The sequence below is a fragment of the Limnohabitans sp. Rim8 genome (assembly GCF_943326455.1).
GTDB lineage: Bacteria > Pseudomonadota > Gammaproteobacteria > Burkholderiales > Burkholderiaceae_C > Limnohabitans_A.
This window is the reverse complement of the sequence record NZ_CALPTI020000004.1, coordinates 1-111,994: the sequence shown is the minus strand read 5'-3', so window position 1 is coordinate 111,994 and position 111,994 is coordinate 1. Positions and strand designations below refer to the sequence as shown.

The following is a 111,994-nucleotide window of genomic DNA, read 5'->3' as shown; positions in this document are numbered from 1 at the left end:
CCTGCCAACTCTGTCCGGCGTATGCCGTAATGCAAACCGTTGGCATGCCATGACAGGGCAAATGCGTCTTGGCTGCGCAATGTTTCAAATCCTTGCTCATCGGTCTCTTCATGCACTTCGCCTCCAGCTGCTGCGGGCCGTGTGATTGTGCGCCGGGCCCAATGCACAGGCATATCTTTGGGCAAGTGCTTGCGCAACCAAACAAGCACACTGTCTTTGCCTGCACCCGATGGGCCCATTACATAAATAAGTCGTGAGTTCATCCGAGCAAATCCATGGTCTCCAGTAACTCAAAATCGGCACCGGCTTGGGGTTCAATGAACAGTGCGATCTGCGCAAAACGGCACTCTGGCAGTGTTTCGAAACGCGCTTGTGCGGCTAGGAACAAGGCGGCTTTGACCTCAGGCGAGTACTTTCCGAGGGGACCACTCAAGGAGAGGTGAAACTGAAAGTGATCCAGCACCCACGGGTAGCCCCACGCCAGCAACAAGCGGTCTTGTTCGGGCGTCAGTTGCGCTTGACGGCGTCTTGCCAACTCGGCATCAGACAATGGCTGGGCCAGAGGGTGCAGCTCTTGCACGCAGGCGGCAGCAGTGGCGTTCAGCTGGGCCAAGTCACCTTGAGGGCGCAGGGCCAAAAAACCACCTTGGTCGCTGACCCGCAGCGGCGCCAGGTCAAATGCGGGCCAGCGTTTGGAAAGCGCTTGCATGGCGTTGCGCAGGGCATCCAGACTTTGCCCGCTGGCCAAAGTAAAAGGTGCTTTAAGGGTGGCGTGCCAGCCGTAGCGGCGCGGGTCGGCGGTCAGGGTTTGCAATTGGGCCGGGGCTACGCCAGCAATGTCAGGCAAGGCATAAGTCGCCCCGCTGGCCGCGCAGCGCCCAAGCCATTGGCTGCCCGCTTCCCACCAGTCGCCGTAGACCTTGGGCACAAAATACACCGCGCAGCGGTGGGGCAAAGGGAGTTCAGAGTTCATCGTTTTTCACCGTCAAGGTCACGCGGTCGCCTGCAAACCAAGCCAAAGCAAATTCAATGGGCACGCCCCCGGGGTCCACGTTCACGCTGCTGACCAGCAGCACTGGCCGCGTGTGCACTTGGCACAGCAGGGCCGCTACATCGGGGCTGGGCAGGCGGGCGCTGATGCGGCTTTCTTGTCGCTGGTAATCGTTCACGCCATGCTGAGCAAAGGCTTCGGTGATCGATCCGCTTTGGGCCACGGCATCTGCCAGTCCCGAAAAACGTGGCAACGGAAAGTAACGTTCGCTCACATGCAGGGGTTGCCCAGCGCCTTCGCCCAGCACTTGCAGGCACAGCAAGGGGCTGCCTACACCCACCTTGAGCGCTTGGGCTTGATCGGCCAGGGCCAGCACCGTGCGCGATTGCAAGATTTGCAAGCCCCCGCGCACACCCGCTTGGGCCAGGTTTTGCCGATAGCGTGTGCGCTTGCCCAGCGCCAAGTCGACCGCAAACGCCTCGACAAACGTGCCGCGCCCTTGTGTGGCGCGAACCAAACCGCGTTGACCCAAATGGGCCAAAGAGCGGCGAATGGTGTGGCGGTTGACGCCGAACTGCTCGGCCAAAACATGCTCAGAAGGCAAGCGTTCACCGGGCGTGTAGTGGCCTTGCCCAATCGCATTGGCCAATTGCTGTGCAATGCGCGACCAGTAACTGTCGCGCTCAGGTTGCGTAGCTCCCGCTTCTTCGTGATGCGGTGACTTGAGCGCTAAAGACGTGGCCAAAGAAGTCTCCAAAGAGGTCAACAAAAAAGATGCAGTTTTGTCATGAAAGCTACACATGGATTGTCTAAGCTCACAACTGTGTTTGAGTTGTCTAGACAAGCGACAGGGTGCCACAACGATGTTTCAATCATTTGACAATGCCCACATGCAACGGCCGACCACCCGTCCCGAGTGGATGGCTTTGCTGGCCCGAGCGCCGCAAAAACTGCTGGACGGTGCATTGCCCGCAAACACTGGCGCATCGCCGCAATGGCTGCGCAAACCCGAAACCGGTTTGATGATGGTGCAGGGCCGTGCAGGCGGCACGGGCGAGCGGTTCAATTTGGGCGAGATCACCGTGACCCGCTGTGCTTTGCGCTTGGCAGATGCAGATGCACAAGCCCCAGTGGGGGTGGCCTATGTGGTGGGGCGCAACCACCGACATGCACAACTGGCCGCGATGGCCGATGCCCTGTTGCAAGACCCGGCGCACCGCGAGGCGCTGGAAGAAAAGCTGTTGAAGCCGGTGCGTGAATACCTGCAAAAGCAGCAGTACTTGCGCCACGAACGTGCCCAGACCACCAAGGTCGACTTTCTCACCGTGGCCCGCGAAGCCGGCCATGGTGACGGCGTGGGAGAAGAAGCATGAACACCCCCATCATCAACGCCCCCGATTTGCAAAACATCGTGGCGGGGTTTGACCATGAGGCCTTTGGCAGCCAAACGGTGTTCCGTGTGGCGCTCGATGCTTTGTCGCATCCTGGCCGCGTGTTCGACATGCCCCTTGAAACCGCATTGCCGCGTGAGGGCCATGGCGCGGCAGCGGCCTTGTTATTGGGTTTGCTGGACGCCGACACCACCTTGTGGCTGTCCCCAACTTTGGCCAGCAGCGATGCGCCGGTCTGGTTGCGCTTTCACACTGGCTGCCAGATCGTGGCCGAGGCAGCGGCTGCGCAGTTTGTATGGGTGGCGCAAGGTGACGACATGCCCCAGCTGAGCAGCCTGCAATTGGGCAGCGACGCTTACCCCGACCAATCGGCCACTTGCGTGCTCGAAGTCGACAGCCTGCAGGGCGATGCCGGAGGCTGGCGCTTGCAAGGCCCCGGTATTCCGTCAGCGCGAAATGTGCACGTCCTCGGCTTACCCAGCGATTTCGCGGCGCAATGGACCGATAACCACGCCAGTTTCCCCAGGGGGGTGGACGTGTTTTTGAGCACCGCAACCCAAATGGCGGGCTTGCCGCGCACCACCCGCATCCTGATTGATTCGGAGTCATGACATGTACGTTGCCGTCAAAGGCGGGGAAACCGCCATCCTCAACAGCTACAAGTTGCTCGCCGCACAACGCCGTGGGGATCCTTTACAGCCCGAGCTCACCGTGAGCCAGATCTGTCAGCAGCTCAAGTTGTCGGTGGACCGCGTCATGACCGAAGGCTCGGTGTACGACCCAGAGTTGGCTGCGCTAGCCATCAAGCAAGCCAGTGGCGACTTGGTCGAGGCCATCTTTTTGCTGCGTGCCTACCGTGCCACTTTGCCGCGTTTGGGCAACACCTGCCCGCTCGACACCACGCACATGCAGCTGGACCGTCGCATCTCGGCCACCTTCAAAGACTTGCCCGGCGGGCAGGTCTTGGGCCCAACTTACGACTACACCCAGCGCCTGCTCGACTTCAGTTTGCTGGCCGAGGCGCAAACACTGGACAGCGCAGCAGGTGCTGAGCAAACAACGCCGACAGCGACCACGGCCCCCGTATCCGTTCCCCGTGTGGTGGACTTGCTCAACCAAGAAGGCTTGATCGAAAAATTTAACCCACTGGCGGGAGACCCCGCACCCTCCGATTTGACGCGTGAGCCGCTGCGCTTTCCGGCCGGTCGCGCCACCCGATTGCAAAACCTGGCACGGGGTGACGAGGGCTTTTTGTTGGCCATGGCCTATTCGACCCAGCGCGGTTATTCACACACCCACCCTTTTGTGGGCGAGGTGCGCTTGGGCCAAGTGGCGGTCGAGATTGAACCCGAAGAGCTGGGATTCGCCATCTCGATTGGTGACATCGAGATCACAGAGTGCGAGATGGTCAACCAATTTGGCGGCAGCAAGACCGAGCCCCCAAAATTCACCCGCGGCTACGGTCTGGCCTTCGGTCACAGCGAGCGCAAAGCCATGGCCATGAGCTTGGTCGACCGTGCCTTACGTTCCGACGAGTTGGGCGAAGCCATCGAGTCGCCCGCCCAAATGCAGGAATTCGTTCTCTCGCACAGCGACAGCTTGGAGGCCTCAGGCTTTGTACAGCACCTGAAGTTGCCGCACTACGTTGATTTTCAGTCTGAGCTGGAGCTGGTGCGCAAGATGCGCTCGCAGCGCCATGAGCAGCAAGTTGTGCCCACTCATGCCACCCCAGCCGACACCCGCCTGAAGGAAACCCCATGAATTCCCCCAGCGAATCGCCAGCAGTGGCTGACCTGAGCGAAGCCTTGCCGCAGCGCACCGCGCCTGACGTGAACTTCGCGTACTTGGACGAGCGAACCAAACGCATGATCCGCCGCGCCATCTTGAAGGCCTTGGCCATCCCGGGTTACCAAGTGCCGTTTGGTTCGCGAGAGATGCCTCTACCCTACGGCTGGGGGACGGGCGGTATCCAGGTCACCGCTTCGGTGATTGGCCCGCAAGACGTGCTCAAGGTCATTGACCAAGGCTCGGACGACACCGTCAACGCGGTCAACATCCGCCGCTTTTTTGAGCGCACAGCGGGCGTGAACACCACCACCCGCACGCATGAGGCGACGCTGATCCAGACGCGCCACCGCATTCCCGAAAAGCCCTTGACCGAGGGCCAAATCATCGTGTACCAAGTACCGGTGCCCGAGCCCATGCAGCGCCTGGAGCCACGCGAGACCGAAACCCGCACCTTGCACGGCTTGGCCGAATACGGCTTGATGCATGTGAAGCTCTACGAAGACATCGCCCGCTATGGCCACATCGCCACCACCTACGACTACCCGGTCACGGTGAACCAGCGTTACATCATGTCGCCCTCGCCGATTCCGAAGTTCGACAACCCCAAAATGCACATGAACCCGGCGCTGCAGCTGTTTGGCGCTGGCCGAGAAAAGCGCATTTACGCAGTCCCGCCTTACACCCCGGTTGAAAGCTTGGCGTTTGATGACTACCCGTTCGAGGTGCAAAAGTGGAACGCCGCTTGTACGCAGTGCGGCGCCAACGACTCGTTCTTAGATGAAGTCATCATCGACGACTCGGGCGCTCGCATGCATGTGTGCTCTGACTCGGATTACTGCCAAACCCGTCAGGACGACGCAGTCAACGTGAGACTCGCAGCGACGGGAGAGTTGGCGACATGAGCCTGCTGATACGAGAAGCCACCGAGGCCGATTTGCCCGCTGTGCTGGCCTTGTATGCCCAGCCTGCCATGGACAACGGCAAGGTGTTGACACTTGATGAGGCCAAATTGTTGCTAGCCCAGTTTCGTCAATACCCCAGCTACCGTTTGTGGGTGGCCTGTGAGCTTGCATCCGATTGTGCCAACGATGGCGCAGTGGTGGGTACTTATGCCTTGCTCATCATGCACAACTTGGCCCACCAAGGTACGCCCTCGGCCATCGTCGAAGACGTGGTGGTCTGCACCGAGCAGCAAGGCCAGGGCATTGGCCGACACATGATGCAGCACGCGCAGCAGCAAGCCCAGGTGGCCGGTTGTTACAAGCTGGTGCTGTCGTCCAACCAAAAGCGCGCTCGCGCCCATGCCTTTTACGAGTCGCTGGGTTTTCAGCGGCATGGCTTCAGTTTTGTGATCAGGATTTGATATGGATACCCTGGACGACACACTGACCCAATTGCCGCTTTTGCGCGTGCGCGGCGTGGGTAAAAGTTATGGCGATCGCATAGCCCTGCACAGCGCCAGCTTCGACTTGTGGCCTGGCGAGGTCATGGCCGTGGTCGGCGAATCAGGTTCGGGTAAAACCACCTTACTCAATGCGATTGCCGCACGCAGCCGCCCCGATACCGGGCAGGTTGAATTTTTAAGCCGTGACGGCCAATTACAAGACATTTACCGCATGACCGAAGCCCAACAACGCTTGCTGGCACGCACCGACTGGGGCTTTGTGCACCAAAACGCGGCCGATGGCTTGCGCATGGATGTATCGGCCGGGGCCAATGTCGGTGAGCGCCTGATGGGCCTGGGCGAGCGGCATTACGGCAAGCTACGCCATATCGCGCAAGAATGGTTGCAACGGGTAGAGATTGACCCGGATCGTATCGATGATGTGCCGCGCACCTTTTCAGGCGGCATGCGCCAGCGCCTGCAAATTGCACGCAATCTGGTCACCCAACCTCGTTTGGTGTTCATGGACGAACCCACATCCGGCTTGGATGTGTCGGTGCAAGCGCGGCTTTTGGATTTGCTGCGCCAACTCACACGCCAAATGCAATTGGCTGTGGTCATCGTCACGCACGACCTGGCCGTGGCCCGCTTGTTGGCACACCGCATGATGGTCATGCAAGGTGGCCAAGTGGTCGAAGCGGGGCTCACCGACCAGCTGTTGGACGACCCGCAACACCCCTACACCCAGTTGTTGGTGTCGTCCGTCTTGCAACCTTGAACTTGAGAGAGCTCTTTATGCTGCAAATGAAACAGGTGTCCAAGCGCTTCACGCTGCACCACCAAAATGGCGCGAAACTGCAAGTGCTGAGTCAAGTGGACCTGTCGGTGGGCTCAGGCGAATGTGTGGTGCTCGACGGCCCCTCGGGTATGGGCAAGAGCACTTTGCTCAAACTCATCTATGCCAACTACCGCGCCACCAGTGGTCAAATTGAGGTGCGCCAAGCCAATGGCCGCGTGCTGGACCTGACACAAGCTTCGCCCCGCGAGTTGGTGCGCATGCGCCGGGACACGGTGGGTTATGTCAGCCAGTTTTTGCGCGTGATCCCCCGGGTTTCGGCACTCGACGTGGTGGCAGAGCCCTTGATCGAAGACGCGACTGACCAGCCCGAGGCGATCGAATCCGCGAGAGAACAAGCCCGTGTATGGATGACCCGCCTGCGCATTCCCGAGCGCTTGTGGCACCTGCCGCCCGCCACCTTTTCTGGCGGTGAACAACAACGCATCAATATCGCCCGCAACATGATCAAGCCACGCCCCATTCTTTTATTGGACGAACCCACCGCTTCGCTCGATGCGGCCAACACCCAGACCGTGGTGGACTTGATCCGCGAGGCGGTCGGTCGCGGTGCTGCACTGGTGGGCATCTTTCATGACGCGCATGTGGGGGCCGCAGTGGCCACACGCCGTGTCGACATGGCCCAGTTCAGGAGCGCCACATGAGCGACGTCGTGTTCAAAAACGCGCGTCTGGTGTTGCCCACCGAAGAGGTGCTGGGCAGCGTCGCGGTCAAAGAAGGGCGCATCCAATCGGTGGACCAGGGTGCTGCGCTGGACGCGCAAGGCTGGGACTTGGAGGGCGACTACCTCATGCCCGGCTTTGTCGAGATGCACACCGACAACTTCGAGCGTCACCTGATGCCTCGGCCCAAAGTGCAGTGGGCCGAGATGCCCGCTTTGATCGCACACGACGCCGAAGTGGCGGCCGCTGGCATCACCACCGTGTTCGATGCACTGGGCGTGGGCGATGCCGACCCCGAAAGCCTGCGCGGCAGCACTTGGGACACGGTGATCAAGACGATCGAGCTGTGCACACAGCAAAACCTGCTGCGGGCTGACCACCATTTGCATGTGCGCTGCGAGCTGCCTGCGCCCAATACGATTGATTTGTTCAAGCCCTTTCACGGCCAGCCGCGCCTATCGCTGATCTCGTTGATGGACCACACACCAGGTCAGCGCCAGTGGGAAAACATCGACGTGGCGCGGGTTTACTACACCGGCAAAAAAGGTTGGTCTAATGAAAAATTTGAACGCCAGGTGAGTTTGTCGGCCGAATTGCAAGACCGTTATGCCGAGCCACACCGCGCTTTTTTTGTGGACTACTGCCGCAGCCACGGCATCGCTTTGGCCAGCCACGACGACACAACCGCGGCTCATGTTGAACAAGCCCACGCAGAAGGCGCGAGCATGTCGGAGTTCCCGACCACTTTATTAGCTGCACGTGCCGCGCACACGCATGGTTTGCTCAATGTGATGGGCGGTCCCAACGTGGTTCGGGGTGGCTCGCATTCGGGCAACGTGGCGGCGTCCGAGTTGGCCAGTCATGGCTTGCTCGACATTTTGTCGTCCGATTACGTGCCGGGCAGCATGCTCAGTGCGGTGATGCGGTTGGTGGACGAGGGCATCTTGAGCTTGCCCCAAGCGGTGGCCACCGTCACACACAACCCCGCGCAAGCCACGGGCCTGAAAGACCGGGGCCAAATCGCTCCAAGTTTGCGAGCTGATTTGATCCAGGTGCGCGTAGTAGAGATGGCCCATGGCCAACGCCATGGGGTGGTGCGAGCGGTGTGGCGAGAGGGCGTGCGGGTTCTTTAATGGCCTTGGGCTTTGAAGGCGACATGACTTGTCACGGTTATTTCATGCATCGTTCATAAACTGTCATTTTTCTTGAACGCCTTGCCCATGCACAACGATTTTCTACGCCCAAGCTTGTCACTGCTTGTATTGGTCTTGGCTTTTGGCTTGAGCGCTTGTATGCCGCGCCAGTTGCTGGTGAATGGCGCGGCCGATGCTTTGACGGTGCAAGGCCAAGCCGAAGAAGAGGACATCGGTTTGGCGCGTGAGGCCAGCGCTTTTTATCTGAAGTTGTCTGAGTCTTTGTTGCGTCAGACACCAGGGCACTTGGCTTTGGCTGAATCCGTGGCCTCCGGATTCACTCAGTACGCCTATGCGTTTGTGGCCACGGATGCCGAACGCATGATGAATACAGATGCCAAGGCCGCACACCAACTCAATGAACGCGCCAGGCGGCTTTACCTGCGGGCCCATCGGCATGCCATGTCCGCGTTGGCGCGATCCAACCCAGGCTTGATGGCGTCTTTGGCCAAGCCCTCGGCCACGCAACACGTTCTCCTTCAGCCTGACCAATTGGGCGTGGCTTTTTGGGCTGCAGCGTCTTGGGGTGCATACATTGCCTTGTCCAAAGATGACCCTGACGCCGTGGCCGACTTGCCCTTGGCGGTTCGGCTGGCTGAAAGCGTTTGGCGCACTTCACCAAGCTTTGGTCAAGGCGCAGCCGCCAGCCTCATGGGCAACTTTGAAGCCGCCCGGCCCGGAGGCTCCATGACCAAGGCTGCGGCTTACTTCGATGAGGCCATTCAGGCAGGGGGCGGAAAAAACCCAGGCCCTTTGGTGGCCAAAGCCGAAGCGATTGCTCAGCCCACGGGTGATCGCACAGCTTTCGAAGCGCTGCTGCAAAAAGCTTTGTCTGTGAGCGCCAAACGGTACGACTTGACCAGCCAGATCATGCGTCAACGTGCGCAGTGGCTGCTGGACAGTGTGGATGATCTTTTTTGAATGGATGGACCGATGCGTTGGATGCAACCCCCCTTCTGGAAAAAATGTACCAGCGTCGCTTTGCTGGGCTTGCTGATGCTGAGCACCTCTTGGACCCAAGCAAATGAAAAGTCATTGCGCATTGGTTCTTTGGTGCCGAAAAATTCCTTGTACCACCGACAGTTGCTCGACATTGCGGACAGCTGGCGCACAGCGCAAGGTGCGGGTGCTAAATATTTGGTCTATCCCGATGGCAGCCAAGGCGGCGAGGCAGAGATGGCTCGCCGCATGCGCATTGGGCAGCTGCAGGGGGCCTTGTTATCGGTGGTGGGCTTGCGCGAAATCGAACCCTCAATCGCCGCCTTGCAGTCCATGCCCCTGCTTTTTCGCAGCTGGGAAGAAGTCGATTACGTGCGCGAAAAAATGCGCCCGGCCATGGAAAAAAAGTTCCTAGAAAAAGGCTTTGTGGTTTTGGCTTGGGGCGATGCGGGTTGGGTACGGTTTTTTTCCAAAGAAGCAGCCATCAGGCCCGATGACTACAAACGCATGAAGTTTTTTGCATGGGGCTCCGAGCCGGACCAGCAATCCATCATGAAAAGCCTAGGCTACACACCCGTGCCTTTGGAGACGACCGACATCTTGCCCGCGATTCAGACTGGCATGATCAATGTGGTGCCTTCCACACCTTACTTTGCATTGGCCAGCCAGGTTTACAACTCCGCACCGCACATGCTAGAGATCAACTGGGCGCCGATTGTGGGCGCCTTGGTGGTGACAAGAAAAGCTTGGGACAACATGTCGCCATCTGTTCAACAGGCCGTTCGGGCTGCCAGTGACAAAGCCGGTGCGCAAATTCGCACCAAGGCTCGACAAGAGGTGGAAGAAGCGGTCGATGCCATGAAAAAACGCGGGCTCACGGTCCACAAACCCAACACCGAGCAAATGAAAGAGTGGAACGACTTGGCCGAGAAGCTTTACCCGCGCATCCGCGGCACGATGGTGCCCGCTGAAACCTTTGACGAGGTGATGGGTCACGTTAAAACCTTTCGCGCTGGCAAACCCAAGTGAAACGCTGGTTGGACGCCCTGAAGCGCACCCCAGGGTGGGTGCGATTGGATGAGACCATCGCCTCGGCAGCTTTGTCGCTGATGGTGTTGATTCCGGTCCTTGAAATTTTGATGCGGCCCTGGATGGGCAGTGGCATTGAAAACGCACCTGTGCTGGTGCAGCACTTGGGGCTGGTGTTGACCATGTGGGGTGCTTTGGCAGCGGAGCGTTACGGCCACTTAACGACCTTAGGCGGCAGCGGTTTAACAGACACAAACGCCCCCAAACCCTTGGCCTATGCCATGGGCAACGGCTTGGCGGCGCTGGTCTGCGGCATGTTGGCCATGAGCAGTTGGCTTTTGGTGGCCAGCGAGCGTGAGGTGTCACAGGTTTTGGCCTACGGCATACCGACTTGGTGGGTACAGGCGAGCATGCCTTTAGGCTTTGCGCTGTTGGGGTTCAAATTAGGCGCACGATGTTCTGGCAGCACGTCTCTTCGCGGTTTATTGGGTGTGCTTTTGCCTTTGTGCGGTGCGGCTTTGGTGGCGCAGTTCGACGGCACAGGCGTGCCTTTATGGCCCTGTGTCTTGCTGTTGGTGATGGCCCTTTTGGCCGGCGCCCCCATTTTTGCGGTCTTGGGCGGCTTGGCTTTGGCCTTGTTTTGGCAAGACGGCACCCCCTTGGCGACCGTGGCTTTGTCGCATTACCAAATCACCGTGAACCCGTCCTTACCTGCATTACCTTTGTTCACATTGGCGGGTCTGGTGTTTGCGCGAACGGGGGCCGCGAAGCGCTTAGGGAACTTGTTTGTGGCTCTCATGGGCCAAGGCACCACGGGCACCGTGGTCGCCACAGCGCTGCTGTGCTCTTGTTTTACGGCCTTCACGGGGGGCAGCGGTGTGACCATCTTGGCCTTGGGGGGCTTGTTGCTGCCTTTGCTGCGCAACGCCGGATACCCTGAGGGACGCGGCATCAGCTTGGTCACGAGCGCCAGTGCTTTGGGGGTGTTACTGGCGCCGTCGGTGCCGCTCATAATGTACGCCATCATCGCCCGTGTACCCATCCACACCATGTTCTTGGCAGGCTTGGTGCCTGCACTGGTCATGGTGATGTTTTTGTTGGTATTTGGTGGCTACCTGCGCCGCACACCTGCGAACAACGCTGCGGTCTATTCGGTCCAGCCAGCGGCAAAGCCAGCACTGTTTTGGCCTGCCGTCTGGGCAGCCAAATGGGAAATTTTGGCGCCTGTGGTGGCCATTGGTACTTTGGTCAGCGGCTTGGCAACACCGACCGAAAGTGCTGCCGTGACCGCGTTGTATGCCATCTTGACCCAAGCCTGGGCGCACCGAGAGTTGGGCTGGCGCTTGTTGGGCAAATGCCTGAGTGAGTCGACCCAAATCATTGGCGGCGTCTTGTTGATTTTGGGGATGGCCTTGGCCCTGACGAATTTCCTGATCGACGCCGGGATACCGGATGCGGCCATTGAAGCGGTGCAAACGGCCATTCCCAACAAGTACGTGTTCTTGTTGGCGCTGACGGTCTTTTTGTTGCTGGCCGGAGCGCTTATGGAAATCTATGCCGCCATTGTGGTGCTGGTGCCTTTGCTCTTGCCTGTAGCCATGAGTTACGGCATCGACCCGGTGCATTTCGGCATTGTGTTCTTGGCAGCCCTCGAGATGGGTTTTCTGTGTCCGCCCGCGGGCATGAACATTTACTTCTCGTCAGCCATGTTTGGCAAACCCGTTCGCGAGGTGGCAGTGGCGGTGCTACCTGCTTTGTTGGCCATTTTCTTGGGCACGTTGGCCATCGCGTCTGTGCCATGGTTGGCCACTGGCTTGCCAGACCTATTGAAGGCATGACATTCAATCTTCCCAAAGGTGTCAAAGGCCTGTCACAAAGTCTATACAGACTCTCGGCCAATAGATATACGTCGGAGTTCAAATGGCCTTGCGAATTCAAAACCTCAACAAGCATTTTGCCAACGGCAAACATGCATTGCGCGACATCGATCTGAACATTGCCGACGGCGAAATGGTCGCTCTGATCGGTGCGTCGGGTTCGGGTAAATCCACCTTGCTGCGCATGGTGGCGGGTTTGTTAGTGGCCGATGCCGGGCCTGGCTCACTCATTGAAGTGAATGGCCAATGCGTTCAACGAGAAGGTCGCATCGTCAGCGACATCCGCAGCATTCGATCGCAAGTGGGTTTTGTATTCCAGCAGTTCAACTTGGTGGACCGTTTACCCGTTTTGACCAACGTGCTGGTTGGGCGCTTGCACACCATGCCTTGGTTGCGCGGTGTGATGGGCTGGTTCAATGCGCAAGAGCGTTCAGCCGCCTTGGCCGCTTTGGAGCGTGTCGGCATCTTGGACTGCCACAAACAGCGTGCATCGACTTTGTCCGGGGGACAGCAACAACGTGCAGCCATTGCCCGCACCTTGGTTCAGGGGGCCAAGTTGGTCTTGGCCGACGAGCCTATTGCCTCATTGGACCCAGATTCCTCACGCAAGGTGATGGAGATTTTGTCCACCATCCAACGTGAAGACGGCCGCACCGTGATCGTGTCTTTGCATCAAGTGGACATGGCCATTCGCTATTGCCCCCGAGTGATCGCGCTGAACCAAGGCCAAGTGATTTACGACGGCCCTGCTGCGGCCCTCACACCAGCTTTGCTGCGTGACCTGTATGGCATGCAAGCCGACGAGTTTTTGAGTGGCAGCGAGTTGTTGCAGTCTGCGCAGGCTCAAATACCCTCCCCTGTTTTGGCATGGTCCAACAATTTGGCACAAGCCGCCTGATTTTTTCTTTTTACAACCCATTGGAGCTTTCTCATGTTCAAGAAAACCCTCGCTGCTTTGGCCATTGGCCTCAGCTTCACCGCCGCCATGGCCCAAGAGATCAATTTCGGCATCATTTCCACAGAAGCCACACAAAACTTGAAAGCCGACTGGCAGCCCCTACTCGACGACATGGAAAAGCAAACCGGCCTGAAGGTCAAGGCCTTCTTTGCCCCGGATTACGCCGGCATCATCGAAGGCATGCGCTTCAACAAAGTGCAAATGGCCTGGATGGGCAACAAATCGGCCATGGAAGCGGTGGACCGCTCCAACGCTGAAGTGTTCGCCCAAATGGTCAACGCAGATGGCACACAAGGCTATTACTCGCACCTGATCGTGCACAAAGACAGCCCACTGAACAACCTAAACGACATGTTCAGAAACGCCAAAAACCTGAGTTTTGGAAATGGCGATCCCAACTCTACATCTGGTTTTTTAGTGCCTGGCTTCTATGTTTTTGCCCAGAACAAAGTAGATGTTCGCACGGCTTTCAAGGTTTCTCGCAGTGCCAACCATGAAGCTAATGCCTTGGCTGTTGCGAATAAGCAAGTAGATGTCGCAACAAACAACAGCGAGAACTTAGAGAAGTTCAAAGATCGTCAAGCTGCCAAATTCAATGACCTCAAAATCATTTGGACTTCACCCTTGATTCCGTTGGATCCCATGGTCATGAGCAAAAATTTGCCAGAAGCAACCAAATCCAAAATCAAAACCTTTTTTTATAACTACGCCAAAACCGATGCCCGTGAGAAAGAGATCGTGATGAAGATCTCCAAGTTGTCGGGCTTCAAGGCATCGACCAACGAGCAACTCAAGCCGATTCGTCAGTTGGATCTTTTTGCACAGCGCAACAAAATTGATGGTGACACCACCATGTCTGCCGCTGAAAAGCAAACCAAATTGTCAGACATTGACCAAAAATTGGCCGCACTGAAGTAATTTGGATGCGTCTGGCTGCGGGCTCCTCAGTGCATGTGTGTGTGTTGAGGAGTCGCATTGATTGGGGCTGCTGGTTTGGCCCACTTGTTTTGAATTGAGCCCTATGTCATCAGTCACCCACTCTCCATTGCACGACTTAGCCCATACGGCAGCACCCAAGCGCAGTCTGACTTGGTACATGTCGTGGGCCTTCTTGCTTTTGTTGCTGGCGGCTTCTTGGAAAGGTGCTGACATGCGCCCAGCCGAGTTGTTCCGTGATTCGGGCAACATGAGCCAATACGCTGCAGAGTTCTTTCCCCCGAATTTCCGGCAATGGCGGATGTACGTCGACGAGATGATCATCACTTTGCAAATTGCTTTGTGGGGTACAGTTTTGGCCGTGGTGACTGCGGTGCCATTGGCACTCTTGGCGTCATCCAACATCGTGCCATGGTGGGTGTATCAACCTGTGCGTCGTTTGATGGACTCGTTTCGCGCCATTAACGAAATGGTTTTTGCCATGCTCTTTGTGGTGGCGGTAGGCTTGGGACCGTTTGCGGGTGTGCTGGCCTTGTGGATCCACACCGCAGGCATTTTGGCCAAGTTGTTCTCTGAGGCGGTGGAGGCGATCGACCCCCAACCCGTGGAGGGCATTCGGTCCACCGGCGCATCGGCAATGCACGAAATTGTTTACGGTGTGTTACCGCAAGTCATGCCACTGTGGATCTCATTCACACTTTACCGTTTTGAGTCCAACGTGCGATCTGCATCTGTAGTCGGTATGGTAGGCGCTGGCGGTATCAGCGTTGTTTTGTGGGAAATCATTCGCGGTTTTCAATACGCCGAAACTTGCGCTGTGATGCTGATCATTATTGTGACGGTGAGCATTATTGACCTTGTGTCCGCTCGTATTCGCAAGTTCTTCGTATGAGGTGAACCATGTCACTCACATTGTCAGAAGTGATTAGTTTGCTTGAGCGCCGTGGACAAATTCAGTACGGCATGGAAGCAATAAACCAACTCGAGCACGCGCTGCAGTGCGCGGACCTGGCAGAAAATGCTGGCGAAACACCTGAAATCGTCGTGGCATCATTGCTTCACGACTTGGGGCACTTACTGGTTGAAACCCGTGATGAGCAACAAATGCAAAAGACAAAGCAGGATGACTTACACCAATACATCGCACTGCCATTTATCCGTAGCCTGTTTCCGGCCGCGGTATTGGAACCCATCCGCATGCATGTGGATGCCAAACGATACCTCTGCCTGATCGATCCAAGTTATTGGGCCAGTTTATCGGCCGCATCAAAACACAGCCTGGAGCAGCAAGGGGGGGTGTACAACGTGGCTGAAGCCTCAGCCTTTATTGCGCAGCCTTATGCAGCTGAATCTGTGCGACTGCGCCGTTATGACGACTTGGCCAAAGTGCCTGCAAAGGCAGTGCCTCCCTTGTCTTATTACAACTCCCACCTCAATAAAGTAGTTTTGAAATCTGCTTGAGTCTTGCGCCTGCTGTTGCAAGCCCCGTTCACCATCGGCTCAGTCTGGCATGCGCAGCAAAGACTGCCCCATTTGAATACGTGCACCTGACACCACGCCGTCGGCCCATTCAAACCCAGGTGGTACAAAAATCAAAATGGTGGACCCATGCTCAAACCAACCCATTTCTTGCCCCTTGGCATACAGAGCATCGCAAGGCATCTCGTTGGGCCCCCGGTAACGCAGATTCAACAACACATCCACCGCGTGTAAACGCATGCTCGCGACCAAAACAGCTGCTACGGGCACGATCAAAAATGGAACGCCGGTTTCTGTCTGCATGTGCAACACAGCCCGTTCATTTTTGCAAAACAACTCGGCCACCCGCTTGAGCGCTACCGGATTCACGTTCCAAGTGTCACCTGACACATAGGTCACATGCTTCAAATGGACATGGTGGGGCGCATGAAAACGGTGGTACATGCTGCTGGTCAAGCGCAACGTCACATAGGAACCGCCCTCCAGAACAGCGGGCCAATGCTGGCATCGTTCAGAGGCTCCCACCAGAGATTGCAACTGGTAAGGAAACCCCTTGGCCTGATACACCTGCCCTTGGGTGATGGTCCCGCACTCCCCCACGATCGCATCACAAGGTGACGTGAAACATGCAGGATCTAGATTGACGAGCCTCGCTCCAGGTTTGAGTTCACGCGTGAAACAAGCGTGCAGACTGTCAAATTTCTCATGTTTCGCATCACTCAAATCCAGATCACTGAACATGCGCCATACCGCCATGGACGATTTGACCACCCAAGGATGTCGGATCTGACTCCACCAGCCCATGAAACGGGTCAGTGTGATGCGCGGGATACGGTTGGTCAGCAAAAAGTTGAGGTCTTCTTGAATCATCCACTTTTGAAAAATTTGGCGAATCTTCATCATGTTGTCACTCAATTTGAATAGAAAGAAAGTTCATTGACTCAAGGAAATCAACGTGATCACCACTTGGATAGGACTGGGCGCTTTGGGCGCTTTGACCACTCTGGCGCCGGCCATACGTCAAAGAATTCAACTTTCGCGGGCCAAACACCGATCTTTGGCAGGACATTCGAAAATGGCCAAACGTCTGGCTCGGTTGTTGCCCGGCTACAGTTTTGACGACAGCAGTTTTTTTGCTTGTGATGGCGCACCCACGCAGGTTCAGGCCCAACGCCGAGCTGCCTTCATGGGTCTGGCCAACACCTTGCAAAATCGCCACCCACTGAGCATCCAAGCTTCGGCACAGGCACGGAGCAACATCTCTGACATGCAATTCATTTCGGCGTACCGGGTGCCTTTTCAATTCAGTCCCATGGTCAGAGAGCATCTGAAAGTCGGCTCTTTCTTGCAGTCTGCCCAAGGCGTTCAGGTCACCGATTTGGACGGCCAGGTTTTTTACGATCTGACAGGTTCTTACGGCGTCAACGTGTTTGGCGCAGACTTTTACAAAGAAACCATGCAACTGGGCATGGCCCGAACCCAAGAGCTGGGACCGGTTTTGGGCTCGTATCACCCTGTTGTGGCGAGCAACGCGGAGCGACTCAAAGCCATTTCGGGTTTGGACGAGGTGTCTTTTCACATGTCCGGAACAGAGGCTGTCATGCAAGCCGTCCGGTTGGCCAGGTACCACACACGTCGCAAAAACATTGTGCGGTTTTGTGGTGCATACCATGGCTGGTGGGAAGACGTGCAACCGGGCCCTGGCAACCCCATGCCACCTCGCGAAACCTTCACCCTGAGTGACATGAGCGAGCGAAGCTTGCAGGTGCTGCGCACGCGAAAAGACATTGCTTGCGTGTTGATCAATCCTTTGCAGGCTCTGCACACCAATGCCAATGCGCCCGGTGATTCGACTCTGGTGGACAGCAGCCGACGGGCAAGCTACGACCGCGAGGCCTACACCACTTGGCTCAAAGCATTGAGAAAAGTATGTACGGAGCGGTGCATTGCACTGATCTTTGACGAAGTCTTCTTGGGATTCCGTTTGGCAGCTGGTGGCGCTCAAGCTTATTTTGGCGTTCAAGCCGACATGGTCACTTACGGCAAAACACTGGGCGGCGGTTTTCCGGTTGGCGTTGTGTGCGGGAAGCACGAATGGATGCGCCGGTTCAACGAAAAACGTCCCGCTGACATTTGTTTTGCCCGAGGCACCTTCAACGCACACCCGGCTGTCATGGGTGCCATGTCGGCATTTCTGGACCAACTCGACACACCAGCAGTTCAAGCCATTTACCACGGCCTGGACGAACGATGGAATGCGCGTGCAGCCCTTTTCAACAGCACCATGACGGCGAATGGATTGCCCTTTCAAGTGGCCAACATGTCCAGTGTTTGGACGCTTTTTTACACACAGCCCAGCCGTTACAACTGGATTTTGCAGTACTACCTCAGGCTGCATGGATTGGCGCTCAGTTGGGTGGGTACGGGTCGAATGATCTTCAGCCTCAACTACAGCGATGAAGATTTTGACGCTGTCATGCAAAGGTTTGTACAGGCTGGTCTGGAAATGCAGCGTGACGGATGGTGGTGGCATGCACCCATGATCACCAATCAATCCATTCGCCGTCGCATCCTCAAAGAAACATTGTTTCGTTGACCCATCCTCAACGCTCAACCGCTGAAGGTTGAGCGTTGAAAAATCACTCAACGGCTGATGTGGAGATCTCTGTCGGCAAAACGCTCACCGCGCAACAGTTGCAACGGCGCTTTGTGGTACAGATAAATGTCGTGAAAAGGATCGGTCAAAATTTTGGTCATCCAGACCAAGCCTGTCTGGACATCATGCAAAAAGAACAAATGCACGGTGCGGAACAGCAAAGCGCCGATCCCCAAATAAAGCCAAGCGAATCCAACCGCCCGCATGTACTCCAACAAAGTCTCATGCGCTGGCAATATACCCATGAAGCCTGGATTCATGAATATGGCCAAGGGCAACAATGCCCAAACACTCAACAGCACAACTTTGCGGCGCAGGTTGTAGCCCACCTTGATGTCTTCTTTGAACTCGTTGGTTGCCTCGTTGACATGGTCATAGCCCAAGGGTTCAAAGAAAAAATGTCCCGCTTGACGTGATGTCATCGACACCAGCCAAGCCAATAAAGCCGCTATGGCTGGATCCACAAACATCAATCCATAGGCCACCACAAAGGCCGTCGCACTGAGCAGGTGCAAGGACTGATTGATCCGGCAATGGTGGTAATAGCGGTGATCGTCCCAGCGCTGAACACGCAATGATTCCAAAAATTCTTTCACACGTACCCCTCTTGATGAATGTGACCGAATGATGATCGCTGAGTGTTAAAAATCAGTGACAGCCTTTGTTGTCATCAAATTGTTAAATGCTTCACCCAATATCAGGGGATGTACGAATCAAATCATGACCCCTACTTGGTTGAAAACATTGAGCCGCTCAACCCCAGCTTGCGCATCGCAGTGGTCACAGAAACTTGGCCACCAGAGGTCAATGGTGTAGCGCTCACGCTCTCGCGATTGGTGCAAGAGTTGAGTTTGCGACAACACACCATTCAGCTCATTCGTCCCAAGCAAACACCAAGTGAGACCGGCACGAGCCGAGAGGGCTGGACAGAACTCTTGCTCAAAGGCATGCCTATTCCACGCTACCCTGAACTCAAGTTGGGATTTCCAAGCAAAAAATCACTCATTCAGGCATGGACACAAAAGCGGCCTGACATTGTTCACATTGCCACAGAGGGCCCTTTGGGTTGGTCAGCCTTGCAAGCCGCCAAGGTTTTGCGCCTACCGGTTTCCTCCGATTTCAGAACCAATTTTCAAAGCTACAGCAAACACTATGGCGTAGGCTGGCTACAAAAGCCGATCGTGGCTTACCTGCGTAAATTTCATAACCGCACACACTGCACGATGGTCCCAACACAGGCGATGCGCGAACAACTTCACCAACTGGGGTTCGACAATCTGCACACCGTTGGCCGAGGTGTCAACACCACTTTGTTTCACCCAGATAAACGCAGCCCCGATTTACGTCGGCAGTGGCAAGCCGATGATGAAACCATGGTTTTGTTGTCAGTCGGACGACTGGCTGCAGAAAAAAATCTGGACCTGACCATCAAAACCTACCAAGCACTTTTACAAAACAATCGGAAAGTCAAACTGGTTTTTTGCGGTGATGGCCCTTACCGCGCCAAGCTTCAAGCCGAATGTCCAGACGCGATCTTCATGGGCATGTCAACACAACCGCAACTGGCCGTCGCGTATGCCAGCGCTGACCTGTTTCTTTTCACCAGCCTGACCGAAACATTTGGCAATGTCACACTGGAAGCCTTGGCCAGTGGCACACCTGTGCTGGCATTTGACTGTGCTGCCGCCAAAGAGGTCATAGAAGACGGGCGCAACGGTTGGCTGGTACACAATGAAGACGCGCAGCTTTATGTCTTGCGCGCTTTGGACATCAGTCAGCACATTCAAAATTTAAAAGACACTCGAAAAAACGCGCACACCAGCGTCCTCAAGTGGGAATGGAATGAAATTGCCTTGCAAGTGGAGCGTCTTTTCCGCCAAGTTCTGTCCACCTGTTCACGCAGCTGAGGCGGGTGGCCGCAAAGACATCAGCCAAGGGGCTGCAGCCATCCACAAGGGCAGGCTCATCAACACCATGGTGGTGAACAACGACCACTCCCAAGACACCATGAAGCTGTATGCCGCCAACATCATCAGCACACTCAAATTTTCATTGAAGCCTTGCACAGCGATGGATCGGCCAGCCGACATGCTTTTTTTCCCACGTCTTTGCAACATCGCATTCATTGGAATCAACAGCATGCCACCCGACCAACCCGCCAAGACCAGAACAGGAATCACCACCCATACATCCCGGATGAACGCCAGGCACGGCATCAACACCGCCAAAAGCAAAGCCCATCGCAAGGATTTGCGTGACTTGAAACCCTCCCGCTTAAGTGCCGCCATGATGGCGCCACCCATCACACCCAAGGCCACCACCCCTTGAAGATATGCACCTTGCTGTAAATTCAAGCCACCCTGCGTTTGCGCCCAAACCAAAACGACAAATTGCAGCACCGCGCCAACACCCCAACTCAGAGTGGTCACACGCAAAGACACCCCTCCTAAAGTATCAGCCCACAGTTGTCGGTTATTTCTCCAAAATGGAAGCCATCGGACATCACGCCAGGCCAAAGCATGGGGAACCTTGGGCTCCGTGGGCAGAATCCCTGAATTGCTGATTGCAGACAACCCATACAACAACCCAACGACGGCCAAGCCTGAAACCAATTCGGTTTGCACCAACCATGCAGGCCTGTCTTGAATACCCAACAGATCCATCAAGCCCGGATTTGCGCTGCCCATGCCGATCAACCAACCCCCTAAAACAACGCCACCCAAGATGGACAGCACCATCGTGACTTCGACCCAGGCATTGGCCTGAACAAGCCGCGATGCAGCCACAGTTTCGATGACCAGACCATACTTTGCGGGTGCATAAACTGAAGCGGCCAATCCAGTCAGCGCGAAGGCCAACAAAGGATGCATGCCCATCAACAAGCTCAAAACGGCCAAGATCTTGAGCAAGTTCATCACCGACATGACGTCTCGCTTTGAAAAGCCATCGGCCAAGGGGCCCACCCAACTGGCCATCAAAACATACGACAAAGTGAAAGCAAACTTGAGTAACGGCGCCCAATAACCGGGGTAAGCCTGCTCTTGTAAAAAGCAAACGCCCAGCACCAGCAGTGCGTTGTCGGCTAATCCACAGAAAAACTGGGCCAGGATCAGCCAAAAAAAACCCTTAGGCATTCACAGCGTTACCCGGTGAATTTGCTTCCATGTCTGACGCAAAATCCAACCATTGCGCCAAATCATTTCGGCGACCCACACCTTGGTAGGCAATGCCCAATTCACTCAAAGCCTCAGGGTTGTAGAGATTTCTACCATCCAAGATGAAGGGTTTGTTCATCACCGCTTTCATCGCAGCAAAGTCCGGGTTGTGGAAATTTTTCCATTCAGTCAACACCATCAAAGCATCTGCACCTTCCAGCGCCTGCATATCGGTGGGCGCCAGTGAGAAGTTCTCCAAGATAGCGTTATCTGAACCCAAGTCTTGCTGCAAAGCCAAAAGAGCATGCTCACCCGCAATGGGATCAAAGGCACACACTTCAGCGCCAAGCTCCAAAAGCTGACGAATCACCATGCGACTGGGTGCTTCGCGCATATCGTCCGTGTTGGGCTTAAAGGCCAAGCCCCAAATCGCAATTTTTCGACCCCTCAAATCCATGCCAATGCGCTGGACCAAGCGGTCTACCAAAACCGTCTTTTGTCGCTCATTCACCAACTCTGTTGCAGAAACCACGGCCATCTTGTGACCATAGGCCTTGGCCGTACTCACCAAGGCTTGCGTATCCTTTGGAAAGCAACTGCCGCCGTAACCGCACCCGGCGTACAAAAAGCTGTGACCGATGCGGCTGTCGGCACCGATGCCACGGCGAACATGGTCAACATCGGCATCCAAGGCATCTGCCAAGTTGGCGATTTCATTCATGAATGAAATCCTGGCAGCCAGCATCGCATTGGCAGCGTATTTGGTCAATTCGGCACTGCGCACATCCATCCAAACTGTGCGGGCATGGTGACGGTTGAAACTGGCATACAGATCGCCCATCATGCGCTGGCTTCGTGCTTTGTGAGGGCCATCGTTCAGACCCACAACAATCCGGTCTGGGCGCATGAAGTCATCGATGGCCGCGCCTTCTTTGAGGAATTCTGGGTTAGAAATGACATCGAACAGGTCCATCGACATGCCGCGGTGGGTCAATTCATGCGAAATTGCCGCGCGAACCTTGTCTGCCGTTCCCACTGGAACCGTTGACTTGTTCACCACCAACTTGAAGCCCTTGATATGGCGACCGATGGTGCTGGCCACCGACAACACATGGCCCAAATCAGCAGAGCCGTCTTCCGTGGCGGGTGTACCAACCGCAATGAAAATAATGTCGCCATGCTCAATGGCCTCACAGGCATCGTGAGTGAATCGAATGCGGCCATCGGCCCTGTTACGGTGGAGCAGGTCTTTCAAGCCAGGCTCGTAGATCGGAACTTCGCCATCTCGCAAGAGTTTGATCTTTTCTTCATCCTTGTCCATGCATAAGACTTTGAAACCCAAGTCAGCCAGACAAGCGCCAGTGACCAAGCCCACGTAACCCGATCCAATGACTGTGATTCGCATGACAACACTCCTGAAATAAAAGGAGATGTTGCTGGCCACCTGTTAAAGAGGCGTGTCAAATCAATGATGAATTGATGAATCTGAGTTCAAGCCTGTTCAGGCAAAACTCTGGTGTGAGGGAAGGTCAACTGAAATGTCGATCCCCGTCCCAACTCGCTTTCAATGCGCAGCTCGCCACCATGACGCTGCATCACATGCTTGGCAATCGCCAACCCCAAACCCGTGCCGCCTGTTTCCCTTGAGCGACTTCTGTCAACGCGGTAAAAACGCTCAGTCAGACGCGGCAAATGTTCGGCTGCAATTCCGGGACCGGAATCTTTCACTGCAAAGACCCACCCCTCAGGCTTGTGCGTCCAGGTCAGTTCAATCAAGCCACCCAGTGGTGTGTAACGCACCGCATTGGTCACCAAATTGGACACAGCGCTCATCAACTCCGACCGTGAGCCCAGCAATTGCACATCTGGAACGGGCTCCAGCACCAAATGGTGCGCTGCTCCACCCAACTTGTTCGCCATACCCTCCGACAAGGCCGTCGAATCCATCACGACTTGGGACATCAACCAAGTCAATGACACCTTCTCGTGAAGACCGGGGGGCTGACTGCCCTCAAGCTGAGACAAAGTCAACAGATCAGCCACCAACGACTGCATGCGGTCCGATTGGACTGACATGTGCTGCAAATAATTTTGTGTCTGCTGCGTGTCCAGTGGCAATGATTGGAGGGTTTCGATGAACCCACTCAGTACCGTCAAAGGTGTTCGAATCTCATGGGACACATTGGCCACAAAATCGCGCCGCATGGCATCGGCCTGAGCCATAGCGGTGATGTCGCGCGTGAGCAAAAGCATGCGCCCTTCCCCGTAAGCATGCAAATGAACCGACAACTTTTGGGTGTTCACCATAGAGCTGCTACGCCCCTCAATGACCACCTCAGAACCATGAACAGACTGCGCAAAATAACGTGCAAAAACAGGATCACGCACCAAATGAACGATGTGCTGCATGCGGTCTTTGACAGCGTCTAAACCCAAGTGCGAGGCAGCTGTGCTGTTACACCAATCAATTCGGGCTTCTTCGTCCAACAAAATGACGCCGTTGGGGGAAGCTTGGATGGCCGACAAAAAATCGACCAAACGCCCCTCATGCAAAGCGGCTAATTTTTCTTGTTGTCGCAACAAACGAACAACACGCGTGGCCATGTCGAGCCAAAGACCTTGCCATGGCGGATCATGACGCAGAGTTCTGGCACTGAGCCACCGGTCGAATCGGTCAACCTTCCAGGAAAAGTTCAGGGCATATGCACCAACAGCCACCAAAGCAGCCAAACAAGCCCCTAACTCACCCCCCAAAAACCATCCAGGCATTGCAGCCAAGAAAACGATGAACAGCAATTCAATGATCGCAAAAACCATGCGCAACTCGAATTCAAACGGAGGGATTTGGGGTGAAGCGGTAACCAGCGCCTCGCACAGTTTCAATCATGCTGCCAGCATCGCTCAACGACTCACGCAAACGTTTGACGTGGACATCCACCGTACGTTCTTCGATGTACACATGGTCACCCCAAACTTTATCGAGCAAAGCACCACGGCTGTGTACACGCTCCGGATGGTGCATGAAAAAGTGCAAAAGCTTGAACTCGGTTGGCCCAATCTTCAAGGGCTTATCCGCGAGACTGACACGGTGGGTGTCAGCGTCCAACTGCAAGTCGCCCATTTTCACCAAGCCACCGGTTGCCTCTGGCACACGGCGACGCAAAACTGCCCGAATGCGAGCCAACAATTCGCGCGGCGAAAAGGGTTTGACGATGTAGTCATCAGCGCCCGCATCCAGTCCCGCCACACGGTCGGCCTCGTCACCACGGGCGGTCAGCATCAAAATGGGCACGGCTTTGGTCCGCGCCGAAGCGCGCCACCGACGCGCCAAAGTCAGACCACTTTCGCCCGGCAACATCCAGTCCAGCAAGATGACATCGGGCAAAATTTCGTTCAACTCACGTTGTGCAGTTTCAGCATCTATCGCCCAAATGGGCTGGAAACCGTTGTGCTTCAAGTTGACGGCAATCAGCTCCGCAATGGCGGGCTCGTCCTCAACGATCAGGATGCGGGGTAGTGTTCTCATTGAACCGCTTTTTCAATTTCTGTCAGGGCCGTGTGGCGAACATCAGCGCCCTTGACGACATAGATCACGAACTCGGCAATGTTTTTGGCATGGTCACCGATGCGCTCAATGGCTTTGGCCACAAACAACAAATCCAGGCTGGCCGAAATGGTGCGTGGGTCTTCCATCATGTAAGTGACCAATTTGCGCATAAAGCCGTTGAACTCGGCATCGATCAAATCGTCTTCTTTCAAAATGACCAGGGCTGTGGACACATCCAAACGGGCAAAAGCGTCCAGGGCTTTGCGCAGCAAACCGGTGGCCAAGTCTGCCGCAACGCGCAGTTCAGAAGCCGGTAGATTGCGCGGGCTGCCTTGCTCCAAAATCAACTTGACCATGCGGGCAATGCGCTCTGCCTCGTCACCCGCACGCTCCAGATTGCCGGTGATCTTGGAGATGGCCATCAGCAACCTGAGATCGCGCGCTGTCGGTTGACGGCGGGCAATGATAGATGCCAATTCAGCATCGATTTCAACCTCTAATGAATTGACTTGCTTTTCGGTGGCCACCACTTGGTCGGCCACTTCAGAGCTGAACTGCGCCAAGGCGTAAACCGCATGCCGCGTCTGTGACTCGACCAAACCGCCGAGTTCCAGAACGCGAGAGGAGACGCTTGTGAGCTCGGCGTCGAATTGGCTAGAAATGTGCTTGTCCATGTGTCTCTCCTGATCAGCCGAATCGGCCAGTGATGTAGTCTTCGGTTTCTTGCTTGACGGGCTTCATGAAAATCTGTTCGGTCACACCAAACTCCACCAACTCACCCAAATACATGTAAGCGGTGAAGTCAGACACCCGCGCCGCCTGCTGCATGTTGTGGGTCACGATGGCCACGGTGTAGTCTTTCTTCAACTCGCTCACCAACTCTTCAACTTTGGCGGTCGAAATCGGGTCCAGCGCCGAGGTGGGCTCGTCCAGCAAAATGACTTTGGGCTTGACCGCGACAGAACGTGCAATGCACAGACGCTGTTGCTGGCCACCGGACAAAGACAAACCGCTTTGGCTGAGTTTGTCTTTGACTTCGTTCCAGATGGCAGCCTTGGACAAAGCCCACTCCACACGGTCGTCCATATCAGAGCGGCTCAGGTTTTCATACAGACGAACGCCGAACGCGATGTTGTCGTAAATGGACATGGGGAACGGCGTGGGCTTTTGGAACACCATGCCAACTTGCGCACGCAACAGGTTCAAGTCTTGTTTTTTGTCCAAGATGTTGGTGCCATACAGGTTGATTTCACCCTCTGCACGCTGGCCTGGGTACAAGCTGTACATGCGGTTGAGCGTGCGTAACAGGGTTGACTTGCCGCAACCCGAAGGACCGATGAAGGCGGTCACTTTGTTCTCGGCGATGTTGAGATTGACGTCTTTCAGGCCCTTGAAGGTGCCGTAGAAAAAACTCAGATTGCGAATTTCAATCGCGTTCTTAAGAGGTGTTTGCGTGGTGTTGGGCATGTTGAAACCTTGTCTTTCGATCAAACTTTGACTTTTTCGCGGAAGAAAACGCGGGCCAAGATGTTCAGGGCCAGCACGGTCAGGGTGATGAGCAATGCGCCCCCCCAAGCCAACTGAATCCAGTTTTCATAGGGGCTCATGGCGAATTGGAAGATCACCACCGGTAAGTTGGCCATGGGCGCGCCCATGTTGGTGCTGTAAAACTGGTTGTTGAGGGCCGTGAACAACAAAGGTGCTGTCTCTCCGCTGATGCGGGCCAAGGCCAACAACAAGCCGGTGATCACACCGCTTTTGGCTGCACGCAAGGTCACCATGGTGGAAACCTTCCAACGCGGCGCACCCAAAGCAAAGGCCGCCTCGCGCAAGCTGCCGGGCACCAAACGCAGCATGTTCTCGGTGGTGCGCATGACCACCGGGATCGCGATCAATGACAGGGCCAAACTGCCGGCATAGCCCGAAAAATTACCCACGGTGGCCACCGCAATCGCATAAACAAACAAACCCAACACAATGGACGGAGCAGACAGCATGATGTCGGTCACAAAGCGGGTGAATTCAGCCGTTTTGCTGGTGTCGCCGTATTCGGTCAGGTAGATGCCCGCCAAAATGCCAATGGGTGTGGACACGGCGACTGCCAAGCCCACGATCATCAAGCTGCCCACAATGGCGTTGCGTAAACCACCGCCTTCAGAGCCGGGCGCTGGCGTATCGTTGGTGAACAAAGTCAATTCAAGTGCTGCCAGTCCATTGGAAAACAGCACAAACAAAATCCACAACAAAGCCACCAGCCCCAAGCTCATGGCGATCATGGACAAGGTCAAACCAATCAAATTGGTGCGCTTGCGGCTGCGGTAAAGGGGGGAAGATTCCATCAGCATGGTGTGGCTCGATTCAATGAAGTTTGAAGGTCCTGGCAAAAGTCGCGGGTCATCGGTTGCCTTTGGCTTTTTCGGTGCGGATGATCAGCCACTTGGCCATGGCCAAGACCACGAAAGTGATGCAAAACAAGAGGAAGCCCAAAGCGAAGAGTGTGTTGAAGTGCAAGCCCTCAGCCTCGCCAAATTCGTTGGCCAACACCGAGGCGATCGAAGTGCCCGGAGAAAACAAGGAGGTGGGCATGCGGTTGGCGTTGCCAATCACAAACGTCACGGCCATGGTCTCGCCCAAAGCACGGCCCAAGCCCAACATGATGCCGCCAATCACACCGGTTTGGGTGTAGGGCAACACCACCTTGCGCACCACTTCCCATGTGGTGCAACCCAAACCATAAGCCGACTCACGCAAGATGGGGGGGGTGATTTCAAACACATCGCGCATCACGGCGGCCACAAAGGGCAGCACCATGAAAGACAAAATGATGCCGGCCGCCAAAATGCCCAGGCCGTTGGTGGCACCACCAAACAACCAGCCCACCATGGGCATGCCGCCCAACACCGACTGCAAAGGCACCTGCAAATAGTCGGCATACACCGGCGCGAACACAAACAAGCCGAACATGCCGTAAATGATCGACGGCACAGCCGCCAACAACTCAATGGCCGTGCCCAATGGGCGACGCAACCAGACCGGGCAAGTTTCTGTCAAGAAAACAGCAATACCAAAAGCCAGGGGCACCGCAATCAGCATGGCCAAACCAGCGCTCAACACAGTGCCGACGATCGATATCGCGGCACCAAATTCTTGGTTGATGATGTCCCACTCCACGTAGAACAAAAAATGGGCACCAAACTTGGCAAATGTCGGCCAAGCGTTGACAAAAAGAGAAACGATGATGCCCACCAAGGCGATCAACACCAGCAAAGAAAACGACTGGGTGGTCCGGTGAAAAACAACGTCTTGCAAACGTTGACGCTTGGCAACAACGACCATGTTGGCACTGTGCGCTTCGGATGCAGTCGATGATTGTGTGGTGTTCATGGTCTTATCGGCAGACATACAAAAAATTGAACCTGATTTGAAAAACAAACCACCGACAGTCGTGAAGAATGTCGGTGGTCAAGGGTCAGTTCAAACAACCCTGCAAATCATCACTTGGTGTTGACCTGGTTCCAAACACGTTGACGGATCTGATTGGTCAAAGAATCAGGCAGTGGCACGTACTCGAGTTCCAGAGCCATTTGCTTGCCATTTTTGAAGGCCCAGTCAAAGAACTTCAACACTTCTGCAGACTGTGCTTTGTCAGCGGGCGTCTTGTACATCAAAATGAAAGAAGCTGTGGTGACAGGGTAAGACTTGGCACCAGGCTGATCCACGATGGACAGACCCATGCCAGGAACGCTGAACCAGTCGGCACCAGCAGCCGCAGCAGCAAACGTCTCGTCGTCAGGCATCACGTAGTTGCCGGCCTTATTTTGCAGAGCCATCACAGCAATGTTGTTTTTCTTGGCGTAAGCGTATTCCACATAACCGATAGAGCCTTTGGTGCGGGACACGTTGGCTGCAACACCCTCGTTGCCCTTGCCACCCACGGATGTAGGGGCTGGCCACTTGACCGCAGCGCCCTTGCCCACGGTGTCCAACCACTCTTTGCTGACGGTAGACAGGTAATCGGTCCAGTTGAAGGTGGTGCCAGAACCGTCAGCGCGGTGCACCACGGTGATGGTGGTGTCAGGCAAACGCTTGCCTGGGTTCAAAGCGGCCAACTTGGGGTCGTTCCATTTGCTGATCTTGCCCATGAACATTTCGGCCAACACAGGACCGGTCACGCGCAAGTCGCCCTTACCAAAACCGTCCAGGTTAAAGATTGGAACTGTGCCGCCGATGATGGCGGGGAACTGCACCATGCCGTCTTTGTCCAGGTCAGCACCGCTGACAGGCGCGTCTGTGGCACCAAAAGCCACCGTCTTGGCGCGGATCTGACGGATACCGCCGGAAGAGCCAATCGACTGATAGTTCAAGCCCACGCCAGTTTCTTTTTTGTAGGCTTCAGCCCACTTGGCGTAGATAGGGAAAGGGAATGTAGCGCCAGCGCCGGTGATGTCGGCAGCCCATGTGGTGGCTGCCACAGCGCTCAGACCGATGGCGGCCACGAGGGATTTAAATTTCAGCATTTCAGCTCCTGTTTCAGGTTCAAAAGAATTCTTATCAACAGCCTGTTTGCTGTTGATTGACCTGACTTTAGCCGCCAATTGTGACAAGTTTGTGTCAAAAAACCTTGATTTAAATGGCAAATAACGGGTACTCGAAGGGCCTGCTGGCCAAAAACTGAACTTTTTAGCCTTGCACTGAGCTGCTTTGCATCAAAACCAGAGCTTATGGCTTTGGGGCGCATGCTTCGCAGCCCCGTTTGCCCCAAGGTCAAAAAACTCATGGCTTTCTCGCTATGTGATCAGCATATCGCCGCCAGGCACCCAGGCCAGAGACCCAGGGTGGATCAGGCCCCTTGTGGTCACTGCGGTCGCCTCGTTCTTTGCCAGCGTGACTGTCGTTGAACTGGGCTTGGGGCAAGACTTTCATCCATTGCTCAAGCTGATCATCTGAATCAAAGACCTTTGGGCCCTGAATGTTCCAGATGGAAAACGAGCGCGTGTCGCGGCATGGGGTTTTATGTAAAAACCATTGAAAGGCACCGACGACCTGCTCACGGTCAGATGGCCCAGCTGGGCATCAGCGTCCCATCAGAACCACATGGGGTGGCGAGAAGACGTGCGCGGCTGCACGGATACAACAGCTTTATCCGCTGGATGGATGAAGAAAGTACGTCCATGAAACGCAACTTATTTCAAAAGAATAAACCTCTGCCCGTGTTGTTGCAGAAAGCGCAATGCCAAGATTATTTATTCAGCCCTTTTAATCGTCACACAAATGAAACAACCGCTCTGTAAATTGAAAGATCCTTAACTCGGAGCAACTTTTCATGTCTCACTCATTCGACCCCATTGACAACACATCCAACAATGAGCACTTCCAAGAAGTGCTTGACAATGCACTGAGCAGCCCTTCACGCCGTTCTATTTTGCGCGGCGGCTTGGGCCTGGCCTCCATGTTTGCTTTGCCCATGTTGCCCGGTTGCGGCGGCTCCTCCGCAGCAAGCAATACATTGCCCGCTTTGGCCAGCAGCACCTTGCTGAAGTTCACGCCGGTTGCCAAGAGCATTGCCGACCAAGTATGGGTTCCCGCAGGCTACACCGCCAAAGTCCTGCATGCCACTGGCGACACCATCAAAACAGGCGTTGCGGCCTACTCCAATGCAGGCACCGACGACGCTGAAAGCTGGGCCAACCGCGTGGGTGACCAGCATGACGGCACTGAGATTTTCTACATCGGCTCCAACGGCAAATCCAAAGGCAGCTACAGCTACGCATCCGGCGACAAAGCCGTGCTGGCCGTCAACAATGAAAGCTCAGCAGAAGCGCACCTGCTGCATCCGACAGGCCAAACCTCTGGCGCTGCCATCGGTAAAAAATTCGACCAGTTCGGCAGCTGGCCTTTGGGTGTTCGTCCCGCGTCTGAATCCATCAAAGAAATTCTGTCGCACGGCGTCACGCTGGTGGAAGTGAACTTGGACGCGAGCGGCAAGCCCACTGGCTATAACGCGACATCGTCCTTGAACCGCAGAATCACACCTGAGACACCCATGAATGTCACGGGCCCTGCTGCTGAGCTGGCGAACTTGAAGGCCATGATGGTCACCAAGTTTGACCCCACGGGCGCCACAACCCGGGGCACGCTGAACAACTGCGGCACCGGCATCACCCCTTGGGGCACCTTGATCACTTGTGAAGAAAACTGGGCCACCTACTTCACCATGCCAGCGGGCTCTACGGTGCCCACTGACGCCAAGTTGATCGCCTCGCGCGCACGCTATGGTGTTCAGACCACCGCCACTTCCGCCACGGCCACCACCTCGCGCACGCAAGGCTGGCACACGGTGACCGACGCAGACCCCACCTCCAGGTTTGCGCGTTGGAACGTGTCCGCATCGGGTGCCAGTGCGGCGGCTGACTTCCGCAACGAGCCACAAACCTTTGGCTACAACGTTGAAATCGACCCGGCCAATCCAAGCTCGGTGCCTGCAAAACGCATGTCCATGGGCCGCTTTGCCCACGAGGCCGCCGTTTGCGGTGTCCCTGTGATCGGCAAACCCTTGGCCTTCTACATGGGCTGCGATTCCCGCAACGAATACATCTACAAATTTGTCAGCACCAAGACCTGGGACGCAGCCGACATCGGCGGCGGCATTGCAGCTGGCGACAAATACCTCTGCGAAGGCAAGTTGTACGTTGCCAAATTCGACGCCACGGGCAAAGGTGAGTGGTTGGAGCTGAGCATCAACAACCCTTTGATCAAGGCTGCATCTTTCGGCTTCACCAGCCAAGCCGAAGTGTTGGTGCACACACGGGTTGCCGCTGACGCCGCAGGCGCCACCAAAATGGACCGACCAGAGTGGGGCGCGGTCAACCACGCCAACGGCGAGATCTACTTTGCATTGACCAACAACAATGCATCCAACAGAACGCCTGCAAAGACCGATGCTGCCAACCCCCGCGCTTACAAAGACAACGACGGACTGGGTCGTGACGGCAATCCCAACGGCCACATCATCCGTTTCAAAGAAACCAACAACATGGCAGAAGCCACCACCTTCACCTGGGACATTTTCTTGTTTGGCGCTGAAGAAGATGCGGCTGCAGCCAACGTCAATATTTCTGGCCTGACTGCAGCCAACTCTTTCTCCTCACCAGACGGTCTGTGGTTCAGCAAGTCCACCGGCATTTGCTGGATCCAGACCGACGATGGCGCTTTCACCGACGAAACCAACTGCATGTTGGTGGCCGCTGTACCGGGCACTGTGGGCGATGGCGGTGCCTTCACCGTCAGCAACACCATGACCGTGGCCAACGTTGCCACGACCATGACCCAAAACACCTTCGTGGGCGGCATCTTGGGCGAGTCACGCTTGCGCCGCTTCTTGGTCGGCCCCAAGGGCGCAGAAGTCACGGGCATCACCGAAACCGCTGACGGCAAAGCGATTTTTGTCGGCATTCAGCACCCCGCTGAAGAAGCCACAGCCTACAACGACGTCAGCAAGGGCGTCTGGCCCACCAACGCCAGCAACGGCGTGGGTGGTGTTTACGGTGCAGGCTCCCGTGCTCGTTCGGCCACCATCGTCATCACCAAAGACGACGGCGGCAAGATCGGTCTGTAATCGAGTGGACAGGTGGATTGACGGCGAGGGCTGTTGCCTCGCGTTAGCCACCTGACTGCTACAGAAGGACAAACCCACCCTCACTTGGATGATTCCTCGTGGGGGTTTTTCTTTTTTCCCATCTGCAGTTCACATGTTTTCGTCTCAAGCATTTTTAACGCGGTCATTCTCGGTGCTCGTTGTCGCATTTTTTTTGGTAGCCTGCGGCGGTTCAGGGTCAGGGCCTGATGCCACCACAGTCCCTGGCGCACAGACACCACCTGCTGACGGTGCGGTCGTACTTAAAACGCCTGTTTTGTCTTTCAACGACACGGGCCTTGACGTAACCGATGGCGTCACAAGCAACGGCAGGTGGGGTGTTGAAAGCGCAGGCATCGATTGGGAATTTTCGCTGGACCAAGGCAGCAGTTGGACGCGCGGATCTGGCGCTTCTTTCGCTGTGACAGGAGACGGCGCCAAAGTCATTTGGGTCCGCGCACGGGACGATGCCGGCAACAAGTCTGAGATCGTGCGCGTCAACTGTGTTTTAGACACGACACCACCCGCTGCTTTGGGCGTTGCCGGCCAAACCGAAGGGTTCACCAACAGCTTGAGACTCTCGGGTATAGAACCCGGTGCGCGCTGGGAGTATTCGCTAGATGAGCAACGCTCATGGGCTCCTGGTCAATGCAGCGCGCTGGGCATTTTGGGCAACAACCTGAGCCGCATCTGGTTGCGTCAATTGGACTTGGCCGGCAACGCGTCTGGCGCCCAAGCTTTTGACTTGAAAAGCCCGACACTGGTCGCCCACGAGGCGTCAGGCAACCCATTGCAACCCAGTGTTTTGACGACGGGCTTGCAGACCTATTTGATCCATGGCGTTGTGGTGCGCGGAGATGCAGACTATGTCACTTGGAACATTCCCAAGGGTCAAAAGGTGCTGTCGGTCAAACTGGTGCAGTACGTGTCGGAAGATGCGATCGCCTTTTATGCATTGCAACGCAACAAGGTGTTTGACGCGGGCATCGATGTGTCGCGCATGCTGGTTTACGGCCACATGGGACCCAGTGATTTGGGGCGCAATGTGTTGGCCAATGTGCCCAAGTCGCAACTGGGTGAAGGTGCCATGACGCTGTGGTTCCAGCAAACCGGCCCCTTACCCACTCAGTATGCGATCGAAGTGGTGTTGGCCCCTGCAGATTGATTCAACAGCCTGAATGTGGCACTGACCATTAACGAAATTGCCACTTCACACCCAAGTTCAGCCTGTTGTTTCGTGGCTCGTAAGTGCCTCTGTCCACCCCAACCAAACTCACCCAATGGACATCCGAGTCGTCCACCCAAGTCCAGCGTGCATAGGGTTCGAGTTCACCTCGACGGGTTTGGAGCTTCTGACTGATTTGAAAGTAAGCACCCTTGCGCTGGGTATTGGTCACATCTTGCAAACTGGTATTCACTTGTGACAAGCGTGACACATGCTCTCCCCACAAGAGCCAGCCTGCGTCGACTGTCCAACGCTGATCACCAAGCGATTGCCAACGCACGGGCAACCACACTTGGGTTGACAGGCGGTCATAGCCACCAAAACCCAGGCTGGTGGTGCCACGCAAAAAATTAGCATGACTGTGCAAAGCCAAGCCGACCTGCCACTGAGGTTGGGATGTGGATGCTCTGAGCGCTCGCCAGCGGGTGTCGACGTTCAGCACCGAATCCAAACGCCCCGACGGAACGCTGTTGTAAGTTTGCAAGCCAACATGCGCATCGGCCTCCAAGGTGTAGGCGCCCAAACGCCGGCTTTGCCAGTGCAAGCCCAACTCAGGGCCTTTCAAGTTCATTTGCGGTTCGCTGTAATCCTGCCATCCAGCGCTCAGCTGCCACCCTCCCAAAGGGCCATCGGTCTGCGCTTGGGCCGAACCGATAGCCCCCAAAACCCACCCTGCTGCGCAAAGGCTCAGTGTGTGAGACACACCGAACAGACCCACACACCGAACGCCGCCAACCATTGAGAACATGAAAGCCCTTTCAACACCGTCAAGCCATTGTTCTGCAAGTGTTTGACAGCTTCACGACAAAGGTCATGCAATGCATCATCTTGGGCTTTGACCCATCAGTTCGTTTTTGTCATTCAAATGACACATTGACACCCCACAATTCCATATTCATCGAATCAAAGAAACGGAATCGCCATGAAAGTCGGAATCAACGGTATGGGCCGCATTGGCCGTTTGGCCTTGCGTGCGGCCATGGGCGCAGCCGAGCGCCAACTGGACGACCCGCGCGCAGGCAACCGTCTGGAGGTGGTGCACCTGAACGAACTCAAGGGCGGCGCAGCGGCCACCGCGCATTTGCTGGCCTTTGACAGCGTACAAGGCAAATGGCGAGAGCGCATCGAGGCAGAGGGAGACAGCCAGATCCGAATAGGTGAGCGCACACTCTCATTTTCTTCTCACGCCAACCCGGCCGACATCCCTTGGGGCGACCTGGGCGTGGATGTGGTGCTGGAGTGCACCGGCAAGTTTTTGACGCCCGAAACCATCCAAGGCCACTTGGCCCGGGGTGCCAAACGCGTCATCGTGGCAGCGCCCATCAAGTTGGGCGATGTGCTGAACATCGTGGTGGGCATCAACCACACGCTCTACAACCCGGCCAGAGACCGCATCGTCACGGCCGCATCCTGCACCACCAACTGCCTGGCTCCGGTGGTCAAAGTCGTGCACGAAGCCATTGGCATCAAGCATGGCCAAATCACCACCATCCACGACCCAACCAACACCAACTTGGTGGTGGACGCGCCACACAAAGACCTGCGCCGCGCCCGCAGCGCCATGGTGAGCCTGGCCCCCACCACCACCGGCAGCGCCACGGCGATTGCCCTGATTTACCCCGAGCTCAAAGGCAAGCTCAACGGCCACGCGGTGCGTGCCCCAGTGCTCAATGCGTCGCTCACCGACTGCGTGTTCGAGATGAAACGCGAAACCAGCGCCGAAGAAGTCAATGCCTTGTTTGCCGAAGCCGCACGCGGCCCACTGGCGGGCATTTTGGGTTACGAGGAACGCCCCTTGGTGAGCGTGGACTACGCCCGCGACACACGCAGCGCCATCGTGGACGCGCTGTCCACCATGGTCACCGACGGCACGCTGCTCAAGATCTACGCCTGGTACGACAACGAAATGGGCTACGCCTGCCGCATGGTCGATTTGGCCTGCCACATGAACGAGGTGGGCATCTGAGATGAACGCGGCTGAACGCCATGACGGCATCGTCACCGCCGCAGAGCGGAACTACGGCATCGTGACCGCCGCCTATTGGGGCTTCACCCTGACCGACGGCGCTTTGCGCATGTTGGTGCTGCTGCACTTTTACAAGCTGGGTTACTCCCCGTTCACGCTGGCCTTTTTGTTCTTGCTCTACGAAGGTGCGGGCGTGCTGGCCAACCTGATCGGCGGCTGGTTGGCAACGCGCTTTGGCATTGCCCGCATGCTCACGGTGGGCTTGGTCACACAAATCATCGGCTTTGGTTTGCTCTCGGCCTTGCAACCGGACTGGACAGCGGCCATGTCGGTGGCCTGGGTGGTGCTGGCGCAAGGCATTTGCGGTGTGGCCAAAGACTTGACCAAGACCGCCAGCAAGTCGGCCATCAAGATCACCCAGGCGCAAGCCAAAGACACGGGCAACGGCCAACTCTTCAAGTGGGTGGCCTGGTTCACCGGCAGCAAAAACGCCATGAAGGGCTTTGGATTTTTTTTGGGTGGTTTGCTGCTCGAGACGCTGGGTTTTCAGGGCTCGCTGTGGGCCATGGCCGGCCTGCTCGCCTTGGTGCTGCTGGGTGTGGTGACCAGCTTGCCGCCCATGATGGGCAAGAGCAAGCCTTCTGGCTCGGCCAAAGAGTTGTTTGCCAAAAACCCGGGCATCAACGCTTTGGCCGCCGCGCGCGTGGCTTTGTTTGGGGCGCGTGATGTGTGGTTTGTGGTGGGCGTGCCGGTGTTCTTGTATTCGGTGGGCTGGACCTTCACCATGGTGGGCGGCTTTTTGGCGGCCTGGACGATTGGCTATGGCTTGGTGCAGGCGCTGGCGCCACAGATCGTGCGGCGCAGCGCCGATGGACTGAGCCATGAGGTGCCTGCAGCGCGTTGGTGGTCGGCCGTGCTGGCGGTCATTCCGCTGGGCATTGCGGCAGCCGTGTGGCTGCAAGCGCCGCAACTGGAATGGTGGGTGGTGGGGGGGCTGAGTTTGTTTGGCTTTGCTTTTGCCATCAATTCGTCGGTGCACAGCTATTTGGTGCTGGCCTATGCCGGCTCTGAAAAAGCGGCCGAAGACGTGGGCTTTTATTACGCGGCCAATGCGCTGGGCCGCTTCATGGGCACCTTGTTGTCGGGCTTGCTTTACCAATGGGGCGGCTTGTTGTACGCGCTGCTGGGCTCGGCCCTGATGCTGGCGGCGTGCTGGCTGGCCACGCTGCGCTTGCCCATGGGCCTGCTGACACACAGCGCTGCAGAAAAGGTGGCACCATGAACCCGGTATCTTTATTCAGCGTCATGGACGAGGACGTGGCCGTCAAGGCCTTGGCGGCGTTGGCGCAAAGCTCGCGCCTCAAAGTGTTTCGCGCCATTGTGGGCGCGGGGCCCGAGGGCGTTCAGCCCGGGCAACTGTCTGCAGCGCTCGACATTCCGGCCAACACACTGTCGTTTCACCTCAAAGAATTGCACCACGCAGCCTTGGTCAGCGTGCAACGCGAAGGCCGCTTTTTGCGCTACCGCGCCGACCTGAGCGCCATGCAAAGCCTGATGGACTTTTTGACCGCCCACTGCTGCCAAGGCGTGCCTTGTGGCGATATGCTCAATTTGGCTTGCGAACCAGCCCGCTGCTGAAGATGAAAGCCGAGCACAAAGGAAACTTTGTCTGGCTCTTCATCCAACTTTCATTCTTCCGTCACATAATCTGCACCTTCACTGCCCACCCACATCGCCGCCCATGCAAACCCGATCCCTTTACGCTGCCATTGACTTGGGTTCCAACAGTTTTCGCTTGGAAATTGGGCAAATGGACCTTGGCCAACTGCGCCGTGTGGAATACATCAAAGAAACCGTGCGCCAAGGCAACGGTCTGGATGCCGACCGGAACTTGACGTTGGAAGCCATGGAGCGCGGTTGGGAATGCTTGGCCCGCTTTGGTGAGCGCATTGCGGGCTTCAAACCCAGCCAGGTACGTGCCGTGGCCACACAAACCTTGCGCGAAGCCCGCAACCGGGATGTGTTTTTGGCCAAGGCCAAACAGATTTTGGGTTTCCCGATTGAAGTCATTGCCGGCCGCGAAGAGGCGCGCTTGATTTATTTGGGCGTTTCACACCTCTTGCCGCAATCTGCTGAACGTCGATTGGTGGTGGACATTGGTGGCCGTTCAACCGAGATGATTTTGGGCCAGCAGGAAACCGCCAGCACGATGGAGTCTTACCGGGTGGGCAGTGTGGCTTGGTCCATGAAGTACTTTCCGGATGGCTTGTGGACCGCATCCAGCTTCAAGGCCGCCGAAATCGCAGCCAAAGCGGTTTTGGACGAAGCCCAAATATTGTTCAGCAAGGACCAATGGGACCGCTGCTACGGTTCATCGGGTACGGTGGGCGCGGTAACGGACATACTGAGCGCCGCGGGATGGCCAGAAGGCCAAGTCACACGTGACGGTTTGGCTTGGCTCAAAGAGCGATTGATCAAAGCCCAAAAAATGGACAACCTCCGCTTGGAGGGCATCAAGGAGGACCGCAGACCCGTCATTGGTGGTGGTTTGGCCGTCCTGCAAGCGGTGTTTGAATTGTTGCAAATCAACGAAATGCACGCCGCACAAGGGGCGCTCAGGCACGGGGCTTTATACGACTTGATTGACCGTGAAAGCACGCACGATGTGCGGTCTTCGATGGTGGATTCCCTGGCGCAACGTTTTGGCGTTGACAAATTGCAAGCAGATCGCGTTTCAAAGACTGCGCAAATGGTTTTGTCGTCCTTGCTGGCCACAACGGTTGCCGGTATGGAAGGCGATCACCAGCGCTTGTTCAAAAAACTGCACTGGGCATGCCAAGTGCATGAAACAGGCATGCGCATTTCGCACAGCGATTACCACAAGCATGGCGCCTATATTTTGGACAACACCGACCTGCCCGGCTTTACTTTGGACGAGTTGCACCGCTTGAGCCAACTGGTGCTGGGGCACCGCGGCAAATTGCGCAAACTCGACTCAGAATTGGAAGACCTCAGCTTTGTGCAACAACTGATGGCCTTGCGCTTGGCGGTCATTCTTTGCCACGCTCGGCGCGACCCGGATTTGTCTGGCTTGCAATTTGAGTTCAATGCCGCACGGCGAACGGCCCAAGTGAACATCGGTGCCGAATGGGCAGAGCTTTGGCCTCAATCCGCCCATTTGCTGCGCGAAGAAAAGTCGGCTTGGCAAAAAACAGACTGGGCCTTTGGGGTGTATCTGGACTGAGTGCTGGATCACACTTGACCATGCCAACATGAGCGACAGTGTGCTTGTCAATTGATTTTTAACGGTATAAACTGTATGCACCGTTAATTTCAAGGTATACACACCATGGCACAAACCCCCTCGAACACGGCCGCTCAAAAGCGCCCTGTCACCAAGACCACCCCAGCTGCGGCAGCCCCCAAAGCTGTGAAAGCTGCGTCCAAGCCACCGGCCAAGCCTGCGACCAAGACCCCAGCCAAATCGGCCGCGCCTGTTGACAAGACGGTCATCCCTCCAGCCCCAACGGCAGCACCAAAAACAAGCACGACACCCGCCAAGCCTGCCAAGGAAAAAAAGGTCAAAGTGGTGCGTGACAGCTTCACTCTGCCCAAAACCGAGTTGCTGCAAATTGCCGACATGAAAAAACGCGCCATGGCATTGGGCGTTGAAGTGAAAAAGAGCGAGTTGATCCGTGCAGGCCTTCAAGCACTGAGCACCATGACCGACGCGCCTTTCAAGAAAGCGCTGGGCAACGTGCCCACCATCAAAACCGGCAGACCCGCCAAGGGCTGATCAGCCTCAGAGCATCTCGGGGCCCGTCACTGACATCAGCACGGTCTGGCCTTGGCCATCGCGTTGTCGGTGTCGCAACCACCACACCGACCCTTTTCGAATGGCGCAGGCCTCTTCAGGCATGCCCAGCAATTGCGCCACAACACCGCCCAATGCAGGCTGATGGCCCACCAACAACACTGGGTACTTGGCATCGGGCCAACCCGAAGTCTCCAAAATATCTTGCACCGTGGCGCCAGGTGACAAAGCATCGCGCACTTTGTACTTGCGCTTTAAGGCCTGCACGGTTTGCTCGGCCCTGACGGCTGGGCTGCTCAAAACCCGAGTCCCCTGCGGCAAATGGGCGTCCAGCCAAACCGACATGCGATCGGCCTGCTTGCGGCCCCGAGGCGTCAAGGCCCTGAGCATGTCCTCCTCACCCGACTCGGCTTCGTGGGCTTCGGCATGTCGCCAAATGATCAAATCCATGACATTCAACCTGAATAGGGGTCAGCGCTGTAACGCTGCATCAAGGCTTGCTGAGCCCCCGGCCCGGGTGCGGTCAAACCCACGCGGTGGTACTGCCCATTGGACGACAAATCCCAAGCATCTCGCCCATCGTGCAAGTAGGCGATCAGGCATTCGTCGATGATCCGCTGGCGCAATGCCGGATCTTGAACCGGCCATGCCAGCTCAATTCTGCGCGTCATGTTGCGGCTCATCCAGTCGGCGCTGGACAGGTAAAGCGATTCGGCTTGGTCGGCGCAAAAGTAAAACACGCGCGAGTGCTCGAGAAAACGACCGATCACCGAGCGCACCCGAATGTTTTCGCTCATGCCCACCACCCCTGCAGGCAGCATGCAGGCACCGCGCACAATCAGGTCAATCTTGGCGCCCTTTTGACCCGCCTCCAACAAGGCTTCGATCAGAGGCACATCGGTCAAAGCGTTCATCTTGATGACAATGCGCGCAAAATGGCCGCGCGCTGCAGCCTGCCCAACGGCCTTGATGCGGGCCTGCATGTCGGCATGCAACTGAAAGGGCGCCACCAACAGGCGTTTCATTTTGGGCAAACGACTCTGGCTGGCCAAATGGCCAAACAGTTGGTCCATGTCAGAGGTGATGGCCGCATCGGCCGTCAAGTAACTGATGTCGGTGTACAGCGCTGCGGTTCTTCGGTTGTAGTTGCCGGTGGACAAATGACCGTAGCGGCGCAATGTGCGGCCCTCGCGGCGGGTGACCAAGAGCATCTTGGCGTGGGTCTTGAGGCCCACGATGCCATACACCACCTGGGCACCAATCGCTTCAAGTTGCTCAGCCCAATTGATGTTGGCTTCTTCGTCAAAACGGGCTTTGAGTTCGACCACCGCAGTGACTTCTTTACCCCGGCGCACCGCCTCGCGCAACAGGTCCATCATGGTGGTGTCACTGCCTGCACGGTAGATGGTTTGCTTGATGGCCAAGACATTCGGGTCTTGCACAGCCTCTCGCAAAAAGGACAAGACCCCATCAAAGGTCTCAAAGGGCTGATGGATCATCACATCGCCCTGTTTGAGCCGGGCAAACACCGAGCCGTTCTGGGGCAGTTGCGCCGGAAAACTGGCTTTGTACGGCGGAAACAGCAGCTCAGGTGCGTTGACCAGGTCAATCAACTGCATCAGGCGAACCAAATTGACGGGACCATTGACGCGGAAAACAGCCGCCTCGGGCAATCGGAATTCTTTGCGCAAAAACTCCGCCAAACGAGGTGCGCAACTGGCAGACACTTCGAGCCTGACGGCTTGCCCGTAATTGCGATGCTGCAGACCTTGTCGCAGCGCCATGCGCAAATTGGCTATTTCGTCCTCGTCGACGGCCAATTCAGAGTGGCGTGTGACCCTGAACTGAGAGAACTGTCCGACCTCACGCCCCGGAAACAATTCCGACAAGTGCGAGCGGATCACGCTGGACAACAACACATAGGCCGTGCTGCTGCCGCAGACGCTCGCAGGCAATGGAATCAAGCGAGACAAAACACGAGGGACTTTGACAATGGCGATCTCATTGGACCGACCAAAGGCGTCTTTGCCCGACAACTGAACGATGAAGTTCAAGGATTTGTTGGCCACCTGAGGAAACGGGTGCGCAGGATCCAGACTCACGGGAACCAACAAGGGTTGAACTTCACGGTGAAAGTAATTGCGCACCCATTGACGCTGTTCGGCGTTGCGCTCGCCGTGCGACAAGATGCGGTAACCCTTGCGCTCCAGGGCTGGCAACAAATCGTCGTTGTACAAGGCGTACTGACGCGCCACCATGGCATTGGTTTTGTCGGCAATTTCTTGCAGGCTTTGAGACGTGTAAGGGCCTGATTTCAAACCTTGCAAACAGCCCATGACGTGGGGTTCGGCTCGGACCTCAAAAAACTCATCGGTATTGGACGAGACGATGCACAAATAACGCAAGCGCTCCAGCACGGGCACTTCGGGTCGGTGGGCCCAATCGAGCACCCGCTCGTTGAAGGCCAATATGCTCAAGTCTCGGTCAAGCAAACCCAATGAAGACTCGTCCGATGTAAACGGTTTGACAGGTTCGGCCATGGTATTTTTTAGTTTGATCAATTCATTCTAAAAACCAGGCATGTCAATTTGATGACAATTTGGTGAATCGCTTCGTCAAATTTCACATTTGTTTGACGGGCACCAAATAAGACTTAAACAAGGCGACAGTTTCAGGCCAAGCAAATTTTTCGGCACGCGCACGGGCTTGATGTCGGCCGACTTGAAGTGCATCTTCCACAGCCTGCATCAGGTTTTCGGACAGAACACCACCCAAGACTTGACCAGAACCACCCAAGACCTGTAAGGGGCCGTCGACCGGATAGGCCGCTACAGGGGTTCCACTGGCCATGGCCTCGAGCATGACCAGGCCAAATGTTTCATGCCGGGACGGAAAAACAAAGACATCTGCCGCCGCAAAAACACGTGCCAGTTGGGGGCGGGGCAAGACGCCCATCCAAATCACACCCGGATAACGGGCCTTGAGTTGGGTTTCCAGCGGACCTTCACCACACACGATGCGGGTGCCTTCAAACTTCAAATCCAAAAAGGCATCGATGTTTTTTTCGTAAGACACACGGCCCACATACAGCGCCAGTGGTCTTGGCAAGCTTTGAAACTCCGGCAAATTCAAGGGTTCTGAGTGGTAATTGAACAAACGCAGATCCACGCCGTGGGTCCAGGGTTTGAGCTTTTGAAACCCCCGAGATGCCAGCATCTCAAGAACACCTTGTGTGGGCACCATGACCCCAGACGAAGGCCCATGAAACCGGCGAAAAAGGCCGTACCCCATCCACAAGGGAATGCGCAATGCCGCTTGCAAAATTTCAGGAAACTTGGTGTGAAATGCTGTGGTGAATGACCAGCCTTTTTTGAGGCAGTGCTTTCTGGCAGCCCAGCCCAAAGGGCCCTCAGTGGCAATGTGCACCGCGTCGGGCTTCAATGCGTCCAGCATGTTGGCCAACGTTCGGTAAGGTCGGATGGCCAAGTCGATGCCCGCATAGCCTGGACAGCTTCGTTTGTTGAACTGACCAGGGTGGATGACCGAGACATCCACTCCCAACGGTCCCAACTCTTGAACCAATTCGTGCAGCGTAGTGACCACGCCGTTGACCTGCGGATGCCATGCATCGGTGATCAATGCAAGCCTCATGGCTGCAAAACTTTCATAGATTTGGCCAGCGATAAAACGCCCGCCTGCCCGCCCCAATGGATGATTTCCAGTCGTCCATCAGCATGTTCGACCAGCGCTGTTCGGCTTTCTACCCAATCCCCATCGTTGCAGTACAAAACACCGTTCACATCTCTGATCTCAGCGTGGTGAATGTGGCCGCACACCACACCGTCATAACCGCGCCGCTTGGCTTCCTGGGCGACAGCCACTTCAAAGTCACTGATGAAGTTCACAGCTTTTTTGACCTTGAGCTTCAAATACGCCGACAAGGACCAGTAGCCCCAGCCCATGCGTGCCCTGACTGTGTTCAGATGTCGGTTCAAGCGAAGGGACAATTCGTAGAGCCAGTCGCCTGTGTAAGCCAACCATTTCGCGCATTGAATGACCCCGTCGAAATGGTCTCCATGCACGACCCAAAGCTTGAGCCCTTTGGCTGTGGTGTGGGTGGTGTCGTGAAGCACTTCAACACCGCCAAAAGCATGACCGACAAAATGCCTTGCAAATTCGTCGTGGTTGCCCGGTACGTATATCACGCGACAACCTTTACGTGCACGGCGCAGTAATTTTTGCACCACATCGTTGTGACTTTGCGGCCAAAACCAACGCCTGCGCAACTGCCAGCCGTCAACGATGTCACCCACCAAATACAACACGTCGCTGGGGTGATTTTTCAAGAAGTCCAACAGGGCTTCAGCCTGAAAACCGGGCGTACCAATGTGCAGATCAGATATGAAAATCGCCCGCAGACGTTGGCGGTCTGGGGGCGTTTCTTCATCGTCCTGGTCGTCTGCTGCCGTGGACAGCATCTGTCGAAGTGGGTACGGCACCTGAAAGTCTTGCTGTGTCACCGGGCTTTTGAGAGCGCCTAGGGATACAAGCTGGCTTGCTGGCGCAGTCATTGGGCACCTGATGCAAAGTGTTTTTTGTAGCGTGCAGGCAAATCTGCGGTGCGCATCATCATGGGCAAATCTGCGGTGTTGAAATCCGGATCCCAAGCAGGCGCGCCCAGCACTTTGGCACCCAATCGAAGGTAACCCTTGATCAGCGCTGGCGGTTCGATCGACAGGTGGTGGTCCAGCTGTTCAACCGGCAGCGCCAAGCGGGGGCGCACATGGAACTGGATATCGGCCAAATGGCTATGGCGTAACTGGTGCCAAATGCTGGCGGCCACATCGCCGGTGACCACGCCGTTGTGCAGCATGGGAATGCTGGCACACCCGATCATGGTGTCCAGGCGGTTGCGTTCCATGAATTCAAACAAAGCGCCCCACAAGGCCATGATCACCCCACCGTGGCGGTGATCCACATGCACGCAACTGCGTCCCAACTCGACCATGCGCTTGCGCATGCCGCGCAAACGGGTCAGGTCAAATTCGGTGTCGCTGTAAGTGCTGCCAATGCGCTTGGCCTGCACAGGTGTCAACACCCGATAAGTTCCAATCACTTGGCCTGTGGCCGTGTCGCGCACCAACAGGTGCTCGCAGTAGTCATCGAACACATCGATGTCGTGGCCCTCGATGGTCTTGGGCAGACGCGCACCGAGTTCGGTGGCAAAAACAGAATACCTCAGGCGTTGCGCTTCACGAACTTCGTCTTGATGTTGCGCCCAGCTGACCTGAATGGTGCTTTGCACGCGGCGAGGCAAGAGGTCAATTTGGGCTTGATGTAATCTTGGATGAAGTGACCCCCTGGGCAACTGGACCGGCGACAAATCAAAAGTGGGGTTGGGGATTTCTTTCATGGCACACGCTCCTTGTCATCAATGAGACGATGGTGCGTGGCGAACGTGTCAAGAAAATGTCTTTGGCGTGAAAATTACGTGACGCACAGGGCGGCGACCGATTGCATCAAACCCTCGAGCTGATCGAGCGCGTCTTGAATCGTGATCTCAAACCAACCGTCTTTTTGACCCAAGTCATCCCATATCCTGAGCTGAATCGCCTCGGCAAAAAATGCCTGGCTTTCAAAATCAACACACTCGTCTTCACTCAGGTGGCCGCCTTGGTGGGTCAAACTTTTTAGGCTTTGTGGCGACAGTTTTCGTGCGTAACTGGCACGCGTGGTGACCAAGTACCGTTTGGCCAAAACATGCAGGCGCACAGGCTCAGAAACGGCCAGGCCAAACAAGGGCTCTAAAAGCCTTGAACCCAAAGCGGCATGACCTTTGACAGCCGGACCTGTTGGTGGGGCACTTGGGTGTGACCACAAGTGGCCTATGTCGTGCAGCCAACTGGCCAACTGCAATTCCAAACTCGCACCCGACTTTTCTGCCAGGCGGCCGCACTGCCACGCGTGCGCCAAATGGGTCACACGCTCACCCGAATGAATGCGGTGAGCTGCTTGGCGGTAGAGACCGATGATGTCTGCGGTACTGAAATGCATCGCAGCATTCTGAGTGTGTGAGATGTCAAATGGATGACAGATTGCCTTGTTCTTTTCAGGTTTTCTGACAACGACTTGCGGTAAGGTCGCTGCTTTTACAGGAGCCTTCATGATCTTAGAACTCGCCGACTTCCGCATTCATGCCGGTCAGCAAGCCGCGTTTGAAAAAGCCATCGAACTGGGCCTGAGCACCGTGGCCTGCAAAGCCAAGGGTTACCGGGGCGCCAAAGTCAACCGATGCATTGAAAACCCCGAGCGTTTTGTGCTGCAAATTTTTTGGGACACCTTGGAAGACCACACCGTGGGCTTTCGCGAGTCAGCGCTTTTTACCGAATGGCGTGCCATCGTCGGCCCATTTTTCGCGGCACCGCCCCACGTTGAGCATTTCGAGTTGACCTACGCCTCTGCTTGATGGCGTGATCAGTCGGCTTGGTGGCCTTGCACCAAGCGCGACAAAAGGTGCACAAATTGGCTTTGCTCTTGCGGGGTCAGCGGACTCAGGATTTTTTCCTGAATCCGCGCCACATCTTTTTGAACTTGGCCCAGGGCCTGCACACCTGCGGCGGTGACCACCAAAAGTTTTCGTCGGCGATCGTTCGGATCGGCTTTTCGCTCAACCCAAGCTTTGGCCTCCAAACGGCCAATGACCGATCCCGATGTCGCAGGGTCAAACGCCACCCGTTTGGCCAAACTCACTTGGTCTATGCCCGGACTGTCCAGCAAGGCATTCAAAATCGCAAATTGAACCGGCGTGATATCGGCATCGGTCAACTGTTCGGCAAAGATGGACACCGCGATTTGCTGAGCGCGACGAATCAAATGTCCTGGGGTGGCTTGAAGATCAATACTTTTGACTGGGTTCATAAGTTACCGGGGTGACTAGAGGGTCTGTTGGGTTTCAAAAGATCGGATTAACATCCAACGTCCATTTTTTTGAAAGCACGTCATGAGCTTTGTGTTTCCACCTTCTCCGCCTGTTTCGGTGCCCGTATTGGGCAAAACGGAGCGCTTTCCGGTTCACCGCATTTACTGTGTTGGGCGCAATTATGAAGAGCACGCCAAAGAAATGGGCTTCACCGGCCGTGAGCCGCCCTTCTTTTTTCTCAAGCCCACGGACAGCCTCGTGGTCGTCGAGGCTGGCCAAACCGGCTCGATGCCCTACCCCAGCTTGACCCAGAACCTGCATCACGAGATTGAATTGGTGGTGGCCATTGGCAAAGGCGGTCGCAACATCTCGGCAGCCGACTCGATCAAGCACATTTACGGTTATGCCGTGGGCTTGGACATGACGCGCCGCGACCTGCAAAACGAGATGAAAAAACAAGGCCGTCCCTGGTGCATTGGCAAAGCGTTCGACCACTCTGGCCCCATCGGTCCCATCACACCGATGGGTCAAACCAACGACATCAACAACGCCGAAATCAGCCTGCAAGTCAATGGCGCTGACCGCCAGCGCAGCCACATCTCCAAGCTCATCTGGAGCGTGGCTGAAACCATCGAACACCTGTCGGCGGCGTGGGAACTGCAAGCCGGCGATTTGATTTACACCGGCACCCCAGAGGGCGTCGCTGCGGTGGTCAAAGGCGATTTATTGGTCGGATCGGTGGCAGGCCTGTCGCCATTGCAAATCAAGATGGTTTGATCACCAAGCCCAGTCAATGGGCCTCTGAGAAACATGAATAAAAGTGCTCAAAATCAATAAAACATAGTGTTTACCCTATGTTTTCACATTTTAACTTGCAACATAATTCATGTTTTATCTTTAAACCGACCGAGCGGTTGGTTTAACATGGCATGGTTCGAACACCCCACAGGAGACAAGCTCATGAAAAAAATTCTGCAACAAACGGCCTTGGCCGCAGGCCTGATGGCCGTTGGTTTTGGCGTTCACGCCCAGACCATCACCCTGAAGGTTCACCACTTCTTGGGCCCACAAACCATTCAGCACACCACCATGCTGGGCGACTGGTGCAAAAACATTGCACGCGACTCCAAGGACCGCCTGAAATGTGACATTTTCCCAGCCATGCAGTTGGGTGGAACACCGGTCCAGCTTTACGAGCAGACCCGTGATGGCGTGGTGGATGTGGCTTGGACTTTGCAAATTCACACGCCCCGTTTGGCCAAGTTGGAAGTGTTCGAATTGCCCTTCATGATGACCAATGCCGAGGCCACCAGCCGTGCAGCTTGGGACTTTGCACAAAAGTTCGCCCAAGACGACTTCAAAGATGTGAAGATGCTGGCCATTCACGTACACGGCCCAGGCAACATCTACACCAAAGCCAAGCCTGTGACCCAAATGGCAGATTTGAAAGGCATGAAAGTTCGTGCCCCCACTCGCCAATCCAGCCGCATGCTGGCCCTGATGGGTGCGACACCCGTGTCCATGCCTGTGCCTCAAGTGCCTGAAGCTTTGTCCAAAGGCGTCATTGACGGTGCTGTGATTCCTTACGAAGTGGCGCCCAGCCTGAAAGTCAACGAGTTGACCAACTTCACGGCCGAGACCGATCGCACTTACAACGCGCTGTACACCACCGTGTTTGTGATGCCCATGAACAAGGCCAAGTACGACTCGTTGCCTGCCGATCTGAAAGCGGTGATTGACAAAAATTCGGGACGCGAACTGTCTGCCTTCATGGGCAGAACGCAGTCGGGTCACGATGTTGTCGGTAAAAAAGTTTTTGAAGCCAGCGCGAACCAAAAAATCAGCATCATTCCCAAGGCTGAGCTTGAAAAATGGAAGAAAGCGACCGACAGCTTGGACGACGCTTGGGTGGCTGACATGACCAGCAAAGGCATGGATGGCAAAGGCATGTTGCAAAGTGCTACTGACTTGATCAAGCAGTACACCAAGTAAGCACCAGCCCCGCATTCAAAAAGAGCAGGAGCACCTCCTGCTCTTTTTTTGTGAGCCTTCCATGGCGGTCTATTGATTTTTTTAAGCGCAACGGTCATGCACCCAACCACCTGCGAACTTTGACTTCACCATGATGTTTTCTAAAGCCCTTGAGCGAATCGCCTTGATGTGCAGCCTGCTGGGAGGGCTTGTGTTGACTGCTGTCATGCTCATGACCTGCTACAGCCTGTTTGGGCGCAACGTGTTGGGCTCGGCGCTCATTGGTGACTTTGAATTGACCGGGGTAGGCGCTGGCGCCGCCATTGCTTTGTTCATGCCGCTGTGTCAACTCAGGCGCGAAAACATCATCGTCGACTTCTTCACCGCCAAATGCACGGAATCCACCTTATTTCGCTTGGACAGATTAGGCGATGCCTTGATGACTGTGATATTTGCTTTGTTGTCTTGGCGCTGCGGCTTGGCTGCCATCAACGCCAAAGAAACCATGGGGGCATCCATGCTCTTGGGCTTTCCTGACTGGATCGTGTTCACCAGCATGTGCATTCCGTTTGGCATCACTGCGTTGATTGCAGCCGCGCAAGCCACTCAAACTGTCCAACATCACAGGGCCGTGTCATGACACCCATCAGTTTGGCTTTGATGATTTTCGGCATCATGCTGTGCCTGATGGTGATCCGTGTTCCGATTGCAGGCGCCATGTTCTTGGCGGGCACGGCCGGCTTTGTTTTGCAAACGGGTTTCACGCCCTTTTTGAACTTCTTGAACAACCTCGCCTTCGCGCGATTGGCCAACTACGATTTGTCGGTGATCCCCCTGTTCATTTTGATGGGGCACTTTGCAACGCAAGGCGGCATCAGCAAAGCCTTGTTTCAATTTGCTGCAGCGGTCATGGGCCGCTTCAAAGGCGGATTGGCCATGGGGGCTGTTTTGGCCAGTGGCGCGTTTGGTGCCATTTGTGGCTCTTCAGTGGCCACCGCAGCCACCATCACGGGCGTGGCTTTGCCCGAAATGAAACGCCACGGCTACTCGGGCCGCTTGTCCACCGGCACTTTGGCCGCTGGGGGCACCTTGGGCATTTTGATTCCACCCTCTGTGCCTTTGGTGATTTATGCCATCTTGACGCAGCAAAACATCGCCAAATTGTTTGCCGCAGCCATGTTGCCAGGGATCATCGCCATGGTGGGCTACATGATCGCCATCGCGATTTATGTGCGACTGGTTCCGGGCCAGGCGCCCGACCAAGAAGAGCGTGAAAAACTCACCTTTCAGTCTCTGCAAGGCATTTTGCCCATCGCCATGATTTTTGTGGTCGTCTTTGGCGGTATCTATGGCGGCTTGTTCACCCCCACCGAAGGTGCCGCCGTGGGTGCTGCATCCACGTTTCTGGCGGCGCTCCTCAAGCGCGAGTTGACTTGGTCCAAGTTTTTGCATTGCTTTCACGCCACCGCGCTCAGCACGGCCATGATTTTTCTGATTTTCATGGGCGCGGATGTGATGAATGCGGCTTTGGCCAGGACGCAAGTACCCGGCCATTTGGCCGAGTTGGTGGTGTCCATGAACTTGGCTCCTCTGTTGGTGGTTTCAGGCATCTTGCTGCTGTACGTGGTCTTGGGCGCCGTCATGGACGAGTTGTCCATGTTGCTGCTGACCATTCCGATCTTTTTCCCGATCATCATGAAGCTGGACTTCGGCATGACGCCAGAACACACCGCCATTTGGTTTGGCATCATGGTCCTCATGACGGTTGGCTTTGGCATGCTGGCACCGCCCGTGGGCCTGAATGTGTACGTGGTCAATGGGATGGCCAAGGATGTGCCATTGAGCGAGAGTTACAAAGGCGTCATGCCATTCCTGATCAGTGACACCCTGCGCACTTTGTTGCTGCTCTTTTTCCCGGGAATTTCTTTGTTTTTGATCCAATACCTGACCTGATGTCAAACTTCACTTGAACGAAGCCCCAAAGCAACAAAGCTTGGGGCTTTTTTTTCAAAGAATTGGTTAGACTTCAACTTACTACCCAGATCATTTTTTGATTGCCCCTTGCCATGATGTTTGACCGCACCATTCGCCATTGCCGCCAATGCGGCGCTCTGGTGGCTCGTCGCCTTCCTGATGACGGTGACACCAAGATGCGGGCAATATGCACTGCCTGTAACACGGTGCACTACGAAAACCCCCTGAACGTGGTGGGCACCGTACCCCACTGGGGCGACCAGGTCCTGCTGTGCAAACGCAACATCGAGCCGCGCAAAGGCAAGTGGACCTTGCCCGCAGGCTTCATGGAGCTGGGCGAATCCACCTCAGAGGGCGCTGCCCGCGAGACGACCGAAGAAGCCGGGGCGCAGTTCATCATGGAAGACTTGCTGACCGTGATGAGCGTGCCCCGCGTGGGCCAGGTGCATTTGTATTACCGGGCGCGCTTGACCAGTGATGTGTTCGACCCCGGCCATGAGACCATGGAGGCGCGACTGTTCACAGAAGCAGAAATCCCTTGGGAGGAATTGGCTTTTCGCACCGTCAAGGAAACGCTGGAGCACTACTTTGCCGACCGCCGTGCGGGTCAGTTTGGCACGCACGCGTTCGACATTGCCTGAGCGCTGCGAAGATCAGATGTCAATCGCTGAAGCCGACCCGGCTTGCTTACGCAGCTCAAACTTCTGAATCTTACCCGTGCTGGTCTTGGGCAACTCCCCAAACACCACCGCTCGCGGCACCTTGAAGCCTGCCAGGTGCTGCTTGCAGTGCGCCACGATCTGCTCCGCCGTGACCTGGGCATCGGCTTTGAGCTCCACAAAGGCGCAAGGCGTTTCGCCCCAGCGCACATCGGGCTTGGCCACCACCGCCGCCGCCAGCACAGCAGGATGGCGGTACAGCACGTCTTCCACCTCGATCGATGAGATGTTCTCGCCACCCGAGATGATGATGTCCTTGCTGCGGTCCTTGATCTTGAAGTAGCCGTCGGGGTACTGCACTGCCAGGTCACCACTGTGGAACCAGCCACCGGCAAAAGCTTCTTGTGTGGCCTTGGGGTTCTTCAAATAGCCTTTCATGGTGATGTTGCCCTTGAACATGATCTCGCCCATGGTCTCGCCGTCTTGAGGCACGGGCTGCATGGTTTCGGGATTGAGCACGCGTACATCGCGCTGCAGGTGGTAGCGCACGCCCTGGCGGGCGTTCAGGCGAGCCCTCTCACCGATGTCAAGCGCATCCCACTCAGGGTGTTTGGGGCACACCGTGGCGGGGCCATAGACCTCGGTCAGGCCGTACACATGGGTCAAGTCAAAGCCCAACTGCTCCATGCCCTCGATCATCGAAGCCGGAGGCGCAGCGCCCGCCACCATGGCCTTGATGCCTGCGGGCACACCCGCCTTCATGGCCGCCGGGGCATTGACCAGCAGGCCGTGCACGATGGGCGCACCGCAGTAATGGGTGACGCCATGGTCGCGCATGGCGTCGAACATGGCCTGCGCATCGACCTTGCGCAAACACACGTTCACGCCCGCACGCGCCGCCACTGTCCACGGAAAGCACCAACCGTTGCAATGGAACATGGGCAACGTCCACAAGTAAGCTGCGTGCTTGGGCATGTCCCATTCCAGAATGTTCGAGATCGCATTCGTCGCCGCGCCCCGGTGGTGGTAGACCACACCTTTGGGGTTGCCCGTGGTGCCACTGGTGTAGTTCAAGGCAATCGCGTCCCACTCATTGGCGGGCAGGCTCCAGGCAAAGTTGGCGTCACCGCTGGCCACAAAGGCGGCGTAGGTGCAGGTGCCCAATTTTTCGGTGGGGCCGGAGTACAGCGCGTCTTCCACGTCAATCACCAACATGGGCCGGGTGGTCTGGCGCAGCGCCAATGCTTTTTTCATCACACCCGCAAATTCTGGGTCCACGATCACCGCCTTGGCCTCGCCGTGGTCGAGCATGAAGGCCACGGTCTCTGGGTCCAGCCGGGTGTTCAGGGCGTTGAGAACAGCCCCGGCCATGGGAATGCCAAAGTGCGCCTCCACCATGGGTGGGGTGTTGGGCAGCATCACCGCCACCGTGTCGTTCTTACCGATGCCCGCTTGCGTGAGGGCACTGGCCAGCTGGCGACAGCGGCGGTAGGTCGTGCCCCAGTCCTGACGCACATCGCCGTGCACAATGGCCAAACGTTGGGGGTAAATCTCGGCCGTGCGCTCGATGAAACTCAGCGGTGATATGGCCGCATGGTTGGCGGGGGTCTGGGGCAAGTCTTGGTCAAAGATGCTCACTTTGGTATCGGTCATGAAAAAGTCCTGTTGCGTCTGACGTTTGAATGATCCAGAGTTTGCCTGAGCTGGCGCTGAAAGCCATGCTGGTTTGCCCCGAAACCATACCAAACCGATCCTTCTTATCGGCGAAAATAGCCAAATGGCCATCCCCCAGTCTTTCATCCAAGAGCTGTTGTCACGCGTCGACGTGGTCGACATCGTGGGCAAGTACGTGCAGCTCAAGAAAGGTGGCGTCAACTTCATGGGCTTGTGCCCGTTCCATGGTGAAAAATCCCCCAGCTTCAGCGTCAGTCCCACCAAGCAGTTTTTCCACTGCTTTGGCTGCGGCAAAAACGGCAACGCCATCGGATTTTTGATGGAACACGCGGGCATGACCTTCATCGAGGCCGTGAAAGACCTGGCCCAGCAAACCGGCATGCAGGTGCCCGAAGAGCAGCAGTCGCCTGAAGACCGCGCCCGCGCTGCCGCCGCAAAAGCCAAGCAAGACAGCCTGAGCGATGTGCTCGAAAAAGCAGGTGAGGCCTACCGCGACCAGCTCAAGATCACACCGCATGCCATCGACTATCTCAAGGGACGGGGCCTGTCAGGCCAGATCGCCAAACGCTTTGGCCTAGGCTATGCGCCCGAGGGCTGGCGCAGTCTGGCCAGCATCTTTCCTAAATACGACGACCCGCTCTTGGCCGAATCGGGTCTGGTGATCGTGAACGAAGAAGACGACAAACGTTATGACCGTTTTCGGGACCGCATCATGTTCCCGATCCGCAACATCAAAGGCGAGTGCATCGGCTTTGGCGGGCGGGTGATCGGTTCGGGCACGCCCAAATACCTGAACTCGCCCGAAACCCCTGTTTTTCACAAAGGCCGCGAGCTGTATGGCTTGTACGAAGCGCGCGAAGCCCTGCACAGCGCAGGCTATGTGCTGGTGACCGAAGGCTATATGGACGTGGTGGCCCTGGCGCAGCTGGGCTTTGCCAACGCGGTGGCCACGCTGGGCACAGCTTGCACGCCCGACCATGTGCAAAAACTGTTCCGCTTCACCGACTCGGTCGTTTTCAGCTTTGACGGCGACGGCGCAGGCCGCCGCGCTGCACGCAAGGCGCTCGACGGGGCCCTGCCCTACGCCACCGATGTGCGCAGCATCAAGTTTTTGTTTTTGCCCGCAGAGCACGACCCCGACAGCTACGTGCGTGAATTTGGCCAAGAGGCTTTTGCCGAGCAGATCAAACAGGCCATGCCGCTGTCGCGCTTTTTGATTGAAGCAGCCAGCGCCGATTGCGACCTGCAAAGCGCCGAAGGCCGCGCCCGTCTCTCCAGCCAAGCCCGACCCTTATGGCAATTGCTGCCCGATGGCGCACTCAAGCAACAACTGCTGTCAGAGCTGGCGCAACTCATCCAGCTGGAAACCGCAGGCCTCGAAAAGCTCTGGGCCCAGCAAGCCGCCACAGACCAACGCTATGCGCCCGCAGCCCGTGGGCCAGGCGCTGGTGCCGCCCCAGCTTCCCAGGTGGCCACCAATTACGCTTTCAGCCGTGCCGTCAATCCTTCTGGGGATAGCGATCATCCATTTGAGCCCAGTTATGGCGCCCCGCCCGGTTGGGCAAGCGATAGCGGTTTTGCCCCAAGCGCTTCCACCTTTGACAAAACCTACAACGCAGGTGCCAACAACTGGCCCCGCAAAAACCCCAACTGGACGCCGGGCGGCAAGTTTGTCAACGGCAAGTACAAGCGTGAACCAGCACCTGTGTACACGGGCCCACGCACCGTGCCCGCCAGCCGGGCTGACCATGCCGCGCGTGTTCTGCTGGGCAATATGGCGCTGTGGGAAACGATAGGCGGCGAAGACCATGCCATGCTGTGTGCTCTGCCTGCACCACACGGCCCTTTGTTTGCCTGGCTCGAATCGCAATTTCACGAACAAGGGGCCTTGGGTTGGTCCACTTTGCGCGAGCAGATGCTGGGCCAGCCGTTTGCCGAAGAAGCCATACGATGGGTCGCGCAAGACAAAATGAACGTTGTGGCCGGTAGCGAAGAGGCCACTCCGCCCGATCTGCAAGAAGCCCGGCTTGAGCTGCGCAGACTGCTCAACATGCTCATGGTGGATCACTTGCAACAACTCAAGAACGCAGCCTTGGCCCAACACCAGGCCGGTGCAGACCCCGATGCACTGGCGCGTTACAGCAGCCTGGACAAACGTTGGCGCGAACTCAAGGCCGCAGCGGCCTTGATCTCTTCAGACTGAGGCTTATTTGCCCACCAGCTGATTGAACTTGTCGGCCTCAAAAGTTTCACGGGCTGCGCCCACACCCGGTACGGGGATCTGTTGCTGTTCACACAAAGCCTCTAGGGCTTTCCAGATCATCGAGATCTGTTGCTCCTGGCCAGCTGCGTTATCGATCAAACCCCGCAAAGCCTGACTGACCGGGTCGTCGTCTTGGGTGATGCCATAAGCGCTGAACTTGCGATCGGTTCCCGACACATCGGCGCTCTCACCTTGTTTGGAGGGAATGATGCGGGCCGGAATGCCCACTGCGGTTGCCCCAGCGGGTACGGGCTTGATCACCACGGCATTGCTGCCAATCTTGGCCCCATCGCCCACTTCAAAGCCGCCCAGCACCTTGGCCCCGGCGCTGACCACCACATCGCGACCCAAAGTCGGGTGACGTTTGGCTCCTTTGTAAAGTGAGGTGCCGCCCAAGGTCACGCCTTGGTAAATGGTGCAACCGTCACCGATCTCGGCCGTCTCACCCACCACCACGCCCATGGCATGGTCAAAAAACACCCGCTCACCAATCTTGGCTCCAGGGTGAATTTCGATGCCAGTCAAGCCGCGCGAGATGTGTGAAATGAAACGACCCAGCCACTTGAAACCGTGGTTCCAGCACCAGTGGGCTCTGCGGTGCAGGACCAAAGCATGCAAGCCGGGGTAGCAGGTCAGCACCTCCCAAGCGGTGCGTGCCGCTGGGTCACGGTCAAGAATGCATTGGATGTCGGAGCGAAGACGAGAAAACATAGGCACCGAGTCTATCGCTTGACTTGTTTGTTTGCGTCCGCTGCTTGAATCATGGCTTTAGCCACCCCGCGCAAGATATGGATTTCCTCCGGGCTGAGGTCTGCGCGGTTGAAAAGTTGGTTCAGACGGGGCATGAGCTTTTTGGGCGCAGCTGGGTCCAAAAAGCCAATGCCGGTCAGCGCCTGTTCCCAATGGGTCAACATACCGGCCACCTGCTGCGCGTCGGCTTTGTCAGCGGGGGCCACAGCATCCTGCACTGGAAAGCCACCCAGTGCCACGCGCCAGTCGTAAGCGATGACCTGGATGGCCGAGCCCAAATTGAGCGACCCAAACTGCGGATGGGTGGGAATTGACAATGACACATGGCAGCGGTAAACGTCCTCGTTTTTCATGCCAAAACGCTCAGACCCGAACAAGAAAGCCACGCTTTGTGCGGATGCTCCAGGTTGGGTCAGTTCTGCAAAGTGTTCGCGAGGCGAACGGGTGGGCGGGCCAAAATCACGCGGCGTCATGGCCGTGGCGCACAGATGGGTCACACCATCCAAGGCTTCTTCGAGCGTATCGACCACGCGGGCTTTGGCCAGCACATCGTTGGCCCCACTGGCGCGTTGGATGGTTTCTTCTTTGCGCAGCACATTGGGCCAGCGCGGGGCGACCAAAACCAACTCGTCAAAGCCCATGACTTTCAGGGCCCGAGCGGCGGCGCCCACATTGCCAGCATGGCTGGTTTCTATCAGGATGAATCGCGTTTGCATGCCCCGATTGTCCATGCTCAAGCGCACCCTCGCGGGCCTGCCTCTGCTGACCGTTACGCACTTATGACGAAGACCCCTGTTTTTCATGAGAAAATGCCACCCTTGCCGCCGCGATCGTGCGTGGGCCCACCCCGTTCTTCACACAATTCATGTCGTCCAATCTCCACCCCATGCTCAACGTGGCCATCAAGGCTGCACGCGCCGCTGGCGCCGTCATCAACCGCGCTGCCCTTGACGTGGAGGCGGTTCGCATTTCGCAAAAACAGGTCAATGATTTCGTCACCGAAGTCGACCACGCCAGCGAAAAAGTCATCATCGAAACCTTGCTGACCGCCTACCCTGACCACGGCATTCTGGCCGAAGAGTCGGGCCGAGAATTCGGTAACCCCCTCGCTGACCACATCTGGATCATCGACCCCCTAGACGGCACGACCAACTTCATCCACGGCTTCCCTGTTTACTGCGTGAGCATTGCCCTGCAAGTGCGCGGCAAGATCGAACAAGCCGTCATTTACGACCCCACCCGAAACGATTTGTTCACTGCCACCAAAGGCCGTGGTGCCTTCATGAACGATCGCCGCCTGCGCGTGAGCAAGCGCATCCGCCTGCAGGAATGCATCATTTCCACGGGTTTTCCGTTCCGCAAGGGCGACAACTTCAACCAGTACCTGCGCATGATGGGCGACGTGATGCAGCGCACCGCCGGCCTGCGCCGCCCCGGCTCCGCCGCGCTCGACCTGGCTTATGTGGCAGCCGGATTTACGGATGGCTTCTTTGAAACAGGTTTGTCGCCTTGGGACGTGGCTGCAGGCTCGCTGCTGGTGACCGAAGCCGGAGGCCTGATCGGCAACTTCACGGGTGAATCTGACTTTTTGGAACAAAAAGAATGCTTGGCCGGTGCGCCCCGCATTTACGGCCAGTTGGTCACCATCTTGGGCAAATACAGCAAATTCGCCAGCGCGGGCGACAAGGCCAATGTGCGCACCGCCGTAGACGCCCTGAGCCGCGAACGGACAGGCGACACGCACAACCCGGATGCAGAGCCCACCGAAGAGGGCGCACAGCCCCAAGAAGAACGCAAGGACGCGCCTTTTTAAACCCTCTACCAGGGCGCGGCAGCGCCCCAAAAAAAAGCACCCAAAGATGGGTGCTTTTTTTATAAGTCACAGCGCAGAAAAAAGGGAATCTTCGGCTTCGTCCAGTTTGGGCGGCAGGCGAACTGCCAGAACCTTGTCAATGGCACGGCCGTCCATGTCCACGATTTCTAACTTCCAACCTTCCCAGACCACCGAGTCGGCGACTTTGGGTAAAGTGCCGGTCAGCAGCATGATCATGCCGCTCAAGGTGTGGTAACGGCCACGCTCTTCTTCGGGCACCTCGTCCAAGCCCAGGCGGTCCTTGAGTTCCGGCACCGGAATGTGGCCGTCAAGCAGCCAACTGCCATCGTCACGCTGCACCGCCCAAGATGTTTCGGGGTCGCGCGGCTGGAACTCGCCTGTGATCGCCTCGATCAAGTCCTGCAGCGTGATGATGCCCTGCACCTCTCCGTACTCGTCGATCACAAAGGCCATGTGCACGTCCGACAACCTGAAGTTGTCGAGCAGCTCCATGCCGGTGATGGTCTCGGGCACATACAAAGGCGCTTGCAAACCCTGCTCTTGCAAGGATTGCGGATGCGAAGGGTCTTTCAGGGCGCGTGCCAGCCACTGGCGGGCATTGATCACGCCCAAGATGTTTTCAATGCCGCCTTGCACCACCGGAAAACGGGCGTGGTCTGAGTCTTCGATCAGGCGCAAGCTCTCTTCAAACGAGTCGTCCACATCCAGACACACGATGTCTGCACGCGGCACCATGAGCGAGCCGATTTGGCGGTCGTCCAAGCGGAACACGTTGCGCACCATGGTGTGTTCGTGCGACTCGATCACGCCGGCCGACGTACCTTCGACCAGCATGGCGTGGATTTCTTCCTCGGTCACAGGCGTACCCTTGGTCTCCTTCACACCCATCAAGCGCAACAAAGCGCGTGTCGAAGCCGACAACAAAATCACAAAGGGTTTGGTGGCCAGCGCCAGCAGATTGATGGGCCGAGCCACCAATCGGGCAAAGGTTTCGGGATAAGACTGGCCGATGCGCTTGGGCACCAACTCGCCCACCACAATCGAGAAATAAGTGATGGTCAAAACCACCAAGGCGGTGGCACCAAAACTGGCGTAAGCCTGAGGAACACCCAAGCTCACCAGCCACTGCGACAAGGGCTCAGCCAGTGCAGCTTCACCCACAATACCGTTCAAAACGCCAATTGAGGTGATGCCAATCTGGATGGTGGACAAAAAACGGGTGGGGTCTTCGCCCAATTTGACAGCCGCTGCAGCGCCGCTGTCGCCCTCATCAATCAACTTCTGAAGTCTGGCTTTTCTGGCAGTGACCAGTGCAATCTCAGACATGGCAAACAAGCCGTTCAGGAGGATGAGGGCAAAAAGTATCGCTATTTCCATACAAGGGGCTCGCTCGAGCCCTGGGAGTTTCGTTGCCACGATTGTAAAGAAGCCCGCACCTCACTCCCACTAAAATCAATACTAGCTTTCCAAACCCACTCCCGAACCCGGTGACTTTGACGCAATCTGGTCCCGTTCTTGATGCCCAACGACATGCCCCCTGCACCGAACCCCGCTGACCACGCCGGCCACACGCCCATGATGGTTCAGTATCTGGGCATCAAGGCGGAATTTCCAGACACGCTGGTGTTCTACCGCATGGGCGACTTCTATGAGTTGTTCTTTGCCGATGCCGAAAAAGCTGCAAGCCTGCTCGACATCACCTTGACACGCCGTGGCCAGTCGGCCGGGCAGCCCGTGATGATGGCGGGCGTGCCTTTTCATTCGATGGAAACCTATTTGGCCCGCTTGATCAAGCTGGGCGAGTCGGTGGCCATTTGCGAACAAGTGGGCGATGTGGCCACATCCAAAGGCCCGGTCGAGCGCAAAGTGGTGCGCGTGGTCACCCCCGGCACCCTGACCGACGCCGAGCTGCTCTCCGACAAAAGCGAAGCCATCTTGCTGGCCGTGCACCAAGCGGGCAAAAACCGCTGCGGCTTGGCGTGGCTGAGCGTCACCCAAGGCATGGTGCACCTGGCCGAATGCGCACAGGACGAGCTGGCCGACTGGATCGACCGCATCGCCCCCAGCGAACTGCTGGCCAGCGCGGGCATGACGCCCACGTTTGAGCAAAAACTGCGCGGCCTCAAAACCGCAGGCCGGGGCAACTGGTCACTGGCCTTGCGGCCGGATTTTCAATTTGACACTGGCTTGGGCCAGCGCAAACTGCTCGATCAGTTGCAGGCCGCGTCGCTCGCCGCCTGGAGCGCCGATGCCCTGGCCGATGCGCATGCCGCCGCTGCGGCCCTCCTCACCTATGCCGAACACACCCAGGGCCGCAGCCTGCCGCATGTGCAGCGGGTGCAGGTGCAGCGCTCGGACGCTCTGATTGACCTGCCCGCCAGCACCCGCCGCAACCTGGAGCTGACGCAAACCCTGCGCGGCGAAAGCGCTTCAGACTCGCCCACGCTGTTTGCCCTGCTTGACACCTGCATGACCGGCATGGGCAGCCGCCTGCTCAAAAACTGGCTGCTCAGCCCGCCGCGTGACCGCCAAACCGCCATTGAACGTCTGCAAGCTCAAGCTGTTTTGCGCGGCGACAGTGGATCGGGTGCCTGGAGCAGCCTGCGCGAACAGCTCAAAGGTGCGAGCGACGTGGAGCGCATCACCGCCCGCACCGCACTGCGCCAGGTCCGTCCGCGCGAGCTGGTGGCCCTGCGCCATGCGCTGGCGCGTGCGGCGGCGCTGTCGCTGCAATTGCAGGCACTGCAGCCCGAGCCCGACAGCCTGCTGGCCGGCATGGCCCGCTGGCTCACACCGCCCACCCATTGCGCTGAGCTGCTGCAGATGGCCCTGCTCGAAGAACCCTCGGCCTTGGTGCGAGACGGCGGTGTGATCGCAGACGGCCTGGACGCCGAGCTGGACGAACTGCGCGGCATACAAACCAACTGCGATGCGTTCTTGCTCGATCTGGAAACCCGCGAAAAAGAGCGCACCGGCATCGCCAACCTGCGGGTGCAGTTCAACAAAGTGCACGGTTTTTACATCGAGGTCACGCAAGGGCAACTGGACAAAGTACCCGACGACTACCGCCGCCGTCAGACCCTCAAAAACGCCGAGCGCTTCATCACGCCCGAGCTCAAAACCTTTGAGGACAAAGCCCTGTCGGCGCAAGAGCGCGCCTTGGCCCGCGAAAAATGGCTTTACGAAGGCCTGCTCGACCAATTGCAGCCCTTTGTGCCCGCGCTCACGGCTTTGGCTCAGGCCATGGCTTCGCTCGACGTTGTGTGTGCATTGACCGAACGTTCTTTGACACTCAACTGGTGCACCCCTGAATTCACCAAAGAGCCCTGCATCGAAATTCGCCAAGGCCGCCACCCGGTGGTCGAAGCGCGCCTGGCCCAGATCTCGGGCGCCAGCTTCATCGCCAACGACACGCTGATGGGCCCCAAGCAGAGATTGCAAATCATCACCGGCCCCAACATGGGCGGCAAATCGACCTACATGCGCCAAGTGGCACTCATCGTGCTTCTGGCCAGCATTGGCAGCCATGTGCCCGCCAGCCGCTGCCGCCTGGGTCCGATTGACGCCATCCACACCCGGATTGGTGCGGCCGACGACCTGGCCAACGCGCAATCCACCTTCATGCTGGAGATGACCGAAGCCGCGCAAATCTTGCACAGTGCCACGCCGCACAGCTTGGTGCTGATGGACGAAATCGGGCGCGGCACCTCCACCTTTGACGGCCTCGCCCTGGCCAGCGGCATCGCCACGCACCTGCACAACAAAACGCAGGCCTTTGCGCTGTTTGCCACGCACTACTTTGAGCTCACCGAGTTTCCGGCCACGCACACGGCGGCTGTCAATATGCATGTGAGCGCTGCCGAATCGGGCTCATCCATTGTGTTCTTGCACGAATTGCAAGCCGGACCCGCCAGCAAAAGTTATGGCGTACAAGTGGCGCGGCTCGCGGGCATGCCTGCGGCCGTGCTCAACCACGCGCGGCACGCGCTCAGCGCGCTCGAAGCTGGGGCCACCGAGAGCCGCCAGCAGGTGGACCTGTTCGCCGCCCCGCCCGAGTCCGAAGCCACAGGCCCCAGCCCCATCGAAGTGGCGCTGGCCCAAATCAACCCCGACGCTCTCAGCCCCCGCGAAGCGCTCGACGCCCTCTATGCCTTGCAGCGCATGCTGCCTAAAACTTAAAGAGCCCATTCATGACCTATTGCGTTGCCGTCAAAACCCGCGCCGGACTGGTGTTCTTGTCTGACTCCCGCACCAACGCGGGCCTCGACCAAATCAGCACCTTCCGCAAAATGATCGTCTATGAAAAAGCAGGTGATCGCTTCATGACGCTGCTGTCGGCAGGCAACCTGAGCATTTCGCAATCGGTGCGTGAAGTGCTGCAAATCGAAAAACTGGTCGAGCCCGGTCAAGACGAACCCCTGACCATCTGGAACGCCAAAAGCATGTTCGACGCCACGCGGGTGCTGGGCGCGGCCGTGCGCCGCGTGTACGAGCGCGACGCCGCTGCGCTGCGGGCTTCGGGTGTGGAGTTCAACGTGTCCATGATCTTTGGCGGCCAAATCGGCGGCGAAGGCATGCGCTTGTTTCAGGTGTATTCGCCTGGCAATTTCATCGAAGCGACCGAAGAGACACCCTACTTCCAGATTGGTGAATCCAAATACGGCAAGCCTGTGCTGGACCGTGTGATCACCCCCAACACCCCGCTGGACGAAGCCGCCAAATGCGCGTTGGTGTCGATGGACTCCACCCTCAAATCCAACCTGTCAGTGGGCCTGCCGCTCGACATGGTGGTCTACCAAGCTGGCAGTCTGCAGACCGACCGCATCATGTGCATCGACGAGCACAACCCCTATTTCAAAATGCTGCGCACAAGCTGGGGCGACAAACTGCGCCAGATGTTCGACAGCATCGAAGATCCCATGTGGAACGGCGGTGCGACCGACATCCCGCTCATGGTGCCCGCGCAGCGCAACACCTTGCTCAAGAAGATCACCACGCCTGAAGAAAAGTTGATCTGATGGCCGCGCGCATCATCTTCTCCCATGGCAACAGCTTCCCGGCCAGTACATACAGCGTGATTTTTAACAGCCTGCGCCAGCGTGGCTTTCAAGTCGATGCCATCGAAAAATTTGGCCATGACCCGCAATACCCCGTCACCAACAACTGGCCCCACTTGGTGCAGCAACTGGCCGACTTTGCCAAGGCGCAGCAAGGCGACGGCGAACCCGCCTTCTTGGTCGGCCACTCACTGGGCGGCATCTTGAGCCTGATGTGCGCCGCCCGCCACCCCGAGCTGGCCCGCGGTGTGCTCTTGATCGACTCACCCGTGCTGGGCGGCTGGCGGGCCACCACTCTCGGCCTGGCCAAACGCACTGCTTTGGTGGGCTCGGTGTCGCCAGGCCGCATCAGCCAAAAACGCCGCCACCACTGGCCCGATGCCCAAGCGGCGATGGAGAGCTTTGCGCACAAAAAATCTTTTGCCAGGTGGGACAGGCAGGTGTTGCAAGACTACATCGACCACGGCACGCACAACGAAAACGGCCAACGCGTATTGAGCTTTGACCGCGACATTGAAACCGCCATCTACAACAGCCTGCCGCACAAACTCGACAGCCTGCTCAAGCGTCATCCGCTCAAATGTCCGGTGGCTTTCATGGGTGGCACCCACTCGGCCGAAATGCGCCAAGCTGGCACCGACCTCACGCACAAAGTGGTCAAAGGCCGCATCATGATGATTGACGGCTCTCACCTCTTTCCCATGGAAAAGCCGCTGGCCACAGCCGCAGCAATCGAGGCCTCACTGCGCAACTTGGGTGTCTGAAACCCATGGCCTACACGCTGTTCTGAGCATACAAAAACGCCCACTGGGCCGTGTTGGCCTCTGTGGCTTCCCCTGAGCCTCAGTTGCCCGTGAATTGCGGTGCGCGTTTCTCCAAGAAATGCGCCACCCCCTCACGGAAGTCATCACTCGCGAAACTGAGGGCCATCTCCACGTTGGCCTGGCGGTTGTTTTCTGCCAGCGTCTGAAACGGCGCGTCATACTGCTGGCGCTTGATCACCGACATAGAGCGGGGCGACACGTTGTCCACCAAGTCACGCGCATAAGCATAGGTTGCAGCAGCCAAAGCGTCTGGGGCAAACACCTTGTTGACCAAACCCATGGCCTGCGCTTCAGGGGCCAACACTTTGCGGGCCGACAGCAGCAAGTCCATCGCGTTGGCCTGACCCACGATGCGGGGCAGCATCCAGCTCAAGCCGTGCTCGGCAATCAAGCCCCGCCTTGAAAACGCGGTGGTGAACACCGCGTTGTCTGCCGCAAACCGGATGTCGCAATACAAGGCGTGCACCAGCCCAATACCTGCGGTTGCGCCGTTCAGCATGCCGATCACCGGCTTGGGGATCGCCGGGTAATACCCGTAGCGCGTCTGGTAGTCGAGCCGCTGGTTCACATCGAAAGGTTTTGTCCAGGTCGTCGCCGTGATGTCACTCGGGTCCAGACCCTTGAGCAAATCCATGTCGGCCCCTGCGCAAAAGCCGCGTCCTGCACCGGTGAGCACGATGGCGCGCACACCCTCGTCTGCAGCGGCAGCGTCCATGGCCTGTCGCACCTCGCGCTCCATGATGGCGGTCCATGCGTTGAGCTTGTCGGGCCGGTTCAAGGTAATGGTCGCGATGCGGTGTTCGACGTTATAGAGGATGTCTTGGTAACTCATGGCTTGGCCTTTCAAAGAAGGATTGAACAACTCACACCGTGCGCTTGCCACGGGCCAAAAACGCTAGGGTCGCGGGCTGGTCCAACAGCTGCTGGCTCCAGCGCTTGAGCACCTTTTCCAGGCGCGGCGCAGCCACCCCCAGCTGCACCATGGCCACGCCGCCATTGACCGATTCGCTGTAATCGCAAATCAGCCCGTCACGCAACGCAAAGCGGCTGATGCCGTCGATCACCACCTGCCGCCCTGCAAACTCAGGCACCTTCGAGGTGAAGCTCGACAAAGACCTCGCATAGGCCAACTGCCCATTGCACACGGGCTCGAACATCTCCCAGCGGTAATCGGGCCCTGCATCGCGGTGGAACAGGTCGCTCATCATGTGGGCGATGTCGGCGCGGCCCGTGTGGTCGCCATAGATGTAGTCATGGTAGATGCCGTCTGGCGTGAAACACTGCGCAAAGGCCTCGCCATCGCCCGCTTCGGCGGCGGCCGAAAAACGCTGGAGTAATTCTTCAAACGCGGTTTGTTGCATGGTCTTGTCTCCTCTTTTTTTTAAATCAATCGGGCAAGAGCTCAGGCAATCGCTTGAGTGTGCGCACCTTGGACGCGCTGATGATGATGGCCTGCAGCCCAAAGCCCAGAACCACGCACCACAGGCTGACTGACACCGGAAAGCTCACCCCCACCACACCACCCAGCGCCGCACCCAGCGGGCGTGCGCCTGTACTGGCCACGATGTTGATCGACGTGACCCGCCCGATCATGGCCGCAGGCGTCACTGTCTGGCGCAAGGTGGTCGAGGTGATGGTCCAGATGATCGGCCCCGCTCCAAAGAAAAAGTAAGACAAGGCCGCCAACCAGCCATGCGGCCAAAACAAGGTCAGCGCCATGGTGACCGCCGCCAGCACCGAAAAATAAGGCCCCAACAAAATCGCCTGCCCAAACGGCAGCGCTCCCACCACACGCGGCGCCAGCAATGCGCCCACGATCATGCCCACGCCATACAAAGCCAGCGTCACGCCCACGCCACTCGCATCCAGCCCCAAATCGTGGATGGCATAGGGCACATAGGCCGCTTGCAGCATGAACCAGGAAATGTTCCAGGCAATCGAGCAAAACATCATGGGCCGAAGCAGATCGCTCTGCCACACCCACTTGGCCCCGTCTTGCAACTCCAGCAAAGGGTGGCGAGCCGGCATGGCTGCGCGTTCAGGCTCGCGGATGCCACGCAGGCACAACACCGCCGCCACCGACAACATGCCCGACAGCACAAAGGCCGCCGACGCACCGGTCCACGCGATCAAGGCCCCAGCCAAAGCCGGGCCTGCTGCAAAGGCCGCGCTGCGTGCCAACTCCAGCCGCCCATTGGCTTGGGCCAGTCCATCAACCTGTACCAAAGCAGGCACCAAGGAAGGCGCCGCCACACTGAAGGCCACCGTGCCCACCGCCGCGATGAAACCAATGATGGCCAAAGCCGCAATCGACACATGCCCCGTGACGATCAGCACCAGCAACAACAACAAAGCCAAGGCCCGCAGCGTCTCGGCCAGGGCCATCAAGCGTGTGCGCGAAGTGCGGTCGGCCAGCAGGCCCAGCGGCATGGACAGCAGCAAAAACGGCAACGATTGGATGGAGGCCAGCAAACCAATTTCACCGGGGCCAGCCTGCAGCAACAGCACCGCCACAATGGGCACAGCGGCCAGGCTCAGTTGCTCGGCCGACTGGGCCAGCAAATTGGACCAAGCCAGACGGCGAAAAGAGTTGGACAGGACGACAGGCATGCAGGGGTTTGTGAACCAACGCATCCGCAGGATGCGTCAAACAAGGGACTTCCATTCTGGGCGTGACCCAAAGCCCAGCATGTCGCCTAGGTGCACCCGATCAAGCCGCCCAGCTCACCAGCCCAAAGTAGCTGGTGCCCAGCACCACCAGACCGAACACGATCCGATACCAAGCGAACACCTCGAAGCTGTTGGTCGAGATGAACTTGAGCAGCCAGCGCACACACACCCAGGCGCTCAAAAACGAAAACACCAAGCCCACCGCAAACATCGGCGCGTCGGCCATGCTCAGCAAGGCGCGGTCTTTGTACAGGCTGTATGCGCCCGCGCCGATCAGTGTGGGAATCGCCAGGTAAAACGAGAAGTCAGTTGCCGCCTTGCGCGACATGCCCAGCAACATGCCGCCGATGATGGTCGCGCCGCTGCGGCTGGTGCCCGGAATCATGGCCAGGCACTGCACCAAGCCCACCTTCAAGGCGTCTTGCCAACGCATGTCTTCCACCTCGGCAATGTGCACCGAACGAGCCTGTCGGCGCTCGGCCCACAAAATGATGAAGCCACCCACGATGAAACTGGTGGCCACCACCTCGGGCGTGAACAAGTTCGCCTTGATGGCCTTGCCAAACAGCAAGCCCAAAATCACGGCAGGCACAAAGGCGATGAACACGTTCAAGGCAAAACGTTGGGCGTCTGCGCTGTGCGGCAAGGCGCGCACCGTGCTGCTGATCTTTTGCCAGTACACAATGATCACCGCCAAAATCGCGCCCGTCTGGATGGCGATGTCGAACACCTTGGCCTTGTCGTCGTCAAAGCCCAGCAAAGCCCCGGCCAAAATCAAATGCCCGGTGGACGAGATCGGCAAGAACTCGGTCAAACCCTCGACCACACCCATCACGGCGGCTTTCAGCAACAGCATCAAATCCACAAACGCTCCTCAAAAACTGGAGTGATTATCGTCTTTGTGCTGTCCCAGTTGCAGGGCGTGCTTGGCCAATCGGTCAGTGGTTTGGCCTTTTGAACGGCGCGGCCTTGCCGACCCATACTGCAGTGCCGCTATATTGCCTGTCATGCCACCGCCCTCCCTCCACTCAACCGCCCGCCTCGGCGCCTTCGCCATCGCCGCCGTTTGGTTGGCTGTGGCGGGGGTGCTGTATCTGGTGTTTGATCGCATGGAGCAAAACCGCCAGGCCAGCCTCAAGCCCTATGCCCTCAGCTCGGGCGATCTGGTCATTCCGCGCCAGCGCGATGGGCATTTTCATGTGGAGGGTGAAGTCAACCGCCAGCCGGTGCGCTTTTTGGTGGACACCGGTGCCAGCCATGTGAGCGTGAGTCAGGCGCTGGCCACCCAGGCCGGGCTGCCAGCGGGCCAAAGCATCACTTTGCACACTGCGAACGGCCAGCGCCCCGGCCAGCTGGTGCGCAGCGTGCCCGTGCGGGCGGGGCATCTGGTACTCAACGATGCCAGCGTCACCGTGGGCCTCACGGGCATGCCGCCCGAACAAGCGCTGCTGGGCCAGGCATTTTTGAAGCACTTTGACGTGGAAATCCGGCGCGACGAAATGGTCTTGCGTCAACGACCTTGAGGTTCGACAAACCCCGGGGGACCATTACCATCAGCGGCGCCATGGCTCCCGATGACCACCCCCACCCTGTCCGAATCCGCCGTCATCGCGCCGAAAGTGCCTGCGTTCATGGGTCCTTTGGTGGCCGTCATGCCCATGTCCCCAACCGTGAACAGGCGCATAGACCCGGGGCACATACACCACACGGGGCGGTGGTGGTGGCGGGGCGTAAATCACCCGAGGCGGCGGGCCATAAATCACCGGGCTGGGCATCCCTATCTGGGTGTACACCGGGAAATGGCCGATGCGCGAGTGCACCGACACAGACGGTTCCACCACCGAATGGGCGCAGCCCACCTGAGCCAGGCCCAAACCCAGCAGGCCGAGCAGCGCGATGGCTCTGGAGAATGACAATTTGAATGAACGCATGGCAAAGGTCCTTTGATGAGGTTGGCTTGTCTTGAAAGCAGGCTCCCTGCATGCTTAGCGCGCCAGACTGGCCATTGGTGCACCGCCAGCGCTTGACAGTGGTATCCATTCGTAACAGACCCGGCCAGCTCAAGCCTGCGCCAACCCCTAAAATCAAGCGCTATGACCTCCCCCACCGACAAAGTCCCTGAAGCCGACCACAAGGTCAGCAACTTCCTGCGCCAGATCATCGAAAAAGACATCGAGCAGGGCACCTACGCCAGCCGCCGCTGGGCAGGCAGCCCCGGCGACGCTGCGCACCACGCTGCAGGCGAGCCCGATCCAGCCAAGATCCGCACCCGCTTTCCGCCCGAGCCCAACGGCTATTTGCATGTGGGCCACGCCAAAAGCATCTGCATCAACTTTGGGCTGGCGCAAGAGTACGGCGGCGTGTGCCACCTGCGCTTTGACGACACCAACCCCGAAAAAGAAGACACCGAGTACGTCAACAGCATCATCGACGCCGTGAAATGGCTCGGCTTTGACTGGGCCCAACTCGGCCAGGCCGCAGGCTCAGCCGCGCCCTACCAAGCCAGTGACTACTTCGACTTCATGTACCGCGCAGCCGAAGCGCTGATTGAAGCTGGCCACGCCTATGTGGACGAACAAAGTGCCGAAGACATGCGCGCCAACCGGGGCGACTTTGGCAAACCCGGCGTGGACAGCCCTTTCCGCACCCGCACGGTGGCAGAAAACCTGGCGCGCTTCCGCGACATGCGGGACGGCAAGCTGGCCGATGGCGCTGCCGTGCTGCGCGCCAAGATCGACATGGCCTCGCCCAACATCAATATGCGCGACCCGGCCATCTACCGCATCCGCCGCGCTACCCACCACCACACGGGCGACACCTGGTGCATCTACCCGATGTACACCTTTGCCCACCCCATCGAAGACGCGCTGGAGCAAATCACCCACAGCATCTGCACGCTGGAGTTCGAAGACCAGCGCCCGTTTTACGACTGGCTGATGGAGCGCCTGTGCGAGTGCAAGCTGCTGGCCGCGCCCAGCCCCAAACAATATGAATTTGCCCGTCTGAACCTCACTTACGTCATCACCAGCAAACGCAAGCTGGCGCAACTGGTCAATGAAGGCAAAGTCAGCGGCTGGGACGACCCGCGCATGCCAACCATCGCGGGCATGCGCCGCCGGGGCTACACCCCGACAAGCCTGCGCCTGTTTGCCGACCGCATTGGCGTGACCAAAAGCGATTCCTGGATCGACTACAGCACGCTCGAAGGGTGCCTGCGCGAAGACCTGGAAAACAAAGCCCACCGCGGCATGGCCGTGCTCGACCCCCTCAAGCTGGTGCTGACCAACTGGGCCGAGGCCTTTGGCAGCGACGGCTACACCGAAGCCTGCACCCAACCCGCCCTGCCCCACAGCGCATTGCTTGATGGCCAAACGCCGCCTGCCGACCGCGCATTCAAGATCGGCAAGGAAGTGTGGATCGAGCGCGAAGACTTCGAAGAAGTGCCGCCCAAGGGCTACAAGCGCTTGTTCCCCGGCAACGTGGTGCGCCTGAAGGGCGGCTACGTCATCGAATGCACCGGCTGCGCACGCGACGCGGCGGGCAACGTTACAGAGGTGCATGCCAAAGTGATTCCCGGCACCAAGAGCGGCACGCCCGGCGCCGACAGCGTCAAAGCCAAAGCCGCCATCACCTGGGTGAGCGTGGCCGACGGCGTCAAGGCCGAGGTTCGCCTGTACGACCGCCTGTTTGCCGAAGCGCACCCCGACGCGGGCGGCAAAGACTTCTTGCAAAGCCTGAACCCGGACAGCCTGAAAGTGGTCACCGCGTATGTGGAGCCATCACTGGCCGGGGCGCAGCCAGACCAGAAGTTCCAGTTTGAGCGCTTTGGGTACTTTGTGGCGGACCGCCTGGATCATGTGGCGGGCGCCAAGCCGGTGTTCAACCGGGTGACGGGGTTGAAGGACAGCTGGGGTAAGTGATTCCTCAGCCGTGCCTGGAAGACACCCTGCGTTTCGAGCAGCGCCACCAAGCCATCATCGAGCGCTTTGGCCGGTACCCCCACCCTTTATTCCAAACTTGTGCCATCCTCGGCCGCCTATCCATGGCCGAGGAGCTGGCGTTTTTGAGTGAGCCGGGGTCGGGGTTTTAAATCTCGTACAGTGGCATTCGGATGCAACCATGCTACGCAACTCGGTTTTGCTAACGGCTTGAATTTCCATAAGCGCTGAACTTCGCTAAACTGACTTTCCACCGCCCTTTGGAGTCCCACATGCCAACCGCCAAGCAACTCTGCGATCAAGCATCACAACTGCCCCCCGAGGAACGTATGGCTTTGGTCGATCAGATCCTTGACACCTTAGATGCACGGGACGACTCCTTGGATGCGCAATGGGCACAAGAGGCCGAATCACGTCTTTTGGCCTATCGCCGAGGTGAGGTAAAAGCCATCCCCTTGAATGAAGTCATTGCCAAATACCAAGTCAAAACGGCATGAACGTGCGACTCTTGCCCGCAGCTCAATCCGAGCTGGACGAGGCGATCCGTTGGTACGCCCAACAAGCGCCAGGCTTGGGAGATTCGTTTTTGGTGGAGTTTCTTCGCACCATCCAACTCATTGAGCAACACCCACTTGGCTGGCATCCGCTTTCAAGCCAGACCCGCCGCTGCCGCCTGCGCAGATTTCCATACGGCGTCATTTACAACGTCGATCAGGACAGCGTTTTAGTGATCGCAGTCGCCCATTTGCACCGTCGCCCTGCGTATTGGCAAGGCCGGATGAACTGAACCTCCAAAATCTTTTCCATGCACATCACCACCCTTGAAGCCCTGCGCCAGCTCTACGGCCCCGCCCGCGAGCGCGCGCTCAAAAAAGAAATCCCGGCGCTGGAAGCGCATGCGGTGCAGTTCGTTGGCTTGTCGCCATTTGTGGTGCTGGCCAGCAGCGATGCGGGTGGGCACATGGACGCTTCGCCGCGCGGGGGCGAGCCGGGCTTTGTCAAGGTGCCCGATGCGCACACTTTGCTGCTGCCCGATGCACCAGGTAACAACCGGCTGGACACGCTGGAGAACATCATCGCCACCGGGCGCCTGGGCTTGTTGTTCATGGTGCCGGGCTTTGACGAGACCTTGCGCGTCAATGGCCGCGCCGTGTTGTCCACCGACCCGGCCGATCTGGCGCTGTGCGCCGATGCGCGGCGCGCACCCGTTGTGGTGATTCGCGTGGCAGTGGAGTCGGTGTATTTGCACTGCGCCAAGGCCTTCATGCGTTCGCAACTTTGGGACGCCTCTCGCCAGGTCGACCGAGCGCAGATGCCCAACATGACCGAGATGCTGCGCGACCAGATCAAAGCCTTTAAAGGCGAAGAGATCGAGACCGAAACCCACGCCCAGATGATGGCGCGTTACCGGCAATCGCTCTAAGGCCCGCCGGGCGGCGGCACGTCCCGCCCCAACATCCGCTGCCCTAGCCATGACAAACCAGCCCCCACATCCATGCGGCGGCTTTGCTGCTGCGCGACAGGATGGGTCTGGCCTGCTTGCAGCGGTGGGCCAATGTCAAAAGAAAACACATAGGCGGGCTCCTGGCCCATGCGCAAGTCGGTGATCACCAAGCGCCCGTTGGCGTGAGCCACCTTATAAAACCCATCGGTGAACCGCGCCAGGCGCTGCAACTGCGGGTGGTCGGCGTTTTGCGCGGCCAAGGCTGCACCCCGCTCATGGGCCACAAAGCGCATGGCCCTGCTGCCGTCCATCAGGGCGTAAAAACCTTCATGTAAGCGATCACCATCGATCGCCACCACGCGCCACACCAAAGTGCTCAAGGGCGCGGGTGTGACCAAAAGTTGCTGGCTTGGCAAGCCTTGGGCCTGCAAGGATTGGCGGGCGTGTTGCGTCACGCCCCATTGCGCCAGCGCGCTCCACGCCAAATAAACGGTGCTGAAAGCCAGCGCCCAACCATTGATGGCCAAGGCGCGCCCCACGGTTTTGACACGCAACGCCGCAATCACCCCCGCCAGCAAAGGCAGTGAATACACCGGGTCGATGATGAACATGCTGCCCAAACCATAGGCCTCGTCGGTGAAAGGCTGGAACACCTGTGTACCGTAAATCGTCATCAGATCCAGCAAAGGGTGCGTGACCAGCGCCAGCCACAGCGCCCAGAACCAACGGCCAGACAAGCGGGCTTGGTTGTGGATGCGACTCACCACCCAGGCCATCGGAAACGCAAAGAGCGTGAGCAGCAGCAAAGCATGGGTTTCCGCGCGGTGGCGGATCATGTTCAAGATCGGGTCGCCATGGTCCAGCAACACATCCAGATCGGGCAGCAACCCCGCCACACCGCCCCACAAGACCGACTTCCACAGCGCGTTGCGCCGCCCCATGACGGCCACCCCGATCGAGGCGCCCAAAAGAACTTGTGTAACAGAATCCATGAGGCAAAGGGGAAGAAAGGGAAAAGCTGGCTTGATGAGAATCAAGAGGTTAATGGCTTTTGCAAACCCTGATCACCGGGGGGCCGTTGCGGGTGCAGACCCAGCCGCACCCAGGTTGCTAAGCTGGCGTGATAATTCAGCAACTTTTTTAGCCAACTGCACCTCCAACGCCATGTCCCAAATTGCCGCCGACACCGCCACCGTTCCCACCCCCATGCTCTGGACCGATTCGCTCAATACAGGCGACGCCCGCATGGACGATACGCACCACGAGTTCATGGCCATGGTCAACCAGATTTTGGCCACGCCCGAAGAAGACCAATTGCCGGTTTACAAAGCGTTTTTGAACCACACCGTTGAGCACTTTGCGCAAGAAGAACGCTGGATGCTGGCGACTGGGTTTTCGGCCGACAACTGCCATGCCGAACACCACGCCACCATTTTGGAGACCATGCGCGTGGTCGAGGCCCATTACCTCGACACCGACAAAACCATCATCACCCGCATGGCCGAAGCCTTGATCGAATGGTTTCCAGGCCACGCCGCCAGCATGGACGCAGGCTTGGCCGCACACCTCAAGTCAGTGGGTTTTGACAGCGTGACCGAAACCCTGGCCGACCCCTCGGCCATCCAAAACGTGACCATGTCTGGCTGCGGCAGCGTCAGCTGCAGCTAAAGCCCAGCTCAATAAGCAAAAAACCCCATGACAAGCCCGAAAGCCCGTGATGGGGTTCGGGTTAAAGATCACTCCACCGTGATCTTTTCGTCTTTCACAATTTTGGCCATGGCCGGAATTTCTAAGCGCATCCATTGCGCAAATTGATCGGGCGTCATGGCTGACGGCTCTGCACCCAAAGTGGTCAAACGCTCTTTGATGTCTGGCAAGGCAGCAATGCGTTGAACCTCGGCATGCAGCTTGTCAACGACCGCCTTCGGTGTGCCAGCTGGGGCCAGTAAGCCCTGAAAACTGCCGGTCAAAAAGCCCGGCAGGCTCTCGGCCACGGTGGGCGTAGCGGGCATTTGCGCATTGCGTTGGGTGCTCGAGATGGCGATCAATTTGATCTTGCCCGCCTTGACATGCGGGTAGGTGGCCACCATGCCGTTGAACATGACATCCACCTGCCCGCCGATCAAATCGGTGATGGCTTGGGCGCCTCCTTTGTAAGGCACATAGCCCCACTCAATGCCGTTGCGCTGGGCATACGTGACGCCCGCTAAGTGCGATGCGCTGCCCATGCCTGCAGCCACAGCGTAGTTGAGCTTGCCCTTTTGGCTTTTGGCATAAGCGACCAATTCGGCAGGCGTGTTGGCCGGCACTTTCGTGCTGACCGCCAACAAATGGGGCGAATAAGCCACCATGGCCACAGGCGCAAAGTCTTTCTCGACGTTGAATGGCAACTTGAACAAGGCCGGGCTGATCACCAGATTGCCCACGTCCATCAGCACCAAGGTATAGCCGTCAGCAGGAGATTTAGCGACCAGATCAGCGCCCAAATTGCCACTGGAGCCGGGACGGTTTTCCACCACCACGGCTTGCCCCCAGCTTTCGGTGATTTTTTGCCCAAAAAGACGGGCCAACACATCCGAGGTGCCACCCGCTGGAAACGGCACCACGATTTTGATGGGTTTGTTGGGGTAAGGCGCAGCAGCGGTTTGCGCGTGCGCCGCAGACCCGAATGTCCATAAAAGGCAAGCCCCTAAGGCTGCAAAAGTGGTTTTTGACAGGTTCATGGTCTTTACTCCAGTTTGATGTTGATTTTTTAGGTGATGGGGGCCGGATTGAACAGCACCAACGCATTGTGCAGTTTCCAATGTTCGGCCCAAGTTTGACGGCCGCTGGACACATCCAGCAACATGCGGAAAAGTTCCCAGCCGGCTTCTTCGATGGTGATCTCACCATCGGCAATGCGGCCAGCGTTCATGTCCATCAAGTCGTGCCAGCGGCGAGCCAGGTCGGTGCGCGTGGCGACCTTGACCACGGGGCAAGCCTGCAAGCCATAAGGCGTGCCCCGCCCGGTGGTGAACACATGCACGTTCATGCCGGCGGCCAATTGCAGCGTGCCGCAAATAAAGTCGCTCGCAGGCGTGGCGGCAAAGACCAAGCCTTTTTGATCGGCCTTGAGTTTGTCGCCCGGCGCCAGCACGCTGGCAATCGCCGAGCTGCCGCTCTTGATGATCGAGCCCATGGCTTTTTCGGCGATGTTAGACAAGCCCCCCGCCTTATTGCCGGGCGTGGTGTTGGCGGTGCGGTCTACGCGGCCACGTTCCAAATACTGGTCGTACCAGCCCAGCTCACGAACAATGTCTTCGGCCACTTGGGGTGTGGCAGCACGGCTGGTGAGTTGCTCTACCGCATCGCGCACCTCGGTGTTTTCCGAAAACATCACGGTGCCCCCAGAGCGCACGATCAGATCGGCCATGAAGCCCACGGCCGGGTTGGCCGTCACACCCGAAAAAGCATCGCTGCCGCCACACTGCACACCCACCACCAAAGCGCTGGCAGGCACGGTCTGGCGACGGCGAGCGTTCAGGCGCTGCAGGTGCGGGCGGGCGCTTTGCACAATGTGATCGACCATGGACATGAAGCCCACATGCGCATCGTCTTGCAGGCACACCCAATCAGGCCCTTGGCCCGGGTCACGTTCATCGTGGATGGGAAAACTGCCCGGCGGCAGCAAGCGCTCGGGCTGCAACTTTTCGCAGCCCAGGCTCACCACCATCACCTCGCCACCAAAGTTGGGGTTCAGGCTGATGTGGCGCAAGGTGCGGATCGGGATCTCGGCGCCCGGTGCATCGATGGCCACGCCGCAGCCATAGCTGTGCTCCAAGCCCACCACACCATCCACATTCGGAAACAGGGGCAACAACTCCCGCTCAATGCGCTCCACCGCGATCTTGACCACACCCGCCACACATTGCACCGTGGTCGTCAGCGCCAGCAAGTTGCGGGTGCCGACCGAGCCATCTGCGTTGACAAAGCCCTCAAAGGTGAAGCCTTCCAACGGGGTTTGCGGCGCAGGCTTAACTGTGGCCATGGGCAGACCGTGCAGAGCGCGTGCTGGCGGAATGTCGAGCAAACGCTCGTGCACCCAGCTGCCTGCCGGAATGTCTTGCCGCGCATAGCCCACCGGCACGTTGTAGCGCAGCACAGCTTGGCCTTGGGCCAGATCCACCAAGGCCAACTTGTGGCCTTGCGGCACCTTGTCGCGCAAAACCAGCCCTTGGGCCACGCCTTCAGGCATGAGCGTGCCTGCAGTCAAGCCACCGTCATTGGCGATGATGGCCACATTGTCATTTGGGTGCATGCGGATAGCCAAGGGTCGGGCGTGGGTGGTCATGGTCAACTCAAAAGCGGGGTTGCTTGCCCTTGAAGGACGGGTCATATCGGCGTATTTGCCCTAGGTGATCGCGGTTGCGAATGCGGCAGTGCAGGTCGGTGTCGTGCAAGCGTTCCAATGTGGTGGGGTCAATGCTCACCCCCAGCCTATGCGAGCGGGGCACGCGCAGGCTGCCGATTTCAAACTGCAGGCGGCCGCCTAGCACCAATTCTTCGTCTTGCCAGGGGTCATGGGTGTCGCAGAACGGCGCATGCGCCCCCGACAGGATGCGCAACATGCCGTCGCGTTCCGCCACGGGTATGACACGCATGCAGCCAATCGTGAGGGCTTTCATAGGGGCCGATGGTTGCCAACGTCGTGACACCTCGGTTCAAGTTGAAGAGATTGGTGCATGGAAGACACCTTTCAGGTGGAGATGCGGTGGAGGCCTTCACGCCAAGTCAACGCCTCGTCGGAAAGTGTGAAGCCCAAGCCTGGCCTATCAGGCAGCATCATCCGACCGTTTCGAATTTGGAGCCGCTCATTGAAGGCTGGCTCCAACCATTCGATGTGCTCCACCCATGCCTCATGTGGATAGGCACAAGCCAGGTGGATGTGGATTTCCATCACGAAATGCGGGGCGAGCTTGAGCCTGGCCAAATCGGAGATGGTGGCGATTTTCAGGAACGGGGTGATCCCCCCAATGCGGGGCGCGTCGGCTTGCATGAAGGTCACCGAGCGGTGTCGGACCAGTTCCGCGCACTCGGCAAGACTGCTGAGCATCTCACCGCTCGCGATGGGCGTGTCCAGCCGCTCCGAGAGCATGGCATGCCCAGCGTAATCGTAAGCACTCAGGGGCTCTTCCAACCAAACCAAACCCAATTCATCGAGTTGGCGTCCGGCCCGCAACGCAGTGGTGAAGTCCCACTGTTGGTTGGCATCTACCATCATCGGCACGTCTTCGCCGACGTGTTCTCTGACCGCCCGCACGCGTGCGATGTCAAGCTTCAAGTCAGGCTGCCCCACTTTCAGCTTGATGCCACCGAGGCCAAGTGCAAGCGACCGGTCAACATTGCTCAACACCTCGTCCAGTGAAGACGACAGATAACCGCCAGACGTGTTGTAGCAGGGCACATCGTTGCGGTGTGCGCCGAGCAACTTGCCGATGGATTTACCGGCACGCTTGGCTTTCAGGTCCCACAGAGCCACATCGAAGGCGGCAATGGCTTGCGCAGTGACCCCGGTACGCGCTACCGATGCGCCAAGCCATGCCATCTTCTCCCAAAGACGACCAATGTCGTCCGGATCCTCACCGATCAACTCCCCCGCGATGTCCTTGGCATGTGCCAACATGGCATGCCCCCCCGCCCGCAGGGAGTAGCTGAAGCCGAAACCCTTCTCCCCGTGGCGAGTCTCAATTTCTGCGAGCAGAAGATCAACATGGGTCAGGGGTTTTTGACGTCCGGTCGATACCTTTGCATCGCTCACAGCCTGAGGCAACGGTACTCGACACAGCGAGACCTCCACGTGTTGGACAGGGTCTGTGTTCATAGGATTTTCGGATCGCGCTTGAGATCTTGTGGAGAGCAGTTCATGCCGAGTGGCTTGCGTGGGTCGGGTGCTGAATTATTCAGCCTTGATGCCAGCGGCTTTGATCACCTCGGCCCATTTCGCAACTTCGGTTTTCTGGTACTCGCCCAGTTCGGCAGGTGTCATGGTGGACGGCACCATGCCAAACCCTTTCAGGCGCGCTTGCACCTCGGGTGTGGCAACGATCTTCATGATCTCGGCGTGCAACCGGTCGACAATGGGCTGCGGTGTCCCGGCGGGTGCAAACACGGCTTGCCAGGAACCCATGTCGAACCCGCGCTGGCCGGCCTCGGCGATGGTGGGCACCTCTGGCAAAGACTCCAGTCGCTTGGAACTGGTCACGACGATGGGGCGCAACCGTCCCGACTGGATGTGTGGGCCCACCACCAGTGACGTGTCAAACATCATGTCCACTTGATTACCGAGCAAGGCCTGAACGGCAGGACCGGAGCCCCGGAAGGGAACGTGGGTGAACTTCACGCCCGTCTGGTAAGCCAGCAATTCCATGGCCATGTGCGGAGAGGTGCCGATGCCTGCCGAAGCCGAAGTCATGCCGCCGTTTTTGGCCTTGCTGGCGGCCAGAACTTCATTCAGCGTTTTGTGAGAACTGGTCGCCGGGACGGCCAACACCAGCGGACCCGATCCCAGCATGGCGATGGGAGCGAAGGACTTCACTGGGTCGTACCCAATGGGGTTGGTGTACAGGCTGATGTTGATGGCGTGTGAGCTGATGGTGCCACCCAGAATGGTGTAACCATCGGCGGGCGCACGGGAGGCAGCGGCCGAACCAACGCTACCACCGGCACCGGCTTTGTTGTCAATCACCACCTGGGTACCCAACGCAGTGGCCAGCGCTGGGGCAATCAGGCGGGCCAACGTGTCGGTGTTGCCACCAGGAGCAAATGGCACCACGAAAGTGATGGGCTTGGCCGTTGGCCAGCCGCTTTGGGCCGAGGCGGGCTGGATGGCAAATGCTGCTGCAAGCAAGGCGGTGCCTGTGGCAAAAGTATGGCGAATCAGGGTGCGGCGTTGCATGGAGTATCTCCTTGGGGTGGGTGGATGGGAAAATGGCGTGCTGGGTGGGAAAGCATTTTTAAAAACGCGGCTGCTCACCAGTGAAGGCGGGGGCGTACTTGCGCATCTGGGCCAGGTCGTCGCGGTAACGGATGGATGTGTTCAGGTAGTTGTCGTGCAGGCGCGCCAGGGCTTCACGGTCCAGCGTCACGCCTAGGCCGGGGGTGCGGGTCACGCGCAGGCTCCCATCTTCGAACCTCATGCGGCCACCCTGCACCACCTCGTCGTCCTGCCAGGGGTAATGGGTATCGCAGGCATAGGACAGCTGGGGCACCGAAGCGGCCAGGTGGGTCATCGCCATCAGACTGATGCCCAGGTGCGAGTTGGAGTGCATCGACAGGCCCAAGCCGAAGGTCTGGCACATCGTGGCCAGGCGTTGGGTGGCGCGCAGACCGCCCCAGTAGTGGTGATCAGACAGCACGATCTTGACCGGGCAGCCCATCTCTACATTGCGGCGGAATTCCTTCAGGTCGGTGACCACCATGTTGGTGGCCAGCGGCACCTCGCACTGCCGGGCGACCTCGGCCATGCCCTCCAGGCCAGGGGCCGGGTCTTCGTAGTACTCCAGTACGCCACGCAGCTGTTCTACCACCTTCAGGCTGGTTGGCACCGTCCAGTTGGCATTGGGGTCGATGCGCAGCGGCGCACCAGGAAAAGCCTGGGCCAGTGCCAACAGGGCTTGTACTTCTTGCTCAGGCGGCAAGGCTCCGGCTTTGAGCTTGATGCTTTTGAAACCATAGGTCGAGATCATTTGGCGCGCTTGCGCCACCATCTGCTCGGGCGTGGTGCCCTCACCCCAAGGGTCTGCCGCATAAGGTTGACCCAGGTGCTCGGCGTACTTGAAGAACAGGTAGGCGCTGAACGGCACCGCATCGCGTGCCGCACCGCCCAGCAAATCCACAATCGGGGCACCCGCCACCTGACCCTGTAAATCGAGCATGGCCACTTCAAAAGCACTGATGACCTTGGCCACATTTTTTGACACATGTGTGCCGGGGGCCAACGAAATCTTTTCACCCAAAAACTCGGATCCGGTTTTGGCGGGAGTTACCAGCGCGGCCACGCGGTTCTCCATGGTGTTCAGGCTCCAGGGCGACAAACCTTGCAAGGCCGGTGCAGCCTTGGCCAACGCCTCCAGCATGGGTAAATCGCCATAGGTCTCGTTGATGCCCACGCGCCCACAAGCGGTTTCGATCTCAATGATCGAGCGCAACGCCCAAGGTTCGTGGATACCCGCCGCATTGAGCAGAGGCGGATCACGGAACGCGATGGGCGTGATGCGCACGTGGCGGATGGCAAGAGGCGTCATGAAGTTACAGGTTCTATTTCATCAAAAAAGGGGCTGAGATCTGCGGTGTTCTGCTACATTGGGATCCAGAGATTCATGTGATAAGTTGTCGTACAAGTAAATTATCAGATTCACCGCAAAAACTGGAATGCGTACTTACCCGATGAACACACCCCAAGTCGACACAGGAAAGCGAAAATCGCGCAGTCTGACCTTTGAACTGGTCGATCAGCTGAGCACCGAAATTCAGAATGGCTCTTTGAGCAGTGGCCAAAAACTGCCCACCGAAGCCGCCATCATGGCGCGTTTTGGGGTCAGCCGCACCGTGGTGAGGGAGGCGATTTCAAAGTTACAGGCGGCCGGGTTGGTCGAAACACGGCACGGAATTGGGACCTTCGTGCTGGCACAAGTCGACACACCCTCCTTTCGGGTCCATCAGAACCAGCTGAGCACCTTGCACGATGTGATCGCCTTGCTGGAATTGCGCATCAGCATAGAGACCGAAGCCGCCGCGTTGGCAGCCGTGAGGCGCTCCGACAGCAATCTGCGGGTCATGCAAGACGCCATGATCGCGTTTTCCAACGCCATCGAAGAAGGGCGCGATGCGATCGCCGCCGACTTCCAGTTTCACCATGAAATTGCCCGCGCCACGCAAAACAACCACTTCGCAGACATGATGAATTCGCTCGGGGCGCAGTCGATTCCACGGGCCCGACTGGAGACCAACCCGGTTGTCGATGAGACCCGATTGGCGTATTTGCGACGCGTGCACCAAGAGCATGAAAACATCCTGAACGCCATCGCCGCACAAGACGCCGTGTCGGCCCGCGCGGCCATGCGCACCCACCTGTCCAACAGCCGCGACCGGCACAAAAAAGGCGCCTCCAGTCACCACTGAACACGGTGACAAGGGTTAACACGCATCACCGATGCGGGTTTAAGTTGTACGATGTCTTTCGAATTAACGGACATTTCCCCCATGCCTCAGTCATCTTCCACACCTGTCGTCACCCGCATGCAGGTGATCCCCGTGGCGGGCCACGACGGCATGCTGATGAACCTCAGCGGCGCCCACGGCCCCTATTTCACCCGCAACATCGTCATCCTGACCGACTCGGCAGGCCGCACCGGTCTGGGCGAAGTGCCCGGCGGCGAAAAAATCCGCCAAACCCTGGAAGACGCCCGCCCCTTGGTTGAAGGCCAGTCGATAGGCAACTACAACCGCCTGCTGAACGCCATGCGCCAGCAGTTTGCAGACCGCGACAGCGGTGGCCGGGGCAACCAGACGTTTGACCTGCGCACCACCATCCACGCCGTGACAGCCGTTGAGTCGGCTTTGCTGGATTTGCTGGGCCAACACCTGAACGTCCCCGTCTGCGCCCTGTTGGGTGACGGCCAGCAGCGCCAGCGGGTGCAGATGTTGGGCTACCTTTTTTATGTGGGCGACCGACAGCAAACTGATTTGGCTTACCGCAGCGAACCCGACCAGCCCGACGACTGGCTGCGCTTGCGCCACGACAAAACCATGACGCCCGAAGCCGTGGTGCGGTTGGCCGAAGCCGCACAGGCCCGCTATGGCTTTCAGGACTTCAAGCTCAAAGGCGGCGTGCTGCGCGGCGAAGAAGAGGTCGAGGCGGTGTTGGCGCTGCACGAGCGCTTTCCCAAAGCCCGCATCACCCTGGACCCGAACGGCGGTTGGCTGCTCAAAGACGCCATTCGTCTTTTGCGCGACCACCGCAACACCATGGCCTATGCCGAAGACCCCTGCGGTGCAGAAGGCGTGTTCTCAGGCCGCGAGGTCATGGCCGAATTTCGCCGCGCCACCGGCTTGCTGACGGCCACCAACATGGTGGCCACCGACTGGCGCGAGATGGCGCACAGCATCCAGCTGCAGTCGGTCGACATCCCGCTGGCCGACCCGCATTTTTGGACACTGCAGGGCTCGGTGCGCGTGGCGCAGTTGTGCCAGATGTACGACCTGACTTGGGGCTCGCACTCCAACAACCACTTTGATATCTCGTTGGCCATGTTCACCCAGTGCGCCGCTGCTGCGCCGGGCAAAGTCACGGCCATCGACACCCACTGGATCTGGCAAGACGGCCAGTTCCTCACCCAAGATCCGCTGCAAATCAAAGATGGTTATGTGGATGTACCCACGAAACCCGGCTTAGGCATTGCGGTAGACATGGACGCGGTGATGAAAGCCAACCAGCTTTACCAGCAACACGGCCTGGGCGCACGCAACGATGCCATCGCCATGCAGTACCTGATCCCCGGCTGGAAGTTCGACCACAAGATGCCTTGCATGGTGCGCTAAGACCTTGTGCACATTTGCCCCAACACAAGCCCCCCACATTCACCTCTTAAGGAAACCCACCATGGACATGCCTGTCAACCATTTCAAACACGCGATCAAATCTGGTCAAAAACAAATCGGCCTGTGGTCGCACCTGTGCAGCAACATCAGCACCGAGATCCTGGCGCACTGCGGCTTTGACTGGCTGCTGCTGGACATGGAGCATTCGCCCAACGACCTGACGGAAATCGTGGCGCAACTGCAGGCCATGAAAGGCAGCCCAACGACTGCCATCGTGCGCCCCCCGTGGAACGACATGGTGACCTTCAAGCGCTTGCTCGATGTGGGCGTGCAAACCTTGTTGGTGCCCTACATCCAGACCGAAGAAGAAGCCCTGCAGGCGGTGTCCTACACCCGATACCCACCGCACGGCGTGCGCGGTTATGCCGGTGCGCCACGCGCCAGCCACTATGGCCGAGTCAAGGGCTATGCACAGAAAAGCAGCGACGAAATTTGTCTCTTGCTTCAGGTCGAAACCGTTTTGGGCCTGCAAAACATTGAGGCCATTGCCAACGTGGATGGAGTAGACGGCGTGTTCATCGGCCCCGGCGACTTGTCGGCAGCGCTCGGCCACCTGGGCAACCCCAAGCACCCCGACGTGCTGAAAGTCATTGACGAGTCGATTGCTCGCATCAAGGCCTGCGGCAAAGCAGCGGGCATCCTCACAGGCGACGAAGCCCTGGCCAAACACTATGTGGACCAAGGCTGTCTGTTTGTCGCCGTGGGGGCCGACCAGAACGTGCTGCGCGACAGCGCCACGGCACTGGCTGGCCGATTCAAAGCCTGAACAGATCGCTTGCCATGCTGCCCAAACCCGCATCGCCTCTGCGTTTTTCTCGCCTGCTGCTGACGGGTGCCGCTGGTTATTTGGGGCGCGAGATGCGCCCGCGCCTCAAAGCCTATTGCGAGGTGCTGCGGTTGAGCGACCGCAATGACCTGGGCAGCGCTGCCGAAGGCGAAGAGGTTCAGATCACATCGCTCGAAAACAAGGACCAAGTCACAACGCTGCTACAAGGCGTGAACGCTGTGGTGCATCTGGGCGGCATTTCTACCGAGCAGCCTTGGGACACCATTTTGGCGGGCAACATCTTGGGCATGGTCAACCTGTACGAGGCCGCAAGGCTGCAAGGCGTCAAGCGGATCGTGTTTGCCAGTTCCAATCATGTCACTGGTTTTTACAGGCAAGACGAAGTGGTCAACACCCGCATGCCGCCCAAACCCGATGGGTTTTATGGCCTGTCCAAAGCCTTTGGCGAAGATGTAGCCCAGATGTACTGGGACCGCTGGAGCATCGAAACAGTGAGCATCCGCATCGGCTCTTCTACCCCCGAACCCAAAGACCGCCGCATGCTGGCCACCTGGCTGAGCTTTGACGACCTAGAGCGTCTGGTGGTGGCCGCACTCACCGCCCCCATCGTCGGCCACAGCATCATCTACGGCATGTCAGACAACCAGACCACCTGGTGGGACAACACCCACGCCAAACACATCGGTTACCGCCCGCTGGATTCGTCCGACGTGTTCCGCCCGACTGTCGAAGCCCGTCAGCAAAGCATCGACAAGAATGATCCAGCCGCGATTTACCAAGGCGGCGCGTTCGTCAAGGCAACGCCGCACGGGTGAAAGCACAGCTCACAAGAAATTTCAAACGGGTTGTCTCAAGTTTCACAGCACCCGGCATGACCTGCGGCTACCATGGGCGACTTTCAAAAATCGCTTGCCCCCCTGCCGGAGACAAACCATGACCGTGATCACCACCATCGAAGACCTGCGGGTTTTGGCCGAAAAGCGCGTGCCGCGCATGTTTTATGACTACGCCGACAGCGGCTCCTGGACCGAGGGCACTTACCGCGCCAACGAAGACGACTTCCAAAAGATCAAGCTGCGCCAGCGCGTGGCGGTGAACATGGAAAACCGCACCACTGCCACGAAGATGGTGGGCATCGACACCAAAATGCCCGTTTGCATCGCCCCCGTGGGCCTGACAGGCATGCAGCATGCCGATGGCGAAATGCACGCCGCCATGGCCGCCAAGAAGTTCGGCATCCCCTTCACGCTGTCCACCATGAGCATCTGCTCGATTGAAGACATCGCAGCCCACACCCAAGCGCCGTTTTGGTTTCAGCTGTACATGATGCGCGACCGCGAGGCCATGGCCCGCATGATCGACCGCTGCAAGGCCGCCAACGTCAGCGCCATGGTGCTCACGCTCGATTTGCAGGTGATCGGCCAGCGCCACAAAGACCTGAAAAACGGCCTGACCGCGCCTCCCCGCCCCACCATTGCCAACATCATCAACCTGATGACCAAGCCCCGCTGGTGTTTGGGCATGGCCGGCACCAAACGCCACACCTTTGGCAACCTGGTGGGCCACGTCAAGGCTGTGAGCAACATGAAGTCGCTGGCTTCTTGGACCAACGAGCAGTTTGACCCGACCCTCAATTGGGAAGACATCGCCTGGGTCAAGAAGCAATGGGGCGGCAAGCTGATCTTGAAGGGCATCATGGACGTGGAAGACGCCAAGTTGGCCGTGGCCAGCGGCGCTGACGCGATTGTGGTCAGCAACCACGGCGGCCGCCAACTCGACGGCGCGCCCAGCAGCATCGAAGCCCTGCCCGCCATCGTGGCAGCGGTTGGTGACAAGATTGAAGTCTGGATGGACGGCGGCATCCGCAGCGGCCAAGACGTTTTGAAGGCTTGGGCGCTTGGCGCCAAAGGCACCATGATCGGCCGCGCCATGGCCTACGGCTTGGGCGCCATGGGTGAAGCGGGCGTGACCAAGGCCCTGCAAATCATCCACAAAGAGCTGGACATCACCATGGCCTTTTGCGGCCACACCGACATCCAGAATGTCAACACCAACATCTTGTTGCCGGGCACCTTTCCGAAGGCCTGAATAAAGGCTTCAGGGCCTGCCACCCACGCTATGCTTGCTGGGTGACCACCGCCCCAATTGCTCACCCCGTGCGCCGCATTGCCCACCTCGACATGGACGCGTTTTACGCTTCCTGCGAGTTGCTGCGCTACCCGCAGCTCAAAGGCTTGCCGGTGGTCATAGGCGGCGGCAGGCGCAAAGAAGACGACCTGCTGGGCAAGCTGCAAGCGGCCTACCCCGATGGCGAATGGACCGAAGGCAGCTTTGCCGAGCGGCTGGACCGCATTCCGGTGGATTTTTTCCCACGCATCGAGGGCTACACCGGACGCGGCGTGATCACCACCGCCACCTATGCAGCGCGGCAGTTCGGCATCGGCTCGGCCATGGGCCTGATGAAGGCCGCCAAGCTCTGCCCGCAAGCCATCCTTTTACCGGTGGACTTTGAGCGGTATCGGTACTTTTCCCGCACCTTCAAAAGCATCATCACCGACATCGCCCCCGTCATGCAGGACCGCGGCGTGGACGAGGTTTACATCGACTTCACCGACGTACCTGGCGGTCAGCGCGAAGGCGGGCGGGTGCTGGCGCGCTTGATCCAAAAAAGCATTTTTGAGGCCACAGGCCTGACCTGCTCGATTGGCGTGGCGCCCAACAAACTCATCGCCAAGATGGCCAGCGAGTTCAACAAACCCAATGGCATCTCGGTCGTGCATGAGGCCGACCTGCAAAGCCTGATCTGGCCCCTGGTCTGCCGCAAGATCAACGGGGTGGGCCCCAAAGCCGATGAAAAACTCAAAGGCTTTGGCATCCACACCATCGGCGAACTGGCCGCACGCGAACCGCATTGGCTGATTGAAAACTTTGGCAAAAGCTACGGCGCTTGGCTGCACGAAGCGGCTTGGGGCCGCGACGACCGGCCGCTGGAAACCGAGAGCGAGCCCGTCAGCATGAGCCGCGAAACCACCTTTGAGCGCGACCTGCACGCCGTGCGCGACCGTGCCGAGCTGGGCGCCGTCTTCACCCGCCTGTGCCAGCAAGTGGCCGCCGACTTGCAGCGCAAAGGCTACGAAGGCAAAACCATCGGCATCAAGCTGCGGTATGACAACTTTCAGGCCGTCACACGTGACCAGACCCTGACCGAATACACCGCCGATGCCAAGCGCATCCGACTGATTGCCGGCCAATGCCTCAAGCGGGTGGACCTGTCACGCCGCATACGGCTGTTGGGTGTGCGGGTGGGGTCGCTGGTCAAGGCCGGGACAGTGCCCACACCTCTGGCCTCTTACAGTGAAGCATCTGCCAACCCACCACCCCAAGTGAATGACCATGGACAAACTGAGCTGCTTTTCCCTGAAGACTGAGGACCACATTGCCCACCTGGTGCTGAACCGCCCCGATGCGATGAACACCATGCACCCCACTTTTTGGCGCGAGTTGCACGAGGTGCTGACCGACATCCACAAGGCCGGCACCGCCCGGGCGCTGGTGATCTCCAGCACCGGCAAACACTTCAGCGCGGGCATGGACCTGAAGACCTTTGGCAGCGCCATCCTGATGGACGACACCAGCGCCGAAGGCCGCTCTGCGGTGTACGACCTGCTGACCGACATGCAGCACACCTTCACCCTGCTCGAAGAACTGCGCATCCCGGTCATTGCCGCCATCCAGGGCGGCTGCATTGGCGGCGCGGTGGACATGGTCACCGCCTGCTGCATGCGTTATGCATCGGCCGATGCGTTCTTCTGCATCCAAGAAATCAACATCGGCATGGTGGCCGACGTGGGCACGCTGCAGCGCCTGCCCAAGCTGCTGCCCATGGCGCTGGTGAAAGAACTGGCCTACACGGGCAGGCGCCTGGGTGCCGACAAGGCCCTGGCCCACGGCCTGGTGAACGAGGTGCTGCCCACCCACGAAGCCACCGTGGCCGCCGCCCTGCAAGCGGCCAAAGAGATTGCCAGCAAACCGCCCGTGGCCATTTGGGGCACCAAGCAAGTGCTGCACTACGCCCGCGACCACAGCACCGAAGACAGCCTGCGCCACATGGGCTGGCTGCAAGGCGCCATCTGGAGCAACGCCAACGTGCGCGAGGCCATCAGCGCCATGCAACAAAAACGCGAGGCGAACTTTGCGCCGCTGCCTGCGCTCAAGGGGTTTCGGGAGTTTGGTTGAGGGCTGAGCCAAGCCCCGTGCAAAAAATTGGATTACACCGAGTCAAACGGGTTGAACACTTCGAAACCCAGCGTCTGAAAGTCCGCCGCATTCCGGGTGGCCACGGTCAATCCATGCACCTTGGCGGTTGCGGCAATCATGGCGTCTTCATAGAGCGTGTCTGACTTGCGGTGCATCAACTTCGCCCAAGCCGTGAAGGCTGCGGCGTCCATGGGCAAGACGTTGTACGCGCCCGCCACTAAGGCCAACCAGTCTTCAATTTGCTGGGCCTTATCGGGGTCCTGTTCCCGTGTCAGCTCGATGCCCGCTTGAATTTCGCCCAGCGTGACCGCCGACACGTAAAGCTGAGCGTCATCCAGCGTTTCCAGCCAAGCCACAACGCCGCCGTGCGGGCGCGGCTTGCGCAACTCAGACACCACATTGGAGTCCAGCAAATAGCGCTGCGTCACAGCATCGGTTCCACAGGTCGACGTTTGGCTTGTCCTCGCGGCGGCACGATCAAGTCGGTGCGGGCTTGGTCCGAGAGCAGCAGTTGCTTCAGCGAGGGGCGAGCTGCCGACTGCATACGCCGCCACTCCTGCACGGGCACCAACACGGCAGCTTCAGCGCCACGTCGGGTGACCATTTGCGGCCCCTCGACCAGGCACGCATCCAAAAACTCACTGAACCGCGCTTTCGCGTCTTGTACTGGCCATGTATGCATCTCAGCCCCCTCGAACTAGTCAGCCATCTAGTCTGCTCACAATTTCCACCCCTGTCAAGCCAAACAGCGGTTTGCCTTCCTTGGGCACTGGCACACTTGACCCCAAACAAGTCACAAGCCCATGAAAATCTTCCACAACACCCGCCATGCCGAGCACTCGGGCCGTCAAGAAATGTACCGGTGCCAGGTTTGAAACTTGAAGACTGGATAGCTTGATCGTTAACCTACCAGCCAAATAAACCTACTTGGTTATAATTCACAATGGAGAAAAGTACCCCTCACTGCAAGCTGGCCGTTGTCCAGGGGCTGGTGGAGAGTGGTCATGTCAGGGCGACAGCGAGCGCGTTCAGTGGGGCTCTTGAGCTTGGCATCAGCGACTTGGCCGGAATGTGTGCCGTCGTCATGTCCCTGACCTCTGCCAACTTTTACAAGAGCATGACGACCCATGCGGATCACCGGATATGGCAGGACGTGTACCACGCCAAGACCCCCAGCGGCGCTGAGGTGTATCTCAAGCTGACTGTCATCGACGACGTTTTGATTGTTTCATTCAAGGAGCTGTGACCATGAAATGCCCATGCTGTGGAGCGGCTGAACTGATCCACGATACCCGCGACATGCCCTATGTCTACAAGGGAGAAAGCACCACCATTCCCGACGTGACGGGTGATTTTTGTCCTGCCTGCGGCGAAGCCGTCTTGAACCGCGAACACGGTGACCGATACAGCGACTTGCTTGGGGCGCATCAAAGGCAAGTGAACGCTGCTTATGTTGACCCTGCCTACATTGCCAAAGTGCGCAAGAAGCTCGACCTCGACCAACGCGAAGCTGCCGATATTTTTGGCGGTGGCGTGAATGCGTTTTCTCGCTACGAGAACGGCAAGACCAAACCGCCGCTGGCTTTGGTCAAGTTGCTCAAGGTGCTGGACCGCCACCCCGATTTGCTGAGCGAGGTCAGAGCGGCGTAGCGCCCCGATTGATTTTCGCGTCTTGCGCCGTGCGGTAGCCCCCCACCCCCTTCACATAAGCCAGTAACTCCCCAAAAAACGGATGCCTGCAAAGCGTGAACGAGTCGCCCACCAGCAGCAATTTGCGCCGTGCGCGGGTCATGCCCACGTTCATGCGGCGAATGTCAGACAGGAAGCCGATCTCGCCTTGGGCATTGCTGCGCGTCAAGGTGATGGCAATGATGTCGCGCTCTTGGCCCTGAAACGAATCGACGGTGCCCACACTGAGTCTGCGTTGCAGCAGCAAACCATTCAGCACAGCGCTGTCTTCGATGGCCTCTTTCAAATAGTTGATTTGGGCGCGGTACGGCGCGATGACGCCGATGGTGAGCGGGCGCTGATCTGGGTCGGTGGGCTCGCCCAGCGCAATCAGCTGCGCCAGGCGCTCCAGCAGCAAGTGGGCTTCTTCGGGGTTGGCGGTGGAGCGGCTTTCGGGGATGGCCAGTTCTTCATAGCCGCAGCCCGCCGTGTCGATGAATTCCACGGGCAGGTCGGTTGCAAAGCGCGGGTCATACGCGGCCAAGTCGGCATAGCGGACGCTTTGGTGCGGCACCAGTTGACCGCCATAAAACTTCTCGGAGCTGAAGCCCATGATGTGCGCATGCATGCGGTATTGCACCTTCAGCATGCGGGCCGTGTGGGGTTGGCGCTGGATGCACTTTTCAAACAGGGTTTCGCGCAGGCCTTCGCGGGCGGCTTTTTCGCTTTTGACGGTGGGTGGCAGTTGGTGGTGGTCGCCCGCCAACACCAGACGCTGGCCCTTGGCAATCGGAATCCAGCAACCCGGCTCCAAGGCCTGGGCGGCTTCGTCAATAAACACGGTCTCAAAGCCCAGGTAGCGAATGTGGCGGTGGCTGGCACCCACCAGCGTGCAGGTGATGACCTGCACCGATTCGAGCACGTCCTCGGTCATGAATCGCTCCAAGTCGTCGGCGGCTTGGCGCAGCGTGCGCGCTTCTTCGCGCAGCCATTGGCGGCGCTGTTGCTCCTCAAAACCAAAGTGGCGCACGCGTTCACTGGCCGTCTCGCGGTGCTGCTCAGCGGTTTGGCGCATGGCGTGCATCTTGGCGTAGCTGGCGTGGGCCATCACCCCGGCGTCGAGCGTGTGCTGGAGCAGCAGATCCGACACGCGGCTGGGGTTGCCCAGGCGGATCACACTCACACCGCACTCGGCCAGCTTTTCGGTCAGCAGGTCCACGGCGGTATTGGAGGGGGCGCACACCAGCACGCGCCGCTCGCGCCGGATGGTTTCCAAAATGGCCTGCACCAGCGTGGTGGTTTTGCCCGTGCCGGGCGGGCCGTGGACGATGGCCACGTCTTGCGCCGTGACCACATGGCGCACCGCCGCCAGCTGCGAGTCGTTGAGCGCACTGGGGTAAAACAGGTCGTCGGCTTGGGGCTCGCGAAAAGTTGCCTGCCGTGCGCCCAGCAACACGTCGCGCAGTTCGGCCAAGCGGTTACCGTCTGCAGCCATGACCGCGCTCAGGGCCTGGTTCATCTCGCGGTAACTGACCTCGTCAAAGGTCAGGTCAATGCCTAACGTGCTTCCGTTGAGGGTGCTGCCATTTGGGCTGCTGCCGTTCAGCACCCAGTCGGGCAGCGCTTCTTTGGTGGTGGCCAGCAGCAGCTTGTTGCGCCGCACGCGGGTCACCACGCCACTCACCACGGGCCGATCAGGCCCCGAGTAGCCGGGCGCACTGCTGAACAGCGCCGCAGCCGCCCCCACCTGAAACAAATGCAGGTCTTGCCGATGCGCCGGGCGCTCCAGCTCCAGCACCACCTTGCCCCCAAAACCAATGTCTTCTTGGGTGATGGTGACGGGGTACCAAGTCAGGCCACGCCGACGGCGCTCTTTGATGCTGGCACTGGCATTTTTGAGCTTGAACTGCGCCTGGTCTTCCTGTTGCTCAAGGTGCATGAGCGCACGCACATGGCGCAGCTCGTGTTCAACAGAGAGATGTGCGGTGGGGGTGGGGTCTTGGTTGGCCAAAAGAGATGGTCTTTAACGCTGCACCTTGTGCGTGACGAATTTCACAAGGCCCTCGCTGGCTTCTTCAATCAAATCCAGCACATGCTCAAAGCCCTGGTCTCCACCGTAGTAAGGGTCGGGGATCACCGGGGCCTGCGTGGTGAGCAAAAACTCCGCCAAGCCACGGATCTTGTGTTGGTGCTGTGCGGGGCATCTTTCTTCCAAAAGTGCACGGTTGTCCCAATCCATGGTCAAGAGCAAATCAAAGGTTTCAAAGTCACTGTCCACCACCGGCCTGGCCCTCAGGTGCGCCAGCTCGTAACCTCTTTTGAGCGCATGCTTTTGGCTGCGTTCATCGGGCGGTGCGTCGGGGTGGAAGTTGTGCGTACCTGCCGAGTCCACTTGGACTTTGTGCAATAGGTTTTGCTCAGCCAGCCGTTTGAAGAAAACCGCTTCGGCTGTGGGGCTTCGGCAGATGTTGCCCATGCAGACAAACAGGATTTTGTAAGCATTTTCGTTCATGTCGTGCGGGGTGCTGGGTGTGTGGGGTCAAAACCTTGACCAAAACAATCGCTGGAAACTCGGATCATCCACTCTGTTTGACATCGCCCGCCTGAGCAGAAGCGGGCAATCCGAAGACCCGGTCGAAGCACCAAGTGAATGCGATGGCATAGAAGAAAAAGAAGGCCAGCAGGCCCAAGTTGGCCAGTAAGGCAGCGGTGATCGAAATGTCCAGCCACAGCGACATGACGGGCAAAAGAATGATGACCAAGCCGCCTTCAAAACCGGCCCCGTGCGCCAGCCGCCGGGCAAAGGAACGGCCACGCACCGATTGACGCGACTCCCAGCGCTCAAAGAGCCAGTTAAAGACGTAGTTCCACGTCAGCGCAATGCTCGACAACACGACCGCCAGACTCAAGGTGGAGGCAGGCGACTTGTCAAAGGCCAGGCTTAACACCGGCCCAACCACGGCGATGGCAATGGCTTCGTACAACAAGGCCTGAACAACGCGGCGGGTGGTGGGTGACATGTTGGGGAACGGGGTGAAGGGGTTCACTGCCGAGCCGTGCGCACGTTGGGAGGCAGCGCACCGGGCGCGCTGGTGCGCCAAGGGTTGATGTCCAGCCCACCGCGCCGGGTGTAGCGGGCGTACACCGTCAGGGTGGTGGGTTTGCAGCGCGTCCAGATGTCCATGAAGATGCGTTCTACGCATTGCTCATGAAACTCGTTGTGGTTGCGAAAACTCACGATGTATTGCAGCAGGCCCGCTTGCTCGATCTGCGGGCCACTGTAGGTGATTTGCACGCTGCCCCAATCGGGCTGGCCCGTCACCAAACAATTGCTTTTGAGCAAGTGGCTGACCAGGGTTTCGCTCACAGGCAGCTCTTCGGCGTTGGCGCTCAACAAGTCAGGCGCAGGCTCGTAACGTGTGCACTCAATGTCCATGCGGTCCAGGTTCAGGCCGTCGAGCTCGTGCACCGGTTCGGCGTCAAACTGTTCTTGCAGCAGCAGCTTCACGCCCACACTGGCCTGCACCGCGCCACCGTGCCAGGTGGCTGCGCTGATGTCGCGGCGGATCATGTCGCGCACCACGTCGGCGCTGTCTAGGCGCGTGTTGTTGAAGCTGTTGAGGTACAGCTTGAAGGACTTGCTCTCGACAATGTGCGTGCTTTCGGCAGGCACGGTGATGTGCGCCAGCGCCACCTGCGGCTTGCCTTTGGTGTTGAGCCAGGACAGCTCGAACGCGGTCCACATATCGGCCCCAAAAAACACCGGCTGCCCGGTGACGCCGATCTCGGCCCGCTTGGTGGCGCGGGGAATGGGGAACAGCAAGCTGGCGTCGTACTGGTCCACATAGGCACTGGACTTGCCCAGCTGCGATTGTTCGGGGGTGTTCATGCTTGCACCTTGCGACGGAACACCAGACGGTCGGGTTCAGAGACAGCGGCGTCATAGGCATAGCCTTCCAGGTCAAAGCCCAGCAGGCCTTCCGGGTGGGTGATGCGGTTTTGCACCGCATACCGCGCCATCAGGCCCCGCGCCCGTTTGGCGTTGAAGCTGATGATTTTGTATTTGCCGCCTTTGAAGTCTTCAAACACGCATTCGATCACGCGGGCCTTGAGGGTTTTGCGGTCCACCGACTTGAAATACTCTTGCGAGGCCAAGTTGACGATGACCGGGGTTTTGTCTTGGGCCAGCTGGGCGTTCAGGTATTCGGCAATTTGCGGTCCCCAAAATTTGTAAAGGTTGCTGCCCTTGTCGGTCTGCAGTGTGGTGCCCATTTCCAGGCGGTAGGGCTGCATCCAGTCCAGCGGGCGCAGCACGCCATACAGACCGCTCAAAATGCCCACATGGGTTTGCGCCCAGTCCAGGTCTTGCGCCGACAGGGTCTTGGCGTCCAGGCCCTCGTACACGTCACCATTGAAGGCCAGCACGGCTTGCTTGGCATTTTTGGCGGTGAACTTAGGGGTCCAGGCTTCGTAGCGGGCCACGTTCAGGGCCGACAGTGCGTCCGACAAGTCCATCAGCTCGGCGATTTGCTGGGGCGACTTTTGGCGCAGCACCTCAATGAGGGCCTGCGATTGCGGCACAAACTGCGGCAGCGTGTGGGGCACGCCTGCGGCGGGGGTTTCGTAGTCCAGAGATTTGGCGGGTGACAATAAGAACAACATGCTCGACATCCTTTACCTGGACGATTATCTCGCCATCGTGCACAAACCTGCGGGCTGGCTGGTGCATCGCACCCCGCTGGACAAGGGTGAAACCCGCTTTGTGCTGCAAACCCTGCGCGAACAGATCGGGCGGCATGTCTGGCCCGTGCACCGCTTGGACAAAGGCACCAGCGGCGTGTTGCTGTTTACACTGAGCGCCGATGTGGCGCGAACGCTGGGGCAAGCTTTTGAGTCAGGCGCGGGCCTGCACAAAACTTACCGGGCCATCGTGCGCGGCTGGCCTTTGGACCAAGGCCTGATTGACCACCCCTTGAAGCGCATGCCCGACGACATGCGCACCGAGCGCACAGAAGTGCAGCCCGCCCAAAGCCGCTTTGCTACATTGCGCCGCTTTGAGTTGCCAATACCGCAGAACCGGCCCCAGTCCCAACCCCAGCAAGGCTTTGCCAGTACTCGCTGCGCCGAAGTGGCTCTGGAGCCGCTGACAGGCCGTCGCCATCAACTGCGGCGCCACATGAAGCACATCGCGCACCCGATCATTGGTGACGCCACGCACGGCAAAGGGCCGCTGAACCGCGCGGTGGCTGATTTGATCGGGCTGCAGCGGTTGTGGCTGCACGCGGAAAGTCTGGAACTGCCCCACCCCGTCAGCGGGCAGTTGCTGACCATCGATGCGCCATTGCAAGCTGAATGGGTCATTTGGGACGAATTTCCAGAATGCCCGAGTGCGGGCAGTGATTGATGTCACGCAGAAGATAAGCCTCGCCTCTTGATTTGCCTAAGATCGCACGTTTCGCGTTGGGATTGCCGCCCAATTGCCCATGCCGCGCTGGCTGTGCCAGCGCCACCCATGCCACCCTCCACGCCCCACACCATGAGCCTGCTGTTCACCCCCTTCACCTTCAACGCACCCTCCGGACCCCTCACCCTGCCCAACCGCATCGTGATCGCACCCATGTGCCAATACTCGGCCGACAACGGCCAGGCCACCGATTGGCACCTGACACACTGGACCAACTTGCTCAACAGCGGCGCGGGCCTGTTCACCATCGAGGCCACAGCCGTGTCGGCCGTGGGCCGCATCAGCCCCGGCTGCTTGGGCCTGTGGGACGATGCCACGCAAGCGGCGCTGGGTGACAAACTGCACCGTGCCCGCCGCTTGGCCCCGCACATGCCCGTGTGCATCCAAATCGGCCATGCAGGCCGCAAGGCATCGAGCGCTGCCCCTTGGGATGGCGGCATGCTGATCGCCCCCGAAGACGGTGGCTGGCAGCCCGTGGCCCCGAGCGCCCTGCCCCACCTGCCCAATGAAGCGTCTCCCACCGAGATGAGCCTGGCCGACATCGCACAACTCAAGGCCGACTTTGTCAACACCGCCCGCCGCAGCCACGAACTGGGCATTGAGGCCATCGAGTTGCACGCAGCGCACGGTTATTTGCTGCACGAGTTTCTGTCGCCGATTTCCAACCAGCGCACCGACGCGTATGGTGGCTCGTTTGAAAACCGCATTCGCTTGCCGATGGAGGTCTTCAAAGCGGTGCGCGAGGCTTTTGGCGGGACGCTGGGCATGCGTATTTCGGGCACCGACTGGGTCGATGGTGGCTGGACGGTTGAAGACACCGCAGAGCTGTCTGTCCAGCTCAAACAAGCCGGGGCGCAGTTCGTGCACATCTCATCGGGCGGTGTCTCGCCTTTGCAAAAAATTGCCTTGGGGCCAGAGTACCAAGTGCACTTGGCCAAAGCGGTCAAGGCCAAATCGGACCTGACCACCATCGCCGTGGGCCTGATCACAGAGCCTGCTCAGGCTGAAGCTGTGCTGCAGCGTGGCGACGCCGATCTGGTGGCGTTGGCCCGCAGCTTTCTGTACAAGCCGCGCTGGGGCTGGGAAGCGGCCGTGGCCCTGGGCGGCACCGTCGACTCACAACACCAGTACTGGCGCAGCCTGCCTCGCGAAGCCAAAAACATTTTCAATGACGCCAAGATTGGCATGCGCTGATTTCATAAAACCACAGCAAGAGAGAGAGACTCATGAGCACACGTCGCCATTTATCCAAACTGCTGGCCTTGGCCACTCTGTGCGCCCCCTTGGCCTTGATGGCCCAGGCCTTCCCCAGCAAGCCGATCACCCTGGTGGTGCCCGTGCCGCCAGGCGGCCTGGTGGATACATCGGCCCGCCTGATCTCTGAGCCTTTGGGCCGTTTGATGGGCCAGTCGGTCGTGATCGACAACAAAGGTGGTGCCAGCGGCAACTTGGCTTACCAACAGGTGGCACGCAGCCCCAAAGATGGCCACACTTTGCTGGTGTCTTACTCGGGGTACCACATTGCCAACCCCATACTCATGAGCAAACTGCCATGGGAGTTGAAAGATTTGACACCCGTGGGCTTGATCACCGTGGCCACCAACGTGGTGGCGGTGCACCCCTCGGTGCCGGCCAACAACATGCGTGAATTCATCGCGTTTTTGAAGCAAAACCCAGGCAAGCTGAACTATGCCTCTCAAGGCAATGGTTCGGTCTCTCACATCGGCACCGAAATCTTCAAGCAACAAACTGCCGTGGATTTGGTGCATGTGCCCTACAAGGGTTCGGGCCAGGCCATTGCTGATGTGTTGGCTGGCCAGGTTCAGGTGTTCATGACCACACCGCCCTCGGTGATGCAACACATCCAGGCGGGCAAGCTCAAGGCGCTGGCTGTGACGGGCAAAAAACGCCACCCCGGCATGCCCCAAGTGCCCACCATGGCCGAAGCGGGTTACCCCAACATTGATCTGGAAGCTTGGGTGGCCCTGTACGCCCCTGCCGGCACGCCAACAGCCACCGTGAACCAACTGGCTGATGCGGTCAAGCGCAGTCTGGACTTGCCCGAGAGCAAGCAGCGGGCTGACCAAGCGGGCATTGAGGTGCGCTTTCTTCCTCCAGCCGATATGACCAAACTGCTGGACCGAGAAATCGCAGACTGGACCCAGGCCATCAAGACGGCCAACATCAAGTTGGATTGAAAAAAGCCCCGCATCTGCGAGGCTGAGAAACCAAGTCCCAGTGGTACTAACGCTGGGACTTTTTGTTTTTTAAAGCGCGATCAACTGTTTGGCCAGAGCGTTCAGTCGTGTACCTGGACGCGTCAAATCGGTGACGATGCTGAAGTGGTTAAGGCCGCCCAAGTCTTCGCATACGGGCACGGTTTTGGGGCCCCAAGCTTGGTGAATCAAACGGTTGTGGCGCAAAAATTCGGGGCTTTCGTCGCCACCGGCCACGGTGTACAGCACACCTTGGCGTGGACGCTGCCATCTGGCGGGGCTGGCCATGCGCACATGGGCCGGGGTGATGCGCAAATCGGCCTGCACAAACGGCGTTTTACGAATAGGCTCCAAGTCAAACAAGCCAGAGATCGACATGGCTTTGCGGACCAGGCCCGCAGGCAAATCGGGCCCCACTTGCTTCCAGTGGCATCCCAGCAACATGGCCGCCAAATGGCCGCCCGCTGAATGGCCAATGGCACTGATGCGGCTGCGGTCACCACCATGCTCGGCAATGTGCCGCCAGACCCAGGCGGTGGCCTTGGCCATCTGCAAACCGATGTCGGGGATGGTGACGGGTTGCTCGGGGGTGCCGGGGCACAAGGCGTAATTGACCACCACCACACAGGCACCCATGTCACGCAGGGCTGGGGCCACAAAAGAGTGGTCGGATTTGTCGAGGCTGCGCCAGTAACCACCGTGGATGAAGATCACCACAGGCGCGTTGGCGTCTTGGGCCGGGAAGATGTCCAGCGTCTCGCCGGGGCCTTCGCCATAGCGCACATCGAGCGTGGACTTCAGTTGGGCGCGGGCTGTCACCGACGCGTTTTGCCAATGGGCAAAATGGTCGGCGAAGTCGGGCACCAAAGCCCGGTTGTTGTACATGCGATCGTGCCATTCGGCATTTTTGATGGCCATGCGGGTCTCCTTGAAATCAGATTTTCATTTCCAGGCGCAGTTGGACATTGCGCCAGTTGCGGTCGGTGGTGCGCGATGCTTCTCTGAAGGTGCCGTTGTCAAAGGTGCTGGCGGTGATGTAGTCGCGCGGCTGCAAATTGCTGACCGTCAGCCGAACGGCACTGGCGGGCGAAATGCGCCACAAGCCGTACACATCGACCACCCGTTTGACGCCTTGGTAAAACATGGCCTGCTCGGTGCGGCGCGTGTCGTAGTCCGGGTTCCAGTTGAGGTTGCCGCCCAGGGTCAAGGGGCTGCGGCGAATCCGGTAGTCGGCGCCCAGGTTGGCCGTCATGTCAGGTTGCTGATCAAGCCGGTTGTTGGGGCCAGGCACTTGCTTGACATTGGAGCCAAAAAAACTGACGTTGCTGCGGATGTCGATCGGCAGAGCATCGGTGAAGGCTTGGTTGAGCCGGAACTTCGCTTCCAACTCCAGGCCCTGGGTCGATGCATCGCCAATGTTGATGGGGGATGACACGAAGCGACCGTTTTGCTGCGTCACGGTGTAACGGATCAGGTCGGTGATTTCTCGGCGAAAGACGTTGGCACTGAGCACGCCACCGCCGGCAAGATAACGCTCAAAGGCCACATCGATGCCGGTGGCCAATTCGGGCCTGAGGTCTGGGTTACCAATGCGGTCAGGACGGGTGGGGCGGCTGATCACTTCACCCGAGCTCACGGGGCGCGCCATCAGGTTGTGCAAGGTGGGGGTTCGGTAGCTGCGCGTCAAGCTCATGCGCACCTGGTCTCGCTTGGCGGGATCGGGTTTCCACAAGGCATGCAGCAAAGGGGTCCACACAGAACTGGTGTTGGATTTCAAGCCCGAGGTGGCGTTCGCCTCGGTCGTGATGGTCTCGTAACGCAAGCCGGTATGGGCAGACCAATGGCGGTTGATTTTGAATTCGTCTTGGGCATAGGCTGCCCAACGCAGGGTGCTGGCCGTTAAATCGCCTGCGTTGTCATCCAGCAAGCCCCGGGCCTCTTCAACACGGCGCACGCCTTCCAGTTCCACGCCGCTGACCACTTGGTGGCCGTTGTCCATGGCACGGGTCCACTTGCTGCTCAGGCTGCCAGATCGGTCGACAAAATTCTGGAATTGCGTGGTGTTCAGCAACAAAGGGGGGCTAGCGCTCGGCGTGGTCAGGGTCTGGTCCATCCGCAGGTCGTACTCGGACTGGCCCACACCAAAGCGCACTTCCAAGCGGTCATCGGCGGACAGGCGTTGGGCCCATTGGCCATTGAGCCGCGCCATGGCAAAACGACTTTGGTTGAGCGTTTGTGCAGTTTCAGAGGCCACACCACCTGTGTCCAAACGGTTGGCTTGAATCAGGCCATTGCCTGCGAAGTCCGAATACACCACAAAAGGGGTCAAGGTCAGGGTCTTGCCTTGCTCGCCCCGCCATTGCAGCCGCGCATTGGCATGAATGGCTTGTCGCCGGCCCAGAGATTCGTTGCTGCGGGTGCTGTCGCCCAAGACATTGGAAGAGATCACTGTGCTGCTCGAGTCGGGTCGGTATTGGTCAGTCACCGACATGGTGAGCGTGCCTGTTAATGGCTGGATGTTGAGGTTGTGCACCCAATTGAGCGAGGTAGAGTCATGGCCGTACTCTCGCGAGCGGGTGATCTTCAAATCATCGGGGTTGGCCTTTTGGCCTTCGCGCAAAACAATGTTGATGGTGCCCGCAATGGCGCGGGCGCCTGTTTCTGCGGTGGGCGCACGCAATATTTCGATGCGCTCGACCTGTTCGGGCAGCAAACTGTCAATGGAAAAACCAGGTGGCAGGCGCTCGCCGTCGAGCAAAATTTGGGTGTAGCCACCGCCCAGACCACGCATGCGGATCGCACCACCGCGCCCAGGCACACCCTGCACGGTCACGCCCGGCAGGCGTTTGAGGACTTCGCCCAAATTGGCATCGCCTTGTTTTTGAATCTCTTCGCGACCAATGATGATTTTGGCTGCCGAAGACTCTCGCCGCATCTCGGTGTCGTTGTTGCGGTTGCCCCGCACCTCCACTTGACCCAGATCGGTTGCGTTGGCGGCCCCTGCAGGGGGGGACGCGTTTTGCGCCAAAGCAGCCCAAGGAAGAACAACAAAGCCTGCCATGGCCCATTGGATGGCCATCGCAAGCGGTTTCAGACAGTGGTTTGTAGTGCGGAGCATCGTGTGATTTTGACAGGGGCCAGCGACTGTGGTGTGTCACCCCCGCAAAACCCAGCCCGCTCAGTGATCAATCGACCGACTTGAACAATGCGGCTACTTTGCGTTTGGGCTTGATGTTGGCGGAGATGGAAGACCTCGCGACCCTGGGCGCAGTGGGTTCCCAGCTGGGTGAGCCCTCTTGAGCGGGTGCCTCATAGGGTTTCTCAAAGAACGGATCGCGGTTGATCGGCGCGGGACGGAAACCACCACGGCGCTCACGCGGTGCATCTAAAGCATCACGTGGATCGTAGTCATCACGGCGGCGGCCTTCTTGGCTGCGAGCGCGTGGGCGGTCTTCTGCCCTTTCGCCCCACTTTTCAGGCGGTGGACCTGCTGGCCGGGTGTCCAGTTGCAGGGTTTCGACTTCCAGCTTTTTCTTGATCAGTTTTTCGATGTCACCCACCAAGCGGGTGTCAGATGGGCTGACCAATGTGACAGCCAAACCCGAAGCCCCAGCGCGCCCTGTGCGGCCAATGCGGTGAACATAGTCTTCGGCGTTGAAAGGCACATCGAAGTTGAACACCGCCGGCACATCCTTGATGTCCAAGCCGCGCGCGGCCACGTCGGTACACACCAACAAATCGACTTCGCCTTTTTTGAAGGCCTAAAGGGCTTTCAGGCGCTCGTCTTGGCTTTTGTCGCCGTGCAAAGCGGCGGTGCGCAAGCCTTCGCGCTCGAGCGATCGGGCCAAACGGCCGCAACCGAGCTTGCTGTTGACAAAGATGAAAGCTTGTTTGATGCCCCGGTCGTCCAGCACCTTGCGGATCACGCGGCGCTTGTCGTCGTCTTGGGCCGCGTAAAAACGCTGCTCCACCGTCGATGCCGTCTCGTTGGGACGGGCCACTTCGATGGTGATGGGGTTTTGCAGGTAGCTGCCAGCCAGGCGCTTGATCTCGGGGGAGAACGTGGCCGAGAACAGCAGCGTGGTGCGCTGCTTGGGCAAAAAGCTCAGGATGCGCTGCAAGTCGGGCAAAAAGCCAATGTCCAGCATGCGGTCGGCTTCATCGAGCACCACGTACTCGACCTGGTTGAGTACCGCGTTTTTGGCTTCGATGTGGTCCAGCAAACGGCCTGGGGTGGCCACCAGCACCTCAACGCCTTGTTTCAGCTCCAGGGTCTGGGGCTTCATGTCCATGCCGCCAAACACCACCGCGCTGCGCAGCTGGGTGTACTTGGCGTACATCTTGATTTGTTGAGCGACTTGGTCGGCCAGCTCACGCGTGGGCAACAGCACCAAGGCGCGCACAGGGTGACGGGCGGGCGAGGTGGAGGGGTTTTCGTGCTTGAGCAGGCGTTGCAGCAAAGGCAGTGAAAAAGCTGCGGTTTTGCCTGTGCCGGTCTGGGCTGCGCCCATCACATCCTGGCCCGTCAACACCACCGGAATGGCTTGGGCCTGGATAGGGGTCATGGATTCGTAGCCCATTTCGGCCACGGCTCGTGCCAGCGTCGGGGCCAGCGATAGATTGGAAAAAGAGTCGGTCATTAACCCGCTATTGTCGCATTTTGGGCTGACGGGCCCAAAACCAGGCTTTGGCCCTCAGGTTTTGGGCAGCGTCACGCCCACTTGGCCTTGGTATTTGCCGCCACGGTCTTTGTAGCTGGTCTCGCAGACTTCGTCGCTTTCTAAGAACAAGACTTGTGCACAACCTTCACCAGCATAAATTTTGGCGGGCAGTGGCGTGGTGTTGCTGAACTCCAGCGTCACATAGCCTTCCCATTCGGGCTCAAAGGGTGTGACGTTGACGATGATGCCGCAACGGGCGTAAGTGCTTTTGCCCAAGCAAATGGTCAACACGTTGCGTGGAATGCGGAAATATTCAACCGTACGGGCTAGCGCAAAACTGTTGGGCGGGATGATGCAAACGTCGCCTTCGATGTCCACAAAACTGCGCTCATCAAAGTTTTTGGGGTCCACCACCGTGCTGTAGATGTTGGTAAACACTTTGAACTCAGGCGCGCAGCGGATGTCGTACCCGTAGCTGCTGGTGCCGTAGCTCACGATTTTTTGTCCCGCCGCGTTTTGACGAATCTGGCCCGGCTCAAACGGCTCAATCATGCCGTGCTGCTCAGCCATGCGGCGGATCCATTTGTCGCTCTTGATGCTCATGTTTGGCCTTTGGTGATTTGCCCGCATTTTAGAGCGCGATGCCGAACAGGGTTCATGGGCCTCGGACAGACCCTTGGGTGAACTGGCCATGCGTCGGGTGCTTGGCAAAGCCCTTTCCAATGTCCTGACATTGGCGATAAAACACTGGAATTGATTGAATAACGTATACGATATTCAAAATTTTAATTTTCACACCATGCTCCCTTGGATCACCGCCGATACCTCGGATCGCATCAAAACGATGCGAGACACCTCGCTGGCCAAATTGGTGCGTGAAGACTTGCTGGAACACATCCTCAAGGGGGACATCAAACCCGGCGACCGGATCAGCGAGCCCGATGTGGCCAGTCGTCTTCAGGTTTCGCGGGTACCTGTGCGCGAAGCACTGCGAGAGCTTGAAAGCTCAGGTTTGGTGGTTTCACGCAAACACGCGGGCGTTTTTGTCCGGGCCATTGAGGCAAAAGAGGTTCAGGATTTGTACGAAATCCGCAGCCTGCTGGACAGCTTCGCAGGCGCCAAAGCCGCCAATTTGGCCGCCACGCCCCGACAAGAACTGGCCCAAGCCTTGAGCGCGTCCATTGCCCTGATGATGACTGCCCAAGAGGCCGCCAACTTGGCCGCTTATTACTCTGAAAACCTGCACTTTCATTGGCTGATTGTGCAAGGTGCCCAGAACGAGCAGCTCAGTCGCACTTACCAAGAAGTGGTCCAAAAACTGCACTTGGCCCGGCTGCAAAGTTTGTCGCACGTGACGGGCATGAAGACGTCGATTGCCGAACACCATGACATCACCCTCGCCATCGCCAACGGCGATTCAGAGCGCGCCAAAGACATGCTGGCGAAGCACGTGGCCAGTGCTTATGCCCGTTTACAACCCAGCATTACCGCAGAGCAAAGCATGCCCCCCCCCACCAACCCACAGGAGACAACATGAAACGACGCACCCTGATACAGGCTGCCCCATTGATGCTGACCTTGCCCAACTTGGCACTGGCGCAGGCGGCCTATCCCAATCGCCCCATCAAATACATCGTGCCCGTGGCCGCTGGCGGCGGCTCCGACATGATTGGCCGCCAAGTTTGCGAGCGCCTCGGCAAAGTGCTGGGCCAAACCATGGTGGTTGAAAACCACGGCGGCGGCGGCGGTGTGATTGCTTCGCAAATGACGACAAAAGCCGCACCCGATGGTTACACACTGATGCAAGGCTATGTCGCCACGCACGGCACGGCGCCCGCCACACGCAAACTCAATTACGACCCGATCAAGGACTTCACGCCGCTGGGCATGATTGGGACCACACCCAATGTGCTGGTGGTCAACGCCAATGCGCCGGCCAAAGACGTCAAAGAATTCATCGAGTTCGTGAAGAAAAACCCCGGACGAATTTCTTATGGATCTGCCGGCGCAGGCTCATTGACACACTTGACGGCAGAGCTGTTCAAACTTCAGACCGGGGCCTTCATGGTGCACATCCCCTACCGTGGCATCGCCCCCGCGACCACCGATCTGATCGCCGGACAAACTCAGGCCATGTTCCCTGGCCTTGCTGCCGCTCTGCCCCACATCCGAGGTGGCCGTATCCGTGCGCTCGCCGTCACTGGCAACCAGCGCCACCCTGCGCTCAAGGATGTGCCCACCATGGAAGAAGCGGGCCTTAAAGGCTTTGACGCCCAGCAGTGGTACGGCGTGGTCGGCCCGGCTGGCATGCCTGCGCCCATCGTCAAGCAGATCAACGACGCCATTGCCCAAGTGCTGGCACAACCGGACTTCCGTGACAAGCTCAGCGCAGAAGCTGTGGAGTTGACCCCGATGACACCCAACCAATTCCTCGAGTACATGAAGCGCGATTTGGCCCGCTGGACCGACCTGGCCCGCGAACGCAAGATCAACTTGGACGCCTGATTTTTTTGAAACCCTGACTGGACTGAACATGACGATCAATACCGCGGTGGCCGCTGACCACAACGCGCCTCCCATCACTGCCGAACTCGCCCGCTTTGTGGCCGAACACCCCTCCAAAGGTTGGAGCGATGTGGTGGATCACGAAGCACACCGCACTTTTCTCAACTGGCTGGGTTGCGCCATCGGTGCAGCCCAACACGAAGCCGTCGAATCGGCCTTGGCCGCTGTCAACATGCTGGCCCCCGCACAGCAAGCCACCATTGCCGGTCGTTCCGAACGCGTGGACATGGCCAATGCGGCCTTGCTCAACGGCATCTCTTCGCACACGTTTGACTTTGACGACACCCACCTCAAAACCATCATCCACCCCGCAGGCCCGGTGGCCTCTGCGGTGATGGCTTTGGCCGAAACCCAAAACAGCTCAGGCAGGCAAGTGCTTGACGCTTTGGTCTTGGGCATTGACGTGGCTTGCCGCATGGGCAATCTGGTGTACCCCCAACACTACGACCGGGGTTGGCACATCACCGGCTCCACCGGCACCTTGGGTGCGGCCGCTGCATGCGCCCGCTTGCTGGGGCTCAATGCACAGCAAACGGCCATGGCTTTGGGCATTGCGGCTTCGCAACCGGTGGGCTTGCGCGAGCAGTTTGGCACCATGACCAAACCTTTCCACCCTGGGGGCGCTGCCCGTGCGGGCCTGATGTCGGCCCTCATGGCCAAGCACGGCTTCACTTCAAGCCCCCGGGCACTGGAAGCACCACGCGGCTGGGCACAGGTCTTGTCCACCAAATACGACTGGCGCGAGGCGCAAGACGAATTGGGCGAGCGTTTTGAAATCAGCTTCAACGCTTACAAGCCCTTTGCCTGCGGCATCGTGATCCACCCCAGCATCGACGCTTGCGCCCAGTTGCGTGCGCAAGGTGTCAAGCCAGAAGAAGTCAAGAGCATCGAGCTGCGCGTTCACCCCTTGGTGCTGGAACTGACCGGCAAGAAGACGCCCCAGGACGGCTTGCAAGGCAAGTTCAGCGTGTACCACGGCTGCGCCGTGGGTCTGATCTTTGGCCGTGCGGGCGAAGACGAGTTTTCAGACCACATCGTGCGCCGTGAAGACGTGGTCAGCCTGCGCGACAAAGTGCAAGCGGTGGTGGACACCTCGGTGCGCGAAGAAAGCGTTTACGTCACGGCCCACCTGAACGATGGCCGCAGCGTGAAAGTGCATGTGGAGCACGCCATTGGCTCGCTGCAAAAGCCCATGACCGATGCCGACCTGGAAAGCAAGTTCCGTGACCTGTCCAACCCGATCTTGGGTGTCGACCGTGTCAACGCCATCTTGAAGAGCTGCTGGAATTTGGGCCAAGCGCCTAACCTGCAAAGCTTGTTGGCCTTGCTCAAACCCTGATTTGATCAGCGCTCAACAAAAAGCCGAGGCTCAACCGCCTCGGCTTTTTTCATGCAGCATTGGCAGGCGCCACCCTGCCAGGCCGGAAGGCCTTAACGTGTGATGCGCCCCTGCACGCCTTGCACCAGGTAGTTCATGTTCAAAATCTGGGCATCGCTCAAAGACTGCCCTGCGGGCAACATGGCTTTGCCTTCGTTGTCGGTGATGGGTCCGGTAAATGGCTGCAACTTGCCAGTCCCGATCAGCCGCTGCTGAGCGAGCACTTCATCCTGAACGGCCTTGGGCACTTTGGGGCCGAACTCGCCCACGCGGATCATTCCGTCCTTGATGCCGCCCCACACATTGCCCGAAGTCCAGGTGCCAGACACAACAGCCCTGACGCGTGAGGTGTAGTAGTCACCCCACTGGTGGGTCACGGCGATGATCTGCGCGTCCGGGCCGACCTTGCGCATGTCGGAGTGGTAGGCCACGGCCATCTTGCCGCGCTCTTGCGCCGCAGCCATCACGGCAGTGGAGCCGGTGTGGAACGCGATCACATCCACGTCTTGGTTGAACAAGGCCATGGCCGCTTCGCGCTCTTTGGGTGGATCAAACCAGGCATTGAGCCAAACCACCTTGACGGTGGCTTTGGGGTTGACCGAGCGCATGCCCAGGGTGAATGCGTTGATGCCCTGCAGCACCTCGGGAATCGGGAAACCCGCCACATAACCGGCCACATTCGTTTGGCTCATGCGACCAGCCGCGATACCGGCCAAATAACGGCCTTCGTAATAACGGGCATTTGAAGCCGCCACATTGGGCGCGGTCTTGAAACCCGTGACCGATTCGAACTTCACATTCGGAAAATCTCTGGCCACCCGCAGTGTGGGCTCCATGTAACCAAAACTGGGCGTGAAGATGATCTGGTGGCCTTGGCTGGCCAGGTCGCGAATCACACGCTCGGCATCAGCGCCTTCGGGCACATCGGCCACAAAGGTGGTTTTGACTTGGTCGCCCAAAGCCCGCTCGACCGCCTTGCGGCCCTCGTCGTGCTGGCGCGTCCAACCCGCTTCGGTGATGGGCGAGACATAGACAAAACCGGCCTTGATGGGCGCGGTGGATTTGGCTGGCGCTGTGGTGGAAATTTGTGCCTGAACGGCCGGAAGAAAAAAGCAGGCGGCCACGAGCGTGGCAGCGAGGTTTTTATACATGGTAGTCCTCTACATGGCCCCGAGATTGAACAAAACAAAGCCCGCCGGGGCGGCGGGCTTCGGAGTGGGATTTTACCCAGAGCGCAAAGCCAATTAATCTTGCTCCGCAAACCCCTGAAAACACACTTTCAAATCGTGCATCCAACGGTGCTTGTCCGCTTCGGGCGCAAAGCTCGCCTCGATGCTGTTGGCGGCGAGTTTGTAGGCCTGCTGAGCGCTCAGGTGCAGGGCCGCAAAAGTTTGCAGGTAGTTGTCGTTCAAGTAACCGCCAAAGTAGGCCGGATCGTCCGAGTTGATGGTGACGCACAGGCCCGCGTCCAGCATCTGGCCGAGGTTGTGGTCAGCCAGGTTTTTGAACACGCACAGCTTGAGGTTGGACAGCGGGCACACGGTGAGCGGCATGTGGCTGTCGGCCAAGCGTTGCATCAACGCCGCATCGTGGATGGCTTGCACGCCGTGGTCAATGCGCTCGACCTGCAGCTCATCCAGCGCGCCCCAGATGTACGCGGGCGGGCCTTCTTCACCCGCATGGGCCACCAGATGCAAGCCCAGCTCGCGGGCGCGGGCAAACACGCGGGCAAACTTTTCGGGCGGGTGGCCCAGTTCGCTCGAATCGAGCCCCACGCCGATGAAGTGTTCGCGCCAAGGCATGGCTTCCTCCAGCGTGGCCAGCGCGTCATCTTCGGACAGATGGCGCAAAAAGCACAAGATCAAATCGGCGCTGATGTTCAACCGGATTTGCGCATCGCGGCAGGCGCGGCTCAAGCCTTCGATGACCACGCTCATGGCCACGCCGCGTGCGGTGTGGGTCTGCGGGTCAAAAAACAGCTCGGCCCGCACCACATGGTCGGCGGCGGCTTTTTCAAAATAGGCCCAAGCCATGTCGTAAAAATCCTGTTCGTGCAGCAGCACGCTGGCCCCGGCGTAATACAAGTCCAGAAAACTTTGTAAGTTGGTGAAGGCATAGGCGCTGCGCAAGGCGGCCACATCGGCATAGGGCAAGTTCACCCCATTGCGCTGGGCGAGTTGAAAGATCAGCTCAGGTTCCAAAGAACCCTCGATGTGGATGTGCAGCTCGGCCTTGGGCATGGTGCGCAGTAATTCGGACAAACGGTCAGGCGCTACCGCATGGACTTTGAACATGATCACTCCTTGAAGAATTGGGCCCGGATGAGGGCCTCATCCAGCCGATCAAAACAGGTGTTGTGCCATTGCGTTAAAGGCCCATGGCCCGGCATCACCTTGCCCGAAGGTCCGTAGCCGACGGCCTTGAATTTCCATTGGCCATTGACCCATTTGAAGTTGCCCACATGCAGACCGGCGAGGTTGTGCAGGGCATAGATGCCGTTGTTGACTGAAGTACGCAAAATTGAATCCATGCCTTATTTTGCACCCTCAGCAGGCAGCGAAGCGCTGGCGCGAAATTGTCTTTGCGGCGTGACCATCAACAGCCTTTTTGCTCGGCGGCGCTTGATGTGTTTGTCACCCAAATTACAGCGCATCTCAGGCTTTGTGCAAGTATCAATGCATTGCCACCTGTGCCATCTGCACCACCTCATTGGAGATCCCATGACCCGTCTCACCAAGACCTTGTTTGCTCTGTTGCCTAGCCTGCTCATCGCCTTTGCAGCACCTGTGATGGCGCAAGCTTTCCCCAATAAACCTATTCGCATCATCGTGCCCTTCCCGCCCGGTGGCGGCAACGACGTGATTGCACGCGTGGTCGCACAAAAACTCAATGAACGTCTTGGGCAACAAGTTGTGGTTGATAACCGGGCAGGCGCCAATGGCATTGTGGGTCTGCAGGCTTTGATGCAATCGCCTGCAGACGGATACACCTTGGCCGTGGCGGCAGCGGGGCCCATGGCGGTGAACCCCAGCCTCTACGACAAATTGCCTTATGACCCCTTGAAGGATTTTTCACCCATCACCAACATGGTGAACTTCCCTCTGCTCTTGGTCACTCACCCATCGGTGCCCGCCAAAACGACGCTGGAGTTGATCAACCTGGCCAAAGCCAGACCCAAACAGCTGTTCTTTGCTTCCCCTGGCAGCGGTAACTCAGGTCACTTGGCGGGCGAATTGTTCAACTCGATGGCCAATGTGCAAACCATGCATGTTCCCTACAAAGGGCAAGGCCCTGCCTTGACCGATTTGCTGGCTGGGCAAGTCCAGATGCTCTACAGCAGCATTCCTTCCGTGATCAACCAGGTGAAGTCTGGTCAGCTCAAAGCGATTGCTGTGGGCAGCGCCAAACGTGTGCCGTCCCTGGCCGACATTCCCACCATTTCAGAGAGCGGATTGCCGGGCTATGAAGCCTATTCCTGGGTCGGCATCGTGGCCCCGGCCAAGACACCCAGAGACATCGTGATGCGGCTGAACCGTGAAATTGTGGACATTCTGAAATTGCCCGATGTGGCCGAAAAACTGAACCAGCAAGGCGCCTTGCCAGTGGGCGATACGCCCGAGCAGTTTGCCACCTACATCAAAGACGAGATCGCCAAATGGGGTGCTGTCGTGCGTTCGGCCAACATCAAAGCAGATTGATCAAGACCCATGAAAACCACTACAAGCAAGAAGTCCAGCGCTCAACCCAAGTCTGAGGGCTACCGTGCAGGCTTGGCCATGCGCAAAAAGGTGCTGGGTGATGACTACGTCGAACGCTCATTTGCCAATGCCGATGACCTGAACATGCCTTTTCAGGAGCTGGCCACCGAGTTCGCATGGGGCAAAGTCTGGACCCGTCCTGGCTTGACGCTGAAAGAGCGCAGCTTGGCCACGCTGTCGATGTGCATCGCCTTGAATCGCCCCGCCGAGATCAAGATTCACCTGCGTGGCGCTGTGCGAAACGGCGTATCGCGCGAAGAGTTGCGCGAGTTGATTTTGCACTCTTTTCTTTACTGCGGTGGCCCAGCTGCGCTGGATGCCTACAAGGCGGTGCGCGATGAGTTGCCTTTGATCGAAGCGGCCGAAAAAGCGGCCAAAAAATTGGCACGTCCCGTCAAAACCAAACCGGTCAAAAGTCCAGCCAAAGCCAAAGCCAAAATCAAGGCTTGAGCGGTTTTTTGCCTCGACCCTTGGCGGGTGCCACGCCGGCCATGCTCGACATGACCTCGGCGGTAGAAGCCGTGTCCTCCATCGCCAACCCCATGGCCATGGCGCTGGTGTAGATGGCGGCGCAGGTCGAGAACAGCGGGGTCGGGCAATCCACCGACTTGGCCATGTCGCCAATCACCTGCATGTCCTTTTGCCAAACCTCCACCTTCATGGTGGGTGGGCTGTATTGGCGTTCCAGCATCATGGGCATTCTGAGCCGCATGACACCTGTGCCCAGCACGGGGCTGTTGCCAAAGAGGTCGAGAACGTCTTGGGGGTTCAGTCCCATTTTTCGGGCCAACGTCACGGATTCCGCATAAGCCACGTTGTAGATGGCCACCAGATGGTTGGCTGCAAACTTCATCTTCGTGCCGTTGCCATAGGGCCCCACAAACGACACCTTGTCGGTGAAGACCTGCAAGACAGGCAAAACCTTGCGGTGGGCAGTTTCCTTGCCACTGACAAAAAATGTCCAGGCGCGTTCCTTGATGCGCACCGCCGTGCCACTGATGGGTGCGTCCAGGGTCGTGATGCCCAGTTTGCCCAGTGCATCAGCGCACGCTTGTTTGTCCGCCATGGGTAAGGTGCTGGTTTCGATGACGATGGGCTTGTGTCGCCATTGCGCCTTGGGCAAAGATGCGATCGATTCGGTCACCTGAGCCAATGCTTTCGAGGTCGACAAAGACACGATCACCACATCTGACCGAGCAGCCACCTCAGCGGCACTGCTCAGGCACAAGCCACCCGCGCGCTTGAGGCGAGCCAGCGCCTTGGGGTCAATGTCCGCACCGCAAACTTCGTAGCCCTGTTGCAACAAGGCCTCGGCCATGGTGCCACCCATGATGCCCAGGCCCACAAGGCCCACACGCGGGAAAGCCGCTTTGGTTATTGCAACTGCAGCCACGGGCTTATCCAACCACCAGGCCAGCAGCCTGAATGCCCGCCATACAAATCAACTCGTCCTCATCGCCAGTTCCGCCGCTGGCCCCGGCAGAGCCCAGAATGCGGCCTTGCGCATCCTTGATGAGCACAGCGCCCGGCTGTGGCAAAAACTTGCCTTCGGCGGTAGCAGCCAAGGCGACGAAAAAATTCGGGTTGTCTTTGGCGCGCTCAGCCAAGGCGCGGCTGGACGAACCCATGCCCACAGCGCCCCAAGCCTTACCCCGTGCAATGTCAAAGCGGAACATGCTGGCGCCGTCTTCACGCGCATAAGCCACCAGCTGTCCGGACTCATCCAGCACCACAACGCCCATGGGTTTGTAATTTGCGGCCCGAGCGGCTTGGATGGCACCTTGCAAAATTTGATTGGCTTGGTTCAGAGTCAAAGAGTTCACAACTGATGTCTCACTGAAAAGAATAGAGAGTTTCAGGCTATCAGAATCGCGCCCAAAGCCTGTCTTCTGTTTGACAAAGGCCTGGTGCGACGCGCCATCGGACAGCGCCCACATTCACAAAGCACCCCGTTAAACCAACTTGTCCACAGCACGTGAAAAACAGACCTTCTTTTGGCTGAAGGCCTCGTGTTGTTCCTCGACTTTGTCCAGTTCATACAGGTAGTTGACCATCAGTCCACCTGACTGTTGGAGTCCTTTTTTAGACAAGTCAGCGGCCCAATTGATTTGGTGCAAGGTTGCGCCATTGCTGAGGTGGAACTTGCCCACCGCATCACCCCGGGCTTCGGGCGTTTTGTGCACGAGGTAAAGGGCGCACAGACGCAGGAGCCCGGTTTTTTCCGCTTCATTGCAGCGATCGGGGTGCCAGCCCGCCTTCAGGCGTTCGGCCCAACTCAGGCCACCCAGCAACAAGGTTTTTTGGGCTTCTTGCCATTTGCGCAAATGCACGGCGCTGAGCTTGTCTTCGGGCAAAGGCGCACCCGAGTCGAGCCAGGCACTCAAGCCAGGAATGGGTGAAAGGGTGCAAAAAGTTTTGAGCGAGGGCATCTCTTCGATCAATTTTTGCGCCACGCGCTTGATCAAAAAATTACCCAAGGACACGCCTTTGAGGCCAGGCTGGCAATTGCTGATGGAATAAAAGATCGCCGATTTGAAACTCTTGGCTTCACCCACAGGTGCCTGCTTGTTGATCAGTCCAGCGATGTCCTTGGCAATGCCCGGTACCAGCGCCACCTCCACAAAAATCAACGGCTCCCCCGGCAACTGGGGATGAAAAAATGCAAAGCAACGGCGGTCTGGCTGCAAGCGGCGGCGCAGATCGTCCCAACCATCAATGGCATGCACCGATTCATGCTCAATGATTTTTTCAAGCAACTGAGCTGGTGAATTCCAGGTGATCTGGTGCAGCTCTAAAAAACCCGGGTTGAACCATGAGCTGAGCAAGTGGTGCATGTCTGCATCTGTGGCCCGAAAAGCGGGATGATCCTTCAGGTACGACAGCAGCGTCTGGCGCATTTTCAAAATCGTGGCGGTCCCGGCAGGCGCCCGGTTGACCCGCCGCAGCAACTCTTGCCGGGGCGGCTCCACTGTCTGAAACAAATGGATGAGACTGGCATCGTTGCGCTCGGTGTTGTAGCGGTTGGCGGCATCCATCACCATCGCCGGGTCTGGATTGAACTCGTTGGACAGGTGGTGGAAAAAATCCGTTTGACTGCGCTTGTCCAAGTGTTCGTAGTTGTCGATCAACTTGACGGCCATGCTTTG

General features: G+C 58.1%; 112 protein-coding genes and 3 pseudogenes (1 of these 115 cut by a window edge). 59 read left to right on the top strand and 56 right to left on the bottom strand.

The window, feature by feature from the left end; all coding sequences use genetic code 11:
* The 3 genes in view from phnN to phnF are tightly spaced (each overlapping or abutting the next) and all read right to left on the bottom strand, a layout consistent with a single transcriptional unit that may run on beyond the window.
* Nucleotides 1-263 carry the start of a phosphonate metabolism protein/1,5-bisphosphokinase (PRPP-forming) PhnN gene (phnN, locus tag Q1M54_RS04285; RefSeq protein ID WP_040505708.1) on the bottom strand. Its footprint begins 286 nt before the window's first position, so the window shows 263 of its 549 coding nt (coding positions 1-263); its start codon is at nt 261-263; its stop codon lies off the left edge, out of view.
* Nucleotides 260-973 (bottom strand): DUF1045 domain-containing protein, encoded by a 714-nt coding sequence (locus tag Q1M54_RS04280; protein ID WP_019425355.1) that lies wholly within the window; start codon nt 971-973, stop codon nt 260-262. The genes phnN and Q1M54_RS04280 overlap by 4 nt, the downstream gene beginning before the upstream one ends.
* Nucleotides 963-1,736, bottom strand: a complete 774-nt coding sequence (phnF, locus tag Q1M54_RS04275; RefSeq protein WP_238147374.1) for a phosphonate metabolism transcriptional regulator PhnF — start codon at nt 1,734-1,736, stop codon at nt 963-965. Before phnF ends, Q1M54_RS04280 begins: the two co-directional genes overlap by 11 nt.
* Nucleotides 1,737-1,854: 118 nt before the next feature.
* Here phnF and phnG point away from each other — a divergent pair, with 118 nt between their 5' ends.
* The 15 genes from phnG (at nt 1,855) to Q1M54_RS04200 (ending at nt 15,465) form a co-directional block, all read left to right on the top strand.
* Complete coding sequence (phnG, locus tag Q1M54_RS04270) at nt 1,855-2,364, top strand: phosphonate C-P lyase system protein PhnG (protein ID WP_019425357.1); 510 nt, start codon at nt 1,855-1,857, stop codon at nt 2,362-2,364.
* Complete coding sequence (gene phnH / locus Q1M54_RS04265) at nt 2,361-2,993, top strand: phosphonate C-P lyase system protein PhnH (protein ID WP_019425358.1); 633 nt, start codon at nt 2,361-2,363, stop codon at nt 2,991-2,993. The genes phnG and phnH overlap by 4 nt, the downstream gene beginning before the upstream one ends.
* A 1-nt stretch (nt 2,994) precedes the next feature.
* On the top strand, nt 2,995-4,143 hold the full coding sequence (locus Q1M54_RS04260; RefSeq protein ID WP_019425359.1) for a carbon-phosphorus lyase complex subunit PhnI: 1,149 nt from the start codon (nt 2,995-2,997) through the stop codon (nt 4,141-4,143).
* The gene (locus tag Q1M54_RS04255) at nt 4,140-5,072 is read left to right on the top strand and encodes an alpha-D-ribose 1-methylphosphonate 5-phosphate C-P-lyase PhnJ (protein ID WP_019425360.1); all 933 of its coding nucleotides are present in this window, start codon (nt 4,140-4,142) and stop codon (nt 5,070-5,072) included. Before Q1M54_RS04260 ends, Q1M54_RS04255 begins: the two co-directional genes overlap by 4 nt.
* A complete protein-coding gene (locus Q1M54_RS04250; RefSeq protein ID WP_019425361.1) occupies nt 5,069-5,533 on the top strand; it encodes a GNAT family N-acetyltransferase in 465 nt (154 codons plus the stop codon). The genes Q1M54_RS04255 and Q1M54_RS04250 overlap by 4 nt, the downstream gene beginning before the upstream one ends.
* Before the next feature lies 1 nt (nt 5,534).
* A complete protein-coding gene (phnK, locus tag Q1M54_RS04245) occupies nt 5,535-6,332 on the top strand; it encodes a phosphonate C-P lyase system protein PhnK (RefSeq protein WP_019425362.1) in 798 nt (265 codons plus the stop codon).
* A gap of 17 nt (nt 6,333-6,349) precedes the next feature.
* Nucleotides 6,350-7,054, top strand: coding sequence for a phosphonate C-P lyase system protein PhnL (gene phnL / locus Q1M54_RS04240; protein ID WP_019425363.1), 705 nt, complete (start codon nt 6,350-6,352; stop codon nt 7,052-7,054).
* The gene (locus Q1M54_RS04235; protein WP_019425364.1) at nt 7,051-8,205 is read left to right on the top strand and encodes an alpha-D-ribose 1-methylphosphonate 5-triphosphate diphosphatase; all 1,155 of its coding nucleotides are present in this window, start codon (nt 7,051-7,053) and stop codon (nt 8,203-8,205) included. Before phnL ends, Q1M54_RS04235 begins: the two co-directional genes overlap by 4 nt.
* An 87-nt stretch (nt 8,206-8,292) precedes the next feature.
* Nucleotides 8,293-9,186 (top strand): TRAP transporter TatT component family protein, encoded by an 894-nt coding sequence (locus Q1M54_RS04230; RefSeq protein WP_081504907.1) that lies wholly within the window; start codon nt 8,293-8,295, stop codon nt 9,184-9,186.
* 21 nt (nt 9,187-9,207) lie between these two features.
* Nucleotides 9,208-10,233, top strand: coding sequence for a TRAP transporter substrate-binding protein DctP (gene dctP, locus Q1M54_RS04225; protein ID WP_026039203.1), 1,026 nt, complete (start codon nt 9,208-9,210; stop codon nt 10,231-10,233).
* Entirely contained in the window at nt 10,230-12,071 is a 1,842-nt protein-coding gene (locus Q1M54_RS04220) for a TRAP transporter large permease subunit (protein ID WP_019425367.1), read from the top strand. Before dctP ends, Q1M54_RS04220 begins: the two co-directional genes overlap by 4 nt.
* Before the next feature lie 82 nt (nt 12,072-12,153).
* Nucleotides 12,154-13,008, top strand: a complete 855-nt coding sequence (gene phnC, locus Q1M54_RS04215; RefSeq protein ID WP_019425368.1) for a phosphonate ABC transporter ATP-binding protein — start codon at nt 12,154-12,156, stop codon at nt 13,006-13,008.
* Nucleotides 13,009-13,041: 33 nt separating this feature from the next.
* Complete coding sequence (gene phnD / locus Q1M54_RS04210) at nt 13,042-13,986, top strand: phosphonate ABC transporter substrate-binding protein (RefSeq protein ID WP_019425369.1); 945 nt, start codon at nt 13,042-13,044, stop codon at nt 13,984-13,986.
* Between the two features lie 103 nt (nt 13,987-14,089).
* Complete coding sequence (gene phnE / locus Q1M54_RS04205; RefSeq protein ID WP_300554320.1) at nt 14,090-14,896, top strand: phosphonate ABC transporter, permease protein PhnE; 807 nt, start codon at nt 14,090-14,092, stop codon at nt 14,894-14,896.
* 8 nt (nt 14,897-14,904) lie between these two features.
* Nucleotides 14,905-15,465: a phosphonate degradation HD-domain oxygenase gene (locus Q1M54_RS04200; RefSeq protein ID WP_026039205.1), complete on the top strand. Its 561-nt coding sequence runs from the start codon at nt 14,905-14,907 to the stop codon at nt 15,463-15,465.
* Between the two features lie 39 nt (nt 15,466-15,504).
* Here the strand turns inward: Q1M54_RS04200 and asd are convergent, their stop codons facing one another.
* Nucleotides 15,505-16,386: an archaetidylserine decarboxylase gene (gene asd, locus Q1M54_RS04195; RefSeq protein ID WP_238147376.1), complete on the bottom strand. Its 882-nt coding sequence runs from the start codon at nt 16,384-16,386 to the stop codon at nt 15,505-15,507.
* A 172-nt stretch (nt 16,387-16,558) separates the two neighbouring features.
* Here asd and Q1M54_RS04190 point away from each other — a divergent pair, with 172 nt between their 5' ends.
* Nucleotides 16,559-18,079 carry an aminotransferase class III-fold pyridoxal phosphate-dependent enzyme gene (locus Q1M54_RS04190; protein ID WP_019425373.1) on the top strand — a complete coding sequence of 507 codons (1,521 nt, stop codon included), beginning with the start codon at nt 16,559-16,561 and terminating at the stop codon, nt 18,077-18,079.
* A 47-nt stretch (nt 18,080-18,126) separates the two neighbouring features.
* Here Q1M54_RS04190 and Q1M54_RS04185 read toward each other — a convergent pair whose 3' ends face one another.
* Nucleotides 18,127-18,735: a hypothetical protein gene (locus Q1M54_RS04185; protein ID WP_019425374.1), complete on the bottom strand. Its 609-nt coding sequence runs from the start codon at nt 18,733-18,735 to the stop codon at nt 18,127-18,129.
* 108 nt (nt 18,736-18,843) lie between these two features.
* Between Q1M54_RS04185 and Q1M54_RS04180 the strand changes: the two genes are divergently transcribed.
* Nucleotides 18,844-20,046: a glycosyltransferase family 1 protein gene (locus Q1M54_RS04180; protein ID WP_019425375.1), complete on the top strand. Its 1,203-nt coding sequence runs from the start codon at nt 18,844-18,846 to the stop codon at nt 20,044-20,046.
* On the opposite strand, the gene lplT is transcribed toward Q1M54_RS04180, so the two are convergent.
* The 10 genes from lplT to Q1M54_RS04130 all read right to left on the bottom strand — a co-directional run bounded on the left by lplT (nt 20,035) and on the right by Q1M54_RS04130 (nt 29,618).
* Complete coding sequence (gene lplT, locus Q1M54_RS04175) at nt 20,035-21,273, bottom strand: lysophospholipid transporter LplT (RefSeq protein WP_019425376.1); 1,239 nt, start codon at nt 21,271-21,273, stop codon at nt 20,035-20,037. The two genes, Q1M54_RS04180 and lplT, sit on opposite strands and share 12 nt — an antisense overlap.
* A complete protein-coding gene (locus Q1M54_RS04170) occupies nt 21,266-22,699 on the bottom strand; it encodes a UDP-glucose/GDP-mannose dehydrogenase family protein (protein ID WP_019425377.1) in 1,434 nt (477 codons plus the stop codon). Before Q1M54_RS04170 ends, lplT begins: the two co-directional genes overlap by 8 nt.
* 86 nt (nt 22,700-22,785) lie before the next feature.
* Nucleotides 22,786-24,111 (bottom strand): phosphate regulon sensor histidine kinase PhoR, encoded by a 1,326-nt coding sequence (phoR, locus tag Q1M54_RS04165; protein ID WP_019425378.1) that lies wholly within the window; start codon nt 24,109-24,111, stop codon nt 22,786-22,788.
* Nucleotides 24,112-24,124: 13 nt separating this feature from the next.
* Nucleotides 24,125-24,820 (bottom strand): phosphate regulon transcriptional regulator PhoB, encoded by a 696-nt coding sequence (phoB, locus tag Q1M54_RS04160; RefSeq protein WP_019425379.1) that lies wholly within the window; start codon nt 24,818-24,820, stop codon nt 24,125-24,127.
* A complete protein-coding gene (phoU, locus tag Q1M54_RS04155; protein ID WP_019425380.1) occupies nt 24,817-25,515 on the bottom strand; it encodes a phosphate signaling complex protein PhoU in 699 nt (232 codons plus the stop codon). Before phoU ends, phoB begins: the two co-directional genes overlap by 4 nt.
* 13 nt (nt 25,516-25,528) lie before the next feature.
* The gene (gene pstB, locus Q1M54_RS04150; RefSeq protein WP_026039208.1) at nt 25,529-26,308 is read right to left on the bottom strand and encodes a phosphate ABC transporter ATP-binding protein PstB; all 780 of its coding nucleotides are present in this window, start codon (nt 26,306-26,308) and stop codon (nt 25,529-25,531) included.
* A gap of 20 nt (nt 26,309-26,328) precedes the next feature.
* Nucleotides 26,329-27,180 (bottom strand): phosphate ABC transporter permease PstA, encoded by an 852-nt coding sequence (pstA, locus tag Q1M54_RS04145; protein WP_116798580.1) that lies wholly within the window; start codon nt 27,178-27,180, stop codon nt 26,329-26,331.
* A gap of 55 nt (nt 27,181-27,235) precedes the next feature.
* Complete coding sequence (pstC, locus tag Q1M54_RS04140) at nt 27,236-28,225, bottom strand: phosphate ABC transporter permease subunit PstC (RefSeq protein ID WP_238147377.1); 990 nt, start codon at nt 28,223-28,225, stop codon at nt 27,236-27,238.
* Between the two features lie 110 nt (nt 28,226-28,335).
* A complete protein-coding gene (pstS, locus tag Q1M54_RS04135; RefSeq protein ID WP_019425384.1) occupies nt 28,336-29,358 on the bottom strand; it encodes a phosphate ABC transporter substrate-binding protein PstS in 1,023 nt (340 codons plus the stop codon).
* A complete protein-coding gene (locus Q1M54_RS04130; protein WP_133176062.1) occupies nt 29,352-29,618 on the bottom strand; it encodes a hypothetical protein in 267 nt (88 codons plus the stop codon). Before Q1M54_RS04130 ends, pstS begins: the two co-directional genes overlap by 7 nt.
* Before the next feature lie 546 nt (nt 29,619-30,164).
* On the opposite strand from Q1M54_RS04130, the gene Q1M54_RS04125 reads away from it, so the two are divergent.
* Both Q1M54_RS04125 and Q1M54_RS04120 read left to right on the top strand, forming a co-directional pair.
* Complete coding sequence (locus tag Q1M54_RS04125; RefSeq protein WP_019425386.1) at nt 30,165-32,456, top strand: alkaline phosphatase PhoX; 2,292 nt, start codon at nt 30,165-30,167, stop codon at nt 32,454-32,456.
* A 295-nt stretch (nt 32,457-32,751) separates the two neighbouring features.
* Complete coding sequence (locus Q1M54_RS04120) at nt 32,752-33,639, top strand: hypothetical protein (protein WP_300554304.1); 888 nt, start codon at nt 32,752-32,754, stop codon at nt 33,637-33,639.
* 28 nt (nt 33,640-33,667) lie between these two features.
* On the opposite strand, the gene Q1M54_RS04115 is transcribed toward Q1M54_RS04120, so the two are convergent.
* Complete coding sequence (locus Q1M54_RS04115; protein ID WP_133176064.1) at nt 33,668-34,447, bottom strand: hypothetical protein; 780 nt, start codon at nt 34,445-34,447, stop codon at nt 33,668-33,670.
* Nucleotides 34,448-34,621: 174 nt separating this feature from the next.
* Between Q1M54_RS04115 and Q1M54_RS04110 the strand changes: the two genes are divergently transcribed.
* The 5 genes from Q1M54_RS04110 (at nt 34,622) to Q1M54_RS04090 (ending at nt 39,461) form a co-directional block, all read left to right on the top strand.
* Entirely contained in the window at nt 34,622-35,665 is a 1,044-nt protein-coding gene (locus Q1M54_RS04110) for an ArsJ-associated glyceraldehyde-3-phosphate dehydrogenase (protein WP_019425389.1), read from the top strand.
* Between the two features lies 1 nt (nt 35,666).
* Nucleotides 35,667-36,947 carry an organoarsenical effux MFS transporter ArsJ gene (gene arsJ, locus Q1M54_RS04105; RefSeq protein WP_019425390.1) on the top strand — a complete coding sequence of 427 codons (1,281 nt, stop codon included), beginning with the start codon at nt 35,667-35,669 and terminating at the stop codon, nt 36,945-36,947.
* The gene (locus Q1M54_RS04100) at nt 36,944-37,303 is read left to right on the top strand and encodes a helix-turn-helix domain-containing protein (protein WP_026039212.1); all 360 of its coding nucleotides are present in this window, start codon (nt 36,944-36,946) and stop codon (nt 37,301-37,303) included. The genes arsJ and Q1M54_RS04100 overlap by 4 nt, the downstream gene beginning before the upstream one ends.
* Before the next feature lie 103 nt (nt 37,304-37,406).
* The gene (gene ppx, locus Q1M54_RS04095) at nt 37,407-38,909 is read left to right on the top strand and encodes an exopolyphosphatase (protein WP_300554292.1); all 1,503 of its coding nucleotides are present in this window, start codon (nt 37,407-37,409) and stop codon (nt 38,907-38,909) included.
* A gap of 105 nt (nt 38,910-39,014) precedes the next feature.
* A complete protein-coding gene (locus tag Q1M54_RS04090; protein ID WP_019425393.1) occupies nt 39,015-39,461 on the top strand; it encodes a hypothetical protein in 447 nt (148 codons plus the stop codon).
* A 6-nt stretch (nt 39,462-39,467) separates the two neighbouring features.
* Here Q1M54_RS04090 and Q1M54_RS04085 read toward each other — a convergent pair whose 3' ends face one another.
* From Q1M54_RS04085 to Q1M54_RS04060, 6 genes are all read right to left on the bottom strand, one after another.
* A complete protein-coding gene (locus tag Q1M54_RS04085) occupies nt 39,468-39,929 on the bottom strand; it encodes a histidine phosphatase family protein (RefSeq protein WP_026039214.1) in 462 nt (153 codons plus the stop codon).
* Between the two features lie 5 nt (nt 39,930-39,934).
* The gene (ppk1, locus tag Q1M54_RS04080; RefSeq protein WP_019425395.1) at nt 39,935-42,019 is read right to left on the bottom strand and encodes a polyphosphate kinase 1; all 2,085 of its coding nucleotides are present in this window, start codon (nt 42,017-42,019) and stop codon (nt 39,935-39,937) included.
* 82 nt (nt 42,020-42,101) lie between these two features.
* Nucleotides 42,102-43,130, bottom strand: coding sequence for a glycosyltransferase family 1 protein (locus tag Q1M54_RS04075; protein ID WP_019425396.1), 1,029 nt, complete (start codon nt 43,128-43,130; stop codon nt 42,102-42,104).
* Nucleotides 43,127-43,957, bottom strand: a complete 831-nt coding sequence (locus tag Q1M54_RS04070; RefSeq protein ID WP_300554555.1) for a UDP-2,3-diacylglucosamine diphosphatase — start codon at nt 43,955-43,957, stop codon at nt 43,127-43,129. Before Q1M54_RS04070 ends, Q1M54_RS04075 begins: the two co-directional genes overlap by 4 nt.
* A gap of 89 nt (nt 43,958-44,046) precedes the next feature.
* Nucleotides 44,047-44,892 (bottom strand): GNAT family N-acyltransferase, encoded by an 846-nt coding sequence (locus tag Q1M54_RS04065; protein WP_300554283.1) that lies wholly within the window; start codon nt 44,890-44,892, stop codon nt 44,047-44,049.
* Nucleotides 44,893-44,966: 74 nt separating this feature from the next.
* Nucleotides 44,967-45,533 (bottom strand): phosphohydrolase, encoded by a 567-nt coding sequence (locus Q1M54_RS04060; protein WP_300554281.1) that lies wholly within the window; start codon nt 45,531-45,533, stop codon nt 44,967-44,969.
* Nucleotides 45,534-45,642: 109 nt separating this feature from the next.
* Here Q1M54_RS04060 and Q1M54_RS04055 point away from each other — a divergent pair, with 109 nt between their 5' ends.
* Complete coding sequence (locus Q1M54_RS04055; protein ID WP_300554279.1) at nt 45,643-45,945, top strand: antibiotic biosynthesis monooxygenase; 303 nt, start codon at nt 45,643-45,645, stop codon at nt 45,943-45,945.
* 8 nt (nt 45,946-45,953) lie between these two features.
* On the opposite strand, the gene Q1M54_RS04050 is transcribed toward Q1M54_RS04055, so the two are convergent.
* Nucleotides 45,954-46,397, bottom strand: coding sequence for a MarR family winged helix-turn-helix transcriptional regulator (locus Q1M54_RS04050; RefSeq protein ID WP_300554276.1), 444 nt, complete (start codon nt 46,395-46,397; stop codon nt 45,954-45,956).
* Nucleotides 46,398-46,479: 82 nt separating this feature from the next.
* Here Q1M54_RS04050 and Q1M54_RS04045 point away from each other — a divergent pair, with 82 nt between their 5' ends.
* The 5 genes from Q1M54_RS04045 (at nt 46,480) to Q1M54_RS04025 (ending at nt 50,984) form a co-directional block, all read left to right on the top strand.
* Nucleotides 46,480-47,175: a fumarylacetoacetate hydrolase family protein gene (locus tag Q1M54_RS04045; protein WP_300554273.1), complete on the top strand. Its 696-nt coding sequence runs from the start codon at nt 46,480-46,482 to the stop codon at nt 47,173-47,175.
* 183 nt (nt 47,176-47,358) lie between these two features.
* Nucleotides 47,359-48,390 (top strand): TRAP transporter substrate-binding protein, encoded by a 1,032-nt coding sequence (locus tag Q1M54_RS04040; protein ID WP_300554271.1) that lies wholly within the window; start codon nt 47,359-47,361, stop codon nt 48,388-48,390.
* A 130-nt stretch (nt 48,391-48,520) separates the two neighbouring features.
* Nucleotides 48,521-49,009: a TRAP transporter small permease gene (locus Q1M54_RS04035; protein ID WP_300554268.1), complete on the top strand. Its 489-nt coding sequence runs from the start codon at nt 48,521-48,523 to the stop codon at nt 49,007-49,009.
* A complete protein-coding gene (locus tag Q1M54_RS04030) occupies nt 49,006-50,322 on the top strand; it encodes a TRAP transporter large permease (RefSeq protein WP_019425405.1) in 1,317 nt (438 codons plus the stop codon). The genes Q1M54_RS04035 and Q1M54_RS04030 overlap by 4 nt, the downstream gene beginning before the upstream one ends.
* 113 nt (nt 50,323-50,435) lie before the next feature.
* Nucleotides 50,436-50,984, top strand: coding sequence for an NUDIX hydrolase (locus Q1M54_RS04025; RefSeq protein WP_300554265.1), 549 nt, complete (start codon nt 50,436-50,438; stop codon nt 50,982-50,984).
* Nucleotides 50,985-50,996: 12 nt separating this feature from the next.
* Here the strand turns inward: Q1M54_RS04025 and Q1M54_RS04020 are convergent, their stop codons facing one another.
* The gene (locus Q1M54_RS04020) at nt 50,997-52,655 is read right to left on the bottom strand and encodes an acyl-CoA synthetase (protein ID WP_300554262.1); all 1,659 of its coding nucleotides are present in this window, start codon (nt 52,653-52,655) and stop codon (nt 50,997-50,999) included.
* A 124-nt stretch (nt 52,656-52,779) separates the two neighbouring features.
* Between Q1M54_RS04020 and dnaG the strand changes: the two genes are divergently transcribed.
* Nucleotides 52,780-54,879, top strand: a complete 2,100-nt coding sequence (gene dnaG, locus Q1M54_RS04015) for a DNA primase (protein ID WP_300554259.1) — start codon at nt 52,780-52,782, stop codon at nt 54,877-54,879.
* Nucleotides 54,880-54,882: 3 nt separating this feature from the next.
* Here dnaG and cysE read toward each other — a convergent pair whose 3' ends face one another.
* A complete protein-coding gene (cysE, locus tag Q1M54_RS04010) occupies nt 54,883-55,650 on the bottom strand; it encodes a serine O-acetyltransferase (RefSeq protein WP_300554256.1) in 768 nt (255 codons plus the stop codon).
* Between the two features lie 11 nt (nt 55,651-55,661).
* Nucleotides 55,662-56,405 carry an RNA methyltransferase gene (locus Q1M54_RS04005; protein ID WP_300554253.1) on the bottom strand — a complete coding sequence of 248 codons (744 nt, stop codon included), beginning with the start codon at nt 56,403-56,405 and terminating at the stop codon, nt 55,662-55,664.
* Nucleotides 56,406-56,554: 149 nt separating this feature from the next.
* Between Q1M54_RS04005 and Q1M54_RS04000 the strand changes: the two genes are divergently transcribed.
* Nucleotides 56,555-57,502 carry an inositol monophosphatase family protein gene (locus Q1M54_RS04000; protein ID WP_300554250.1) on the top strand — a complete coding sequence of 316 codons (948 nt, stop codon included), beginning with the start codon at nt 56,555-56,557 and terminating at the stop codon, nt 57,500-57,502.
* A gap of 66 nt (nt 57,503-57,568) precedes the next feature.
* On the opposite strand, the gene Q1M54_RS03995 is transcribed toward Q1M54_RS04000, so the two are convergent.
* Nucleotides 57,569-58,900, bottom strand: a complete 1,332-nt coding sequence (locus Q1M54_RS03995) for a hemolysin family protein (protein WP_300554247.1) — start codon at nt 58,898-58,900, stop codon at nt 57,569-57,571.
* 141 nt (nt 58,901-59,041) lie between these two features.
* On the opposite strand from Q1M54_RS03995, the gene mutS reads away from it, so the two are divergent.
* From mutS to Q1M54_RS03980, 3 genes are read left to right on the top strand one after another with little or no spacing between them, the layout of a single operon-like run.
* Complete coding sequence (gene mutS, locus Q1M54_RS03990) at nt 59,042-61,702, top strand: DNA mismatch repair protein MutS (protein ID WP_300554245.1); 2,661 nt, start codon at nt 59,042-59,044, stop codon at nt 61,700-61,702.
* An 11-nt stretch (nt 61,703-61,713) separates the two neighbouring features.
* A complete protein-coding gene (locus Q1M54_RS03985; RefSeq protein WP_300554242.1) occupies nt 61,714-62,541 on the top strand; it encodes a proteasome-type protease in 828 nt (275 codons plus the stop codon).
* Nucleotides 62,541-63,344, top strand: a complete 804-nt coding sequence (locus Q1M54_RS03980; RefSeq protein WP_300554239.1) for an alpha/beta hydrolase — start codon at nt 62,541-62,543, stop codon at nt 63,342-63,344. The genes Q1M54_RS03985 and Q1M54_RS03980 overlap by 1 nt, the downstream gene beginning before the upstream one ends.
* A 79-nt stretch (nt 63,345-63,423) precedes the next feature.
* Here the strand turns inward: Q1M54_RS03980 and Q1M54_RS03975 are convergent, their stop codons facing one another.
* The 4 genes from Q1M54_RS03975 to Q1M54_RS03960 all read right to left on the bottom strand — a co-directional run bounded on the left by Q1M54_RS03975 (nt 63,424) and on the right by Q1M54_RS03960 (nt 66,939).
* Complete coding sequence (locus Q1M54_RS03975) at nt 63,424-64,236, bottom strand: enoyl-CoA hydratase (protein ID WP_300554236.1); 813 nt, start codon at nt 64,234-64,236, stop codon at nt 63,424-63,426.
* Between the two features lie 31 nt (nt 64,237-64,267).
* Nucleotides 64,268-64,765 carry a nuclear transport factor 2 family protein gene (locus Q1M54_RS03970; protein ID WP_300554233.1) on the bottom strand — a complete coding sequence of 166 codons (498 nt, stop codon included), beginning with the start codon at nt 64,763-64,765 and terminating at the stop codon, nt 64,268-64,270.
* Nucleotides 64,766-64,790: 25 nt separating this feature from the next.
* Entirely contained in the window at nt 64,791-66,014 is a 1,224-nt protein-coding gene (locus tag Q1M54_RS03965) for an MFS transporter (RefSeq protein ID WP_300554231.1), read from the bottom strand.
* 100 nt (nt 66,015-66,114) lie between these two features.
* Complete coding sequence (locus tag Q1M54_RS03960; RefSeq protein ID WP_300554229.1) at nt 66,115-66,939, bottom strand: undecaprenyl-diphosphate phosphatase; 825 nt, start codon at nt 66,937-66,939, stop codon at nt 66,115-66,117.
* A gap of 142 nt (nt 66,940-67,081) precedes the next feature.
* On the opposite strand from Q1M54_RS03960, the gene Q1M54_RS03955 reads away from it, so the two are divergent.
* Nucleotides 67,082-67,597, top strand: coding sequence for a retropepsin-like aspartic protease (locus Q1M54_RS03955; protein WP_300554226.1), 516 nt, complete (start codon nt 67,082-67,084; stop codon nt 67,595-67,597).
* Nucleotides 67,598-67,627: 30 nt separating this feature from the next.
* Here Q1M54_RS03955 and Q1M54_RS03950 read toward each other — a convergent pair whose 3' ends face one another.
* Nucleotides 67,628-68,005 (bottom strand): hypothetical protein, encoded by a 378-nt coding sequence (locus Q1M54_RS03950; protein WP_300554222.1) that lies wholly within the window; start codon nt 68,003-68,005, stop codon nt 67,628-67,630.
* Between the two features lie 162 nt (nt 68,006-68,167).
* Here Q1M54_RS03950 and Q1M54_RS03945 point away from each other — a divergent pair, with 162 nt between their 5' ends.
* From Q1M54_RS03945 to Q1M54_RS03925, 5 genes are all read left to right on the top strand, one after another.
* The gene (locus Q1M54_RS03945) at nt 68,168-69,994 is read left to right on the top strand and encodes a glutamine--tRNA ligase/YqeY domain fusion protein (protein WP_300554219.1); all 1,827 of its coding nucleotides are present in this window, start codon (nt 68,168-68,170) and stop codon (nt 69,992-69,994) included.
* Nucleotides 69,991-70,164 (top strand): DUF924 family protein, encoded by a 174-nt coding sequence (locus Q1M54_RS03940; RefSeq protein WP_366146248.1) that lies wholly within the window; start codon nt 69,991-69,993, stop codon nt 70,162-70,164. The genes Q1M54_RS03945 and Q1M54_RS03940 overlap by 4 nt, the downstream gene beginning before the upstream one ends.
* 120 nt (nt 70,165-70,284) lie before the next feature.
* Entirely contained in the window at nt 70,285-70,509 is a 225-nt protein-coding gene (locus Q1M54_RS03935) for an addiction module protein (RefSeq protein WP_100117630.1), read from the top strand.
* The gene (locus tag Q1M54_RS03930; RefSeq protein WP_300554216.1) at nt 70,506-70,799 is read left to right on the top strand and encodes a type II toxin-antitoxin system RelE/ParE family toxin; all 294 of its coding nucleotides are present in this window, start codon (nt 70,506-70,508) and stop codon (nt 70,797-70,799) included. The genes Q1M54_RS03935 and Q1M54_RS03930 overlap by 4 nt, the downstream gene beginning before the upstream one ends.
* An 18-nt stretch (nt 70,800-70,817) precedes the next feature.
* A complete protein-coding gene (locus Q1M54_RS03925) occupies nt 70,818-71,435 on the top strand; it encodes a pyridoxamine 5'-phosphate oxidase family protein (RefSeq protein WP_300554213.1) in 618 nt (205 codons plus the stop codon).
* Here Q1M54_RS03925 and Q1M54_RS03920 read toward each other — a convergent pair.
* Nucleotides 71,432-72,448 (bottom strand): metal-dependent hydrolase, encoded by a 1,017-nt coding sequence (locus Q1M54_RS03920; RefSeq protein WP_300554211.1) that lies wholly within the window; start codon nt 72,446-72,448, stop codon nt 71,432-71,434. The two genes, Q1M54_RS03925 and Q1M54_RS03920, sit on opposite strands and share 4 nt — an antisense overlap.
* 172 nt (nt 72,449-72,620) lie before the next feature.
* On the opposite strand from Q1M54_RS03920, the gene Q1M54_RS03915 reads away from it, so the two are divergent.
* Nucleotides 72,621-73,124: a hemerythrin domain-containing protein gene (locus tag Q1M54_RS03915; protein WP_300554210.1), complete on the top strand. Its 504-nt coding sequence runs from the start codon at nt 72,621-72,623 to the stop codon at nt 73,122-73,124.
* A gap of 68 nt (nt 73,125-73,192) precedes the next feature.
* On the opposite strand, the gene Q1M54_RS03910 is transcribed toward Q1M54_RS03915, so the two are convergent.
* From Q1M54_RS03910 to Q1M54_RS03885, 6 genes and pseudogenes are all read right to left on the bottom strand, one after another.
* Entirely contained in the window at nt 73,193-74,179 is a 987-nt protein-coding gene (locus Q1M54_RS03910; RefSeq protein ID WP_300554208.1) for a tripartite tricarboxylate transporter substrate binding protein, read from the bottom strand.
* 29 nt (nt 74,180-74,208) lie between these two features.
* Nucleotides 74,209-75,786, bottom strand: coding sequence for a galactarate dehydratase (gene garD, locus Q1M54_RS03905; protein ID WP_300554206.1), 1,578 nt, complete (start codon nt 75,784-75,786; stop codon nt 74,209-74,211).
* Between the two features lie 7 nt (nt 75,787-75,793).
* Nucleotides 75,794-76,027, bottom strand: a pseudogene (locus tag Q1M54_RS03900) (glucarate dehydratase); the annotation flags it as partial.
* Nucleotides 76,028-76,191: 164 nt separating this feature from the next.
* On the bottom strand, nt 76,192-77,316 hold the full coding sequence (locus tag Q1M54_RS03895; protein WP_300554201.1) for a mandelate racemase/muconate lactonizing enzyme family protein: 1,125 nt from the start codon (nt 77,314-77,316) through the stop codon (nt 76,192-76,194).
* Between the two features lie 75 nt (nt 77,317-77,391).
* Complete coding sequence (locus Q1M54_RS03890; RefSeq protein ID WP_300554198.1) at nt 77,392-78,390, bottom strand: tripartite tricarboxylate transporter substrate binding protein; 999 nt, start codon at nt 78,388-78,390, stop codon at nt 77,392-77,394.
* 58 nt (nt 78,391-78,448) lie between these two features.
* On the bottom strand, nt 78,449-79,738 hold the full coding sequence (locus Q1M54_RS03885) for a glucarate dehydratase family protein (RefSeq protein ID WP_300554195.1): 1,290 nt from the start codon (nt 79,736-79,738) through the stop codon (nt 78,449-78,451).
* 142 nt (nt 79,739-79,880) lie between these two features.
* On the opposite strand from Q1M54_RS03885, the gene Q1M54_RS03880 reads away from it, so the two are divergent.
* The 7 genes from Q1M54_RS03880 (at nt 79,881) to Q1M54_RS03850 (ending at nt 87,117) form a co-directional block, all read left to right on the top strand.
* Nucleotides 79,881-80,615: a FadR/GntR family transcriptional regulator gene (locus tag Q1M54_RS03880; protein ID WP_300554192.1), complete on the top strand. Its 735-nt coding sequence runs from the start codon at nt 79,881-79,883 to the stop codon at nt 80,613-80,615.
* Nucleotides 80,616-80,696: 81 nt separating this feature from the next.
* Nucleotides 80,697-82,034: a glucarate dehydratase gene (gene gudD, locus Q1M54_RS03875; RefSeq protein ID WP_300554190.1), complete on the top strand. Its 1,338-nt coding sequence runs from the start codon at nt 80,697-80,699 to the stop codon at nt 82,032-82,034.
* Nucleotides 82,035-82,095: 61 nt separating this feature from the next.
* Nucleotides 82,096-82,860 carry an aldolase/citrate lyase family protein gene (locus Q1M54_RS03870; RefSeq protein ID WP_300554187.1) on the top strand — a complete coding sequence of 255 codons (765 nt, stop codon included), beginning with the start codon at nt 82,096-82,098 and terminating at the stop codon, nt 82,858-82,860.
* Between the two features lie 14 nt (nt 82,861-82,874).
* A complete protein-coding gene (locus Q1M54_RS03865; RefSeq protein ID WP_300554185.1) occupies nt 82,875-83,696 on the top strand; it encodes an NAD(P)-dependent oxidoreductase in 822 nt (273 codons plus the stop codon).
* Nucleotides 83,697-83,814: 118 nt separating this feature from the next.
* On the top strand, nt 83,815-84,969 hold the full coding sequence (locus Q1M54_RS03860) for an alpha-hydroxy acid oxidase (protein WP_300554182.1): 1,155 nt from the start codon (nt 83,815-83,817) through the stop codon (nt 84,967-84,969).
* Nucleotides 84,970-85,061: 92 nt separating this feature from the next.
* Nucleotides 85,062-86,309 carry a DNA polymerase IV gene (dinB, locus tag Q1M54_RS03855; RefSeq protein WP_300554552.1) on the top strand — a complete coding sequence of 416 codons (1,248 nt, stop codon included), beginning with the start codon at nt 85,062-85,064 and terminating at the stop codon, nt 86,307-86,309.
* Nucleotides 86,275-87,117, top strand: coding sequence for an enoyl-CoA hydratase-related protein (locus tag Q1M54_RS03850; RefSeq protein WP_300554179.1), 843 nt, complete (start codon nt 86,275-86,277; stop codon nt 87,115-87,117). The genes dinB and Q1M54_RS03850 overlap by 35 nt, the downstream gene beginning before the upstream one ends.
* Nucleotides 87,118-87,149: 32 nt before the next feature.
* Here the strand turns inward: Q1M54_RS03850 and Q1M54_RS03845 are convergent, their stop codons facing one another.
* Together Q1M54_RS03845 and Q1M54_RS03840 are read right to left on the bottom strand one after the other, a co-directional pair.
* On the bottom strand, nt 87,150-87,566 hold the full coding sequence (locus tag Q1M54_RS03845) for a type II toxin-antitoxin system VapC family toxin (RefSeq protein WP_300554177.1): 417 nt from the start codon (nt 87,564-87,566) through the stop codon (nt 87,150-87,152).
* The gene (locus tag Q1M54_RS03840; protein WP_108371375.1) at nt 87,563-87,820 is read right to left on the bottom strand and encodes a type II toxin-antitoxin system Phd/YefM family antitoxin; all 258 of its coding nucleotides are present in this window, start codon (nt 87,818-87,820) and stop codon (nt 87,563-87,565) included. The genes Q1M54_RS03845 and Q1M54_RS03840 overlap by 4 nt, the downstream gene beginning before the upstream one ends.
* 261 nt (nt 87,821-88,081) lie before the next feature.
* Here Q1M54_RS03840 and Q1M54_RS03835 point away from each other — a divergent pair, with 261 nt between their 5' ends.
* Together Q1M54_RS03835 and Q1M54_RS03830 are read left to right on the top strand one after the other, a co-directional pair.
* A complete protein-coding gene (locus Q1M54_RS03835) occupies nt 88,082-88,384 on the top strand; it encodes a type II toxin-antitoxin system MqsR family toxin (RefSeq protein ID WP_300554171.1) in 303 nt (100 codons plus the stop codon).
* 2 nt (nt 88,385-88,386) lie between these two features.
* Nucleotides 88,387-88,788 carry a type II toxin-antitoxin system MqsA family antitoxin gene (locus Q1M54_RS03830; protein WP_300554169.1) on the top strand — a complete coding sequence of 134 codons (402 nt, stop codon included), beginning with the start codon at nt 88,387-88,389 and terminating at the stop codon, nt 88,786-88,788.
* Here the strand turns inward: Q1M54_RS03830 and Q1M54_RS03825 are convergent.
* From Q1M54_RS03825 to yaaA, 5 genes are all read right to left on the bottom strand, one after another.
* Nucleotides 88,775-90,817 carry an IGHMBP2 family helicase gene (locus tag Q1M54_RS03825; RefSeq protein ID WP_300554166.1) on the bottom strand — a complete coding sequence of 681 codons (2,043 nt, stop codon included), beginning with the start codon at nt 90,815-90,817 and terminating at the stop codon, nt 88,775-88,777. The two genes, Q1M54_RS03830 and Q1M54_RS03825, sit on opposite strands and share 14 nt — an antisense overlap.
* Nucleotides 90,818-90,829: 12 nt before the next feature.
* The gene (locus Q1M54_RS03820; protein WP_300554163.1) at nt 90,830-91,318 is read right to left on the bottom strand and encodes a low molecular weight protein-tyrosine-phosphatase; all 489 of its coding nucleotides are present in this window, start codon (nt 91,316-91,318) and stop codon (nt 90,830-90,832) included.
* Between the two features lie 64 nt (nt 91,319-91,382).
* The gene (locus tag Q1M54_RS03815; RefSeq protein WP_300554160.1) at nt 91,383-91,826 is read right to left on the bottom strand and encodes a PACE efflux transporter; all 444 of its coding nucleotides are present in this window, start codon (nt 91,824-91,826) and stop codon (nt 91,383-91,385) included.
* Between the two features lie 23 nt (nt 91,827-91,849).
* Entirely contained in the window at nt 91,850-92,695 is an 846-nt protein-coding gene (gene queF, locus Q1M54_RS03810; RefSeq protein ID WP_300554157.1) for an NADPH-dependent 7-cyano-7-deazaguanine reductase QueF, read from the bottom strand.
* Nucleotides 92,692-93,468 (bottom strand): peroxide stress protein YaaA, encoded by a 777-nt coding sequence (gene yaaA / locus Q1M54_RS03805; RefSeq protein ID WP_300554154.1) that lies wholly within the window; start codon nt 93,466-93,468, stop codon nt 92,692-92,694. Before yaaA ends, queF begins: the two co-directional genes overlap by 4 nt.
* On the opposite strand from yaaA, the gene Q1M54_RS03800 reads away from it, so the two are divergent.
* The 3 genes from Q1M54_RS03800 to Q1M54_RS03790 all read left to right on the top strand — a co-directional run bounded on the left by Q1M54_RS03800 (nt 93,467) and on the right by Q1M54_RS03790 (nt 96,468).
* A complete protein-coding gene (locus Q1M54_RS03800) occupies nt 93,467-94,210 on the top strand; it encodes a pseudouridine synthase (RefSeq protein ID WP_300554151.1) in 744 nt (247 codons plus the stop codon). The two genes, yaaA and Q1M54_RS03800, sit on opposite strands and share 2 nt — an antisense overlap.
* 132 nt (nt 94,211-94,342) lie before the next feature.
* On the top strand, nt 94,343-95,464 hold the full coding sequence (locus Q1M54_RS03795) for an NADH:flavin oxidoreductase/NADH oxidase (protein ID WP_300554148.1): 1,122 nt from the start codon (nt 94,343-94,345) through the stop codon (nt 95,462-95,464).
* Nucleotides 95,465-95,496: 32 nt separating this feature from the next.
* Entirely contained in the window at nt 95,497-96,468 is a 972-nt protein-coding gene (locus Q1M54_RS03790) for a tripartite tricarboxylate transporter substrate binding protein (protein ID WP_300554146.1), read from the top strand.
* Nucleotides 96,469-96,537: 69 nt separating this feature from the next.
* Here Q1M54_RS03790 and Q1M54_RS03785 read toward each other — a convergent pair whose 3' ends face one another.
* The 4 genes and pseudogenes from Q1M54_RS03785 to dcd all read right to left on the bottom strand — a co-directional run bounded on the left by Q1M54_RS03785 (nt 96,538) and on the right by dcd (nt 101,750).
* The gene (locus tag Q1M54_RS03785; RefSeq protein ID WP_300554144.1) at nt 96,538-97,404 is read right to left on the bottom strand and encodes an alpha/beta hydrolase; all 867 of its coding nucleotides are present in this window, start codon (nt 97,402-97,404) and stop codon (nt 96,538-96,540) included.
* Nucleotides 97,405-97,420: 16 nt separating this feature from the next.
* The gene (locus Q1M54_RS03780) at nt 97,421-99,604 is read right to left on the bottom strand and encodes a TonB-dependent receptor (protein WP_300554141.1); all 2,184 of its coding nucleotides are present in this window, start codon (nt 99,602-99,604) and stop codon (nt 97,421-97,423) included.
* 67 nt (nt 99,605-99,671) lie between these two features.
* A pseudogene (locus Q1M54_RS03775) lies at nt 99,672-101,126 on the bottom strand (DEAD/DEAH box helicase).
* Nucleotides 101,127-101,180: 54 nt separating this feature from the next.
* On the bottom strand, nt 101,181-101,750 hold the full coding sequence (dcd, locus tag Q1M54_RS03770; RefSeq protein ID WP_019425458.1) for a dCTP deaminase: 570 nt from the start codon (nt 101,748-101,750) through the stop codon (nt 101,181-101,183).
* A 196-nt stretch (nt 101,751-101,946) separates the two neighbouring features.
* Between dcd and Q1M54_RS03765 the strand changes: the two genes are divergently transcribed.
* The 3 genes from Q1M54_RS03765 to Q1M54_RS03755 are packed head-to-tail and all read left to right on the top strand — an operon-like array spanning nt 101,947 to nt 105,051.
* Complete coding sequence (locus Q1M54_RS03765) at nt 101,947-102,684, top strand: GntR family transcriptional regulator (protein WP_300554132.1); 738 nt, start codon at nt 101,947-101,949, stop codon at nt 102,682-102,684.
* Nucleotides 102,681-103,652 (top strand): tripartite tricarboxylate transporter substrate binding protein, encoded by a 972-nt coding sequence (locus Q1M54_RS03760; RefSeq protein WP_300554130.1) that lies wholly within the window; start codon nt 102,681-102,683, stop codon nt 103,650-103,652. The genes Q1M54_RS03765 and Q1M54_RS03760 overlap by 4 nt, the downstream gene beginning before the upstream one ends.
* Nucleotides 103,653-103,680: 28 nt before the next feature.
* Entirely contained in the window at nt 103,681-105,051 is a 1,371-nt protein-coding gene (locus Q1M54_RS03755) for an MmgE/PrpD family protein (RefSeq protein ID WP_300554127.1), read from the top strand.
* Between the two features lie 92 nt (nt 105,052-105,143).
* Here the strand turns inward: Q1M54_RS03755 and Q1M54_RS03750 are convergent, their stop codons facing one another.
* The 3 genes from Q1M54_RS03750 to Q1M54_RS03740 form a co-directional block, all read right to left on the bottom strand.
* Entirely contained in the window at nt 105,144-106,241 is a 1,098-nt protein-coding gene (locus tag Q1M54_RS03750; protein WP_300554124.1) for a BMP family ABC transporter substrate-binding protein, read from the bottom strand.
* 93 nt (nt 106,242-106,334) lie between these two features.
* The gene (locus Q1M54_RS03745) at nt 106,335-107,384 is read right to left on the bottom strand and encodes an adenosine deaminase (RefSeq protein ID WP_300554121.1); all 1,050 of its coding nucleotides are present in this window, start codon (nt 107,382-107,384) and stop codon (nt 106,335-106,337) included.
* Nucleotides 107,385-107,386: 2 nt separating this feature from the next.
* A complete protein-coding gene (locus Q1M54_RS03740; protein WP_300554118.1) occupies nt 107,387-107,620 on the bottom strand; it encodes a hypothetical protein in 234 nt (77 codons plus the stop codon).
* Nucleotides 107,621-107,810: 190 nt separating this feature from the next.
* Here Q1M54_RS03740 and Q1M54_RS03735 point away from each other — a divergent pair, with 190 nt between their 5' ends.
* On the top strand, nt 107,811-108,788 hold the full coding sequence (locus Q1M54_RS03735) for a tripartite tricarboxylate transporter substrate binding protein (RefSeq protein ID WP_300554115.1): 978 nt from the start codon (nt 107,811-107,813) through the stop codon (nt 108,786-108,788).
* Between the two features lie 9 nt (nt 108,789-108,797).
* Nucleotides 108,798-109,187: pseudogene (locus Q1M54_RS03730) on the top strand (carboxymuconolactone decarboxylase family protein); the annotation flags it as partial.
* A 100-nt stretch (nt 109,188-109,287) separates the two neighbouring features.
* Here the strand turns inward: Q1M54_RS03730 and Q1M54_RS03725 are convergent.
* The 3 genes from Q1M54_RS03725 to Q1M54_RS03715 form a co-directional block, all read right to left on the bottom strand.
* On the bottom strand, nt 109,288-110,241 hold the full coding sequence (locus tag Q1M54_RS03725) for an NAD(P)-dependent oxidoreductase (RefSeq protein ID WP_300554113.1): 954 nt from the start codon (nt 110,239-110,241) through the stop codon (nt 109,288-109,290).
* Between the two features lie 4 nt (nt 110,242-110,245).
* Nucleotides 110,246-110,671, bottom strand: coding sequence for a heme-binding protein (locus Q1M54_RS03720; RefSeq protein WP_300554111.1), 426 nt, complete (start codon nt 110,669-110,671; stop codon nt 110,246-110,248).
* A gap of 129 nt (nt 110,672-110,800) precedes the next feature.
* Nucleotides 110,801-111,994, bottom strand: a 1,194-nt coding sequence (locus tag Q1M54_RS03715; RefSeq protein WP_300554109.1) for a malonyl-CoA decarboxylase, incomplete at its 5' end; no start/stop codon positions are given.

Coding starts and splice junctions, on each gene's coding strand:
- Q1M54_RS04280 (WP_019425355.1), bottom strand. CDS start 973: ATGAACTCTGAACTCCCTTTGCCCCACCGCTGCGCGGTGTATTTTGTG.
- phnG (WP_019425357.1), top strand. CDS start 1,855: ATGTTTCAATCATTTGACAATGCCCACATGCAACGGCCGACCACCCGT.
- phnH (WP_019425358.1), top strand. CDS start 2,361: ATGAACACCCCCATCATCAACGCCCCCGATTTGCAAAACATCGTGGCG.
- Q1M54_RS04260 (WP_019425359.1), top strand. CDS start 2,995: ATGTACGTTGCCGTCAAAGGCGGGGAAACCGCCATCCTCAACAGCTAC.
- Q1M54_RS04255 (WP_019425360.1), top strand. CDS start 4,140: ATGAATTCCCCCAGCGAATCGCCAGCAGTGGCTGACCTGAGCGAAGCC.
- Q1M54_RS04250 (WP_019425361.1), top strand. CDS start 5,069: ATGAGCCTGCTGATACGAGAAGCCACCGAGGCCGATTTGCCCGCTGTG.
- phnK (WP_019425362.1), top strand. CDS start 5,535: ATGGATACCCTGGACGACACACTGACCCAATTGCCGCTTTTGCGCGTG.
- phnL (WP_019425363.1), top strand. CDS start 6,350: ATGCTGCAAATGAAACAGGTGTCCAAGCGCTTCACGCTGCACCACCAA.
- Q1M54_RS04235 (WP_019425364.1), top strand. CDS start 7,051: ATGAGCGACGTCGTGTTCAAAAACGCGCGTCTGGTGTTGCCCACCGAA.
- Q1M54_RS04230 (WP_081504907.1), top strand. CDS start 8,293: ATGCACAACGATTTTCTACGCCCAAGCTTGTCACTGCTTGTATTGGTC.
- dctP (WP_026039203.1), top strand. CDS start 9,208: ATGCAACCCCCCTTCTGGAAAAAATGTACCAGCGTCGCTTTGCTGGGC.
- phnC (WP_019425368.1), top strand. CDS start 12,154: ATGGCCTTGCGAATTCAAAACCTCAACAAGCATTTTGCCAACGGCAAA.
- phnD (WP_019425369.1), top strand. CDS start 13,042: ATGTTCAAGAAAACCCTCGCTGCTTTGGCCATTGGCCTCAGCTTCACC.
- phnE (WP_300554320.1), top strand. CDS start 14,090: ATGTCATCAGTCACCCACTCTCCATTGCACGACTTAGCCCATACGGCA.
- Q1M54_RS04200 (WP_026039205.1), top strand. CDS start 14,905: ATGTCACTCACATTGTCAGAAGTGATTAGTTTGCTTGAGCGCCGTGGA.
- asd (WP_238147376.1), bottom strand. CDS start 16,386: ATGATGAAGATTCGCCAAATTTTTCAAAAGTGGATGATTCAAGAAGAC.
- Q1M54_RS04190 (WP_019425373.1), top strand. CDS start 16,559: ATGGCCAAACGTCTGGCTCGGTTGTTGCCCGGCTACAGTTTTGACGAC.
- Q1M54_RS04180 (WP_019425375.1), top strand. CDS start 18,844: ATGTACGAATCAAATCATGACCCCTACTTGGTTGAAAACATTGAGCCG.
- lplT (WP_019425376.1), bottom strand. CDS start 21,273: ATGCCTAAGGGTTTTTTTTGGCTGATCCTGGCCCAGTTTTTCTGTGGA.
- Q1M54_RS04170 (WP_019425377.1), bottom strand. CDS start 22,699: ATGCGAATCACAGTCATTGGATCGGGTTACGTGGGCTTGGTCACTGGC.
- phoR (WP_019425378.1), bottom strand. CDS start 24,111: ATGGTTTTTGCGATCATTGAATTGCTGTTCATCGTTTTCTTGGCTGCA.
- phoB (WP_019425379.1), bottom strand. CDS start 24,820: ATGAGAACACTACCCCGCATCCTGATCGTTGAGGACGAGCCCGCCATT.
- phoU (WP_019425380.1), bottom strand. CDS start 25,515: ATGGACAAGCACATTTCTAGCCAATTCGACGCCGAGCTCACAAGCGTC.
- pstB (WP_026039208.1), bottom strand. CDS start 26,308: ATGCCCAACACCACGCAAACACCTCTTAAGAACGCGATTGAAATTCGC.
- pstA (WP_116798580.1), bottom strand. CDS start 27,180: ATGGAATCTTCCCCCCTTTACCGCAGCCGCAAGCGCACCAATTTGATT.
- pstC (WP_238147377.1), bottom strand. CDS start 28,225: ATGAACACCACACAATCATCGACTGCATCCGAAGCGCACAGTGCCAAC.
- pstS (WP_019425384.1), bottom strand. CDS start 29,358: ATGCTGAAATTTAAATCCCTCGTGGCCGCCATCGGTCTGAGCGCTGTG.
- Q1M54_RS04130 (WP_133176062.1), bottom strand. CDS start 29,618: ATGAGTTTTTTGACCTTGGGGCAAACGGGGCTGCGAAGCATGCGCCCC.
- Q1M54_RS04125 (WP_019425386.1), top strand. CDS start 30,165: ATGTCTCACTCATTCGACCCCATTGACAACACATCCAACAATGAGCAC.
- Q1M54_RS04115 (WP_133176064.1), bottom strand. CDS start 34,447: ATGTTCTCAATGGTTGGCGGCGTTCGGTGTGTGGGTCTGTTCGGTGTG.
- Q1M54_RS04110 (WP_019425389.1), top strand. CDS start 34,622: ATGAAAGTCGGAATCAACGGTATGGGCCGCATTGGCCGTTTGGCCTTG.
- arsJ (WP_019425390.1), top strand. CDS start 35,667: ATGAACGCGGCTGAACGCCATGACGGCATCGTCACCGCCGCAGAGCGG.
- Q1M54_RS04100 (WP_026039212.1), top strand. CDS start 36,944: ATGAACCCGGTATCTTTATTCAGCGTCATGGACGAGGACGTGGCCGTC.
- ppx (WP_300554292.1), top strand. CDS start 37,407: ATGCAAACCCGATCCCTTTACGCTGCCATTGACTTGGGTTCCAACAGT.
- Q1M54_RS04090 (WP_019425393.1), top strand. CDS start 39,015: ATGGCACAAACCCCCTCGAACACGGCCGCTCAAAAGCGCCCTGTCACC.
- Q1M54_RS04085 (WP_026039214.1), bottom strand. CDS start 39,929: ATGGATTTGATCATTTGGCGACATGCCGAAGCCCACGAAGCCGAGTCG.
- ppk1 (WP_019425395.1), bottom strand. CDS start 42,019: ATGGCCGAACCTGTCAAACCGTTTACATCGGACGAGTCTTCATTGGGT.
- Q1M54_RS04075 (WP_019425396.1), bottom strand. CDS start 43,130: ATGAGGCTTGCATTGATCACCGATGCATGGCATCCGCAGGTCAACGGC.
- Q1M54_RS04070 (WP_300554555.1), bottom strand. CDS start 43,957: ATGCTGTCCACGGCAGCAGACGACCAGGACGATGAAGAAACGCCCCCA.
- Q1M54_RS04065 (WP_300554283.1), bottom strand. CDS start 44,892: ATGAAAGAAATCCCCAACCCCACTTTTGATTTGTCGCCGGTCCAGTTG.
- Q1M54_RS04060 (WP_300554281.1), bottom strand. CDS start 45,533: ATGCATTTCAGTACCGCAGACATCATCGGTCTCTACCGCCAAGCAGCT.
- Q1M54_RS04055 (WP_300554279.1), top strand. CDS start 45,643: ATGATCTTAGAACTCGCCGACTTCCGCATTCATGCCGGTCAGCAAGCC.
- Q1M54_RS04050 (WP_300554276.1), bottom strand. CDS start 46,397: ATGAACCCAGTCAAAAGTATTGATCTTCAAGCCACCCCAGGACATTTG.
- Q1M54_RS04045 (WP_300554273.1), top strand. CDS start 46,480: ATGAGCTTTGTGTTTCCACCTTCTCCGCCTGTTTCGGTGCCCGTATTG.
- Q1M54_RS04040 (WP_300554271.1), top strand. CDS start 47,359: ATGAAAAAAATTCTGCAACAAACGGCCTTGGCCGCAGGCCTGATGGCC.
- Q1M54_RS04035 (WP_300554268.1), top strand. CDS start 48,521: ATGATGTTTTCTAAAGCCCTTGAGCGAATCGCCTTGATGTGCAGCCTG.
- Q1M54_RS04030 (WP_019425405.1), top strand. CDS start 49,006: ATGACACCCATCAGTTTGGCTTTGATGATTTTCGGCATCATGCTGTGC.
- Q1M54_RS04025 (WP_300554265.1), top strand. CDS start 50,436: ATGATGTTTGACCGCACCATTCGCCATTGCCGCCAATGCGGCGCTCTG.
- Q1M54_RS04020 (WP_300554262.1), bottom strand. CDS start 52,655: ATGACCGATACCAAAGTGAGCATCTTTGACCAAGACTTGCCCCAGACC.
- dnaG (WP_300554259.1), top strand. CDS start 52,780: ATGGCCATCCCCCAGTCTTTCATCCAAGAGCTGTTGTCACGCGTCGAC.
- cysE (WP_300554256.1), bottom strand. CDS start 55,650: ATGTTTTCTCGTCTTCGCTCCGACATCCAATGCATTCTTGACCGTGAC.
- Q1M54_RS04005 (WP_300554253.1), bottom strand. CDS start 56,405: ATGCAAACGCGATTCATCCTGATAGAAACCAGCCATGCTGGCAATGTG.
- Q1M54_RS04000 (WP_300554250.1), top strand. CDS start 56,555: ATGTCGTCCAATCTCCACCCCATGCTCAACGTGGCCATCAAGGCTGCA.
- Q1M54_RS03995 (WP_300554247.1), bottom strand. CDS start 58,900: ATGGAAATAGCGATACTTTTTGCCCTCATCCTCCTGAACGGCTTGTTT.
- mutS (WP_300554245.1), top strand. CDS start 59,042: ATGCCCAACGACATGCCCCCTGCACCGAACCCCGCTGACCACGCCGGC.
- Q1M54_RS03985 (WP_300554242.1), top strand. CDS start 61,714: ATGACCTATTGCGTTGCCGTCAAAACCCGCGCCGGACTGGTGTTCTTG.
- Q1M54_RS03980 (WP_300554239.1), top strand. CDS start 62,541: ATGGCCGCGCGCATCATCTTCTCCCATGGCAACAGCTTCCCGGCCAGT.
- Q1M54_RS03975 (WP_300554236.1), bottom strand. CDS start 64,236: ATGAGTTACCAAGACATCCTCTATAACGTCGAACACCGCATCGCGACC.
- Q1M54_RS03970 (WP_300554233.1), bottom strand. CDS start 64,765: ATGCAACAAACCGCGTTTGAAGAATTACTCCAGCGTTTTTCGGCCGCC.
- Q1M54_RS03965 (WP_300554231.1), bottom strand. CDS start 66,014: ATGCCTGTCGTCCTGTCCAACTCTTTTCGCCGTCTGGCTTGGTCCAAT.
- Q1M54_RS03955 (WP_300554226.1), top strand. CDS start 67,082: ATGCCACCGCCCTCCCTCCACTCAACCGCCCGCCTCGGCGCCTTCGCC.
- Q1M54_RS03950 (WP_300554222.1), bottom strand. CDS start 68,005: ATGCGTTCATTCAAATTGTCATTCTCCAGAGCCATCGCGCTGCTCGGC.
- Q1M54_RS03945 (WP_300554219.1), top strand. CDS start 68,168: ATGACCTCCCCCACCGACAAAGTCCCTGAAGCCGACCACAAGGTCAGC.
- Q1M54_RS03935 (WP_100117630.1), top strand. CDS start 70,285: ATGCCAACCGCCAAGCAACTCTGCGATCAAGCATCACAACTGCCCCCC.
- Q1M54_RS03930 (WP_300554216.1), top strand. CDS start 70,506: ATGAACGTGCGACTCTTGCCCGCAGCTCAATCCGAGCTGGACGAGGCG.
- Q1M54_RS03925 (WP_300554213.1), top strand. CDS start 70,818: ATGCACATCACCACCCTTGAAGCCCTGCGCCAGCTCTACGGCCCCGCC.
- Q1M54_RS03920 (WP_300554211.1), bottom strand. CDS start 72,448: ATGGATTCTGTTACACAAGTTCTTTTGGGCGCCTCGATCGGGGTGGCC.
- Q1M54_RS03915 (WP_300554210.1), top strand. CDS start 72,621: ATGTCCCAAATTGCCGCCGACACCGCCACCGTTCCCACCCCCATGCTC.
- Q1M54_RS03910 (WP_300554208.1), bottom strand. CDS start 74,179: ATGAACCTGTCAAAAACCACTTTTGCAGCCTTAGGGGCTTGCCTTTTA.
- garD (WP_300554206.1), bottom strand. CDS start 75,786: ATGACCACCCACGCCCGACCCTTGGCTATCCGCATGCACCCAAATGAC.
- Q1M54_RS03895 (WP_300554201.1), bottom strand. CDS start 77,316: ATGAACACAGACCCTGTCCAACACGTGGAGGTCTCGCTGTGTCGAGTA.
- Q1M54_RS03890 (WP_300554198.1), bottom strand. CDS start 78,390: ATGCAACGCCGCACCCTGATTCGCCATACTTTTGCCACAGGCACCGCC.
- Q1M54_RS03885 (WP_300554195.1), bottom strand. CDS start 79,738: ATGACGCCTCTTGCCATCCGCCACGTGCGCATCACGCCCATCGCGTTC.
- Q1M54_RS03880 (WP_300554192.1), top strand. CDS start 79,881: ATGAACACACCCCAAGTCGACACAGGAAAGCGAAAATCGCGCAGTCTG.
- gudD (WP_300554190.1), top strand. CDS start 80,697: ATGCCTCAGTCATCTTCCACACCTGTCGTCACCCGCATGCAGGTGATC.
- Q1M54_RS03870 (WP_300554187.1), top strand. CDS start 82,096: ATGGACATGCCTGTCAACCATTTCAAACACGCGATCAAATCTGGTCAA.
- Q1M54_RS03865 (WP_300554185.1), top strand. CDS start 82,875: ATGCTGCCCAAACCCGCATCGCCTCTGCGTTTTTCTCGCCTGCTGCTG.
- Q1M54_RS03860 (WP_300554182.1), top strand. CDS start 83,815: ATGACCGTGATCACCACCATCGAAGACCTGCGGGTTTTGGCCGAAAAG.
- dinB (WP_300554552.1), top strand. CDS start 85,062: ATGGACGCGTTTTACGCTTCCTGCGAGTTGCTGCGCTACCCGCAGCTC.
- Q1M54_RS03850 (WP_300554179.1), top strand. CDS start 86,275: ATGGACAAACTGAGCTGCTTTTCCCTGAAGACTGAGGACCACATTGCC.
- Q1M54_RS03840 (WP_108371375.1), bottom strand. CDS start 87,820: ATGCATACATGGCCAGTACAAGACGCGAAAGCGCGGTTCAGTGAGTTT.
- Q1M54_RS03835 (WP_300554171.1), top strand. CDS start 88,082: ATGGAGAAAAGTACCCCTCACTGCAAGCTGGCCGTTGTCCAGGGGCTG.
- Q1M54_RS03830 (WP_300554169.1), top strand. CDS start 88,387: ATGAAATGCCCATGCTGTGGAGCGGCTGAACTGATCCACGATACCCGC.
- Q1M54_RS03820 (WP_300554163.1), bottom strand. CDS start 91,318: ATGAACGAAAATGCTTACAAAATCCTGTTTGTCTGCATGGGCAACATC.
- Q1M54_RS03815 (WP_300554160.1), bottom strand. CDS start 91,826: ATGTCACCCACCACCCGCCGCGTTGTTCAGGCCTTGTTGTACGAAGCC.
- queF (WP_300554157.1), bottom strand. CDS start 92,695: ATGAACACCCCCGAACAATCGCAGCTGGGCAAGTCCAGTGCCTATGTG.
- Q1M54_RS03800 (WP_300554151.1), top strand. CDS start 93,467: ATGCTCGACATCCTTTACCTGGACGATTATCTCGCCATCGTGCACAAA.
- yaaA (WP_300554154.1), bottom strand. CDS start 93,468: ATGTTGTTCTTATTGTCACCCGCCAAATCTCTGGACTACGAAACCCCC.
- Q1M54_RS03795 (WP_300554148.1), top strand. CDS start 94,343: ATGAGCCTGCTGTTCACCCCCTTCACCTTCAACGCACCCTCCGGACCC.
- Q1M54_RS03790 (WP_300554146.1), top strand. CDS start 95,497: ATGAGCACACGTCGCCATTTATCCAAACTGCTGGCCTTGGCCACTCTG.
- Q1M54_RS03785 (WP_300554144.1), bottom strand. CDS start 97,404: ATGGCCATCAAAAATGCCGAATGGCACGATCGCATGTACAACAACCGG.
- Q1M54_RS03780 (WP_300554141.1), bottom strand. CDS start 99,604: ATGCTCCGCACTACAAACCACTGTCTGAAACCGCTTGCGATGGCCATC.
- dcd (WP_019425458.1), bottom strand. CDS start 101,750: ATGAGCATCAAGAGCGACAAATGGATCCGCCGCATGGCTGAGCAGCAC.
- Q1M54_RS03765 (WP_300554132.1), top strand. CDS start 101,947: ATGCTCCCTTGGATCACCGCCGATACCTCGGATCGCATCAAAACGATG.
- Q1M54_RS03760 (WP_300554130.1), top strand. CDS start 102,681: ATGAAACGACGCACCCTGATACAGGCTGCCCCATTGATGCTGACCTTG.
- Q1M54_RS03755 (WP_300554127.1), top strand. CDS start 103,681: ATGACGATCAATACCGCGGTGGCCGCTGACCACAACGCGCCTCCCATC.
- Q1M54_RS03750 (WP_300554124.1), bottom strand. CDS start 106,241: ATGTATAAAAACCTCGCTGCCACGCTCGTGGCCGCCTGCTTTTTTCTT.
- Q1M54_RS03745 (WP_300554121.1), bottom strand. CDS start 107,384: ATGTTCAAAGTCCATGCGGTAGCGCCTGACCGTTTGTCCGAATTACTG.
- Q1M54_RS03740 (WP_300554118.1), bottom strand. CDS start 107,620: ATGGATTCAATTTTGCGTACTTCAGTCAACAACGGCATCTATGCCCTG.
- Q1M54_RS03735 (WP_300554115.1), top strand. CDS start 107,811: ATGACCCGTCTCACCAAGACCTTGTTTGCTCTGTTGCCTAGCCTGCTC.